This is a genomic window from Streptomyces aculeolatus, from assembly GCF_020400605.1.
GTDB lineage: Bacteria > Actinomycetota > Actinomycetes > Streptomycetales > Streptomycetaceae > Streptomyces > Streptomyces aculeolatus.
In genome coordinates, this window is the sequence record NZ_JAINRD010000013.1 from 57,672 (window position 1) to 173,014 (window position 115,343).

99 protein-coding genes and 5 pseudogenes (2 of these 104 cut by a window edge) are annotated in these 115,343 nt (G+C 71.9%); 54 read left to right on the forward strand and 50 right to left on the reverse strand.

Going from position 1 to position 115,343, the window contains the following annotated elements:
* The 4 genes from LG396_RS21555 to LG396_RS21570 all read left to right on the forward strand — a co-directional run.
* On the forward strand, nt 1–56 hold the end of the coding sequence (locus LG396_RS21555; RefSeq protein WP_225796005.1) for an ABC transporter ATP-binding protein. It extends 1,435 nt beyond the left edge of the window; 56 of the gene's 1,491 nt are visible here — the last part of the coding sequence; the start codon falls outside the window, past its left edge; its stop codon occupies nt 54–56.
* 648 nt (nt 57–704) lie between these two features.
* Entirely contained in the window at nt 705–1,505 is an 801-nt protein-coding gene (locus tag LG396_RS21560; protein ID WP_225796006.1) for a hypothetical protein, read from the forward strand.
* A 12-nt stretch (nt 1,506–1,517) separates the two neighbouring features.
* Nucleotides 1,518–2,168 (forward strand): class F sortase, encoded by a 651-nt coding sequence (locus LG396_RS21565; RefSeq protein WP_225796007.1) that lies wholly within the window; start codon nt 1,518–1,520, stop codon nt 2,166–2,168.
* A 786-nt stretch (nt 2,169–2,954) separates the two neighbouring features.
* The gene (locus LG396_RS21570) at nt 2,955–3,392 is read left to right on the forward strand and encodes a sigma-70 family RNA polymerase sigma factor (RefSeq protein WP_225796008.1); all 438 of its coding nucleotides are present in this window, start codon (nt 2,955–2,957) and stop codon (nt 3,390–3,392) included.
* On the opposite strand, the gene LG396_RS21575 is transcribed toward LG396_RS21570, so the two are convergent.
* From LG396_RS21575 to LG396_RS21600, 6 genes are all read right to left on the reverse strand, one after another.
* Entirely contained in the window at nt 3,338–4,042 is a 705-nt protein-coding gene (locus LG396_RS21575; RefSeq protein ID WP_225796009.1) for a hypothetical protein, read from the reverse strand. The genes LG396_RS21570 and LG396_RS21575 overlap by 55 nt on opposite strands.
* Before the next feature lie 75 nt (nt 4,043–4,117).
* Nucleotides 4,118–4,795: a class F sortase gene (locus LG396_RS21580; protein WP_372483544.1), complete on the reverse strand. Its 678-nt coding sequence runs from the start codon at nt 4,793–4,795 to the stop codon at nt 4,118–4,120.
* A 4-nt stretch (nt 4,796–4,799) separates the two neighbouring features.
* Nucleotides 4,800–5,585, reverse strand: a complete 786-nt coding sequence (locus tag LG396_RS21585) for a hypothetical protein (protein WP_225796011.1) — start codon at nt 5,583–5,585, stop codon at nt 4,800–4,802.
* 298 nt (nt 5,586–5,883) lie between these two features.
* Nucleotides 5,884–7,572, reverse strand: coding sequence for a HoxN/HupN/NixA family nickel/cobalt transporter (locus LG396_RS21590; protein ID WP_225796012.1), 1,689 nt, complete (start codon nt 7,570–7,572; stop codon nt 5,884–5,886).
* Entirely contained in the window at nt 7,569–8,927 is a 1,359-nt protein-coding gene (locus LG396_RS21595; RefSeq protein WP_225796013.1) for a tetratricopeptide repeat protein, read from the reverse strand. Before LG396_RS21595 ends, LG396_RS21590 begins: the two co-directional genes overlap by 4 nt.
* A gap of 145 nt (nt 8,928–9,072) precedes the next feature.
* A complete protein-coding gene (locus LG396_RS21600; RefSeq protein WP_225796014.1) occupies nt 9,073–10,641 on the reverse strand; it encodes a DUF4331 domain-containing protein in 1,569 nt (522 codons plus the stop codon).
* 597 nt (nt 10,642–11,238) lie between these two features.
* Between LG396_RS21600 and LG396_RS21605 the strand changes: the two are divergent.
* Nucleotides 11,239–12,231: pseudogene (locus LG396_RS21605) on the forward strand (IS256 family transposase).
* Between the two features lie 53 nt (nt 12,232–12,284).
* On the opposite strand, the gene LG396_RS21610 reads toward LG396_RS21605, so the two are convergent.
* Nucleotides 12,285–12,833, reverse strand: coding sequence for a peptidoglycan-binding domain-containing protein (locus LG396_RS21610; protein ID WP_225796015.1), 549 nt, complete (start codon nt 12,831–12,833; stop codon nt 12,285–12,287).
* Here LG396_RS21610 and LG396_RS21615 point away from each other — a divergent pair.
* The 3 genes and pseudogenes from LG396_RS21615 to LG396_RS21625 all read left to right on the forward strand — a co-directional run.
* Nucleotides 12,826–13,719 (forward strand): annotated as a pseudogene (locus LG396_RS21615) (IS3 family transposase); the annotation flags it as partial. The gene LG396_RS21610 and the pseudogene LG396_RS21615 sit on opposite strands and share 8 nt — an antisense overlap.
* 49 nt (nt 13,720–13,768) lie before the next feature.
* The gene (locus tag LG396_RS21620; RefSeq protein WP_225796016.1) at nt 13,769–15,163 is read left to right on the forward strand and encodes an IS30 family transposase; all 1,395 of its coding nucleotides are present in this window, start codon (nt 13,769–13,771) and stop codon (nt 15,161–15,163) included.
* 7 nt (nt 15,164–15,170) lie between these two features.
* Nucleotides 15,171–15,460 (forward strand): annotated as a pseudogene (locus LG396_RS21625) (integrase core domain-containing protein); the annotation flags it as partial.
* A 635-nt stretch (nt 15,461–16,095) separates the two neighbouring features.
* On the opposite strand, the gene LG396_RS21630 reads toward LG396_RS21625, so the two are convergent.
* The gene (locus LG396_RS21630) at nt 16,096–16,464 is read right to left on the reverse strand and encodes a hypothetical protein (protein WP_225796017.1); all 369 of its coding nucleotides are present in this window, start codon (nt 16,462–16,464) and stop codon (nt 16,096–16,098) included.
* A gap of 366 nt (nt 16,465–16,830) precedes the next feature.
* On the opposite strand from LG396_RS21630, the gene LG396_RS21635 reads away from it, so the two are divergent.
* From LG396_RS21635 to LG396_RS21645, 3 genes are all read left to right on the forward strand, one after another.
* A complete protein-coding gene (locus LG396_RS21635; RefSeq protein ID WP_225796018.1) occupies nt 16,831–17,007 on the forward strand; it encodes a hypothetical protein in 177 nt (58 codons plus the stop codon).
* Nucleotides 17,008–17,263: 256 nt separating this feature from the next.
* Complete coding sequence (locus tag LG396_RS21640; RefSeq protein WP_225796019.1) at nt 17,264–17,536, forward strand: hypothetical protein; 273 nt, start codon at nt 17,264–17,266, stop codon at nt 17,534–17,536.
* A gap of 19 nt (nt 17,537–17,555) precedes the next feature.
* Nucleotides 17,556–18,371, forward strand: a complete 816-nt coding sequence (locus tag LG396_RS21645; RefSeq protein ID WP_225796115.1) for an SPDY domain-containing protein — start codon at nt 17,556–17,558, stop codon at nt 18,369–18,371.
* A 274-nt stretch (nt 18,372–18,645) separates the two neighbouring features.
* Here LG396_RS21645 and LG396_RS21650 read toward each other — a convergent pair.
* The 14 genes and pseudogenes from LG396_RS21650 to LG396_RS21715 form a co-directional block, all read right to left on the reverse strand.
* A pseudogene (locus tag LG396_RS21650) lies at nt 18,646–19,088 on the reverse strand (hypothetical protein).
* A gap of 123 nt (nt 19,089–19,211) precedes the next feature.
* Complete coding sequence (locus LG396_RS21655; RefSeq protein ID WP_225796020.1) at nt 19,212–20,948, reverse strand: relaxase/mobilization nuclease domain-containing protein; 1,737 nt, start codon at nt 20,946–20,948, stop codon at nt 19,212–19,214.
* On the reverse strand, nt 20,945–21,571 hold the full coding sequence (locus tag LG396_RS21660; protein WP_225796021.1) for a hypothetical protein: 627 nt from the start codon (nt 21,569–21,571) through the stop codon (nt 20,945–20,947). Before LG396_RS21660 ends, LG396_RS21655 begins: the two co-directional genes overlap by 4 nt.
* A gap of 190 nt (nt 21,572–21,761) precedes the next feature.
* The gene (locus tag LG396_RS21665) at nt 21,762–23,540 is read right to left on the reverse strand and encodes a hypothetical protein (RefSeq protein ID WP_225796022.1); all 1,779 of its coding nucleotides are present in this window, start codon (nt 23,538–23,540) and stop codon (nt 21,762–21,764) included.
* Nucleotides 23,537–24,178, reverse strand: a complete 642-nt coding sequence (locus tag LG396_RS21670) for a WhiB family transcriptional regulator (RefSeq protein WP_225796023.1) — start codon at nt 24,176–24,178, stop codon at nt 23,537–23,539. The genes LG396_RS21665 and LG396_RS21670 overlap by 4 nt, the downstream gene beginning before the upstream one ends.
* A gap of 136 nt (nt 24,179–24,314) precedes the next feature.
* The gene (locus LG396_RS21675) at nt 24,315–25,013 is read right to left on the reverse strand and encodes a zinc finger domain-containing protein (RefSeq protein ID WP_225796024.1); all 699 of its coding nucleotides are present in this window, start codon (nt 25,011–25,013) and stop codon (nt 24,315–24,317) included.
* Nucleotides 25,014–25,020: 7 nt separating this feature from the next.
* Complete coding sequence (locus LG396_RS21680) at nt 25,021–25,920, reverse strand: helix-turn-helix domain-containing protein (RefSeq protein ID WP_225796025.1); 900 nt, start codon at nt 25,918–25,920, stop codon at nt 25,021–25,023.
* 1,496 nt (nt 25,921–27,416) lie between these two features.
* Nucleotides 27,417–28,517 carry a hypothetical protein gene (locus LG396_RS21685; protein WP_225796026.1) on the reverse strand — a complete coding sequence of 367 codons (1,101 nt, stop codon included), beginning with the start codon at nt 28,515–28,517 and terminating at the stop codon, nt 27,417–27,419.
* Between the two features lie 95 nt (nt 28,518–28,612).
* Nucleotides 28,613–30,691 carry a methyltransferase, FxLD system gene (gene fxlM / locus LG396_RS21690; RefSeq protein WP_225796027.1) on the reverse strand — a complete coding sequence of 693 codons (2,079 nt, stop codon included), beginning with the start codon at nt 30,689–30,691 and terminating at the stop codon, nt 28,613–28,615.
* A 25-nt stretch (nt 30,692–30,716) separates the two neighbouring features.
* Nucleotides 30,717–31,958 carry a lanthionine synthetase C family protein gene (locus tag LG396_RS21695; RefSeq protein ID WP_225796028.1) on the reverse strand — a complete coding sequence of 414 codons (1,242 nt, stop codon included), beginning with the start codon at nt 31,956–31,958 and terminating at the stop codon, nt 30,717–30,719.
* Complete coding sequence (locus LG396_RS21700) at nt 31,955–34,861, reverse strand: lantibiotic dehydratase (protein ID WP_225796029.1); 2,907 nt, start codon at nt 34,859–34,861, stop codon at nt 31,955–31,957. Before LG396_RS21700 ends, LG396_RS21695 begins: the two co-directional genes overlap by 4 nt.
* Nucleotides 34,862–35,109: 248 nt before the next feature.
* Nucleotides 35,110–35,262, reverse strand: a complete 153-nt coding sequence (locus LG396_RS21705; protein WP_308190117.1) for an FxLD family lanthipeptide — start codon at nt 35,260–35,262, stop codon at nt 35,110–35,112.
* A gap of 228 nt (nt 35,263–35,490) precedes the next feature.
* Nucleotides 35,491–36,063, reverse strand: coding sequence for a GNAT family N-acetyltransferase (locus LG396_RS21710; protein WP_225796031.1), 573 nt, complete (start codon nt 36,061–36,063; stop codon nt 35,491–35,493).
* 20 nt (nt 36,064–36,083) lie between these two features.
* Complete coding sequence (locus LG396_RS21715; RefSeq protein WP_225796032.1) at nt 36,084–37,436, reverse strand: NsdA family TPR-like regulatory protein; 1,353 nt, start codon at nt 37,434–37,436, stop codon at nt 36,084–36,086.
* Between the two features lie 634 nt (nt 37,437–38,070).
* Between LG396_RS21715 and LG396_RS21720 the strand changes: the two genes are divergently transcribed.
* From LG396_RS21720 to LG396_RS21755, 8 genes are all read left to right on the forward strand, one after another.
* Nucleotides 38,071–38,262 (forward strand): DUF5999 family protein, encoded by a 192-nt coding sequence (locus LG396_RS21720; RefSeq protein ID WP_225796116.1) that lies wholly within the window; start codon nt 38,071–38,073, stop codon nt 38,260–38,262.
* A gap of 77 nt (nt 38,263–38,339) precedes the next feature.
* Entirely contained in the window at nt 38,340–39,026 is a 687-nt protein-coding gene (locus LG396_RS21725) for a hypothetical protein (RefSeq protein WP_225796033.1), read from the forward strand.
* Between the two features lie 334 nt (nt 39,027–39,360).
* The gene (locus LG396_RS21730; RefSeq protein ID WP_225796034.1) at nt 39,361–40,041 is read left to right on the forward strand and encodes a hypothetical protein; all 681 of its coding nucleotides are present in this window, start codon (nt 39,361–39,363) and stop codon (nt 40,039–40,041) included.
* Nucleotides 40,042–40,125: 84 nt separating this feature from the next.
* Complete coding sequence (locus LG396_RS21735) at nt 40,126–41,034, forward strand: hypothetical protein (RefSeq protein WP_225796035.1); 909 nt, start codon at nt 40,126–40,128, stop codon at nt 41,032–41,034.
* 286 nt (nt 41,035–41,320) lie between these two features.
* A complete protein-coding gene (locus LG396_RS21740; protein WP_225796036.1) occupies nt 41,321–42,205 on the forward strand; it encodes a hypothetical protein in 885 nt (294 codons plus the stop codon).
* Nucleotides 42,202–42,420: a hypothetical protein gene (locus LG396_RS21745; protein ID WP_225796037.1), complete on the forward strand. Its 219-nt coding sequence runs from the start codon at nt 42,202–42,204 to the stop codon at nt 42,418–42,420. The genes LG396_RS21740 and LG396_RS21745 overlap by 4 nt, the downstream gene beginning before the upstream one ends.
* A gap of 343 nt (nt 42,421–42,763) precedes the next feature.
* Nucleotides 42,764–43,201, forward strand: coding sequence for a class I SAM-dependent methyltransferase (locus tag LG396_RS21750; RefSeq protein WP_308190118.1), 438 nt, complete (start codon nt 42,764–42,766; stop codon nt 43,199–43,201).
* A gap of 357 nt (nt 43,202–43,558) precedes the next feature.
* On the forward strand, nt 43,559–43,858 hold the full coding sequence (locus LG396_RS21755; RefSeq protein WP_225796039.1) for a hypothetical protein: 300 nt from the start codon (nt 43,559–43,561) through the stop codon (nt 43,856–43,858).
* A 388-nt stretch (nt 43,859–44,246) separates the two neighbouring features.
* On the opposite strand, the gene LG396_RS21760 is transcribed toward LG396_RS21755, so the two are convergent.
* A complete protein-coding gene (locus LG396_RS21760; protein WP_225796040.1) occupies nt 44,247–44,498 on the reverse strand; it encodes a hypothetical protein in 252 nt (83 codons plus the stop codon).
* 211 nt (nt 44,499–44,709) lie between these two features.
* Here LG396_RS21760 and LG396_RS21765 point away from each other — a divergent pair, with 211 nt between their 5' ends.
* Entirely contained in the window at nt 44,710–45,696 is a 987-nt protein-coding gene (locus LG396_RS21765; protein WP_225796041.1) for a hypothetical protein, read from the forward strand.
* Between the two features lie 104 nt (nt 45,697–45,800).
* Nucleotides 45,801–46,745 (forward strand): terpene synthase family protein, encoded by a 945-nt coding sequence (locus tag LG396_RS21770; protein ID WP_225796042.1) that lies wholly within the window; start codon nt 45,801–45,803, stop codon nt 46,743–46,745.
* Between the two features lie 205 nt (nt 46,746–46,950).
* Here LG396_RS21770 and LG396_RS21775 read toward each other — a convergent pair whose 3' ends face one another.
* Complete coding sequence (locus LG396_RS21775) at nt 46,951–47,181, reverse strand: hypothetical protein (RefSeq protein WP_225796043.1); 231 nt, start codon at nt 47,179–47,181, stop codon at nt 46,951–46,953.
* Nucleotides 47,182–47,277: 96 nt separating this feature from the next.
* On the opposite strand from LG396_RS21775, the gene LG396_RS21780 reads away from it, so the two are divergent.
* Entirely contained in the window at nt 47,278–47,961 is a 684-nt protein-coding gene (locus tag LG396_RS21780; protein ID WP_372483545.1) for a helix-turn-helix domain-containing protein, read from the forward strand.
* Nucleotides 47,962–48,235: 274 nt separating this feature from the next.
* The gene (locus tag LG396_RS21785) at nt 48,236–49,531 is read left to right on the forward strand and encodes a tyrosine-type recombinase/integrase (protein WP_225796044.1); all 1,296 of its coding nucleotides are present in this window, start codon (nt 48,236–48,238) and stop codon (nt 49,529–49,531) included.
* 66 nt (nt 49,532–49,597) lie between these two features.
* Here LG396_RS21785 and LG396_RS21790 read toward each other — a convergent pair whose 3' ends face one another.
* Entirely contained in the window at nt 49,598–50,074 is a 477-nt protein-coding gene (locus tag LG396_RS21790; protein ID WP_225796045.1) for a site-specific integrase, read from the reverse strand.
* Nucleotides 50,071–51,120, reverse strand: coding sequence for a hypothetical protein (locus LG396_RS21795; protein ID WP_225796046.1), 1,050 nt, complete (start codon nt 51,118–51,120; stop codon nt 50,071–50,073). Before LG396_RS21795 ends, LG396_RS21790 begins: the two co-directional genes overlap by 4 nt.
* A 586-nt stretch (nt 51,121–51,706) precedes the next feature.
* Between LG396_RS21795 and LG396_RS21800 the strand changes: the two genes are divergently transcribed.
* From LG396_RS21800 to LG396_RS21815, 4 genes are all read left to right on the forward strand, one after another.
* Nucleotides 51,707–52,114: a hypothetical protein gene (locus tag LG396_RS21800; protein WP_225796047.1), complete on the forward strand. Its 408-nt coding sequence runs from the start codon at nt 51,707–51,709 to the stop codon at nt 52,112–52,114.
* Between the two features lie 298 nt (nt 52,115–52,412).
* The gene (locus tag LG396_RS21805) at nt 52,413–52,619 is read left to right on the forward strand and encodes a hypothetical protein (protein ID WP_225796048.1); all 207 of its coding nucleotides are present in this window, start codon (nt 52,413–52,415) and stop codon (nt 52,617–52,619) included.
* Between the two features lie 289 nt (nt 52,620–52,908).
* On the forward strand, nt 52,909–53,094 hold the full coding sequence (locus LG396_RS21810) for a hypothetical protein (RefSeq protein WP_225796049.1): 186 nt from the start codon (nt 52,909–52,911) through the stop codon (nt 53,092–53,094).
* Between the two features lie 99 nt (nt 53,095–53,193).
* A protein-coding gene (locus LG396_RS21815) for an IS5 family transposase (RefSeq protein WP_225796050.1) occupies nt 53,194–54,038 on the forward strand; the annotation gives its coding sequence in 2 pieces (ribosomal slippage) (nt 53,194–53,547 and nt 53,550–54,038; 843 coding nt in all).
* A 12-nt stretch (nt 54,039–54,050) separates the two neighbouring features.
* Here LG396_RS21815 and LG396_RS21820 read toward each other — a convergent pair.
* Both LG396_RS21820 and LG396_RS21825 read right to left on the reverse strand, forming a co-directional pair.
* Nucleotides 54,051–54,401, reverse strand: coding sequence for a hypothetical protein (locus LG396_RS21820; RefSeq protein WP_225796051.1), 351 nt, complete (start codon nt 54,399–54,401; stop codon nt 54,051–54,053).
* Nucleotides 54,402–54,903: 502 nt separating this feature from the next.
* Nucleotides 54,904–55,809: a LysR family transcriptional regulator gene (locus tag LG396_RS21825; RefSeq protein ID WP_225796052.1), complete on the reverse strand. Its 906-nt coding sequence runs from the start codon at nt 55,807–55,809 to the stop codon at nt 54,904–54,906.
* 415 nt (nt 55,810–56,224) lie between these two features.
* On the opposite strand from LG396_RS21825, the gene LG396_RS21830 reads away from it, so the two are divergent.
* The 3 genes from LG396_RS21830 (at nt 56,225) to LG396_RS21840 (ending at nt 59,601) form a co-directional block, all read left to right on the forward strand.
* On the forward strand, nt 56,225–57,283 hold the full coding sequence (locus LG396_RS21830) for an LVIVD repeat-containing protein (protein WP_225796053.1): 1,059 nt from the start codon (nt 56,225–56,227) through the stop codon (nt 57,281–57,283).
* A gap of 297 nt (nt 57,284–57,580) precedes the next feature.
* Complete coding sequence (locus tag LG396_RS21835) at nt 57,581–58,615, forward strand: AraC family transcriptional regulator (RefSeq protein WP_225796054.1); 1,035 nt, start codon at nt 57,581–57,583, stop codon at nt 58,613–58,615.
* The gene (locus LG396_RS21840) at nt 58,612–59,601 is read left to right on the forward strand and encodes a quinone oxidoreductase family protein (protein ID WP_225796055.1); all 990 of its coding nucleotides are present in this window, start codon (nt 58,612–58,614) and stop codon (nt 59,599–59,601) included. The genes LG396_RS21835 and LG396_RS21840 overlap by 4 nt, the downstream gene beginning before the upstream one ends.
* A 37-nt stretch (nt 59,602–59,638) precedes the next feature.
* Here LG396_RS21840 and LG396_RS21845 read toward each other — a convergent pair whose 3' ends face one another.
* Complete coding sequence (locus LG396_RS21845) at nt 59,639–59,998, reverse strand: hypothetical protein (protein WP_225796056.1); 360 nt, start codon at nt 59,996–59,998, stop codon at nt 59,639–59,641.
* Between the two features lie 62 nt (nt 59,999–60,060).
* Here LG396_RS21845 and LG396_RS21850 point away from each other — a divergent pair, with 62 nt between their 5' ends.
* The 3 genes from LG396_RS21850 (at nt 60,061) to LG396_RS21860 (ending at nt 62,088) form a co-directional block, all read left to right on the forward strand.
* Complete coding sequence (locus LG396_RS21850) at nt 60,061–60,648, forward strand: TetR/AcrR family transcriptional regulator (RefSeq protein ID WP_225796057.1); 588 nt, start codon at nt 60,061–60,063, stop codon at nt 60,646–60,648.
* 183 nt (nt 60,649–60,831) lie between these two features.
* Entirely contained in the window at nt 60,832–61,515 is a 684-nt protein-coding gene (locus tag LG396_RS21855) for a hypothetical protein (RefSeq protein ID WP_225796058.1), read from the forward strand.
* 18 nt (nt 61,516–61,533) lie between these two features.
* Nucleotides 61,534–62,088 (forward strand): hypothetical protein, encoded by a 555-nt coding sequence (locus LG396_RS21860; RefSeq protein WP_225796059.1) that lies wholly within the window; start codon nt 61,534–61,536, stop codon nt 62,086–62,088.
* A gap of 172 nt (nt 62,089–62,260) precedes the next feature.
* On the opposite strand, the gene LG396_RS21865 is transcribed toward LG396_RS21860, so the two are convergent.
* Both LG396_RS21865 and LG396_RS21870 read right to left on the reverse strand, forming a co-directional pair.
* Nucleotides 62,261–62,509: a hypothetical protein gene (locus tag LG396_RS21865; protein WP_225796060.1), complete on the reverse strand. Its 249-nt coding sequence runs from the start codon at nt 62,507–62,509 to the stop codon at nt 62,261–62,263.
* 113 nt (nt 62,510–62,622) lie between these two features.
* The gene (locus tag LG396_RS21870) at nt 62,623–65,823 is read right to left on the reverse strand and encodes an AfsR/SARP family transcriptional regulator (protein WP_225796061.1); all 3,201 of its coding nucleotides are present in this window, start codon (nt 65,821–65,823) and stop codon (nt 62,623–62,625) included.
* A gap of 514 nt (nt 65,824–66,337) precedes the next feature.
* Between LG396_RS21870 and LG396_RS21875 the strand changes: the two genes are divergently transcribed.
* A complete protein-coding gene (locus LG396_RS21875) occupies nt 66,338–68,428 on the forward strand; it encodes a tetratricopeptide repeat protein (protein ID WP_372483548.1) in 2,091 nt (696 codons plus the stop codon).
* A 537-nt stretch (nt 68,429–68,965) separates the two neighbouring features.
* Here the strand turns inward: LG396_RS21875 and LG396_RS21880 are convergent.
* On the reverse strand, nt 68,966–70,192 hold the full coding sequence (locus tag LG396_RS21880) for a hypothetical protein (RefSeq protein WP_225796063.1): 1,227 nt from the start codon (nt 70,190–70,192) through the stop codon (nt 68,966–68,968).
* A gap of 469 nt (nt 70,193–70,661) precedes the next feature.
* Between LG396_RS21880 and LG396_RS21885 the strand changes: the two genes are divergently transcribed.
* Entirely contained in the window at nt 70,662–70,967 is a 306-nt protein-coding gene (locus LG396_RS21885; RefSeq protein ID WP_037743888.1) for a hypothetical protein, read from the forward strand.
* Between the two features lie 19 nt (nt 70,968–70,986).
* Here LG396_RS21885 and LG396_RS21890 read toward each other — a convergent pair whose 3' ends face one another.
* The 5 genes from LG396_RS21890 to LG396_RS21910 are packed head-to-tail and all read right to left on the reverse strand — an operon-like array spanning nt 70,987 to nt 77,483.
* Nucleotides 70,987–71,997: a hypothetical protein gene (locus LG396_RS21890; RefSeq protein ID WP_225796064.1), complete on the reverse strand. Its 1,011-nt coding sequence runs from the start codon at nt 71,995–71,997 to the stop codon at nt 70,987–70,989.
* Nucleotides 71,994–74,492: an Hsp70 family protein gene (locus tag LG396_RS21895; protein ID WP_225796065.1), complete on the reverse strand. Its 2,499-nt coding sequence runs from the start codon at nt 74,490–74,492 to the stop codon at nt 71,994–71,996. The genes LG396_RS21890 and LG396_RS21895 overlap by 4 nt, the downstream gene beginning before the upstream one ends.
* Nucleotides 74,489–75,127 carry a hypothetical protein gene (locus LG396_RS21900; protein WP_225796066.1) on the reverse strand — a complete coding sequence of 213 codons (639 nt, stop codon included), beginning with the start codon at nt 75,125–75,127 and terminating at the stop codon, nt 74,489–74,491. The genes LG396_RS21895 and LG396_RS21900 overlap by 4 nt, the downstream gene beginning before the upstream one ends.
* A gap of 29 nt (nt 75,128–75,156) precedes the next feature.
* Entirely contained in the window at nt 75,157–76,347 is a 1,191-nt protein-coding gene (locus LG396_RS21905) for a hypothetical protein (RefSeq protein ID WP_225796067.1), read from the reverse strand.
* Complete coding sequence (locus tag LG396_RS21910; protein ID WP_225796068.1) at nt 76,344–77,483, reverse strand: serine/threonine-protein kinase; 1,140 nt, start codon at nt 77,481–77,483, stop codon at nt 76,344–76,346. The genes LG396_RS21905 and LG396_RS21910 overlap by 4 nt, the downstream gene beginning before the upstream one ends.
* 465 nt (nt 77,484–77,948) lie before the next feature.
* Here LG396_RS21910 and LG396_RS21915 point away from each other — a divergent pair, with 465 nt between their 5' ends.
* The 10 genes from LG396_RS21915 to LG396_RS21960 are packed head-to-tail and all read left to right on the forward strand — an operon-like array spanning nt 77,949 to nt 94,719.
* A complete protein-coding gene (locus tag LG396_RS21915; RefSeq protein WP_225796069.1) occupies nt 77,949–79,937 on the forward strand; it encodes a BTAD domain-containing putative transcriptional regulator in 1,989 nt (662 codons plus the stop codon).
* A gap of 5 nt (nt 79,938–79,942) precedes the next feature.
* Nucleotides 79,943–82,120: a TOMM precursor leader peptide-binding protein gene (locus LG396_RS21920; RefSeq protein ID WP_225796070.1), complete on the forward strand. Its 2,178-nt coding sequence runs from the start codon at nt 79,943–79,945 to the stop codon at nt 82,118–82,120.
* On the forward strand, nt 82,107–84,140 hold the full coding sequence (locus tag LG396_RS21925; RefSeq protein ID WP_225796071.1) for a TOMM precursor leader peptide-binding protein: 2,034 nt from the start codon (nt 82,107–82,109) through the stop codon (nt 84,138–84,140). Before LG396_RS21920 ends, LG396_RS21925 begins: the two co-directional genes overlap by 14 nt.
* Nucleotides 84,141–84,175: 35 nt before the next feature.
* Nucleotides 84,176–85,867: a nitroreductase family protein gene (locus LG396_RS21930; RefSeq protein WP_225796072.1), complete on the forward strand. Its 1,692-nt coding sequence runs from the start codon at nt 84,176–84,178 to the stop codon at nt 85,865–85,867.
* Nucleotides 85,868–85,877: 10 nt separating this feature from the next.
* The gene (locus LG396_RS21935) at nt 85,878–88,688 is read left to right on the forward strand and encodes a lantibiotic dehydratase (RefSeq protein WP_225796073.1); all 2,811 of its coding nucleotides are present in this window, start codon (nt 85,878–85,880) and stop codon (nt 88,686–88,688) included.
* Nucleotides 88,685–89,752, forward strand: a complete 1,068-nt coding sequence (locus LG396_RS21940; protein ID WP_100300632.1) for a lantibiotic dehydratase C-terminal domain-containing protein — start codon at nt 88,685–88,687, stop codon at nt 89,750–89,752. Before LG396_RS21935 ends, LG396_RS21940 begins: the two co-directional genes overlap by 4 nt.
* Nucleotides 89,749–90,888, forward strand: a complete 1,140-nt coding sequence (locus LG396_RS21945) for a metalloprotease (RefSeq protein ID WP_100300633.1) — start codon at nt 89,749–89,751, stop codon at nt 90,886–90,888. The genes LG396_RS21940 and LG396_RS21945 overlap by 4 nt, the downstream gene beginning before the upstream one ends.
* Nucleotides 90,889–90,934: 46 nt before the next feature.
* Nucleotides 90,935–91,858: an ABC transporter ATP-binding protein gene (locus tag LG396_RS21950; RefSeq protein WP_018843912.1), complete on the forward strand. Its 924-nt coding sequence runs from the start codon at nt 90,935–90,937 to the stop codon at nt 91,856–91,858.
* A 60-nt stretch (nt 91,859–91,918) separates the two neighbouring features.
* Nucleotides 91,919–92,674: an ABC transporter permease gene (locus LG396_RS21955; protein WP_018840307.1), complete on the forward strand. Its 756-nt coding sequence runs from the start codon at nt 91,919–91,921 to the stop codon at nt 92,672–92,674.
* Nucleotides 92,671–94,719 carry a TOMM precursor leader peptide-binding protein gene (locus LG396_RS21960; protein WP_225796074.1) on the forward strand — a complete coding sequence of 683 codons (2,049 nt, stop codon included), beginning with the start codon at nt 92,671–92,673 and terminating at the stop codon, nt 94,717–94,719. The genes LG396_RS21955 and LG396_RS21960 overlap by 4 nt, the downstream gene beginning before the upstream one ends.
* Before the next feature lie 96 nt (nt 94,720–94,815).
* Here LG396_RS21960 and LG396_RS21965 read toward each other — a convergent pair whose 3' ends face one another.
* A complete protein-coding gene (locus LG396_RS21965) occupies nt 94,816–94,989 on the reverse strand; it encodes a thiazolylpeptide-type bacteriocin (RefSeq protein ID WP_018840305.1) in 174 nt (57 codons plus the stop codon).
* Nucleotides 94,990–95,201: 212 nt separating this feature from the next.
* On the opposite strand from LG396_RS21965, the gene LG396_RS21970 reads away from it, so the two are divergent.
* Both LG396_RS21970 and LG396_RS21975 read left to right on the forward strand, forming a co-directional pair.
* Nucleotides 95,202–96,518 carry an amidohydrolase gene (locus LG396_RS21970; protein ID WP_225796075.1) on the forward strand — a complete coding sequence of 439 codons (1,317 nt, stop codon included), beginning with the start codon at nt 95,202–95,204 and terminating at the stop codon, nt 96,516–96,518.
* Nucleotides 96,515–96,751, forward strand: coding sequence for a hypothetical protein (locus tag LG396_RS21975; RefSeq protein ID WP_037743923.1), 237 nt, complete (start codon nt 96,515–96,517; stop codon nt 96,749–96,751). The genes LG396_RS21970 and LG396_RS21975 overlap by 4 nt, the downstream gene beginning before the upstream one ends.
* A 31-nt stretch (nt 96,752–96,782) precedes the next feature.
* Here the strand turns inward: LG396_RS21975 and LG396_RS21980 are convergent, their stop codons facing one another.
* The 3 genes from LG396_RS21980 to LG396_RS21990 form a co-directional block, all read right to left on the reverse strand.
* On the reverse strand, nt 96,783–97,706 hold the full coding sequence (locus LG396_RS21980) for a helix-turn-helix transcriptional regulator (RefSeq protein ID WP_225796076.1): 924 nt from the start codon (nt 97,704–97,706) through the stop codon (nt 96,783–96,785).
* A 375-nt stretch (nt 97,707–98,081) separates the two neighbouring features.
* Nucleotides 98,082–100,163 (reverse strand): HelD family protein, encoded by a 2,082-nt coding sequence (locus LG396_RS21985; protein ID WP_225796077.1) that lies wholly within the window; start codon nt 100,161–100,163, stop codon nt 98,082–98,084.
* Nucleotides 100,164–100,195: 32 nt separating this feature from the next.
* Nucleotides 100,196–100,846 (reverse strand): TetR/AcrR family transcriptional regulator, encoded by a 651-nt coding sequence (locus LG396_RS21990; RefSeq protein ID WP_225796078.1) that lies wholly within the window; start codon nt 100,844–100,846, stop codon nt 100,196–100,198.
* Nucleotides 100,847–100,931: 85 nt separating this feature from the next.
* Here LG396_RS21990 and LG396_RS21995 point away from each other — a divergent pair, with 85 nt between their 5' ends.
* Nucleotides 100,932–101,711: a class I SAM-dependent methyltransferase gene (locus tag LG396_RS21995; RefSeq protein ID WP_225796079.1), complete on the forward strand. Its 780-nt coding sequence runs from the start codon at nt 100,932–100,934 to the stop codon at nt 101,709–101,711.
* A gap of 64 nt (nt 101,712–101,775) precedes the next feature.
* On the opposite strand, the gene LG396_RS22000 is transcribed toward LG396_RS21995, so the two are convergent.
* Both LG396_RS22000 and LG396_RS22005 read right to left on the reverse strand, forming a co-directional pair.
* Nucleotides 101,776–102,297 (reverse strand): GNAT family N-acetyltransferase, encoded by a 522-nt coding sequence (locus tag LG396_RS22000; protein ID WP_145901357.1) that lies wholly within the window; start codon nt 102,295–102,297, stop codon nt 101,776–101,778.
* A gap of 219 nt (nt 102,298–102,516) precedes the next feature.
* Nucleotides 102,517–103,137 (reverse strand): TetR/AcrR family transcriptional regulator, encoded by a 621-nt coding sequence (locus LG396_RS22005; RefSeq protein ID WP_225796080.1) that lies wholly within the window; start codon nt 103,135–103,137, stop codon nt 102,517–102,519.
* A gap of 122 nt (nt 103,138–103,259) precedes the next feature.
* Here LG396_RS22005 and LG396_RS22010 point away from each other — a divergent pair, with 122 nt between their 5' ends.
* Complete coding sequence (locus LG396_RS22010; RefSeq protein ID WP_225796118.1) at nt 103,260–104,021, forward strand: class I SAM-dependent methyltransferase; 762 nt, start codon at nt 103,260–103,262, stop codon at nt 104,019–104,021.
* Between the two features lie 9 nt (nt 104,022–104,030).
* Nucleotides 104,031–104,528, forward strand: a complete 498-nt coding sequence (locus LG396_RS22015) for a GNAT family N-acetyltransferase (protein ID WP_037743940.1) — start codon at nt 104,031–104,033, stop codon at nt 104,526–104,528.
* A 94-nt stretch (nt 104,529–104,622) separates the two neighbouring features.
* On the opposite strand, the gene LG396_RS22020 is transcribed toward LG396_RS22015, so the two are convergent.
* The 4 genes from LG396_RS22020 to LG396_RS22035 all read right to left on the reverse strand — a co-directional run bounded on the left by LG396_RS22020 (nt 104,623) and on the right by LG396_RS22035 (nt 109,012).
* Nucleotides 104,623–105,327 carry a lytic polysaccharide monooxygenase gene (locus LG396_RS22020; RefSeq protein WP_100300644.1) on the reverse strand — a complete coding sequence of 235 codons (705 nt, stop codon included), beginning with the start codon at nt 105,325–105,327 and terminating at the stop codon, nt 104,623–104,625.
* Between the two features lie 208 nt (nt 105,328–105,535).
* Nucleotides 105,536–107,230 (reverse strand): PH domain-containing protein, encoded by a 1,695-nt coding sequence (locus LG396_RS22025; RefSeq protein ID WP_225796081.1) that lies wholly within the window; start codon nt 107,228–107,230, stop codon nt 105,536–105,538.
* On the reverse strand, nt 107,227–107,760 hold the full coding sequence (locus LG396_RS22030; protein WP_037738730.1) for a PH domain-containing protein: 534 nt from the start codon (nt 107,758–107,760) through the stop codon (nt 107,227–107,229). Before LG396_RS22030 ends, LG396_RS22025 begins: the two co-directional genes overlap by 4 nt.
* A 22-nt stretch (nt 107,761–107,782) precedes the next feature.
* Complete coding sequence (locus tag LG396_RS22035; protein ID WP_225796082.1) at nt 107,783–109,012, reverse strand: helix-turn-helix domain-containing protein; 1,230 nt, start codon at nt 109,010–109,012, stop codon at nt 107,783–107,785.
* A gap of 100 nt (nt 109,013–109,112) precedes the next feature.
* Here LG396_RS22035 and LG396_RS39355 point away from each other — a divergent pair, with 100 nt between their 5' ends.
* Both LG396_RS39355 and LG396_RS22050 read left to right on the forward strand, forming a co-directional pair.
* On the forward strand, nt 109,113–110,492 hold the full coding sequence (locus LG396_RS39355; protein WP_263979441.1) for an FAD-binding oxidoreductase: 1,380 nt from the start codon (nt 109,113–109,115) through the stop codon (nt 110,490–110,492).
* Nucleotides 110,489–111,820 (forward strand): MFS transporter, encoded by a 1,332-nt coding sequence (locus LG396_RS22050; RefSeq protein WP_225796083.1) that lies wholly within the window; start codon nt 110,489–110,491, stop codon nt 111,818–111,820. The genes LG396_RS39355 and LG396_RS22050 overlap by 4 nt, the downstream gene beginning before the upstream one ends.
* Nucleotides 111,821–112,009: 189 nt before the next feature.
* Here the strand turns inward: LG396_RS22050 and LG396_RS22055 are convergent, their stop codons facing one another.
* Together LG396_RS22055 and LG396_RS22060 are read right to left on the reverse strand one after the other, a co-directional pair.
* On the reverse strand, nt 112,010–112,999 hold the full coding sequence (locus LG396_RS22055; RefSeq protein WP_225796084.1) for a zinc-binding dehydrogenase: 990 nt from the start codon (nt 112,997–112,999) through the stop codon (nt 112,010–112,012).
* A 282-nt stretch (nt 113,000–113,281) separates the two neighbouring features.
* Nucleotides 113,282–113,659, reverse strand: a pseudogene (locus LG396_RS22060) (NAD(P)-binding protein); the annotation flags it as partial.
* A gap of 99 nt (nt 113,660–113,758) precedes the next feature.
* Between LG396_RS22060 and LG396_RS22065 the strand changes: the two are divergent.
* Nucleotides 113,759–114,442 (forward strand): pentapeptide repeat-containing protein, encoded by a 684-nt coding sequence (locus LG396_RS22065; protein ID WP_372483549.1) that lies wholly within the window; start codon nt 113,759–113,761, stop codon nt 114,440–114,442.
* Nucleotides 114,443–114,583: 141 nt separating this feature from the next.
* Here LG396_RS22065 and LG396_RS22070 read toward each other — a convergent pair whose 3' ends face one another.
* A complete protein-coding gene (locus tag LG396_RS22070; protein ID WP_018840285.1) occupies nt 114,584–115,159 on the reverse strand; it encodes a TerD family protein in 576 nt (191 codons plus the stop codon).
* A 169-nt stretch (nt 115,160–115,328) separates the two neighbouring features.
* Here LG396_RS22070 and arfB point away from each other — a divergent pair, with 169 nt between their 5' ends.
* On the forward strand, nt 115,329–115,343 hold the start of the coding sequence (arfB, locus tag LG396_RS22075) for an alternative ribosome rescue aminoacyl-tRNA hydrolase ArfB (RefSeq protein WP_018840284.1). 417 nt of this gene lie beyond the right edge of the window; 15 of the gene's 432 nt are visible here — the first part of the coding sequence; its start codon is at nt 115,329–115,331; the stop codon falls past the right edge of the window.

A 115,343-nucleotide genomic window follows, 5' to 3' on the forward strand; every position in this document is an offset into this window, starting at 1 on the left:
ACGTCCTCGAAGCAGGCCGCATCACCCACAGCGACCCCACGCGCCCGAAGCGGTGACGGTCGATCGGCATCGATAGCGGTCCTTCTGCAGCAACTCTGCCGACACCCGCCGCCCCTGCTTCCTCGGTCGCGGACGTACTCGCGTTCCATGCCGGGACAGCGCGGCCAGGACGGTGAGGCGACGCCGGAGGGGGCGTGGGGGACCTTCAGCTCGTCGCTGAGGAACTCCAGGCAGATGTCCCGGGCTTTCCCGCCGACAAGGAGGACGGCACCGACGTAAAGGCGGGCTGAGGACCGTGGCCGCGGGGGCGCTGGATGCGTCAGCTTCGCCTGCCTTGTACTGGGCTGGTTGCCGACACAGCGTTGACGTCCCTGATCGTGCGACCAGGTGGTCGAGATGCTGCCCGGTTGCGCCTGGAAGGGCGTCCGCGCCGGTTGCGCGCCGGTTCCGTGACTCGTTTGGTGCAGCGGTCCGTGTGGCCGGCTCAGCGTCCCGGCGCTCCTCGCTGCGGCGCATGTGGCCTGGTGGGCGGGATGGCTACCCCGAGAGGTGGGAGGCCAGCGGCCTTCCGGATGGTGCGGGGAGGGGGGAGCTGTGGTGGCGGGTGCGGCAGGGGGGACGGAGAGTCGTCCTTGAGTATCGGTCTGCATGCACCGGCATCGGGGGTCGTTGTGTGCCATGTACCCCCATGGGAGAAGAGCAGTATGTCGAAGAACGCTGTCCGTACCCTGGCGGCCCTGGCCGTCCTCGCGCCCATAGCGGCGCTGGCCCCGCCCGCTCTGGCGGACGGTACGTCCGCCGAGAACGGCGGGGGCCGTGCGGTGACGCTGCACGCGCAGCTGGATCCGTTCAAGGTCAACAAGGTCACCGGTCACGGGACGGCCCAAGTCCGTCTCGATGGCAACGAGGCGCACGTGAAGATGCAGGTCAGCGGTCTGCTGGCGGGGGCGCCGCACGCGCAGCATTTCCACATCGCGGCCAAGGGCGTCTGCCCTCCGGACTCGGCGGCCAAGGTCCGCAACGGCAAGCGATTCCTGAACACCACCGACGGGGTGCCCTTCTACGGCACCATCGGCACATCGCTGACCACGACCGGCGACACCAGCCCCGATTCCGGTCTGGCCGTGGACCGGTTCCCGGTCGGCCCCGACTACGGCTACGAGCGCACCATCGCTCTCAGCGACGCAGCCGCTCAGAGCCTGCGTGCGGGAACGGGTGTCGTCGTCGTCCACGGCATCGACTACAACAACAACGGCAAGTACGACGACAACCTCGGCCCCAGCGACCTCGACCCCAAGCTGCCCGCCGAGGCCACCAACCCCGCCCTGTGCGGGCCCCTGAAGAAGTCCGCAGCCGGTCCCGTCCACGGCGGACAGGGCGGCAGCCAACTCGCTTCCTCCAGCACACCGGGCACCACGACCGCAGTCATGGGCACAGGCGCCACGCTCCTGGCCGGCGCCGGCGGCGCCCTCTTGCTGCGGCGTCGCGCAAGCCGTCGGAGCTGACCAGAGTCGGTGATGGCACTCCGACCTCACGGTGGCCGCCGCGGTGCCTGGACCGCGGCGGCCACCGCCATGGCCGCAACCGGTATCGCCCTGCTCGCCGTGGCAGCCTTCGCACCGCACCCCACGCAGCCACCGCCCCCGCCCGCCGCCCGCACACCCCACACCCCCGCCACACCCCCCGCAGGCGAGGACCTGCCAGTCCTCGGCCCTGCACGACCGGTGCGGATCACCGTGGAAGACATCGGTCTCGACGCAGCCGTGGACGCGGTCGGCACAGCCGATGACGGCACCATCGCATTGCCCGACCAGGGTGACCACGCCGGCTGGTACACCGCATCGCCCACCCCGGGACAACGCGGCAACGCCCTGCTCGTCGGCCACGTCGACACCACCCGCGGCCCCGCCGTCTTCTACGCGCTGGGCGCCCTGCGCAAGGGAGACCGCATCGCCGTCCAACGCGCCGACGGATCCACTGCTCAGTTCACCGTCACCACCACGAACGTCTACCCCCAGAAGCGCTTCCCCACCGAAACCGTCTATGCCCCCACCACCCAGCCTCGCCTGACCCTGATCACCTGCACCGACTGGGACAACGCCACCCGCACCTATACAGCCAACCTCGTCATCACCGCCCACCCCGAACCCAAACCGGGGAAATCCTGAGCGCATCCGTACGAACTCGCAACGACACCGCTTGACCGGGCTTTCAGATGCAGGCGGAGCCGCTCGACGGCAACGTCTCCGGGTATTACATCGGCCGGGAGCGGCAGAGGACTTTCCGGGCCGTAGCGCTACCTGGGTGTCGGCGGGTGACAACCTTCCATGGCGCTTGCGGGCGTCTGATCACCTTGGTGGCGTCGTGGCCGGGGAGCTGCGGCCCACGATGGAGGCGGCCCCGGACCAGGAAGCCCGAGACGACACCGCGCCGCTGCGAGACTCGGTGGCGGCAGGCTTCGGCCCCTCGTTGATGAGCACCGCCCCGCGTGCTCTGTCTCGGCGTACCGATCGATCCCATCGAGTAATCAAGAGCCCCTGACGGTGAGGTGGCGAGTCCGCACCGATCACGGGTTGTGATGCAGGTCGCTCCTGTGTGGTGAATGTCGGTGTGCCGGTGGGCGTGAACACGGCCGTTCCTCACCACGACACGTTCTTGGGAGGCCGTTATGGCGTCTTCAATTCTCGCTCACCTGTCCGTGGGCATCGACCTGGCCGTCGCGCTGGGTGGGTTCCTGCACCTGTGATCGAAGGCTGCGGCCCGTCGCCTGCCGTCGCGTGACCGGCGGCGGGCCGCAGCGGCATCGAGGAGAGGGGAGACGGGGCGTGCGCGGCAGGGTGGGACGCAGGCCCGCCCCGGGCGTCGCGGCCGGGGTGGATCTGGCCGACGAGGAGGGGATCCGCCGCGCCTATGCCCTGCACGGCGCCGAACTCTACCGTTTCGCCTTTCGGTAGTTGGGCGATGAGAGTGCGGCCTCGGATGTGGTGCAGGAAGTCCTCCTGCGGGCGTGGCGTGCCGCCGGCCGTTTCGATGCCGAACTCGCGAGTCTGCGGGTCTGGCTGTTCAGTATCGCCCGTCACGTGATCGTCGACGAGGCCCGCCGCAGCATCCGCCGTCCGGTGATACCCATGCAACGGGACCGGCTGGCTCAGGCTGCCCCCGCGATCGCGCCTGCCGAGGACGCGATGCTGACCGGTTGGCTGGTCGAGGAGGGTTTGCGCAGACTGACACTGGAGCACGGAAGTGCGCTGGTGGAGACCCACCTTCAGGGGCGTCCGCACGACGAGGTGGCGGTCGAGTTGGGCATACCGGTGGGCACGCTGCGCAGCAGGGTCTTCTACGCACTCAAGGCACTGCGCCTGGCCTTGGACGAGAGGGGGGTGGAGCAGTGAACGAGCACGACCACCGCCGGCTGCGCGAGTAACTGGGCGCGTTCGCCCTCGGCGCCGTGGACGACCGCGAATTTATCGCCCTGCGCGCCCATCTGGACGGCTGCGCGGCCCGGCGGGCGGAGTACGAACAGATCGCGCCGCTCGCCGCTCTTCTTGAGGGCATCGACCCCAACGGCCTTGCCCTCTCGCCGGGTGCCGCGCCGCCGCCCGGTCTGGGTGAGGAGATCGCCCGTCGTATCCGTATGGAGCGCGCGCAGCGGGTGTTGCGCCGCCCGCCCACGCGGCTGCTGGCAGTTGTGGCGGCGTGCCTTGTCGCTGCCGCCTGCTTCTTCGTCGGCTATGCCGTCGCCCCGGATCCCCCGCCCGGCATCCCGGCGGAAGGTGTCGCCGTCCAGCAGCAGGCCCCCGGGGTGCGGGCATCGGTCGACGTGGTCGCGCACATGTGGGGCATGGAAGTCAAGGTCACCGGGCGAGGCTTCACCGCGGGCACGGCATACCGTGTGATCGTCACCGACAAGGACGGAAGGGAAGTGGATGCTGGCCGGTTCGTCGGCGTAGGCGAAAAAGAGATGCGCTGCAATCTCAACTCGTCCGTTCTGCGGGCCGACGCCGCCGCATTCCGCGTCACGCCAGCGGATGACCCCGGGCACAGTCATCCTGCACAGCGATATGAGCTGAGCCTCCGGCGACCGCACCGGGGTGGCTTCCGTGGGTGCGGCGGTGGTTCATCCTTCGCCCGGCCGGTCGGTGAGGGCGGCGTAGACGACGATGTTGTCGGTGTAGTAGTGGTTCGCTTCGTCGAATTCGCCGCCGCAGGTGATCAGGCGCAGGCCGGCGTGGTCGAGGTTGCGGTAGACCTCGACGGTGGGGAAGTCGGACTTCGGATAGCGTTCGGTGCGCTGTACCTCGAAGCGGGCGGTGCGGCCGTCGGCGCGTTCGATGGCGATGAGATCACCCGGGCTCAGGTCGCCGAGGCGGTAGAAGACCGACTTCGCGCCGTTCCAGGTGACGTGACCGGCGATGACAGCGGGGCCGAGTTCGCCCGGGGTGGGACCGGGTGTGTACCAGCCGGCTCGCCGGTGGTCGGCCGGGGTCTGCATGCCACCGCCCTCGTCGCGGCCTAGCCGTTCCAGCGCGGAGGTGACCCCCAGCGAGGGGATCGACAGCTGTGCGGGGGCGGACGCGGGCAGCGGCCGGGTACGGGAGGCGGCGGTGCCGGTGTCGTCGCTGGGGGCGTGGTGGCCGGGCGGGTGCGGTGAGGAGGTGGGCGCCGGGTCGGCGGACGGAGGGCGTGGTGGCGTGGTATCCCGCTGGAGCAGGCCGGCGGTGAGCAGTACCGCGGCTGCGACGGCCAGGGCCGTCGCAGCCGCGATCATGACGCGGGTGCGTGAGGTCACGCGCATCGTGTCACTGCCCGGCGCCGCGGTGACGGCGTGCCACCAGCAGTACCCCGGCCGCGCCGGCGAGCCCGGCGCCGCCGGCGGCGATCAGCGCGGGTGAGGCGGCGGTGGTGTCCTGGCCGCCGCCGGTCTCCACACCGCCGACGGGCATCGAGCCGATCGCGGCGCCCTTGACCATGCCGCAGTTCGCGGGGGCGGTGGCCTCCTGCGGCAGCTTGGGGTCGAGTTCGCTCTTGCCAGCCTCGGCGTCGTACTTGCCGTTTCCGTTGACGTCAATGCCGTGCTGCACCAGGTGCAGGTCCTGGATGTGGTCGGCGACCTTCTGCGAGACGGTGATGGTGCGCTCGTACTTCAGGTTCCCGTCGGCGTCGGCCTTCGGCATCCGCTCGACGGCCAGGCCGCTGTCCATGGAGGTGTCGCCCTTCGTGGTCAGCGAGATCATGATGTCGCCGTAGGACGGCAGGCCCTCGGCGGTGGAGACGATGCCGTCACCGTCCTTGTCCGCGTCCGGGCTGGGACAGTGGAAGTCCATGCCCTCGGTGGAACCGTGTATGTGCTGGGCGTGCGGGGAGTTGGGGACCAGCCCCTTCGCGTCGACGTTCACCGTCAGCTCGGTGCCCTCCACGCTGAGGAACGCAGCCCCCTCGGCTCCCGAGCCGTTCTGCGGCGTGAGATCGATCTGATGCGCCTTCTCGTCGTCCGCGGCCGATGCGACGGCGGCCGGGCCGCCCAGCATCAGCGCCGCCGGCAGCCCGGCGAGCGCGGCCAGTCGTGCGGTGCGCCTGGATATCACAGTCGATCACCCGTCCCTTTGGTGAGCAGTGACCGCTGACGACCGGTTCGGCACCGGTCGTGCAAGAAAACGGCCGCTCCACCAAGCTTCGGAGCCACGGACCAACCGGATTGGTCCCACCTCGCAACTGCGCCCATGCCCGCAGACCCCACGAGGATCAGGGTGGGGGCAGAGCGCAGTCGGCAAGCCGGAATCCCCGGCCAACTCCCCCGCAGGCAGCCGCGCCGCTGCCCTTCGGAGACCGGCCGCTGCATGGAACCCGGGCACAGTCCCCGTGCTTCCGGAGCGTGAGGCTCGCTCACCACGGGCCTGCGGCGGCGCGCAGGGTGAGTCCGAGGCCGACGATCAGGACGAGGAGCGAGGTTCCGACGGGGCCGTGGCGGGCGATGTGGGTCAGGGCCTTTCTGCCGGTGGCTGTGGTGGCACGAAGGCGGGTTTCGATCCTGTCGCGCAGGTGGACGAGTAGCAGACCCGCGAGGGTGAGGGTGGCGGCCATGCCGAGGCCGTAGGCGAGGACGAGCAGAACACCGAAGGCGGTGCGGCCGAGGGCGATGGCGCCGAGCAGGATGACCAGTGCCGTGGGGCTCGGTACGAGTCCCCCGGCGATTCCCATGCCGATCAGGCTGGTTCGGTTCGCTTCTGTCTTTGCGGTGTCGGGGATGTCCGCACCGGGGTGGTGCTTGGCTGTGCCGGCGGTGTCACGCCTTGGCGCCGTCAGGAGGGAGCCCGCATTCCGCTCTGCAAAGTCCCGGTGTCCTCGCGTCATGGGTACCGGCAGCTGATGAACCGGCCCTTGAGTGTGAGGCGGGCGCCCCGCGTTCGGTTCCGGGTGGTGCCGATGGGCTTCGTGCGGGTCGTCGTCGTGGTGGCTGTGGTCGTGTGCGTGGTGGTGTGGATGAGCATGGTGATGGTGGTGGCTGTGCGGGGTGGGCTTGTTGAGCAGGGCGCAGCGCAGGAGCCACAGTCCGATGGTGGTGACGATGAGGCCGCTGGTCAGTCCGAGCCAGGTGAGGACGGTTTCGCCGGCGAGGTGCGTGGTCATGGGCAGGGCGATGCCGAGGGCGAGTACGCCTGCGGTGTGGGTGAAGGTGACGGTGGCGCCGACGGTGACGGCGTCGCGGGGGGTCCCGCGGCGTCCGGCGAGGTAGGCGGCCATGAGGGTCTTGCCGTGTCCGGGCAGTGTTGCGTGGGATGCGCCGAGGACCATGGCGAGGAGCAGGGCCAGCAGCCCGACGGGGAGCGTGAGGTCGCGGCTGCCGACCAGGGAGTCGAAGAAGCCGGTGACGCGCCCGAGTACGTCGCCGACTGGCCCGGCCTTGGACAGGGCGCTCTCGACGTCGGCTGCCGGTGAGGTGGAGCCGGCTTCGATGCGCATCCGGGCGGATTTCTGGTCGAGCCGGCCGGCCGGCGGGTCTGCCGGGTAGCGGCGGAGTTCGTCGGTCGAGGAGGTTGCGGGGACATCGGAGTTGCTTACGCGGAGGTCTTCGCCGCGGGCGGTGATTTCACGCCAGCCGATGCGCCGGCTGTCGTACGCGGTGTGCACCTCCACCTTCGAGGGCAGTGGCAGGCGGATCGCGGAGGTGAGCGTGCACTGAAGCCTGCTGGTCTTCAGTCCTGCCTCGCCCGGCGGGTACGTCAGCGCGGTGCGCACTGCTGTCCAGGTGACCTGGCGGTCCGCGATGCTGACCCGTAGTCGGTCGGCGAGTTCCGCGCAGCTCTTGTGGGCGTAGGACCGGGCTTCCCCGCGGTCGATACGGCCGTCGTGGTTGCGGTCCACGGCCGGGCGTTCCTGGGCGGCGGCGATTTCGGCGCGGTCGACGACGACCTGGGCGTCGACGCGGCTGGGATGGAAGGTCAGGCCGGTGTAGTGGTTGACCGTGAAGTTGCCCAGTGGATGGGCCTGGGCTGTGGGAGCCGCGGTGAGGATCAAGGCGCAGGCGAACAGGGCCGCGGCGAGGAAGAGGTGCGGACGGCGCGTCTGGTTCATGGGGTGGCGTCGATTCTGCGGAGCACGGTGCGGGCGCGGGGGGCGTGCAGGGGGTGGAAGTGCGGGTTGGTGTCCAGGGCGGCGGTGAGGTCCTGGCGGGCGGCGGTGGTGTCGCCGAGGGCGCGGTGGATCATTGCGCGGTGGTAGTGGAAGAGTGCGCTGCGGGTGCCCAGAGCGAGGGCCTTGTCGGCGTGGGCGAGTGCTTCGCGGTGGCGTCCGGCCCGGTGCAGGGCCCAGGCGCGGGCGTCGTGGACAGCGATGAACGGCCTGCTGCGCAGTGTCTCCTCGGCCATGGCGGCGGCCTTTGCCGCGTTGCCGTGATCGGCTTCGTAGAGGATGGCGTCGACGTCGGCGTCGGCGCTGTTCGCGCGGCGGGCGGTGTCCTGGGCGCGCAGCACGTCGTACTGTTCTTCGGCCCGCTGCCGGTGACCGAGGGACTGCTGGAGTTCGCCGAGGCCGAGCAGGTAGTGGGGGAGCGGTGCGATGCCGGCTGCGGCTGTGTAGTCGCGCACGGCCCGGGTGGTGTTGCCCAGTGCGGTGTGGGCGCGGGCGCGGGCTTCCAGCAACGCGGCATCCCGGGGAGATTCACGCAGGCCGGCCGATGCTTCGGCCAGTGCAGTGCTGGCATCGCCGGTGTCCAGGGCCAAGGTGGCCAGGTGAACATGCGCGAAGGCGCGCTGTGCCGGTGTGGGGGCCGCCCGCAGGGCGCGTTTCATCAGGGTGCGGGCGGAGGCGGTGTCTCCGCGCAGTTCCCAGGTGTAGGAGGCCCGGGCCAGGGAGGCGGCATCCGGCCGCAGGTCGGTCATGCGCTGCACCGCCCCGTAGGAAGCCTCGTACCGCCCCAACTGGGTGTAGGCGTCGGCGAGTACGCCGTAGCCCGTGGGCCCGGACGGGTTCGTCGTGGTGGCGCGCCGGGCCCAGTGCAAGGCGCGGGTGAAGTCGTGGCGGGCGGCGGCCAGGGCCCCCATGCCGGCCTCGGCCTGGTAGTTGCCTGCGGGGTGCAGCTTCAGGGACTTCCGCAGTGCGCCTTCCGCCCGCGCGTAGGCGGCGGAGTCGGCTGTGGAACCGGCCTGCTGCACCTCGGCCATGCCCAGCCCGGCCCATCCGGTCCAATCGCCCGGCACCTGCCGCACGCGCTCTCGCAGGGCCGCGACGGACCCTCGGCCGGGCGCGGCACCGTCCCCGGCCGGGGGGACGGGCCCGGCCGGGGACGACGAATCGTCCGGGGGCAGGAGCACGGCTCCGGCGGTGAACATGGCCACGCCCAGAACCAGGGCGACGGCCGCGTTGCGCAGCCGCCCCCGGCCAGGCCGCACAGGTGGCTTGGGTGCCGGATCGTCGGTCGGCGTGGGCACAGGATCCCTCCCTGTCGGTGCTGCGTGCGGAATCGACGGCCACGGGGTAGCCGGAAGCCCTGCCGGGCGCGACCGTCGAGGTCGCGCCCAACAGGGCCAGGACGCTTCAGGCCCGCGCGGTCGGGAAAGCCCCCGGTGACAGCGCTCAGGCCGTGGTCTTGCGACGGCGCAGCCGGTAGCCACCGGTGGTGAGCAGCAGTGCGCCGGCACCTGCCATCGCCGAGGCGTTCGAGGACTTCAGTGGCCAGTCCTCATCCCCGAAGAGTCCGCCCTGGTTGCTGCGGTTGACGTTCTTGGTGTGCGGCTGGGCGAGGTAGGGGAACGTGTCGCCGAAGGGCACTTCGTTGGTGTCCACCTGGTCGCCGTCGGCCAGCGCCGGCACCAGTTGACCGCTCTGGGCGGCACCTTCGACGGCTTGCAGCGAGATGTCCAGGACGTCGTCGGCCAGACGTCGACCGTTCGGGAAGCCGGCCAGGTCGCCGGCCAGCACACCGAGGCGCTGCGGCTGGGCGGCGGGCGGCACTGCCATGTTCAGGCGGAGCTCCTCGGCAGGCACGATGCGGCCCGCCGGCGCGTCCTTGTTCAGACGGTGGGAGTTCAGGTCCGCCTTGATCGGCCCGCACGCCTTGCAGATACCCGTCAGGTAGATCTCCGCCAGATCATCCCGGGGCGTCGGGGGCGCCGGAATGCCGTACACCTTCTCGATCACCTTCGGCAGGATCGGGTCGTAGACCTTGTCCACCACCGGCTGCACCGTGCGGTCCTGGTCCGGAGAGATCGAGTTGAACGCGTCCTTGTACTTCAACGGGACGACGACCTCGTTGACCAGAGGGTTGCCCAGCCTGGAGACCTGACGCCAGCCGGCAGGGCTCTCCTTGCGGCTGTCGGTGACCGTCGCGCCCCGGCGTTCGGTGGTCGACCACACCCCCACGACCGGGTTACGCGCGGTGCTGCCCCGCAGGGCGAGGTGCTTCTTGGGGATCTGCAGGGCCACGGAGTTGACGTTGTAGCCGGCCAGGGTGTCCTGCCCGCGCTCGCTCAGGTCCCCGCCGTACAGCAGGTCGAAGACCCTCAGATCCGCGAAGAACGGGTCCTCCGCCTGCCCGGCGAACGCCTGCCCGCCCCGCGGCAGCCCCCGCACCGCCTCGGCACGCAGACTCGGGTAGTCGGGCATCGACGCCTCACCCGTACGCGAAGGAGCAGTCGGCGCTCCCCGCAGAAGCGTCCTGGTCCCGTGCCGAGTCGTTTCCGTCAGATCGTAGACCTGACGGAAATTCAGATCCGGGTCGTTGAACGAGGTGACCGGACCGGTGTTGTACAGGAACTGGTTCTCCGCATCCCGGATCAGATTGCGGAAACGCCAGGTGTACGTGATGTCCGCCCGCCCGTCGCCCGTGTTGTCGATCTTGATGTGGTACCGGGCGTCGTCGGCGAAAGCGTAGAAGTTGGGCCCGCCGTTGGGCTCCTCGAAAGGAATCCAGTTGGCGGCCAGCGTCACCGTGTCATCACGGTCCGGACTGGTGAACGCGTACACATCGGTGTTGTCGGCCCGCGGGTCACCCGCGATCAGCGGCGCTTCACGGTGGCTGGAGGCAGCACCGGTCCCCGGTGCGAGCGTCAGCACGGCCAGACCGGTGGTCAGCACACCGGTACCCAGCACAAGCAGTGTCTGATCGAACAGACGCCGCCTGCGCGGTCTCCAAGAAGCAGGCATCAAGATTGATCCTTTCGACTGGGGTCCACCGGAAGCCGCCCCGTGCGGCAGGGCGGCCGGATGGATCCACGTGGGTAGGTGACCGACCGGCGGACAGGGAGCGGAGCACACCCGGACAGCTTCAGCCGAGAGCGGCACAGCAGGTACGACCACACGCATCGCCAGTCGGCCGAATGCGCAAGAATCAGAAAAGCACGGGCAATTTTCGACAAACGATTCATTTTGTGCTCATGGCGGTGTGGGTGGGTGCCTCGCCGCGGAAACCCGCAGGTAACGGGGGGTCGACGCCCTCTGCAGCGAGAGGCGAATTCGTTGACGACACGACAGCTGCCGTTAGTCCACCCGGGGGACTTTGGCCTTTACTGCAATCCAAGTGCAATAAGCGCCGGGATTCGCCCAACGCGGCAAAGCCACCTGAGTCCGCCCTGTGCCGACCTCCACCAAACTCCGCGCGTCACGAGGGGGGGCGTGTACAACAGACGGTGGAACTGGATCATGGAGTGACACCGAATGACTGATGTTGTACCCGAGGTTGAGAACGAGGCAGCCGCGGAGGGTGCTGGCCGGGAGCCGGTGGTGGATGACCAGCTGATCGGGATGCTGGTCGACCGGGCCCGGGCCGAGGGTCTGCAACTGACCGGGGAAGGCGGGCTGCTGTAGCAGCTGACGAAGCAGGTCATCGAGTCCGCCCTGGACGGCGAAAAGACCGACCACCTCGGCTACGAGAAGCACGATGCAGCCGGCCGGGACGGCGGCAACTCCCGCAACGGCCGCCGGTCCAAGACCGTGACCACCGAGGTCGGCCCGGTGGAGATCAGCGTGCCGAGGGACGTCGAGGGCAGCTTCGATCCGGTGTTGTTCGTGGACGCCATCCACGTGAAGATCCGTGACGGGCAAGTCGCCAACCGGCCGGTCTACGTCGTCATGGCTGTCACCGTCGACGGACACCGCGACATCCTCGGGATCTGGGCCGGTGACGGCGGCGAAGGCGCGAAGTTCTGGCTGCAGATCTTCACCGAGCTCAAGAACCGCGGCCTTCAGGACGTGCTGATGCTCGTCTGCGACGGGCTCAAGGGCCTTCCCGATGCGGTCGAGACCGTCTGGCCCCGGACCATCGTCCAGACCTGCATCGTCCACCTGCTACGCAACAGCTTCCGCTACGTCTCCCACGCAGACTGGGACAAGCTGGCGAAGGCGCTGAAGCCGGTCTACGCCGCCCCGAGCGAGGACGCCGCTACCAGCCGGTTCCTGGAGTTCTCCGAGACCTGGGGAAACAAATACCCGGCGATCATCCGGCTGTGGGAGAACGCCTGGGCGGAGTTCGTGCCGTTCCTGTCCTTCGACGTCGAGATCCGCAAGGTCATCTGCTCCACGAACGCGATCGAGAGCGTCAACGCCCGAATCCGCAAGGCCGTCCGCGCCCGCGGTCACTTCCCCAACGAGCAGGCCGCCCTGAAGTGCATCTACATGGCGCTGATGTCGCTGGATCCCACCGGCAAGGGCCGCCGACGCTGGATGATGCGCTGGAAAGCGCCCCTGAACGCCTTCGAGATCGCCTTCGAAGGACGCCTGGCCGCAGCCAGGCGCTGACCACCCACACAACCGCAGATCAGCCGTCTACTGGACACACCCGAGGCGAACGGTCAATCGCAGGGGTTGCTGTTGTAGCTGGCCGCCTTCGTTCCGCTGTCGCCGGCCGAGAAGAGGTACTTACCCTGCCCGTCGCGCAGCATGGTGGTGCTGCTGCGCCATCCCTTGAAGCTGAAGGTGACGGTGGAGCCGGGGGTGGTGGACCCGCCGGTCTTGACCAGTTTGTCGTCCGCCTTGCTGAAGGTGTTGGGTCCGACCCGGCCGTCGGCCTTGGAGGGGGAGTCGACCAGGCCGTACTTCCACTGCAGCCACTTGGTGGCGTGGGTGGTGTTCGGGCCGAAGTGCCCGTCGATGTCGGCATTGCTGAACAGGATGCCATTCGTCTTGGGTGCGCCTTCGGCCACGAGGATCCGCTGCCACATGCAGGTCGCGCCGGAACTGCTGTACTCGCTGGCGGAGACGATCCCTTCATCGGACCAGTCCCCCTGCCACATGTCGTAGCCGCGGATGTAGCCGTCGGAGGTCTTGGGACTGCTGCAGGGTCGGGTGACACCTGACCTGGCTTGCTGAGAGGCGGCCTGGAAGGATGTCGCAGTGCCCAAGCCGTATCCGAAGGAGTTCCGCGAAGACGTCGTGCGGGTCGCGCGCAACCGCGAGCCCGGCGTCACGCTGGAACAGATCGCCACCGACTTCGGTGTCCACCCGATCACGCTGTCGAAGTGGCTGCGCCGTGCCGAAACCGACGAGGGCGCCAGGCCGGCAACGGTGTCGGGTGAGTCGGCCGAGCTGCGCGAGGCCCGCAAGCGGATTCGGCTGCTCGAGCAAGAGAACGCGGTGCTGCGCCGGGCGGCGGCGTATCTGTCGCAGGCGAACCTGCCGGCAAAATGATGTACCCGCTCGTCCGCGAGCTGGCCGCCGCTCATGCCCCTCATCGGGTGCCGGTGGCGGTGACGTGCCGGGTGCTGAAGCTGGCCCGCCAGCCCTACTACCGGTGGCTGGCCCGGCCGGTCACCGACGCCGAGCTGGCCGAGGCATACCGGGCCGACGCGCTGTTCGACGCACACCGCGACGACCCCGAGTTCGGACACCGGTTCCTCCTCAACGAAGCGCGGGCCGCGGGTCAGGTGATGGCCGAGCGGACCGCCTGGCGGATCTGCCGGGACAACGGCTGGTGGAGCGTCTTCGGCAAGCGAAAGGGCCGCGGCAAGAACCGCCAAGACCGGGCCGCCGGTGCACGATGACCGGGTGCGGCGCAACTTCACCGCCGAAGCGCCGAACCAGTTGTGGCTCACGGACATCACCGAGCACCCGACCGGCGAGGGCAAGCTGTATCTGTGCGCCGTTAAGGACGTCTACTCCGGCTGAGTCGTGGGCTATTCCATCGACGCCCGGATGAAGTCCCGCCTCGCGGTGGCCGCGCTTCAATCCGCCGTCGCCCGCCGCGGCCAAGTGGCCGGATGCGTGGTGCACTCGGATCGCGGCTCGCAGGGCGGATTCAACCGGTCGTCGCAACACCTCCTGATCAGCGAGGTGTTGGATGGTTCGTCGTCAGCAGGCAGCGGATCGGGCGGTGCGCCCGAGGTTGAGGTCCCCGGGGCATCCGAAGTTTCAGCGTCACGTAGTAGCGGCGTTCTGGACCGAGATCGCCAAGGGTCTTCTCGCTGAGGAAGCGGCCGGGGTCGTCGGCGTGGCGCCGGCGGTGGCCACGCGCTGGTACCGGCAGTGTGGCGGCATGCGACCGTTCGATCCGAAGCCGCATTCGGGCAGGTACCTGTCGTTTCGTGAGCGGGAGGAGATCGCGCTCCTCAAGGCCCAGGGCAGAGGCGTACGCGAAATCGCTCGGGAAGTCGGCCGCGATCCGGGGACGATTTCCCGTGAGCTGCGACGCAACGCCGCTACCAGGTGCGGGAAGCTGGACTACCGGGCATCAGTCGCGCAATGGAAAGCCGACCTGGCCGCCCGCCGCCCGAAACCGGCGAAGATGGTCGCCAACCCGCGGTTGCACGCATACGTTCAGGAGCGACTGTCCGGACAGATCAGCACGCCCGGCGGCCAGGCGATCGCCGGTCCGGCGGCGGGTGAGTGGACGGGGCGGAACAAGCCTCATCGCAAGGACCGTGCGTGGGTGCAGGCGTGGAGTCCGGAGCAGATCGCGAACCGGATCAAGCTTGATTTCCCGGATGATGAGTCTATGCGCATCAGCCACGAGGCGATCTACCAGGCGCTTTACATTCAGGGCCGCGGGGCGCTGAAGCGGGAGCTGATCCTGTGCCTTCGCACGGGCCGCGCACTGCGCGCCCCGCGTGCTCGTTCGCGTCGCAAGACCTGGGCGCATGTCACGCCCGAGGCGCTCATCAGCGAACGGCCCGCCGAGGCCGAGGACCGTGCCGTTCCCGGCCACTGGGAAGGGGACCTGGTCATCGGGCTGGAGCGGTCCGCGATCGGCACGGTAGTCGAGCGGTCGACTCGATTCACGATGCTGATTCACCTGCCGCGCGAACAAGGCTACCGACACAAACACACAGTCAAGAACGGTCCTGCACTGGCTGGCTATGGGGCGATCACGATGAAGAACGCACTCGCCAACACGATGTCGACGCTGCCCAAGCGGCTGGCGCGATCGCTGACATGGGATCGGGGAAAGGAGATGTCGGCGCACGCGCAATTCAGAGTCGAGACCGGCATCCCAGTGTACTTCGCTGACCCTCATAGTCCGTGGCAGCGCGGCACGAACGAGAACACCAACGGGCTCCTGCGCCAGTACTTCCCGAAGGGCACCGATCTCTCGAGGTGGTCCGCCGAGGAGATCGAGGCCGTGGCCCACGCTCTCAACACCAGACCCCGGAAAACGCTCGGTTGGAAGACACCGGCCGAGGCGCTCAACGAGCAGCTACTGTTGCTCCAACAAGCCGGTGTTGCAACGACCGGTTGAATCCGGCCAGTTCCGGTCACGGAAGGTCGCCACCGTACTCACCAGGCACGGCCTGGTCGGCTCGATGGGCCGGGTCGGGCGGCCGGCGACAACGCCACGATGGAGAGCTTCTTCGCGCTGCTTCAGAAGAACGTCCTCGACCGCCGTGCCTGGGCCACTCGGCAGCAACTGCGGACCGCGATCGTGACCTGGATCGAGCGCACCTACCACAGACGCCGGCGCCAGCGACGCCTGGGCCGTTTGACCCCGGTCGAGTACGAGACCATCATGAGCCCGCCCGCAGCTCTAGCTGCATAAACCCCGCTGTCACCCGATCATGCAGCAGTCCCCTTCGCCGAAGCCGGCGACGCGCTCACAGCCACTGCCACGGTGACACATGCAGCAATGACCACCCCGGCTGACTGCATGAGATTCGTGCGGATATTCACGTGCTTCCCCCTCGACCGTTGGCGGTGCTCGGCTGCCCGGCGGGGGCGCGCGTACGGGCCCGCACGACGGCGCACGCGGGGTGCTCCCCCAGGTGCCCGCCACGGTTCCACTTGATCGGAAGCGGTCACAACGCCCTTTCGCCACAGCGAAAACCGCAGCTCAGGCTGGCGCGGCAACTGCCCAGTTCCGCACCCGGCTCACGCAATGCGCATCGATCAGTCGCGGTCCTCCGCCCCGGTCACGCCGCCCGACCGTCAATCCCATAGTCCATCATTCACCCGTTCGGGCGATCCGGGGCCGTGGACGACGGGGTGCTGCCCCCTCGGGGGGCCGAGGAAGTTCCGATCAAGCGGTCATGTCGTAATGCTTGTGCAGAGCAGGCGAGCCGCGTTGAAAGGCTCTGCCTGTACGGCGGAGCCTTTCCTTTTGACTGACGGAGGGGTCGCTTGCTCCGCCTTCGCGTCAGTTCATTGCATTCCGTTGACGTTCTACCCGTGCGGGCATTAAGACGCTCTACCGCACCCCGAGAACGTGAGTTTCCCATTGTTGTTGTTGTAGCTCTGGCACACCACAGTCTTGTTGGTGACCACTTCGGTCCGTTCGTACCTCCAATACCCGCGTGCCGCGTCACGATAGTAGTGCCTTTTGAGCTGTGCGATTTTCAGCGTGTACGGTCCACCGTTGTTCTGGTAGATGCTGCAGTTCCACGAGGTGATCGTGCCCTCCGGAGTGCCGTTGACTACGGTGCGGTCGGCTGTCCGGCAGGTGACGTCTGTGGCTGCGGATGCGGTCCCAGCTGAGATGCCGACAAAGCTGATTCCGGTGAGGAGCGCTGTTGTTGCGCTGGCGAGCACACGACGGTTGAGTGCCAAGGCTTTTCCCTACTGCTGCGTTGCCGGTGGAAGCTCTGTCGGGTAACAGATATCGCCAGAAGGGTCGGCGGCATATCAACGCGTCGCAGGGCCGCTCGAAGTTCAATCGATCGGCCCTGGACAAATAGTCGACCACCGGCGGTGACCATCCGGTCCTGCACCGCAGGGCTGGGTGCACCCGCGTCAACACCTCGGGCGTCACCACAGCTACGACTCGGTGAGGACGTGCATCCATGACCGGTCGACGGCGTCGCCTCCGTCCCGGCCGACAGCGCCCTCGGGAACCTCCGCCCAGGCGTGCGCGCCGTCGGGAGGGAACCGGGCGCCGAGCACCCAGTGGGCCTGGCGGTGGCCGGGGGTGCTGCCGTGTTCGTGGCCTGGTCCCTGGCCCGGCGCTCCGCCGGTGAGCCGGCGGGCGGCGGGGCGGAACTCGTCCGGCGGAAGGCGGACATGGACGGCCAGGTCATGATCGAGGGCAAGCGGCTGCGGATCGGCACCGCACATGCCGGGACGATCGTGACGGTCATCCTGATCGGGAGGTGACCCGAGCGAATGCGGGTGTGGTCACGAAGATCCGCAGTAGCCATCGGCGGCCAGGTGGACGCTGGCGGAGCAGTTCGCCAGGGGCCGACAGGAAAGATCGCGAGATGACTGGCCAAGTGGGCTGCGGGCATGTCAACATCGACGACCTTGCCGGAAATCCCCAGGTCAGAGAGGTGATTTGCTCGTGACTGCGGCTCATGTTGGCAACGGTTGTTCGACCAGTTCCGAGGCTGTGCGGCCGGGTGAGCGCCCGGAGATGACCGTCGGTGATCTCATCACCCTGCTGTCCGCCTGCGACCGGGACGCCCCGGTCCGTCAGGCGATGAACCCGTTCTTCCCGATGGCCCATCGCCTTGCGCAGGTGGTGCCGTCCGTCGACGAGATGGGCCGGCCCGTCGTCTACCTCGCCGAAGGGCGGGACGAGGACAGCCAACTCGGCTATTTGCCTCCCGAGGTGGCGGTGGTCCTGGCCTGGCAGAGCCCCGTCCAGCCGCCCCCGCGCGATCCCCGCCGCACCGTCGGCGGTTGAACCGCAGCCGACCGCCCTTCTGGAGGCGCCCCTGTATTCCGGCTTCCCGCTCGACCCGTCCGATTCGACCGGCGCACAACGCGCGTACTGGGTCGGCCCTCGTCATCTGGCCGGTGACGACGGCCGCCTCTACGACACCGTCGCCGACGTCCTCGGCGGCCTGGGCTGGACGAGCCTGACCATCGTCCGCGGCCGGCAGGAGCCCGACGAGGAGCCGGAGGATCGCCAGGTCATCCGCAGCACCGTCCTGCACATCAGCCCCGATGCCTTGTGCTGGGCCCAGTGGATGCTGGCGGACGAGCCGTTCCATCTGGGGGACCTGCCGATCGCCTGGCAGGTCTCCGCCCGTACAGACACCAGCGGCCCGGCCCAGTGGTCGGCCTACTTCACGCCCGACGTGCCCGGCGAGGCGGTGGCCGACTTCCTCACCGCCCTCGACGCCCGCCCCCACTCCGCGGTACCGCACGTTCGCCCTGGGCTGGTCCTCGACGCTGTCACCGCCTACGGGTGGCTCCGCGACGCCGACCAGAGCACGGGGGCGACGGACCCCACGTTCATCTCGCACGTCAGCCTGGGTGAGGTACCGCCCCTCATCCAGGACGCAGACCCGCGCACCCTGACCACAGGATCCGACGAGCCGGCCCCGGACGGATGGCAGGCATGGGCCCAGCCCGCACCCGGCGCACCGTGCCTGTGGGCGGTCTCCTTCTCCGCGTCCGTCCCGCACGACCTCGTGGCCGCGTTCGCCGCCTCCCTCAGCTCGACCGCGGCGGTCCTGCGCCGAGTAGTGCCCGAGGCCACCCGCGAACGACTCCTGTGGACACCCGCCGGATAGTGCCCACACTCCTGCGCGCACGCATCACCGGCCTTCCGCGACGAAGCCGACGCCGCGACGACCCCTCTTCCCCCGGCTGCGACGTGATTGGTGCGCTCCGGCAAGTGCGCCGCTTTCACGGTGGATCCTCGGTAGGTGCAGGCTGGCATCGTTAGGAGAGCGGGCTGCGGTGACGCTGAGGGCGGTGGTGATGCGCACGGGCGTGGAACGCCCTGTTGATGCTGGACGGTGGCGGTTCGGGCCTTCGGGCCCGGTGGGGTCGTAGGGGCGGGTGTCAGTGCCCGAGGTGGCGCAGGCAGTCCTCGAACGTCGCGTGCGTGGCGTCCGCGGGCCCGGCGTGCCGGTTGTACCAGGCGGTGTCCAGGCGTATCTCGTGCTGCTGGTGGCCTTTCCGGCAGCGTAGCCAGACCTGATCACGGGTGGACAGGATCAGCCAGTCCCGGTACGCGCCGCACTCGGCGCAGGCGACCAGCTCGCCGTCGAGGACGAGCGGCTGCTTCCAGGGCATCATCCGGCCGTCGAGCTGGTCGTGGCTGGGCACCCGCAGCTCCGGCGGAAGGAAGTCGTCCACTGCGCGGGCTGGCGCTGCCTGCTCCAGCTCCGCCCGCATCCGCTCGACCTCCGGCGGTACCTGCCCGTCCATCTGCACCGCCGTTCGAAGAACCGGCGCTCGGCCTCGCTCGGCTCGGCGGCCCGGCGGCGTATCCGGTGAAACACCCTGTCGTCCTCCCTTTCCTCGTAGATCGTGTCGGGTCCTGTGGTGGTGTCCTGGGCACGAAGGTCTGCAGTCCGCGGGGGTGGTGCCGGTAGCCGCCGAGACTTCGCTTCGGCGGCTGCTCACTATGACCCGGTGGTTCCGTTGCCGGAGCGCGCCGTACGTGCTGCTCGACGCAGAGACGGCCTTGGCGTGGGTGGCGAGTTCCACGTGGCGCTCGGGGCACGCTCTGGCATTTCCAGAGGCAGGTTGGCGGTGCGCCGCAGCCGCCAGACGAGAACGTCGCTGACGGAATCCGCGGTGTCCAGTTCACGGCGGCGTGCGGCTCGGGTCAGCAGGGCGGTCGGGTCGTGGCCGGCGCGTTGGGCGTCGGCGAGGGTCGCCGCGAGGGCGTGCCAGCCGGGTTCGCTGAGGATCTGCTCGGCCAGTTCCGGCAGCGCCTCGCGGAGCTGGGCGGTGTGGCGCTGCTCCTGCGGTCGTGGAAGGCGTCGGCCGCGCTGTGCCAGCGTCGCCAGCGGTGCGGGGGCGGCTGCCCGGTAGGCGGCGCGCAGGTGTGCGGCGGCTTGGCGGGCGGCGGCGGCCTGCTGGGCGTGCCCCTTCCTCGCGTGCCAGTGCGCGGCGGCGGTGATGAGGAAGAACAGCATGTCGATCGCCATCGCGGTCGTGGCGCCGTCCTCGCCGTAGCCGAGTGCGGAACCGCTGTGGACGAGGTCGCGCGCGGCCTTGCGCAGGGCGCGGTCGTGTCCGCGTACGGCGCGGATGTGGGAGCGCGAGGCCCGTTCGAAGGTGGTCGCCGCGTCCCGGAGTTCGCGGCGGGTGTGGGCGGCGGAGGTCTTCGCGAGCGCGTCGAGGACTTCTCCGGCTGCGGCGATGTGGGCGGCGGCAACCGGGTCGTCGCCGTGCTCGACGACGAGCACGGCCCGCCAGGCGGCCGATGCCGCCTGGCGTCGGGCGGTCGCCGGAGCATCTGTGCGTCCGCCTGCGGCATCTTGCGGGCGGGGGGCTTGCTCGCCCTCTTGCAGGGTGCCGCTGGTGAAGCGCTCCCGGATGCGGGGCAGCGAGAGGTCCGGGGCAAGACGCGCGCCGGGATAGAACACCGGCAGGCCCTCCTTGTTGCGGTCGTCGACCAGAGCGACCTTGTATCCGAGGAGGTCGCCGGAGGGTGCGGCGCGCTTGCGGATGAGGAGGCCGGCGTCGGCGAGCCGGTCGAAGAACTCGTCCTCGTTGGTCGCGCCGGCGACGGCCTGCCGGACAGTTTCGCGGAGTTCTTCGCGGGCGGTGCGTTCGCGGCCCTGGCGTCTGGCTTTGTGGCGTTCGGCGCTGGTGGGCCGTTGTGCTGCGGTGCCGTCGCCGGGGGCGACCTGGTGGAGGCGGAGGTCTTTTTCGATGAGGCGGGCTTCGGTCTGTGCTCGTGTGCCGGAGCGGTAGTCGTCGGGGCGGTGGCCGTCTTCGGTGACGAGGGTGGCGACGATGTGGATGTGGTCGTCCGCGTGTCGTATGGCGGCCCAGCGGCAGCCGGGCTGTCCGCTGCCGGGGTCGATGCCGGTGGCGGCGACGATGCGGCGGGCGATGTCGGCCCATTCCTCGTCGGACAGGGTCCGGTCCCTCGGGTCGGCGCGCACGGAGGTATGCCAGACGTGCTTGGCCGGGCGGGCGTGCTTGGCGAGGGCCATGACGGGTTGGTCGAGGAGTTGTTGGAGGTCTTTGAGGGTGGCGTTCGGGTCGCGGCCGGGGTCGGGGGACATGCCGTCGAACGAGGCGACGAGGTGCGGGTCGGTGTGCTCCTCGGCCTTGCCGGGGCCGTAGAGGTAGGCGAGGAGGCCGATGGTCCGTGAGCCGGACTCGTTGACGCTGGGGATCACGAGCTGCGGCGCTCGATGAGCCGTGCGGCGGCTTCGCGGGTGGTGTCGGCGGCTCGTCGTACGGCGGCGACGGCCGCTTCGAGGTAGGGGGCGTCTGCTTGGGAGTTGAGTGCCTTGGCGGCTTGGTTGAGGTTGCTGCCGGCCCAGCCGAGGCGGCGTCGGCAGTCGAACAGGGCGGTGATCACTTCGCGTTCGTCGGCGATCTCGGCGCTGGTGCGGTCGAGGTCGCGGGCGGCTGCGAGCGCGGAGCGGGCGAGGAACCCGGCGACGGACAGGTTGCACCGGGCGGCGGCGGACTTGATCAGGGTGAACTCGTCATCGTTGAAGCGGGTGGCGGGTTGGTGCAGGCGCTTCTTCTCGCGCGGCTGACGCGGGCGCTGACGCGCACGGGGCGCGCGCGGGCGGCGTGCGCGGCGGTCTGGGGGCTTCTCCTGTTGTCCCGGCTTCGATCCGCCCTCGGTCGAAGCTTGCTGGACCTGCGCCCCCCGGTGCAGGTCCGAGCCCGCCCCCTCGGGGGCGGGTTCGGCGGAAGCTATGCTTCCGCCCCAACTTGCTCGCCCGGAGACCGAGTTGATCTCGCCGTCATGTTGGGGGGTGTGCCCGTTCGGCGTTGGAGTTGTCATCAGCCGCATTCCGGGCATCGGGCGAGGTGGCTGGTCAGGGCGCGGGCCATCCGCGCCTTCGTCGACGCGGCCTGTGTCGCGCTGCATCTCGCCGCCGGGCGGCCCTCGTGCCGGACGGAGTGGGCCTTCAAGTAGCCGATTTCCCGCTCATACACCGCCTGGAGGGCGGTGAAGCCGGCGCAGGTCCTGATCATGTGGTGCCCTTCGTCGTCGTGGCGTGGTCGTCGCTGCGTAGTTCGCGCAGGACGAGGCTGAGTTGGGAGTTCCGGCCGCCTTGGAGTCCTTCGCGGCGGAGGATCTCGCGGAGCTGGACGCGGGTGATCGCCGCGTTGCCGTCGCGGGCGAGCACGGCCCGGACGTGGGGTCGCACCTGCTCGACGAGCTGGTCCACCGGAAGCGGCGGGTCCTGCTGCCGAGGGGTGCGGGACCGGCTGCTGTGCTTGCCCTTGCTCTTCTTCACGTTCGCCTTCTTGCGCCGCACGGTCCCCGGTCCCCGGTCCCGGCTCGGTCCCCGGAGGGGGGTGGACTCGGTCCCCGGGTGGTTATCCGTGGGCGCGGGGACCGGTCCCCGGTCCGGCGTGCTCGCGGTCCCCGGTTCACGGTCTTCTGGTTCCGTGCCGGTCCCCAGGCGGTGGTGCGTGGGTGCGGGGACCGGTCCCCGTGGCGGGTTCGGTTCCCGGTCCCCGGCTTCGGCCGGGGTGTGGGGACCGGGTGCTGGTACCGGCAAGCTGGAGACCTTCGGCGGGTTGACCTGGTCTTCCACGAGTGTGGGGACCGGTCCCCGGTCCGGCGTGATCGCGGTCCCCGGTTCATGGCCTTGTCGTTCTGTGCCGGCCCCCGGGAGGTGTTGTGCGTCGGCGGGGACCGGTCCCCGTGGCGGGTTCGGTCCCCGGTCCCCGGCCTCGCTCGGAGCGTGGAGACCGGGCGCGCTCCCCGACCGGCCCGGCGGGTTGATCCGGGTATCCATGGGACCGGGGACCGGTCCCCGCAGCCGGTTCGGTCCCCCGTCCCCGGCGGCGGGGACCGCCTGCTCGGGGACCGCCTGCTCGGGGACCGCCTGCTCGGGGACCGACTGGTCGGGGACCGTCGGTGCGGGGACCGCAGTGTCGAGGCTACCGATGGTGGGCGGGGTCCAGGGGGAGGGGAGGGGGATGGTGGCGAGGGTGAGTGCGTGGCGGCGGGCGGCGAGTTGTTGGAGCAGGCGTGCGCGCTGCTGGGGGGCGGTGCCGACCTCGGCCCTGCCGAGTGCTTTCGACAACCGTTCGGTCAGGCGCCGCCCGCGGCGGCTGTGCTGCTGCTCGGGCGTCTGGCCCGCGAGCCGGGCGGCCAGGGCGACCGCGCGGTCGGTGGCCCTGTCCCGGGTGATCTGCGCGGCGTCCCGGTCGCGGGCGGCGATGCCCAGGCGGGACAGGAGCCGTTCGCGGGCTTCCCGCCCCAGGGTGGCGATCAGCGAGTGGGACGCGGCACCGGGGGTGCGCAGGCGCAGCTCGATGCCCATGGCCAGGTGCCACAGCACCGCCGCCATGATGGGGCCGACGAAAGCACGGACTGTCCCGCCGACCGGACCGCTTTCGGCGTAGGCGGGGATCACCTGGACCCCGCTGATGATCCAGACCAGGGTGCCGGGCAGGCCGGGTGCGCCCTGGGTCGTCAGGTTCTGGCGGGCCATCAGCGCCGTCGCGAAGAGCGCCAGCTCGGCCGCGGCGAACATCGCAGCGCGTTCGGCGGTGCCGGCCATGTCGAGGTAGTCGGCGGCGAACCGCCAGCTCGTGTCGGCGCTGTAGGCGGTGCAGCCCAGGGCGGCCATCGCGGCGACCGTGACCGCCGCACTGCCGCGACCGTCCCGTGGCCGGGCGCCGTGTCGCCGGAGGGCCCGGACGGTGAGCACGATGGCGAAGGCGGCGAGCAGTGCGGTGGCGAGGAGGAGGTCCGGTTCCGGAGTGGTGACGGGGGGCAGGACCGCGGTCATAGGGCCTTTCCAGCAGGGGCGGATGCGGTGGTCGACGCGGCGGTTCGGGGTATCGGCTGCCGTGTACGGGGCCTGCTCGGGGCGGGAGCGTCCGCGGCTGGACTGGTCGTCCTTCGCTTCCTTTTCGGCTGGGGGACGCCGTAGGTGCGGTCGCGGTCGAAGACCTTCAAGGCGGCTTGGCGGAGCAGGTCTCGGGCGTGCCGGTGGCTGATCTGCAGGGCGGCGGCGAGTCGGTCGGGGCGCCAGCCGCGGAGGTAGGCGTGGTCGATGACGAGCTGCCGCTCGGCTTCGGTGAGGTGGACGTCGCGTCCGTCGAAGACCGCGCGCACGCGCCGGTAGTCCAGGCGCCGGTGCAGCCCGTCGTGCCACGGGCGCTGCTCGGCTTCGGTCAGCCCGCCCCAGATGCCGTCCTTGAGGCCGTTCTCCACCGCGTAGTTCAGGCAGTCGGCGCGCACCGGGCACAGGGCGCACAGCTCTTTCGCCTCGGCGATGGCGATGTGGTCCCGCGGGCGCGGGAAGAACACATCGTCTGCGTCCGCCGGGTCCAGGCCGTAGCACGCGCCGCGGTTGTGCCAGCTGGTGTCGGCGATGCCGCGCAGGCCGGTGGCCGACGCCTCGTGGGTGGTGATGTATCGCAAGGGGGCGGTCTCCGATGGGCTGCGCGCTGGGCGGACGCGACGTCGGGCACGGCTACGGCACCACCAGGGGGCGCCGCAGCAGAGGCGAGGTGAGGGGACGAGCGGGCGGGGATGCCGCTCGGATTTGCGCGGTCGGTCAGGACGCCGCGCGCTGTTCGGGGTGCTGGTCGGCGGCGAGGTCGAGTCGGCCGGGGTGGGGGGTGGCGCGCGGTGCGGTGCCGCGGGCGGAGCCGTCGGGGCCGATCCGTCGGCGACGGCACGGCTCCCCGGCCTGGGCCCGGCACCACTCGCACCGCACGTTCAGGGCGTCGGGCAGTCCCTCGGCCACGGCCGCGTCCCGCGCGGCGCGGGCGGGCCGGTACGGGGCGAGGGCATCTCGGGCGGCGGGCGGGATGCAGGTACCGACCTCACGCAACCGCGCCTCCAGCGCCGCGTCGACCCGATCGCGACCGCGGGAGATCGCCCGGTACTGGGTGGGCTGGGCATTGCCGAGGGCGACGGCTTGGCGGGCGCGGGCCAGCTCGGCGGTCCAGGCGGGCTGGTCGTCGGGGTCGACCCGCGGGGTGGGGTCGGTGTGGCGGAGCATGCGCTCGCGCCGGTGGCTCTCCCACGGGCGGGCGACGTCGGCCGGCACGATCGGGTACGGCGAGATGCGGATATGCCTGCGCGCCGCGGCATAGGCGTCCCAGCCGTACTCGGTGGCGATCGGTACGTCGCCGAGCAGTTCGTGCCACTGGGCGAGCTGGTCGCTGACCTCGTTCGGGTCGGTGCGGATGGTGCGGGGGTCGAGGCGGCTGATGTAGGCGAGCAGGGCTGCGGTTTCACGGCGATCCACTCTCTGGCTACTCCGTTCCGGTCGGCTCGTCGAGGGCGGCCAGCAGGGCGGCGGTGTGGGCCTGGGCCCGGGTCATCCCGCCGGGCCGGGCGGGGGAGGGGCCGGGCACGGCGTACAGGCCGGAGCGGTGGGGGGAGTGCTCCCGGGCGATCCAGGAGCGCCAGTCGGCAGCCCACGCCGCGGCGTGGCGTGGGGCGAGGTCGGCGCGGTGGGCACGCCACTTCGCGTCGGCGGCTTGCAGGGCCTGCTCGCCGAGGCGGTCGAGGTGTCCCTGTTCGCGGATCCAGGTCAGGGTTGCTGGGTCGGGCTGCCATCCGGCGGCCGGCGTGACGGCGCCACGCGCGCTCCTGCTCTTACTCCCGTTCCTTTCAGGTTCACTACTGTTCTGGGTGCCGGTTTCCGGTACCTCGCTATGCCGGTTTCCGGCACCTCGGGGTATCGGTTTTCCACCTGAGGTGCCGGTTTTCGGTACTGCCGGTTTCCGGCACCTCGCGGGGGAAACCGGCACCTCACGCAGTCGGATTCCGTACCGTCCGAGCGCCGAGACCTGCAGGGCGGGCGGGGCCTCCGGCTCCTCTATGGGCGCTCCCTCGCCGCCGCTTGCCTCATGCTGCTGGCGCTTCGCTTCTGCGATCGCCCGGGTGGCCAGCGGAAGGCGGTAGACCGTCCTGCGCTGCGGGCCCATGAGGTCGTCGAGCTGCTCCAGTTCACCGGCCTTGATGAGCCGGCCGATCGCTTCGCGCACGGTCGAGACGGAGGCGTTCGTGCGGGTGGCCAGATCGGGCAATGAGGCCCAGGACACGCACTGTTCGTCGGCTATCCGGTCGGCTATCGACAGCAGCACCAGCCGTGCGGTCCCGCGGCTGGAGCTGTTCTCCCACACCCACTCGCGGGCATCGGTGCTCACCGGCCGCTCCGGGGCCCGGCCTGGGGGTTCCCGGCCTGCAGGGAAAAGGCGGTGTGCCATGGCCCGCCGGTCCGGGAAGGAGTGGAGGCGCAGGCTGAGGCGCCGGCCACGCGCATGGGCCTTTTACACGGGGGGCAGGGCATGCAAGACTCTCCTCTTCAGTGTCGCCACGCTGACGTGCCCGGTGCAATGGGATCAGCGTGGTGATGTCGGGCAAACTCCGCCCCTGGCAGGGCGGGTTACGCCGTGGGCGTCGGCGTCCGAGAGTTCCCGCTCTCGGACGCCCACGCTGCATTTGCCCCCGGGATCCCGAACCGCATTGCCGGCCGTTCCCTTCCTCCGTGGGACCGGGCGGGATCCCCAGGGGACGACGAACATACGCACACCCCGCCGCGGAGATCCAGAGTTGGCTCCAAAACCCTGTACTAGTCGCACACAGTGACGTCGAGAGTGATACCCCGAGAGAGCGCTCAAGTCGCAGACCCGAGGGCTTCATTGAGCTGCCGGCCTGCGGGACTGCGCCCTGCTCGCGAGAGGCTGTGCGACACGCGGCGTGGTGAGAGGGAATCCCTCAGCAGTACAGGGGCGGGAGCAGTTGGTGCATGGGAAGCGTCATGACTGCTCGCGCATGGCCCGGCTTAATTTCGTCGCCGCCGTAGCCGATCCGCCGCCCTCCTGCGGGTGCCCGGGCATACCCGGCGAAGTACCGGTGACGGGCTGAGGGCCATCCACATGAAATGCACTGCGCACCGTTACCCCTCCCTCCAGGCCACCGGCTTGTGTCGGCGATCGGCTGTCAGGCGACCCTAAAAGCCCTCCAAGAGCGCGTCAACGTGCGACGAGGCCACCACCGCGTGGAACTCCATCAGCAGTCTTTCTCTCCGTCTGCCGAAGAGCAATACCGGGATGGCTGCACCAACTCATGTAGATTGACGGCGCGTTGGGGCTTTCGAAGCCTGAGCCATCCGTGTCGGAGACCGGGCTGAACGTGCGTTCCGCCCCTTCTCCGTCTCACATCGTGGACGTTTGAGGGGTGGATGCGTCAGCGCTGAGGTATTTTCCGCCCGCGGCAGGCGATCTCAGTTTCATAACGCCTGTGAGAACGAAGTCCGTGTCGATGCGGAGGAGCGAGCGCCCCGCCGCTGTCCGGGAGGCAGCGCAACTGGAGGCCGGAGAGGGATTCGGGCTCGTGTGTCGCACCGCTTCGACCCGCCGTGCCAGCTCGGCGAAGTTCAGCGCATCCTGCGCACAACCCGCGGCGCTCTCCCCGACATCCAGGACGCCGCGTCCGCCGAACTGCACCGACTGCGCAGGGAAATGGCAGCCTGAACACCGACTGACCTTCTCGCGACTCCGGCCGACATCGTGGCCCGACAGGATTTGACGAAGAACGGCTGGCAGGTGGACTACTTTACCTCCCGCCTGACTTGAAAAAGCCTTCGTCGTTGGTAAATCGCCAGGGTGGGGCGGAACGAGGCGATGGCCTGCGCCGGGCGTCAGGTGCCGAGGAGGCTGCCGCGTATTACTCGGTCTCCAGTGCGTGTCGCAGAGAGAAGGTCACTGAGCAGATCCGCCGGGAAGTCTCCTGAGTCCAGGGCGCATTCGCGGAGGAGATTGCGGCATTGCTGCTTTTTCCTGTCGCTGGATAGTTCGGTGAACTGCGTGTCGGTGAGGGTTTCACGGGCGGCGTAGCCGTCTCCGGCTTCCATCGTGCGGCGGTGGAGGTCGTCGACGAGAGCACGCGTGATGGTCTGGCCGGTGGATCGTGCAGCAGCAAGGATCGTGAGGCCGAGACGTATGTCGAAGACGGTCGTGCCGTGCCCGGTAGGTGCTGCGAGGTAGATGTTGGCCAGGTCGGCGACGGGCTGCATGGTCGATTCGCCGGCAGCGAGGTTGCACAGCACCGCCAGGCACGCGGCGACGATCTGTTCCCACGGGTCGCCTGGCGTCGTGTGGTCGAGCAGGCTTCGGGCGCGGTCTGTGTCGCCGGTGGTGAGGGCGGCGAGGACGGTGACCTGGCGCCCATCCAGCATCCGGGACCCGATCCCGTGGTGCTGTTCGATGTGCGCCAGGGCTTCGTCCCAGCGCCCTTGGGTGGTGAGGGTGCGTGTGCCGTCGGCGAGGAGCACCCGCCACAGCCAGGCGTGAACTTCCTTGCGATCCTCCGCGGTCGCGGTGAGGTCCGCGGGGATGGAGATGTCCTCGAAGCGGACGGGGGTACCCGTGCCGACTGCTTCGAACAACGCGAGGAGTCGACGTCGGCCTTCGTCACCGCGGCCTGCGCGCACCTGGAGCCTGGCGAGGTTGACGGCCGGTTCCAGGGCGCGGATCGCGCTCATTGCGGGCAGCGGGCAGGCGTGGAGGTAGGCGGCGGCGTGCTGGTGGCACATCTCGCGGGCGAGGTCGGGAAGTCCCAGGTCGGATGCGACGAGGGCGGCCTGGTTGTAGACCGCGGAGGCATCGCCCTGGTCGGACTCGCTGGCGGCGGCGTCAGCGAGCTGTGCGATGGAGGCGATGCGTTCGGGCAGAGGGAGGCAGGCGGGTCGGAAACGCGCGACGAGCGGGAAACGCTGCGCGATCGGTCCGTGCGGGTCCATAGGTCCCCCGGGGGGCTAAGTGGCGAGGTGCGGGAGACTGCCGTGCCCGCCAGCGTGAAGAAGTGGCGGGCACTGGCTGTGCGGCGGTCAGGTTGTCAGCCGAAGTCGACGACGACGCGGTTCAGCGGTGTGTCGAGGGTGAACAAGCCAGCCCGCTGTTCCACGTGCGGCGTGGTCAGGTCGTGCAGCTCGAAGGTGGCCTCGCGCTTGCGGTAGTCGCGGTCCCAGGTGCGTACCGCGTCGGCGACCTGCGCCGCCAGTTCGTTGCTGCCGGGGCCGTGTGCGATGACGCCGAACTCCCACAGCCTGCCGCCCTGGGAGGTGGTCTGGTCCGAGACGCGGCGGGCGAGGTAGGCGACGGCGCCTCCTTGGACGGCTGCGGTTGAGGAGGGGTAGGGGTCCTCGGTGAGCAGGGTTCCCTTGGCGGTCGCCGGGAAGAACATCTGGATCAGACCGGACGGCAGCGTGCAGGAGATGAACAGTTCCATCCACTCGGGGGACTCCATGGCGCGGACGGTCATTCCGGTCCACTCCTCGACCCGAGGCTGCTCCAGCACTCCGGCCAGGGCTTCGGTGTCGATGGTCTGGACGGTCGGACCGTGCAGCCTCACAGTTCCGTCTGCGCTGAGGGGGATGTCGCGGTGGTCGTCGTCGGCAATGCCCTTCCGCAGCGGCATGAACGTGTTCATCTCGGAGCCGGCGGAGGTCCACCGGCCGTCGCGCTTCTCGTAGGCGATGGAGCGGGAGACGGTTCCCTTGAGCCGTTGGGGGGCGACGAGCCGGCCGCCGTCGGCGAGCTGTGCGAGCCAGGCGTGCGGGATTCCGTGCGCGCCGACGGTGGCGATGATCCGGTCGTACGGCGCTCCCTCGGCGTGGCCGACAGCGCCGTCCCGCGTCAGTGCCGTGACATTAGTGACGCCCGCTGCGGCGAAGTGCCGTTGTGCGCCTTCTACCAGGTCCTCATCGACGTCGATGGTGGTGACATGGCCGTCCTCGCCGACGAGGTGGCCGAGGAGTGCCGCGTTGTAGCCGGTGCCGGCGCCGAGTTCCAGGATGCGCTCGCCGGGCTGAGCGTCGAGCTGGTCGAGCATGAGGGCCACGATGATCGGCTGCGAGGCGCAGGAGATCGACGTGCCGTCCTCGTCGTGCTTCACGTCCACGACCGCGTTGGCGTAGGCCGCTTCCAGCGGCGAGTCGGGGACGAACAGGTGCCGCGGCACGGCGCGCAGCGCTTGCTCGACCGCGGGTGTGCGGGCGCGGCCGGCGGCCTTGATCTGGTCGACGAGGGCGTTGCGGAGTCGCGCGGCGTCGGCGGCGGGGGTGGTGAGGGTTTCGGCGTTCACCGGGCTGACGGTATCCGCTTGAGGGGGCGTTCCATCTGTTGATGGGGTGGTGTCCTGGGCTTGCATGATGACCTCTCGTGCGATGTGGGATAGGGCGTGCTGGTCTCCAGGTGAGAGGCCGGCACGGTTGGCGTGGAAGAGAGCGTGGTGCGCGAGGACGGCGCGCAGTCCGCGGGTGAGTCGGCCCTTCGCCGCGAGTTCGGCGAGCCGTGCTCCGGCCCGCTCGAACGCGGATACCCATGGGGCGTGTTCGTCGAGTGGGCCGCCGGGCTGGGCCAGGTCTGCGGTGTTGGCGGTCATCAAGGTGCGCATGGCTGGTACCAGGGCTGCGCGTCGCTCCGAGGTGATGGGCGTGGCAGCCGGACGGAGATCGGCGTACTTCGCCCACACGTCGCCCTGCTCGTACCAGTCCAGGCCGGCGGCCCGCAGCATGGTGCTCGTGAGGAGGACGGCAGTCTCTCGGCGGCCGAGGCGTCGAGGGGCGGGCCTGTAGGTGAGCAGGTGGCGGCTGTCCATGTGGAAGAGGATGTGCGCGGCGTCTACGGCCTGAGTGCCGCCCAAGACGAAGGTCTCGGGCTCGTAGATGCCAAGATGCCAGGACACAACGGTGCCGTCGGCAGCGAGGTCGACCAGGAGGCGCTGCAGGATTGGGGACGGCTCGGGCGCCCGGTAGCGCAGTGGCCAGGGCTGCTTGTTCATGAACCACCAACCGTTGACCTCACCGGCGTTCTCGGCCGCGAGCAGCGCGGGGCCGAGACGTTCGGCGACGGCGACCTGCGCGGTCTCCCGGTCGGGGAACACGACGTTGTGCTGATGCCAGCGGGGGGGCATGGACGTCCGTTCGGTCGGCGGTGCTTCAGGCGATAAGGAGGCAGGCATCCCACGCCGTGCGGGGCGGTGCCGGGGCGCTGGAGGCTAAGACCGCCAGCGCGATTCCCGCGGCTCCGTCGAGGAGCCCCGGATCTCCCTTCACCGAGACAGCGGAGACGGGGTTGGTGCCGGGCTGGCAGACGGCGTTTAGAAGGGGCGGGATGACGGCCCGGAGCTGCGCGGTGGTTGAAGGGTGGGCGTCGCCGGCCACGCGCGAGGCGACGTGAGCGAGGCCGGCGAAGCCGTGGCACAGGCCGCTGTCGGTGGTGGCCTTGAGCTGGGCGGGATCGGTGAGCGCTGCGGCGAGGGTCTCCTCCGCGTCTACCTGGCGGGTGGGGTCGTCCAGCGCGAGGGCGGCGAGTTGCTGAGCGCGGGCCAGTCCGGCGGTGCCGTAGCACCAGGAAGGTCGTCGCGGGGCGGAGGGGGTAAGACCGTCGGCACGCAGCTCGGCCCGCGTGACCCAGTACGGCCAGGCCCTGCGGCCAGGAGGCTCCTGCCATCGGTCGAGCCAGGCCAGGATGGTGCGCATCGCGTCGTGCTGCCCCTTGACGAGCGTGCCGCGGCGGGCGGCTAGAGCAAGGAGCGCGAGAAGTCCCCCGACGCCGTGCGACATGCCGTGGTTAGCGTGCCCTCCAGAGAACCGAGCGCCTGGTCGGCCGGTGGGAGAAGTCGAGACCCACCAGCCGGGAAGAGTCTCGCCGCGATCAATGAGGGGTTCGGTCAGCCGGACGCAGTAGTCCAGTACGTCACGCAGAGCGGGACCGGCGGGCTGGCGGCGCAAGAGGTAGGAGCCGTAGCCGCTGAGGCCCCGGATCACGTCGAATTCTGCAAACTCAGGGAGCTGTTCGGCATCGAGGCGTCGGTAGGCCGCCGAGAGGCGCCGACGAACGTCCCTGACCACCTGCTCGTCCAGCTTGCTCAGGGCACGCTCATACTCGCGCGGCTGATGGTCAGCGGCGCAGGCGACGGCATGCGCGAGGGCAGGTGCCCCGTAGAAGGGGTGGCTGTCCGGTCCGCTCGTGACGGGCTGTCGGGTGGCAGCAGCGAGCCAGTCCCGTGCGCGGCTCCACGGCGCGAGACCAGCCGCCGCGCGCTCGATATGCAGCAGCGCGATGCCCGGCAAGCCGTAGGCGAGGTGCTGCCGGTCCTCGAACGTCACCGGGCTGGTTTCGGGGTCGGCCAGGGCGTCAGCGATGGCGGTCGAAAGAGCCGCGGGAGTGGTGATCATGGCCGTGGTCCCGCTCCCTTCCCTGCTCGGGCCTTCCAGGCAAGGGCCGCGGCCCGAGCGAGGTAGAGGCAGATGCTCTCTTCCGGGAAGTTCACCGCGACGTGCCGTACGAAGTGGACGTGGATCAGCGACGTCAAGACGTCGTCGAGCGCCATGCCTTCGGTGTGCGGACCTGGCAGGTGCGGCCGGTACGAGGCGAGTGCGGCGGCGCGGTCAGCCCAGGCCGTGACGATGCCTGCTCCGCCTGGCTCGTGGCGCAGCGCCGCCCACTCGTCCGTGGGATCGGCGAACCGTACGGCCTCGACGAACTGCCGTCGAAGCACGGGTTCGGGCGCCTTCGCGGGAATGTGGTCGATCAGCCACCGCACCCCTGCCTCCACGCTGCCGAGGAATCCTGCGGTGATGGCGACGGTGTGCGCGGCAACCAGGGCCCGCGGAGGCGGGCGCTGCCGTTCGCGGAGCTGGGCGAGGACGGCACGTGAGTCGGCGCGGAACGCCTCTTCGGCTGCCTCCCACGCCGGGCCTGAGCCCCACCGGCCCATCTCGCGGAACGAGGTGGGATAGCGCAAGTCCGACAGCAGCCCAGCGGCGCGCAGATCGTCAGCCCAGGCGCTGACGGTCCGCGCGGTTGCCCCGAACTCGTCAGGGGACGAGAGGGCGATACGCAGGCGAAGGTGCGGATCGGGGTCGCGGAAGCGGATGAACCACCACGGCGGAGTGCCCAAACGCCTCAGCAGCTCCGGCAGATGCCGCGCCAACAGCTCGTCTTGGCGGCGGGCGTCACCGTACAGCGCAGCCAGCAACACCGGCGCGGCGGCGGGCGTCTGCACCTGCCCCGCAGAGAAGACCCGGGCGAGGCTAGGGGCGGGCAGCGCAGGCCACCCCGCTGGCCGGGTCGCTTTCAGCGGCACGACGATCTCGTGCGCGTGCCCGTCACACCACCCGTATGCACTCGGCTCCGGTCCCTCTTCAAGATGGGCCGTGCCCGCACCGTCGAGATGGGCGCGCAGCAGCGTCCGGTGGCCGGCTTCGTCGAGGTCGAGGAGGAGCCGGCGATCGCCTTCGACGAGGAAGACCCGCCGCGGCACCCGCCGTCGTTCCCGCCAGTCGACGAGTGCGGCATCCCACGGGGAGCCGGATAACTCAGCCGCGTCCAGCCGCCACCGCGCCGGCGCGAGCACCGTCCGTCCGTACCGCAGCCGAGGAAGGAACGGCATCACAGACGCTGCGCCCCAGTCGAACACGGAGACCTGAGCAGCCTGGGCGCGCGACAGCTCCGTGAGGAAGCGAACCAGCGGGGGAGTGTGCGTGCGGAGGTTCAGCGCATGCAGCCCCAGGGCTTCGACGCGCTGCCCGCGCCCGGGAGCGGCCAGGTACATGCGCCGGCCGTCGCAGGCCACCGCCAAGTCGTCGGGGGTGAGCACGTCCCCGTCATCGTCGGCGAGGTGCTCCTGGACGCTGATCAAGGCCGGGAGGACTCGCGGGGAGCGGGTGACGTGAGCGCTCGCGGGCAGCAGCGGCGGGAAGGAGAGCTGCGCGAGCAGGCTGTCCTCGTCGGCTGTCGGCAGGTCGGTCAGCTCTGCGGTCAGGGCCTTCCGGTCCTCTCGGGCCAGCACGCTGAGGAAGCGGCCGGTGGAGACACCGGCGCCACGAGAGACGCTGGCGACCTCCAGCCGGAACCGACCGCGCTGGAGGTCTTCAACGCTAGCGGCATCAACCCGTACGCCGACTTCGAGGTGCGGCGGCACACGTGGCTGCTCGGGGCCGATATCCAAGCCAGCAAGGTGTTCTTCGGTGAGGACGACTTCGTGACTGCCGTCCAGCGCGGCGCCCTGCGCGATCCGCAGCAGCGTGTCGTCCCGGGCAGAGAGGCGTACTCGGCCGGCGCCGGACGGCGCCCCGGGGTAGCCGTCCGGGAAGCCGATGCCGCTATCGGCGACCACGTCGTGCAGCGGCACCATCGTGCCGATCCCGTACCGCTCGTAGAACCGCTGATGGTAGGCGCGCCACGCCTCCGTTCCGAACGGGTGGGCACAGACCCGCGTCAGCACCCAAGCGGCACGCTCGATCTCGCGGGCCACCGTCACCGGCAAGTCGAGTTCGACGCCCAGACGTACATCCAGGGCGAGCGGGTGGTGCCGCAGCCCTGGCACCAGGGCACGCATCCGGGCTGCAACGTGATCCCGTCCGGCACGCCTACCGCACTGGTCCAAGCCGGCCTGGACAGCACGTAACTCCCGTACCGTCTCCGCAACCGAGGCGAATGCGGTGACGTCGACCTCGTCGAGGCGTTCGAGGAGATAGCCAAGCGCGTCGGTTGCGGTGCTCGGCGCGTGCAGGTTCGTGATCAGGACGCGGCGCTTGAGGAGTTCACCGAGGAGGGCCTGCACCCGCTCCGGGGCCGTGGCAGGAAAAGCGGCAGAAAGCATGTCGACGAGCGCACCGACCGGAATGGGCCTACGGGCACCGGCAAGAGCCATACGCACCGGAGCCGTCGACTTCAGCGACACTTCAACCGCACGAGCCCGGCGCCCTTCCGCGTACGGCACGATGAGCCGGTCCCCGCGGGTGGTGACAGTGTTGTTGACCACCACGGGCAGCCTTTCAACCAACTCGGAACATGCCTCCAGCCGGGCGATGACCGCGTTCAACCACTCGGCGCCAGCACGGGCTGTTACGACATGCGAGCCGCCCCACTCAGCTCGCGCCCGCGTTGCGAACATAGCGGTCGTCACCCCGGCGAACAGCCCGAACGGAGTCGGGCGGTGCTGCGCCCGCAGAACATAGCGGGCCACCGACAGCACGGCCTTCCGAAGCCTCCGTGCCTCGGGAACATCAGTTGCACACAAGGCATCAACCTGCGTGGCAAGAGCGGGACTTGCGTGACGCAGCCCTTCGGCCACGCCATCTATCACCCACACGCCCCGTAACCACCGTGACTGCGCGCCCCTCGCCGCCGCCGACCGGTCGTCCAGATCCGGCCAGGGCGGTATCGGCAGGGTCGGCCTGGTGACAGCGCGTACGAGAGCGGTAGAGCCGGACTGAAACGTTGGCGCAGCCAACACGAGCCTCCGCAGGAGACGAGGGAGCGGGGCAGGCAGTCGGTGCCGCCGGCTCGCAGCGACGGCACCGACGCAAACGGTCAGAACCTCTAGGCGACGTTCGTGGTGCAAGCGCCGCAGGTGCTACCGCAACCGTCGTTCGTGATGCTCACCAGGCCAGCCGTATCGGCAACCTCCACCAGCCTGACGTCCAGTTCGAAGCCATCCGGCACGCCCGCCTCGGAGCCATGAGCGCTGAGCACGGCGTCGCTGGGTTTGGTCGTGATGTTGGGACTCACGTCAACTCCCTGGGTATTCGGACACTGCTTGTGCATTAGAGCCCTCGACGAGAAGCGTGACAGCGCGCGCCGGCCGCAAAAGGCTCTTGACTTACGTCTGATGGCGATCGAACACCCTCCACCGATGTCGGTCATGATCAGACATTCTTGGGACGGTCGTGCCGTCGTCATCGGAATCCGTTTCCGCTGTATTCAAGGCGAGGGCAGGTCGCGGTCCTTCTCTACCTTCCACTCACGATCGAGGATCGCGTGGACGATGGAGTCACGCCACTGCCCGTTCTTCCTGATGTGCTCTCGGATGCGTCCTTCTTCGGTCATCCCTGCCTTGAGCATCGTTCTCGCGGAGGCTTCGTTGAGCGGTGAGCGGGCGCCCCAGATCCTGTGCAGGCTGAGGTCGTCGAAGCCGAGAGTGAGCACGAGGCGGACCGTCTCAGAGCCGTATCCGATGCCCCACAGATCAGGACGCAAAGCAAACCCGAACGTCGCGCCGGCCGGCTGGTGTGGGTCCATGGCTAGGCGCACGAACCCGACCAGCTCACCAGTGTCGCGTTCTGTTACGGCCAGGGCGTACTCAGCGCGTGGCGTGGCCGCTGCTGTTGATCTTGCCCAAGCCACCACTTTCTCGACCTCATCCCGGCTGCGAGGCGGAAAGCTCAGATGGGCGGTCGCTTCGTTGCTGCCGTAGATGTCCAGGACGCCATCGACGTCGTTGGCGGTGATCTCGCGGAGAGCCAGCCGAGGCCCGTGGCGGTTGACCGGATACATACCGGGACTCTATTCCGCTGCTAACGGGGGAGGGCGAGGGTGGGCTGGCTGCTGAAGGCGGCGATCTGTTCACGAAGGTCTCTGGCCGTCACGGCGGTGCGGATCGGATCCGTAGTGAGAGCCGTGCGTACACGCTGTGCCGAGCTGATGATGCCGTGATTCCGCTGGCCGGGCGGTAGGGCGAGAACCGGTTGGACTGCGTCCGCGGCTCCTTCCAGGTCACCGGAGTAGAGGCGGGCGAGGGCCAGGTTCGACTGGGAACCGGCTTCGTCGCCGAAGGCCCAGTGCGGGTTCGCGTGGTCGCTGAAGCCCTGCACGGCGTCTTCGGCCCGCTGGATCAGCTCGGCGCCGCCATTGCCGAGAAGTACATTCGACTCGACCTCGTAGTACCGGTGCTTGATCTCTGGGTAGTAGTAGATCCCGCCGAGGTCATCCAAGTCGTCGGGCGTCGTTGCCTCGCGCAGCTCGGCGGCTCGGTGGTTGGCTGCCTGGACCGTGTCGTGGTCGCCAAGGGCGGCGCCGGCTCGTGCTTCGAGGCCAGCGAGCCAGATACAGACGCTGCCGGGGAAGCCCGGGGCCGCGGCGGTTCCCTGGCGGGCGTAATGCAGGGCATCCTCCGGCCGGTCGGCCCAGTATGAGATCAAGGACTGCAAGCCGCGGACCCAGGCGCTCATGGCACTGTGCTCGGCCTGATTGGCACAGACAGAGGCTGCTCTGGCATGGCTCATGGCCGAGTGCGGATCGCCGAGGTCGTGGCACGCCTTGGCCAGCATCCCCGAGGTGAGAGCCGACATCAGGTAGAGATCGCGGATCTGGGACGGCCGGGCATGGCCGCTCTCGATCAAGCGGAAGGCGGAGTCCTGGAGATGCACGAGGTCGTCCAGAAGCTCGGATAGTGGAACGCGGACATAGATCCCGCTGATTCGCCGGATCTCTTCTTGGAGGTAGCTCAGGGTCTCCGGGCCTACCTCGTTCTGTTCCGCGCCCATGGCGAACGTTATTGCGCGCCTTGAGGCCATAGCTGCGTTCCGTCCCATTCTCTGCAGGTCCGCGTCGGGGGTGACGTGGAGCCGTTCGTTCTGTGCGTTGGCTGGCACCGTGGTTCGAGTCACGGCCTCCACTTGCGCTTCAGCGAGGAGCTGAGTGATCGGCCGTTGGAAGAGCCGGGTGAGGACACGGCGCGCCTCGTTCTGCGGCGTCACCTTTCCTAAGTACCAGCGCTCGAAGGTGGAGTCCGAGATCGTGAGGGTGGCCAGTGAGGCATCCCCCGTTTCGCGGGCCAGGCTCCGTGCCGCCTTTGAATACTCGTGGAGAAAGGCGCCGTAATCCCTCCAACCTCGTTGGTCGATGAGGACCCGGAGGAGTGTGGCCATTGTGCGTCCTCCTCTGCCAAGTGCCAGCGGTCAGAACGACCGTACGACTCCGATGCCCCCGAACGGGCTCGCTCAGGCGTCCTCGGCGACTCTGACCCAACTCTGACGTGAGTCTGCCCTTGAGAGTCACACCCATCCGCCACACTGACGCCGGTCTGACGGTGGATATGCCCTCCGATCTGGCACCACCATCGGCACCTCAACATCGCTGAGTACGCGAGACATCGCATACCGCAACCAGGCGGCGCGGACGACCGAGGCTACGCACCTCACGATCAACGCCCTTGAGCGACCGCCGCCGATACCCAGACCGACCGCGCACAGGCGGAGATCACGATGGCAGCCAGAGACCTGGAGATGGGTCACCAACCCCACCCGTTGCTGCACCACTTGGTCGTCGACACCGAGCACGACGGACGTGTTGGCGTTCTGCGGGCTGTTGCGCCCGATGTGGACGACATCCGTCTGGAGTCGATCTTCAGGGTGCCGGTTGCGCCGCCGGTGGCCTGGCTCCGTGCGGAGGCCGGGGGGACGGAGTGGACGACCCCCCTCGCCGCGATCGGAGAGGTACCCGACACCCCGGGGACAGCGCGTGAGCACAGCGTGGACGACGGTGGTAGGGAGGGCGCTGATCGTGTGTAGTCACCAACCGCGCTGTCCCGGTGCACAGTCGCCTGGCCGCGACGCGGCGAAGCGCGTGCGGCGTGACTGGTCGCTGGGCTTGAGCCGGTTGTGCAATGGGGTGTACCTCTTCGATGACACCGGCGAGTTGCTGCCCGACGGCCGTGTGATCAGCCCGCGGCGACCGGGTCGGGGGGCGTTATGACTGCCCGGGGCCGTCGCTATCAACAGGGTATGCGGGTACCGGCGATCGCCCGGTGGACCGGTGAAGCGCCTCTCCCGATGCGTGTGACGCGCCGGTGGCTGGCGGGTCTTGGTGGTGAAGGGCTCGGCTACGAGGGTGAGCTGCCGACCGACCGCCACCGAGGGCTGCTGTGGGAGCGGGTTGCGGAGGCGGAGGGCGAGGGGCGTGTGCAGATCGGTCTCGTGCACGGGCCCCGCCAGCGGCGGGCGATGAACCACCGGCTGTGCCAGGTCTGTTTCGCCCGGGCCGCGCCTGCGGGGGAGCCGCTGCTGTTCCTGGTCGCCGGCACCAGGCCCATCACCACCGGCGATCGGCTGACGTCGCCTCCCATCCACGCGGAGTGCGCCGAAGATGCCGTGCGCGACTGTCCCGATCTGGCGGACGTCTACTCCGCCGCTCTGGTCCAGCGCGCGTCGAGCTGGGGTGTCGCCGGGCTTGCCTACCAGCCGGCCACGCTGAAGCCCCGGCCCAGTCGGCACCGGACCGGCCTGACCCTGCTTCCGTACTACGCTCCCGCCGCGGACCTGCGCTGGATCCTGGCGGTCCGGGAGGCCGTCACCGTCCACGGCTGCACGCCCGTGCGCCTGGAAGACCTCGCCAGCGAGCCGCAGACCGCAGGTGGCCGGTTGTCGCCCGACCCGCCGCCGCGGTTGCGCGGTGGCTGGCGGGTGCCGGCTCCGCCGCACCGGCACCGGTGTCGCAGACCCCGCCCTGCGGGGTGCTGAAGCCCCTGCTGCCTGCCGGATGCCGGGCCCTCACTGCTCTGAGGAGGACCTTCCCCCGGGTCCTTTGTCCTTCCCGGCGGGCAGCAGGTCTCCACCGCGCGCGGTGGATTTCCCAACTTCTGTACGAGTTGCGTCTTTTGGAGTCCCGTTTCTCATGTCCCCCGCTTTTCCGATCCTGGTCTGCCACACCGCCGGGTCTGCGTACGATGACCTCGCGCGGCAGGTCGTCCGGATCGCCTCGCAGGTCGCGCCGGTCGTCGAAGACGTCACGGCGTTGCGGCTTCCGCCCTCCGTCGAGTTCCATCTCGTCTCCCGCCGGGGGTGGATCCGGCGCATGCGCACGTACGCCGAGTGGATCGCCCGCAAGGACCAGGTGACCTACGGGTCGGACTTTGCGGGGGTGAAGTGGCTCAGGCGCAGGTTCAAGGCGATCAAGACGAGTTGGCTGGACATCGCCTCCACCGTCCAGGCCGAGCACGGCCCGGCTCAGGTTCTCCTGTGTCCGGTGGGGTTGAAGCACGCCGGTGTGTACAGCAACCAGGCGCGTCTGGTCGAGGTGATCGCGCGTGAGCTGTGTCAGGTCGCCCAGCACCACACCAGCTCCGACACGCTGCTGGGCGCCGTCAACACCTCGGTGGCCAGCCGCCGCGGGCTGGCTGAGCGTGCGTTGCGGCCGGTGGTGCAGGGCCACGCGGCTTGGTGTGCCGAGAAGGTGCTCGCCGACCGGTTCGGCGAGCACCCCCGGGTCGGGCTCACCAAGCCGCCGAGCCGCCGTCATGCCCGCCGCGCTGGCAGCGCTCCGTGCTGCCAGGAGCGCCGCGAGGCCGACGCCGGCGCCGGGTTCGTCACCCAGGTGCTGACCGGTGCCGGGCAGTGGCCGGCGCTCGACGTCGGACAGTTCAACGACCTGTTCAGCGCCTTCAGCCTGATGCCGTCGCCGGCGGAGCTGGCCGCGCCGGACCGCTGGCGTGATCGTGTCCAGTCCGCTTGGGACCGGGACCGCAGCGCTCGATGAGCGGTGCGGGGGCCGCGTCCGCTGCCCCCGCACTTCCTTGCCGTACCCCACCCTCTTTTCTCTTCACTGATCAGGAGTTTCTTCGTGCCTCCAACCGAGGTTGTTGTCCAGCAGCTCGCCGGCCGCGATCACCATGGGTTCGGCAGGCGGATTAAGTACCTCGCGGAGGAGTGCGTCCCGTGGGTCGAGCCGGTGACGGGGCTGGCGCTGCCCGAGCGGCTGGTGATTCGGCTGCTGGACCGCACCGCCCTTCGCCAGACGATCATCGACGACCAGGAGCGGCTGGTGGCCGCAGCGCTCGCCGAGGCCACCGGCGACCACGACGTGGACAAGGTGATCAAGCTCAACCGCGCGATTGCGTCGGTCAGCTCGCGGATCGCCTGGTGGGTCGCGGGAGGGATCACCTACACCACCGCGGCCGGAGACCCGGAGATTATGATCACGCCCGGCACGTGGCGGCACCACGGACAATACCGGGACGACGACGCCCTGATGGCGATGCTGTCGCACGAGCTGATCCACCCGGCGCAGTTCCACGCCAGTGGCGGGCGGCTGCCGGTGATGGACACCGGCCCGCTGGGCAAGGATCTGGGGCTGGCGGACCGGGAGATCAAGACGGTGGGCGAGGGGCATGCCACCTACTTCGGCGTGCGCATCGCGACGAAGGTGCTGGGGGGTAACCCCGTGCTGTGGGTCAAGGGCCGTCGGTACCGGCGTTCACTGCGATACAAGCTGATCGGCGGCATGATCTCCCGCCTGCCCATGGCCAAGAAGGCGGGGAACGCGTACAACAACGGCGCGTGGTTCACGGCCCACGTGCTCGACGGCCTGGGCGAGCTGCCCGGCCTGGACCAGCGCGCCTTCAACGGGCTGTGGGCGCGGCGGGACCTCTTCCCCGACGCCGACGAGATCCGCTACCCCGACACCTGGCTGAAGAAGGTCACCCCGGAACTGACCCTCACCTCTTCTGCCGCGCCTCCTCAGCCCCGCTGACGACAAGGAATCGGACGGAGCATCCGACGGCAGCGCCCCGCTCACCGGTCCGACGAGATCACGCGACCTGGGACGCACCTGCCACCGCGCGCCCTGACGAAAGGCAGGACCCCGGGGGTGCGGTGCGCGCCGTGCCCCGGGGTGCGGTCAGGGCCACACCCGGGGCACGGCCGCCGAGGAGAGAACGAGGAACACCTGTGCACCCGCACGGGCACATCGGTGCACCCCTGCGCCCGCAGAACCCGTACTCGCAAGAACCCCTGTACTTGCAAGGAGCACTCCTTCGATGACCACCGACATACACATCGACAACCAGGCTGGGTTACGGCACGCCGAACTGGCCGGCCGGCTGCAGACGATCACCGACCGGTGCGCGCCCGAGGTGGCCGGGGCCGTGGGGATGGAACTCCCCTCCGCCCTGACCATCCGCTTGCTCACCCCGCGCACCTGGCGCACGCGCGTCATCGGCAACATGCGAGAGAGGGTCGCCGCGGAAGTTCGCGACCTCGCTCCGGACACGAGCGCGGCGAAGAAGGCAAACCAGCAGGTGGGCGTCCAGCGCTTGTCCCTGCGCCTGGTGTGGATGCTGCTCGGCCCCCGGACCGTGAGGCTCGCGGACGGCACCAACGAGATCTGGTTCGCGCCGGACTCCGCCCGCCACGCCGGCCTCTACGACAACGAGGACGAGCTGACGCTGGGCTTCGCACACGAGTTGATCCATCCCGCGCAGCAGCTCTACGCACCGCTCCTGGCGACCGTCGACACCCCGTTCCCGCACCAGCGGGGCTGGGCCGGCCGCGCAGTCGCGCCGTTCATCGAGGGGCACGCCACCTGGGGCGGCATGCAGATCGCCACCAAGATCCTCGGCCACACCCCCCACGAGGACGGCAAGATCCCCCAGGGCCGTTCGTTGCAGTCCCGCTTCTGGGGGAAGCTGTTCAGCCCGATGCGGAAGGCCCGGTACGAAGACCCGCTGACGTTCTTCGACCAGGTCATCGAGGGCACCGACGCCGACCCGGGACTGGGGATCGAGCGCTTCAACGGAGTCTGGGCGGACATCGAGTGCTTCCCCACCGCCGAGGAGATGTCGAACCCGCGCCAGTGGCTCCTGCGCGTCCGCCCGACGCTGGCCGCAACGGACCCGGCCACGCGCCTGGGAGACCAGCGGTGAGCCGCCACAAGCGGGTCCCGGACCAGGAGCAGGAGCAGGAGCAGGACCGGTCCCAGGAGCTGCGGGGGCTGGGCCTGTGGCCGCTGTTGTGGCTCATCGCGGTTGTGATCGCCATCCCCTTCGTCGTTCTCGGGGACCCCGCCCGCGGCGCCGAGCCGGCCGGCGCCCGCACTGGTGCCTCGGCAGCCAGTGAGAACACGGCGGATCGCTGGTAGCGCACCGCCCGCGCTGCCGTGGTTCCGCCAGCCCCGCCGGAGCACCGTTGGTGGGCTCAGACTCCGCCGTTCGCTCCTGGGGCGGTCGCGACGGCGGAACGCCGGGCCGCCGGCTCTTACCGGCCGGCGGCCCGGCCCTGATCACCACGTCACGGTCGTACCCGCCCCAACGCTGCGGGCCGCGGCCACCAACTGCACCACGAATAGGGAAAATACTGTGTCGCTATACGCCGATCCGGGCGGGATTTTTGCCGGTACCGCCGGCTTCTACTCGGTCCGGCCGGGCTACCCGGACGAGCTGCTGGACCGCATCAGCGCACTGGCCGGTGGGCTGGGTAGTCGGGTGCTCGACCTCGGCACCGGTACCGGCGTCGTCGCACGTGCGCTGGCCGCCCGCGGCCTGGACGTGCTCGCGGTGGACCCTTGCCGCGAGATGCTGGAAGAGGCCAGCCGTCTGGCGGCGGCCGACGGCCAGGTGATCGAGTGGCGCGAGGGCACCGCCGAAACCCTGCCGACCGGCCTGGGGGCCGTTCGATCTGGCCGTCATCGGAGACGCCTTCCACTGGATGGCTCGCGAACAGGTGCTGCGTGTCCTGGACCAGATCATCGCGCCGGGCGGGTGCGTAGTGCTGCTGTCGCACCGCTGGCCGGGCTACCCCCGGCCGTCGTGGACCCCTGTCCTGGAGCGGGTCCGCAGCCGGCACCTGGGCGCGAACCGGCTCGCGGGACCGACCGGCGAATTCACGCGACCGCAAGCCGATCACGAACGCGTCTTCCGTGACTCGGAGTTCGGGCACCTGACCCGGATCCACCACCGACTACCTCATCGACGTCGACCTCGACTGCCTCGTCGCCTGGCAGTGGTCCCAAGTCCACTTCTCACTGCCGCTGCTCGGAGCGGGACAGGTGGCCTACGAGGCCGACCTTCGCACCCTGCTGCGCACCTGGCAGCCGACCGAGCGGTTCCGCGAAATCAGCCAGGCCCATCTGCTCATCGCACGCTGCGGAGACGAGCACTGACCTGCCACAAGCTCCCGCCGCTCGCCGGGGACGTTTCAAGCGGCCTTCGGACGGCGAGCGGCGGGCCTCCACTTCTCCCCCCCGGGACCAACCCGCCACGCCCCTCCTCGGAGCAGCCGTGACCATCGCCCTCCTCTTCGACCTGGCACCGTCCGCTGTCATCGTGGCGGCCGTCGTCCACTTCTGGAGAGGCCGCGTCGGAAAGCACCAGATGGACGGCTGGCTGGCCCTCGCCTACGCCCTGTCCACCGTCGGCAACGTCATCACCCACGACCGGACATGGGCCGGGATCAGCGCCGGGTGGTGCGCCGTCTTCGCGTGGCTGTGGTGGACCAGCGGTGACGACACCAAGCGGCGCCTGAAGAAACTCACCTCCGGCTTCCGGGCCGTCCTCCGAATCGCACCCAAAGGGGCCTGATGTACCCCAACGCAACGCCGCCAGTGCGTCGACGGCCCGCTCGTGCCCGGCACTGCCCGCGGCGCGAGCACCACCGCCAACGACGAAAGCGCCTCGCCGGCGTGCTCTCGGCCTGCGCCGTACTGCTCATCATCGCCGCCGCGAACGTAGCCCCGCGGCTACTGCTGTAGCTGCGGATTCGGCACCCGGGGCCGCCCTCGGTGGGGACAGGCGGCCCCGGGCCAGCCCGGTCTCCCGAGCGGGCAACAACCCGCCCGCGAAGGAAACCGGGCCCTCGGGGGTGGATCACCGAGATCAGGACACGGGCACGGTGATCCGCCCCCCCCACTCGAACCTCACCACATGAGAAAGGGGAAACGCGATCCTTCACAGGAACCCGCAAGCCAGTTCACAGAACCGCATAAGACTCCGCAACCCGAAATTCCGCAAGCTCGTCACCGCAGCGAAGGAACAGAACTTCGGCATTACGGGCGGCGTCGCCGTCTATCTCATATGCCCCCAGTGCACGGAGAAACTTACCTTTTCCAGGCATGTTGCGGAGCACGATCTCACCGCCTACCGAAACTATGTGAGCCGAATACGAGCCCACGGCCTGGTCTATGAAGGCCGCGGCGGCGAACACACCGCCCGACTTCGTCACACGGAGACGCAACACAGCAGCGGCGAATCCTGTGCGAACAACGCGCCGTCCCGCCGAAAGTGCAGACCAAAGAAACGTATCAAACAGAACAAACCCTGATCTAGGCGACCCAAAAACCGCAAGATATCCAACCGCTCGCCCCCGGGCGGGCGCGGAGATCAGATATCTCACCCATCCGCAAACAGAGTCTTCGACCGGAGCAGTCTGCCTCATGCCACACCCCAGCGACATCCACGTAGAGAACGAAGCCGGCCGCCGCCACAACGACCTCGGCCGCCACATCGAGCGCATAGCCCGCGAGTGCGGCCCGCTCGTCGAAGACATCACCGGCCTGCTGCTGCCCCCACGCGTAGCCATCCGCCTGGTCACCGTCGGCGGATTCATCGACGCCTGCAAAGAGCACCGGGAGCGTCTCTTCACCACCGAGATCCAAGAACTCGCACCCTGCGCAGAACACGTCCGCGCAGCGCGCCAGCAGTTGCAGAACAAGCAGAAAGCAGACGGCTTGTTCTGGCTGTGGTCAGGAGCGCAAACCATCCTCTCGGCTGAAGGCAGCACCGAGATCCTCATGGTGCCCAAGGGACTGCGCCACGCCGGGCGCTACCACGACGACTGGTGGCTGCACCTGGCCCTGGCCCACGAACTGTGCCACCCGGCGCAGCAACGCGCCTCCGCAGGCACGTTCATCACCCTGCGCAGTACCCCATTCCCGCAGGAGCGCGGCACCGACAGCCTGGCCCTGGCCGAACTGACCGAAGGCCACGCGATGTGGGCGGGCCACCAGGCACGCGCCAAGCTCCTGGGCGCACCACCGGCCCACCAGCCCGAGCCCAAGACCTCCTGGCTGTACCGCAAGTACCAGGCGAAACTCGCACCGCCCGCGTCTTCCACCGACGCCGTCTACACCGGCGGAGAGGACTTCACCACCTACGTGCTGCGCCGGCTGGGAACCGGCGCCTTCAATCTCCTCTGGCCGCGTCTCGACCTCACCCCCACCCACGCAGAGATGACCACCCCGGATATGTGGATGAACCGCATCCTCCCCTTCCTCCTCGCCGACAGAGGGAACGGTTCGACGCACAACCAGCCCGGGTTCTCAATCGCAGCGCAACTGCCCGCTGGATCCGTGAACATGACGCCCCATGAGGGTGAGCCGGGACCGAGCGCCGATCCGCGGGACAGCGCCAACGAGAACTGAACTGCGCCCGCACTTCACCGCGCCCCGTCGGGCTGAATCATGCGCAACAGCCCGACGGGCCGCTCTACCCACCCCGCAGTACGGACACCTGACCTGGAACTACGGTGCTCACTCGCGAACATTTCTGGATCCCCGCCGGCCTTCCCCACCACGAGGATGAAGAACGCATCAGGGAAGACCACTTCCGCTGGCTCGTCGACACCGGACTGCTCGCCGAGAACCAGGCCCAATGGTTCGTCCGATCCTCCCGCATCACCGAGCTGATCTCCCTCATGGCACCAACCGGCCTCTACCCGGAAATCGTGTACGTCACGAACACAGCGGCCTGGCACCTTCTTGTCCGGGAACTCTTCGAAGCCCCGGACAGCCTCCGCCTGACCGAACACAAGGAGTTCGTCCGTACCGTCGTCGCGTCCATCGACGCCCGAACACCCCCCACCACCCAATGGCACACCGCCGCGATCCTGTGCACCAACGCCCTCACCGCATCCAAAAGCCCGGAATGGACCCGCCGGCACAAGCAGCATTGGCGCAGGTTCCTGGTCAACTGCCTCGAAGACGCCCGACCCGAACCGCCGCGCGCCGACTTCGCCGACTGCCTCCGGCGCCGCCGTATCCCCGTGGGCACCGCCGTCATCGACAGCGCCGAAGCCCTCGGCCGCTACGAACTGCCCCAGGACATCGCCGGGCTGCCCGAGCTGGAGCGCTTCCGCCTGGTCACCACCGACATGTGCGTACTCGCCCGCGACCTACTCCGCCTCGACCGCGAACTCACCAACACCAACAACGCGGTCGTCGCCTACCGCACCCAGCACTGCCTCGACTGGTCCGACGCCCAAACCCAGGTCCTGGCCATCTACCACCGCCGCCATCGCGAACTGCACGAACTCACCGCCCGCATCCCGTACTTACGCGCCGTCACCAGCCAGCCCCTCACCGACCAGACCAACCTCCGGACATACCTCCACGATCTTTGGCAGGTCACCCACGGATTCGCAGCAGCCCACCTCACCAACCACCACCATTGGACCCCGTTCCACACCCGATGACGACCGCTCGCACCGTCGAAGCGGTTCCTCGCCAACGTCGAGTTCCTCACCGCAGACCTGCAACGGCTGGCGTTCAAGATCGTGCAACCCGGGCTGTGGTGGTCTTCTGTCGATCTGGGTGCCACGGCAGCTCCCAGGCGGACCCGGGCCCTCTCAACGCCACAATTGCCAAGGCGAGTTCAGTGCAACCGGACGCCTCCATCATTCATGCCGCCAGACCCAGCAGTTTCAAAAGGTCCGCTGTCACAACCCGGTAGGTGTTGCCGACTCTCAGCAGCTTGCAGGGGTAGATGTTCTGCTTTGCCAATTCGTAACCCTTGCTTCGTCCCAATCCAAGTGCTCGGTTGGCAGTATCCAGGTCCACTGCCACAGGTAGTGCGAGCAGTTCGTCCCGACTCATACCCTTGGGCTGCCGGCTGGGGGTGTCCTTGCGCATCTTGGCGTACTCCTATCGCTACAGCCGTCGGCGAACATGTCCCTCACGTCCGGCTCCAGGCCGCTGATTCAAGAATGGCCAAGGTATTGTGTCAGCGTGACACAACTGGATTCGGATGATGAAGAAGATGTCCCGGAGTGGGCGGACAGGGTCAAAGCCACCGTGGCTGGCGAAGTCCGCCGAAGAAGGAAGGCAATGGGGTGGAGCGCTCAGGACCTGGCAGACCGAATCGCACAACTAGGGCACCCGATCCCACGCAACGTGATCGCCAACATGGAATCCGGCCGGCGCGCCACCTTGCCCCTGGTGGACGTCCTGGTGCTGGCAGCCGCGCTGGAGACCTACCCCCTCTGCCTGATCTTCCCCGTCGGATACGTCGAGAGGGTTCAGGAACTTCCCCTCCAGGAACTCGTCCCTACCTGGGAAGCGCTGCAACGCTTCACGGGCGAGGAGGAAGTCTCCACCCATGACTTCGGGCTGGTTCCCGACTTTGATTACCACGCCAGCCTCGTCCGAGACGCCCTGGCGTCCGCGGAAGAGTCAGATAGCTTCCGGTTCACAGCCAGGACCGCAACCTCTCGCGCGCAGCGTGAGAAAGCCGAACGCAAGCACAACGATTGTGAAGACCGGCTAATCGCCGCCAAAAGCCAACTCCGGAGCCTCCGACATGAGATCCGAGAAAGTGGCGCCGTACCCCCCAGCCTCCCGCACGCCCTCCAAGACGTCGAACCTCCCGAACACACGGTCCTCCCCTCTTCTGACGGGCCACCAGAAAGGTGATGCATTGGCAACCGCCCGACGCGGTGGTGGTATAACGAAGCGCTGTGAGTGTCGCGGCGACAATGGCAAACTTCTCGGCACCTCATGCCCGCAACTCGCCCGGAAGAACCACGGCCGACCCTCGATCCGGCAGGAACTACCACCGGGCGAAGGCGGAGGCCGGCGCACCTTCCGCCGCACCGGCTACGAAACCGTCACGGACGCCCAAGCCGACCTTGACCGGCTCCGGACAATCCTCGACCTACCCGGTGACGACGAAGACGCCGCCCGCCGTGTGGGTGACCTCCTTGCCGACATCGCGAAACGCCGGGCGCCGATACCGAAGCCCGAGGAGGTATCCCGCCGGCTCGGCGTCGGCATCCCGCTGAACGGGCAGCGGACCGTCGGCGATCTACTGGACGCGTGGCTCGCAGCGAAGCGCAAGGCGCGGCGGGCGGGAACGACGAACGGCTACGACGGCCACGTGCGGAACTACCTGCGCCCCGCGCTCGGGCACTACCGCTCGGACCGGCTGGGCGTGCAGGCGGTGCAGGACATGTTCGACGAGATCGCCGAGCACAACGACGTCATCAGGGCGGAGAACGAGGCGCGCCGTGAACAGGTGGAGCGCTGCAAGTGGACGAAGCCGGGCCGGCCGCCGACCGTCGAGCGGGAGCGCCTGGCGGTGGAGAAGGCGCGCCTGGCGGAGATGAAGCCGTTCCGGCGGATCGCCGACCTCGGGACCCAGCACGCCATCAGGCGGTCGCTGCGTGCGGCGCTCAACTGGGCGATGGCCAGGCCCGAGTACGGGGTGACGTTCAACGCCGCGGCGCACGTCGAGCTGACGACGTACCGACGGCCGCGGGGCTTGCTGTGGACCCAGGAACGTGTCCAGCGCTGGCGCCAGTCCGGCGAGATCCCGTCGAAGGTGATGGTCTGGCGTCCCGACCAGCTCGGCCAGTTCCTGGACGCCGCCGAATCCTCCCGGCACTACGTCGGCTTCCTGCTGGTGGGCTACCACGCGATGCGCCGCAGCGAAGCCGTCGGCGCCGCGTGGGAGGACCTCGACGCCCAGGCGCGGGTCTTGATGGTGTCCACGGCGGTCACGGTCGACGGCTGGACGCCAGTCGAGTCGGAACCGAAGACGGACGGCAGCGCGGCCCCGGTATCCCTTGACGCCGGGACCCTGGCGGTGTGCGGGGAGCACCGGAAGCGGCAGCTCGCCGAGCGGGATGCGCGGCTGGCTGCTGGGCTCCCCTGGACGGACTCCGGGAAGATCCTCACCAACGAGGACGGGACGCCGATCCACCCCCATGTGCTCAGCGACGAGTTCGAGCGGATCCGTGACAAGGCCGACCTGCCCCCGATCACCCTGCGGGACCTCCGGCACGTCGGGGCCGGGCTCGTGAAGGCGGCCGGCGGCGACATCGACGACGCCAAGGTGAAGCTGCGCCACCAGAGCGTGCGGCTTACCAGTGACACGTACATGGTCATGTTCCAGGAGATGGAGCAGACCCTGGCCGAGGGAGTCGTCGCCGTGGTACCCCGGGCGAAGAAGTCCGACGGCGGGAACGCCTCGAAGCCAGACTGAACGCGGGAGCGGAAGGCTCTCGTAACCACAGACGGCGTGTCTCCGCTGACCCGAAGGCTCTTCGGACTACGGCGGCGATCGGTGGACACTGGGGGCGCCCTCTTCCTCGCTGGCGCTCTCCAGGTAGTCCAAGAACGAGTTCGCCGCGCAGAGGGTGCTTGCACGCGAGTTGGGGGCGTACGGCGGCCCGCTGCGCACACGGTGGCTGCCCTGGACCCACCGCCAGGTTGGCGCCGTCTCCAGGTAGATCCGGAAAGGCCCGACCAGGCCGACCCGCGCTGCCATCGGATGAATGCCGTGATTGCGAGTGAACTCCTCAAATACCCTGAGTCCACGGGCGTACGACTTCTGTGTGTTCGCGCTGCGCTGGCTGGCGATCCAGTTGCCGGCCAGTATGGGGAGCACGTCGTCCTCGCCGTAGATGCCGACCAGGTGCGCGGCCAGCTTCTTCGCGTGTTCCGGCCAGTGCGCCCGCGGATCCGCGCTCCGCGGCGCGAGGCCGCCGGTCGGCGGCACAGCCGGGGAGGCGGCGGAGGCCGTCACCGGTCTGTCTCCGACTCCGTGGCCGGCGTGTCCGGTTCTGCTGCCAGCGCCTCCGCCGCGGCGTGGTCGCGGCAGTCCGCGCAGTGCCTGGGTGTCGGCTCGTCGTCTCCGACGAGCATGGGGAGCCCGCAGTCTGTGCACCGGAGGACCTGGGAGGGGGCGAAGCGGGAGCCGCATCCGAAGCAGTACAGCATCGTGTGCGGAGAGGAGTCGGCGAACTCCACGTTGTCGACCAAGGAGTCGGTGCCACAGTGCGGGCACAGCGTCACGCTGTGGAGGGTCCTGTCTTCCAGGAAGCGCTCCAGTTGGTCGTCGGCGGACCAGTCCAGGCCGCAGAAGGCGCAGCGGGTTGCATCGGGATCGAGCAGCAGGGCCCGCTGCCCGCACTCGGGGCACTCGACGGCCTCGGCCACCTCCGGCTTCAGGCGTTCCATGCGTTTCCTGACATATGCCGCAATGTTGGTCAGGCCATCGCGTACCCGGTCCAGGTCGACCTCTGCCTGACGCCGCTCCTCCGGCTTGAGGTTGGGCAGAATCTCCCCATCGAGGAAGCGCACCAAGAAGTCCAGGACCTCGCCGGCGCGGGACTCGACGACCGGCACTTCCTTCGCCAGCCCGAAGTGCTGCAGCGCATTGCGGTCTTTCGCCAGTGCCTTGAGCGCGTCCGCGTCCTTCTCCTCGATGGCGACCCCAGCGATGTTGCGCAGCCGCTTCACCGTGTCGTCAGTGCTGCAGCTGTCGAAATCGGCCTTCTGGTACTTCTCCAGGGTGGCCTTCCCGGGCTCTCGGAACACCAGGGACCAGTGCGCTTCGAGCAGCCGGGCCTTGAGGAGCACTTCGGCCGCGGCCTGCAGGTGCAGCACCGCGTACTTCACGTCCCGGGGCAGCACCACCGCGCTGTACTCGTCCAGGTGCTCGACGACGCTGACGAGGTAGTCGATGCCGTTTCGCACTGGCGGGAAGTCCAGCTGCCACGGGGTGGAGGCGCGCCGCCACCCCGGCGGTATGGACGGCTTCCCCGTGGTGGTCCGTTGCTCTTCTGCCACCAGGCCCCCTCCCAGCCGCGTGCGGGCCGCGACGCAGGCCACAGGATAGCCGTCATAAATCTGATCATTCGGCGATCCTGGATTGGCATGTTCACCGCAGGTGGCGGAACTCATTCTGCTGGCCCGCTGCTGGCCCGAACGCTCCGGAACTGCCCTGGACTGCGAAGCCAGTGGGTGGACTAGGCGGCATGTCGGCTAGCGCGATGACCAGGAAAAAGTGGCAGCGTCCGACACTGGACAGCAACCATTGGGAACCGGTGATACCCGCCATACGGGAAGAATCTCAGACTTTTAATCCGTTGGTTGTGGGTTCGAGTCCCACGCGGCCTACTGCTCCGGGCCAGGTCAGAACGCATCTGATCTGGCCCTGACTCGTCTCCGGGGACCGTGGAGATCGATAGCTCGGCCGGTGCTCGGCGGAGATGCAGACGATCACGCCAGAGGACGGCGCGCACGGAACGGCCCCGGGTGTGGAGCCGATACCCACCTGGGCGCGGGGCGGCGGTGTTGGGGAGCGGGTGGTACGTGCCGTTCCATGAGTACGGGTACTCATGCCGGCGGGAGCCGCGGGGAGGACACTCCCCGCATGGGACTGCTGCTGCACTGGCTCCTTGACATCGCGCTGGGCACGGCGCTGCTGCGGTGGACGCAGCTCTGGGCGATGGGTTCGTTCTACTGCCTGCTCAGCATCGGCTGGCGGCACAAGCAGCGAACTCCCCCGACCCGGCGCAAGCTCCTCGCCTGGCGGGCGGGGCTGACCGCCGGCGCCGTGACGCTGCTGGCGACGCCCCCGCTGGTCATCTGGTTCGGGATCACGCACGGCTTCTGGATCACCGTGACCGTTCAGGCGGCCCTGTGCTGCCTACCGCTCGCTTTCCCCGCGCGCGCCGCCTGGCGCCGCCGCCCGTGGCGACCCCCCGAACCCGAAGTCCGCCGCCCCTGGCCCCCGCACCCGGACCCGGACACCCCGGAACCGCCGACGCCTGCCGCGTAGCCGCACGTCACCCACCGCGCGCACGGAACGGCTGGGGGAGCGTATGCGCCTCCCGCGCGCGTCCTCCGTCCGCGCGCCGACGGGAGGGCGCACAGCCGCAGTCTGGTGCCGGAGGGTGGCGCGCGTCGGGTGTGCGTGGGGGCGTGCATGGGGCATCGGGTGCAGTTGGGTAGCGGGTGCGCTCGGTGGTTCGGGTGATCGTCGACTGCGGTATCAGTGGCTGGGCGGGCGGCCGGGGATGAGGGCGGGGACAGTACACGCCGGGGAAGCGCGCTTCCCTGCGACACAGGAGGATGCCATGCGTCGTCTTACTCTCTCGCTGGCCACGGCCGTCCTGGGCCTGGGCGCCCTGTTCGGCGCGGCCGGTACCGCCGCGGCACACCAGCAACTCATCACTCCGGATCGGTGCGAGGCTGGTGGCGGTCAGGTCATTGAGAGCGGCACGTCGCCGACCGGCCTCGGGTGCGAAGGCGGGACGTACAACGGGGCCTGGGTACTCGGCTGACACCGGACGGGCCATCACCCCGGTAACGCCCTGAAGGGCTGGCCGCGGCCGACGAGCGCAATACCCCGACGGCGGTTCCGCGGTCGCGATCAGCGATTGAACGGCCCCGGGAGCGTATGTACGCTCCCGGGGCCGTCCTCGTTCCGCGGTCAAGGCCGCTTGCGCAGCTCCTCCACCCGCCGGCGGTACAGCGGGCCCGCGGCGCAGGCGCTTAGCGGGCTAGGCCGTCTCTTCCGGATCTTGGGTCGGGCGGACTTCGCACGCTGCCGCGCGCACATATATTGGGGAGGTGGACGAAGCCGAGGCGAGCGGTCAGGTGTGGAGGGACGAGGTCCGAGCGCGGCCGACGGCTGAGCAGGATCGGGATGCCCTGGCTCGTCTGGTCGAGGTGGACGCAGACTCCTTCGAGGTTGAGCTGTACGAGCGCGCGGCAGATCCCCAGGTGCTTTCGATTGATCGCGCGCAGAGGTCGTAGGCTGGGCAGTACGCCAGGCGCCTGCGGCGACGTCGAGAGCGTCAGCAGCGCCAAGGAAGTTGAGCAGTAGCCTTCCGACCATCTGATCGTTGGGCTGGTGTGTCGTTGACTGACGCCCAGTGGGCGAGGATCGAGCCATTGCTACCGGCTAGGACTCCGAAGCGGGGCGGGCGGTGGCGTGATCACCGCCAGGTGATCGATGCGATCGCCTGGAAGTTCCAGACCGGGTCGCAGTGGGTGCACCTTCCTGCCGAGGACGGATCCTGGAAGGGGGTCTATACGAGGCTCAGGAACTGGGCCATCGACGGCACCTGGGAACGTGTCTTCACGGCACTTCTCGCTTCGGCCGATACCGACGGCGACCTGGACTGGGTCATCGCAGTCGACTCCACGATCGTGCGCGTGCACCAGAACGGCGCCGGGGCCTGCAAAAGGGGGCCCTGCCGGACGAACCCGCCGACCACGCGATCGGGCGTTCTCGTGGTGGGCTGACTACGAAGATCCATCTCGCCGCTGACAGCCGCTGCCGCCCGATGTGCTTCGTGCTCACGCCCGGCCAGGCCGGAGATGCGCCGGCGTTCGATCAGGTGATGGCTGCCATCCGGATCCCGCGTCCAGTCGGCAGACCCAGGACCAGGCCCTTCGCGGTGCTGGCGGACAAGGCGTACTCATCGCGAGCCATCCGGGACCACCTGCGACGACGCGGAGTTCGGACTGTGATTCCGCAACCTGCCGACCAGATCGCCAACCGCAAGCGCAAGGGCCGCGGCGGCGGGCGCCCGCCCGGATTCGACCGCGAAGCCTACAAGCGACGCAACACCGTCGAACGGTGCATCAATCGACTCAAGCAATGGCGTGGTCTGGCCACCCGCTACGAGAAGACCGCCACGGTCTACCGCGCCGCCCTCCTCATCGCGGGCATCTTCCTGTGGTCCGCCCGCTGAAGAAGGGGCAGCTCACAGCCGCAGGCATTCTCCCTGCGGATCGAAGCACACGAGGCCCTGCTCACGGGCCAGCTCAGCGGCGTACTCGGACACTTCCTCGGCCCTGCCGTAAGACATGAGCAGGTACACGAGCGGGCCCGATGCCTCTTCGATGACCGGTGTCGACGCCCACACGACACTGCGGTCGACGTCGTCCGGGTACCGCGCGACGAGGGCTTCCACATACGCCACGATGCGCGGCGCCGGCGGCACGACGACATCGTCCGACTCCAGGTAGCGCTCGTAGAGCTCGTCATGCGTCGAGCCTGCTTGGCGGTCGTCGATGGGACGCTCGCCGTCCCACACAGCAAGGTCATAGCTCACTGGTGCATCGTCGCAGGCAGCAGTCCTGCTAACGCGAGCAGGTCGTGCGATCGATCGACTCTCCACTAGTGATCCGTAAGAGAGCTCCTAGCCGGTAGTGGCGACGAACGAGCGCTGAGCGCGGGGGCCCGGTCCGGCAGGCCGGTGGGCGGTTCGCAATATGCCAGCGGGTACGCCCCCCGGCTCCAGTTTCCGTAGGAGACGAGCGTTCCCCTGGTGGGGCTCTTGCAGATGGCGATGGCTCGCCAGGATCCGCCGTTGTCGTCGTCGCACCCGGTCCATGAGCCGTTGATCCCCTTGTAGAGTCCGTAATCGCAGCCGGACGGCCGCCCTTGGGTCCCGACCTCCGAAGAGGCGCTCTGCGCCGACCCGGCGGCTGCGTAGGGCGCTTGCCGCAGAAATGAGGATGCCTGCCCCGTAGGGCATCGTCATTGACGCCGAGACCACACTCGATTGGCGTGGGGTCCACTCCCCTTGCCGGTGCCTCGGAGCCCGAGGGACTTCAATGACGCGGAGCTGACCCGGTGCGGCACACCTCCCGTACGACCCGGAGAAAGGCATGGAGCGCCGGATCGTGGTCCGTTCGCCGCCAGATCACCGAGGTGTCCACGGCCAGCCCCGGCCCGGCGAGCGGGCGGTAGACCACTCCGTCCCGGCGTAGATGTTCCAGTGAGGCGGGCAGCAGTGACGCGCCGAGCCCGGCCGCCACCAGGCCGATGATGGTCTGCTTGGGCGACGCCTCGCGCAGGGAGGGCGGAGTGAAGCCCGCGGCTCGGCACAGGCCGACGATGTCGTCGAAGAGCGGCGGGTTGATCTCCCGCGGGAACTGCACGAGCGGTGTCCCGGCAAGGTCGGCGAGGTCGACCTCGGCCAGCCCGGCGAGCCGGTGTCCCGTGGGCAGCGCCACCGTCAGCGGCTCGGTGAACATCGATTCCACCGCCAGTCGCGGGTCGGACACCGGCGGGTGTACGAACCCCGCGTGCAGCCGGCCCTCTCCCACCTCGCGGATCTGATCGGGGATGCGCAGCTCCGTCACGCTCAACTCGACGGCGGGGTACTCCTGCGAGAAGCGGCGTACCACCGGCGGCACCACGCTGTAGATGGCGGCGTCGATGAACCCGACTGCCAGTCGTCCGGTCTCGCCGCGTGCGGCACGCCGCGCCCGCTCGACCGCGCGGTCCGCCTGCCGGACGGTTGCCCGCGCCTCTTCCAGGAACACCCGCCCGGCGGTGGTGAGCGTGACACCGCGACGGCTTCGGTCCAGCAGGCGGGTGCCGACCGACGCCTCCAACTGGCGTATCTGCCGGCTGAGCGGCGGCTGCGCCATGTGCAGCCGGGTCGCGGCGCGGCCGAAGTGCAGTTCCTCGGCGACGGCGATGAAGTACCGCATGCGTCTGAGGTCGACCATGTGTCATATCCGTTCTGTCTCAGAGCCCTTGAAACGGGTATTGGACCCTGGTCCGTTCCGCCCTCGACGCTGGTGCCACCACGCCACCGACGATGCGGAGAGGAACGATGACGGACAAGCAGGGGATATCGCGCAGAGGAGCCCTGCGGGCCTCCCTCGCCGGGGCGGCGGCGAGCGCGGCCGTGAGCGTTGCGGCGCCGGGGACCGCCGCGGGTGCCGAGTCCGCGGGGCGGGCGCGCAACGTCGAGGCGGTCGGGTACAGCGACCTGGAGCACCGGCCGGCCTTCAAGATGGCCGTACGGCAGAAGCACGGACGCTGGTACCTCTACACCGGGCACTTCTGGGACTCCGGTTGGAGCGTCGTGGACGTCACCGACCCCGCGCGGCCCGAAGTGGTCCTGAGAACACCTGGACCTTGCAGGTCGACCTGCACGGCGACCTCATGGTCACCGCACTTGAGCAGGTCTTTCCCAACTTCGGCGGCGACCCCGGCGCATCCTTCGAGGAGGGCGTGCTGATCTGGGACATCGCCGATCCGGTCCGCCCGCGCCGTCTCGGCCACTACCGCACCGGTGGTACCGGCACGCACCGCAACCTCTATCCCGGCGGGCGCTACGTCCACCTGGCCGCCGGTGCTCCGGGCTTCCGCGGCAACATCTACGTCATCCTCGACATCGCCGACCCGAGGCATCCGCGCGAGGCCGGCCGCTGGTGGGTGCCGGGCCAGCGGGAGGACGAGCGGCCCGGCCCGGGACTCGCGCACGGCCGGCACCGGGACCACGCCGCCGCGAGCGGCTTCTGCTGTTCCGCCGAGCACGACGTGTCCCTGCACGGGCCCGCCTACCCGGTCGGCAACCTGGTCTACCTGCCCTACGGGGGCGCCGGCCTGGTGGTACTCGACATCGCGGACCCGGCGCGGCCCCGGCCGGTGGGGCGGCTGCCGTTCAGCCCGCCCTTCCACAGCCGCTTCGGCGTGCACGGCGTCCTCCCCCTGCCCGGCCGCGACATCGCCTTCGCCAACTCCGAGGACGTCTCCTACGGCACCGGCCCCGCCCACCACGCCTCCCTCGTCGACATCTCCGACCCGCGGAACCCCTTCCTGCTCTCGCTCCTGCCCGAGCCGGTCCCACCGCGCGGCGCGGAATACGCCGACTTCTCGGCACGCGGGGGCTGGAGCGGCCCGCACAACGTCAACCACCACCAGCACCACCCCGACGTGCAGCGCCAGGGAGACCTGCTCCATATCGCGCACTTCAACGCCGGGCTGCGCATCTACGACATCTCCAACCCCCGGCTGCCGCGCGAAGCGGGCTACTTCATGCCGCCCGAACCCACCCGCCGCTACGGACCCATGCCTGAAGGCGAACTCACCCTGCAGACCGAGGACGTCGTCGTCGACCGCCGCGGCTACATCTACGTCACCGACAAGAACCAGGGCCTGTGGATCCTGCGCCACACCCCGCCCCGCCGCTGAAGACCCCGCGGGGGCAGCTCGCGCCCCAGCGGCGCCGGGCGGGCCACGGGCGGGCCACGGGCGGGACGGCGACCCTGCAGATGCGGGACCGGCTGGACATGCGCCGTCGACTCCTGGGGTCGCAACTCGACCGCCGGCGATCGGGCCCTGCCTCCCGGACGAACTCGTCACGCCTGTACCTGCGGGGGGTTGCCGGTGAGTCCGCGGACGGTCAGGTCGACGGCCTGATGCAGCCGGACGTGCAGGTCGGCCAGGCCGACCGCGACTGCGAACCACGTTCTCCAACGGGGAGCCACGATGATCGAGACCGTCTTCCGCACCTCCGACGTACCGGCCGCGAACCGGGCGGAGGCATGGCGCGAGCAACTGTCCCGAACGCACGCGCCGCTGGCCGCGGTCGGCATGCCCCCCGTCGACTACCGCGCATCCCAGCGCATCCTCGACCTGGGGAACGTGCTCGTCTGGCCGTCGGCGAGCGAGCCGATCACCCTGCGGCGCACCCCCGGGCTCATCCGGCAGTCCGACCCCGAGATGTACCACCTGTCGCTGATCACCAGCGGCACCGTGCGCTCCGTCATCGATGACCGGGGCACCGTCTTCGGCCCGAACGAGCTGCGCACCAACCACTCCTCCCAGCCCTTCGAACTCCAACTGGGCACCCGCGGGGAGCCGGTGGAGGCCGTGAGCGTCGACATCCCCACGACGCGGTTACCCCTCCCCGACGACCAGGTCCGGCAGGTGACCGGCCGCCGGATATCCGCGCGGACCGGGATCGGCGCCCTCGTCGCCGGCTTCCTCACCGACCTGGTGCGGAACACCGCCTCCTACAGCGCGGCCGACGCGCCGCGCCTGGAGACGATCCTGGCCGACCTGCTCGCCGCCCTCCTCGCCCACGAGCTCGACGACCTGAAGCTGATGACGCCGGAGACGCACCGCAACACCCTGATTCCGCGAATCCACGCGTTCGTCCGCCGGCACCTGCACGACGCCGCGCTCGACCCCGCGGCCATCGCCGAGGCGCACCACATCTCCACCAGCTACCTCCACCGCCTGTTCCGCGAGCAGGGCAGCACCGTCGGCACCTGGATCCGGCAGCAGCGTCTGGAGCGTACTCGCCGGGATCTCGGCGACCCCGCACTCGCCGGTGTCCCGGTCAACCGCATCGCCGCCCGCTGGGGCTTCCCCCACCACCCGGTCTTCACCCGCGCGTTCCGCTCCGCGTACGGCATGCCGCCACGCGACTACCGCCACCTCGCACTCGGCGGCGGGCGCGCGGCTCCGGCCCGGTCGTCGGCCCTCCGGGACGCCTCCCTGAAGAATGGAGTGTCATGAACAGCAGCGAGACGCAGATGAAGGCAGTGACCATCCCCGAGTTCGGTGCGGCGGAGGTGCTTCGCCTCGCCGGCGTGGCGGTTCCCGAGGCCGGCCCGGGGCAGGTCGCCATCGACGTCGCCTTCGCGGGCGCCAATTTCGCCGAGGTCCTCTACCGGCGCGGGGTGGTCGACGTGCCGCTGCCCTTCGTGCCCGGCATCGAGGTGGCGGGCCGGGTCCGCGCGGTGGGCGAGGGTGTGGGACATCTGACGGTAGGTCAGCCGGTGGCCGCGCTGACGATCGTCGACAGTGGCGGTTACGCCGAGGTGGTGGTCACCTCCGCGGACCTGGTCGCGCCGCTGGACGGTCTGGGCATGGGCATGGACGTTGCCGCGGCGCTGCCGTCCAACAGCACGACCGCGTTCCTCGTGCTGGACAGGGTGGCTCGCGTCGAGCGCGGGGAGCGTGTGCTGGTGCATGCGGCGGCCGGTGGTGTGGGGAGCCAACTCGGACAGGCTGCACGGCAGTTGGGTGCGGGCCGGGTGGTCGGCACCGTGGGCGGCGCGGCCAAGGTCGAGACTGCCCTGGGCTTCGGGTACGACGAGGTGGTCCTGCGCGATCAGGTGGCCGACGCGGGTGAGTTCGACGTCGTGGTCGACATGGTGGGCGGCCCGACCCGGCGCGCCAGTCTGGACCGGCTGGCCCCGATGGGACGGCTGGTGGTGATGGGCAACGCGTCGGGTGCCGACGACGTCGGCATCCCGGCGAACGAGCTGTGGTTCACCAACAAGACGGTGTCCGGCTTCAACCTGGCGGCCTTTTCCGCCGCCTTCCCCGGGGACACCGGCCGGGCCCTGCGCCGCGCGGTGGCGGCCGCGGCCGCCGGGGACCTGCGGGTGCAGGTCGAGTCCCTGCCGTTGGAGCAGGCCGGGGAGGCGCACCGCCGTATCGAGTCGGGCAGGACCACCGGCAAGCTCGTGCTCGATGTCGCCGCCGGCGGGGCGTGAGCGGCCCGCCTTTCCGGGCTGCCGGTGGGCGGCCGCATCAGTCGTTCCGTACGTCCTGGCTCGCGGGCGTGGCCGGGTTGGGGCGGCCGGCGGCGGCGTTGAGCCGGAAGGCGCCGCGCAGGCCGTGGAAGACGGCCATGGTGAAGGCGCCGGCGGCGATGGCCAGGGCGGCGGGCCACGGGTGGCCGGGTATGTCGGCCCAGAGCGCGAGGAGGGCGGTCAGCAGGATTCCGGTCAGGCCGGCGAGCGCGTTGCGCAGCGGGGAGTTGCCGAGCAGGTTCGGGAACTCCTCGCCGACGAGGCCCTTGATCAGGTGCGGGAGCGCGTTGGTGCCCGTGAGGCCGACGAGCGCGGCAAGCACGATGGTCCGGAACATGGCTTCCTCGATTTCAGTCAACGAGCGTTGTCTGAAAGCTAGTGCCGACCCCGCCACCGAGTCAACAGGTGTAGACTGAATCGATGCCTGCCGCACCTGTCCCCCGGGCCGAGCAGCGCCGCCGCACCCAGGATCGGATCCTGGCGGCGGCGCGGAAGCTCTTCGCCGAGAACGGCTACGACCGCACCACGATCCGCGCGGTCGCGGCCGCCGCGAAGACCGATCCCGGCCTGGTCATGAGGTACTTCGAGTCCAAGGAGAAGCTCTTCGCCCGGATCGCCGTGGTCGACCGGCACGAACCCGTCGACGGAACCCCGGAGCAGGTCGCCGAACTGCTGCTGGCGTCGCTGGGCGAGAAGGTCACGGCCGAGCCGGCAGCAGCGCTCGCCGCCATCAGGTCGATGTTCACCCACCCCGAGGCGGCAAAGGAGGTGCGCGAGGCGATGCTCGCCGAGCAGCGCCAGGCCGCCGGGACGATGCCGGTGCCGGACGCGGACCTGCGGACCGGGCTGATCGGGGCGCTGACACTGGGAACCGTCATCGGGCGGTACCTGCTGGGCCTGGACGGGCTGCGGGACGCGCCGCCGGAGCAGATCACGGCCTTGCTGCGCGAGTCGTTCCACTCGATCGTCCACGGCGACCCGGACGGCCCGAGCGCGCGTTCCGAGTGAGATCGAGCCATCTGCGGGCGGGGGGCCACGACGCCGACAAGGGGCGGAGCGGAAGCGCGCCGCCGCACCCCCACCGCGCCACCCTCACCCCCACGCATGCGGAGGGCGGGAGAGCCGTTCGGCCCCTGCCGTTCGTCGTGCCGCTGTCAGTATGTTCGCGCTTACAGCACCAGGGGGGAAGCCATGTCCTATCCGACGCCGCCGCAGCAGCCCTACGGGCCGCCACCGCCGCCGCCGCTGCCGCCCGTTCCGCGGCAGAAGAACCGGACGCTCCAGATCACCGGCGTCGTCGGCGCCGTGCTCGCCGCGTTCGGCGTCGGCGCGGTGGTCGGCGCCGCGGCCGCGGGCGGCGACGACGGCGGTGGGAACGAGGCGCGGCCCGCCGCCACCGTCACCGTCACCGCCGACCCCGGCGGCAAGAGCGGCGACGGCGGCGAGGCACAGGAGGCCGACGACGCGGCCGAGGCCGGCCAGGCCGGCGACGACAGCTTCGGGCTCACCGAGACCGCCGCGTACGAGAGCGGCTTCGAGGTGGTGCTCTCCGACTTCGAGAGGGCCACCTCCAGCGAGTACGCCGCCCCCGCGAGCACCCCCTACGTGAGGTTCACCCTGAAGCTCACCAACGGCTCGGAGAAGCGCCTCGACCTGAACACCCTCATGATCGGCTGCCAGTACGGCGACCAGGGCCGCAGCGGCGAGCAGATATTCGACGAGGGCCTGGACACCCCGACCACCCACCTGCGGCCCGGCCGGTCCATCGACGTCCTCGCCGGCTGCGAACTGCCGGCGGCCGAGGGCTACGTCCAGATCGAGGTCACCCCGGACTGGGAGTCCACAACGGCCATCTTCGCGGGCAAGGTCGACTGAGCCGGGATGTCCACGGGGGTGCGGGCACGCACTCGGTCCGAAGGAGGCCGGCCCATCGAGGACCTGCACAGCCTGATCGCGCTCTGCCCCTCCCCGCCCGTGCCCGCGCGGCCGGCGGCGGGGGCGGGGCGCTACGCCGTGCCGGAGAGCCACCGGGAGCTGGTCGGCGCGTACGGGGTCGGCTGCTTCGACGAGTTCCTGTGGATCTACGGGTCCGGCGCCCACAACCCGCACCTGGACATCGACACCGCCACCGACGGGGCGCGGGCCGTCCTGCACGACAAGCGCATCCCCGGCATCCGGAACGCGCTGAAGGCGTACGGGCTGGGGCCCGGGGACCTCGTCCAGTGGGGCGGCACGGACAACGGGGACACCCTCCTCTGGGCGCCCGCGGGGCCGCCGGAGGCGTGGCCGACGATCGCGGTGGCGGCCAGGCAGTTCGACTTCGCGGTGCTGGAGCGCAGTTCGACGGGGATCGTCCTCGACGTGCTGACGGGCGCGGCGCGCATCGGCTTCTTCCCCGACGACTTCCCCGGCAGCCACCCGCAGTTCGCGGTCAACCCCTACACGTGAGCTGCCCGCGACCTGTACCGAGCACCACGGCACCCCCGGCGCCAGAGCCCACAGCCTCGTTTCGGCGGCCCACATGGAGGTGTCTGCGAGGCCGGCGTCTCCTTCAGAGTCACCGCAGAGTCCCGGCCTGCCTTTCGACGGGAGGGACTCAACGGCGAGCTGTCCGCGGAGGTCAGACGGCGGCGCTGCCTTCCAGGTTTGCAATCCTCTGGGAGCCGTCCGCAGGCAGAATGGATATCTGCTCTCGATCCTTCACAGTTGTCGGTATGCAAATATCGGTACTGTCACCCGGCTGCGCGGCGGCATGCACTGACTGCGCAGTTGCCATCTGGCTGAGGATGACGACGGCCGATACGGCGGCACCGGTTGCGAGGGTGGCCGCCAGACGTGCTCCCACGAGCAGAATCCTTTCCTTGATCACTTGAGGGGGTGACCCTACAGCACGTGGGTTCGGAGCGCGAATCCGGCCGCCGGTTCGATCCTCGCGCGGTTGGATGACTGTGAGAGATATGTGCATGTGCAAGGATTGAGCCGTCAGCGGCGCCTGAGTTCCCTCAGCCTCTGACCCATCCGCTCTGCCTCGCGCGGGTCGAGGTCGCGCATGAGCTCGATGGCCTGTTCGAGCTCGTTGCGAGCCTCCCCGTTCGTACCCTCTGCAGCGTGCGCATCGGCAAGTGCCGATAGGGCCCGGGCCTCTTCCTCCCGGTCGTCGCTACGCCGGGCGGTGCTGGCCGCCTCCCGGAGATGGTCGGCGGCGTCCCCCACGCGTCCGGCGGCGAGCTCTGAGGACCCCAGCCCGCGCAGGGCATGTGCCTCCTCATGGGTAGCGCCGATGCCGCGCGCCAGTTCTAAGGAACTTTGATGCTGATGAGCCGCTTCCTCGCAGAATCCGGCCCTTCGATGTGCGTCTCCGAGGCCATTGAGAGCATTTGCAAGCGATTTTCGATCACCAAGCGATCGAAAATCTTGCACAGCCTGGGCGTACATGGTCAAAGATTGATCGATCTCCCCTGATTCTACGAGGATATCGGCTAAATTGGTGAGCACCGTGGCACGCACGTAAGTATTCTCGCCGGATTCGGCGAGTGAAAGCGACGTCTCCAGGGTTCTTCTCGCCAATTCGATCTCGCCACTATGCTTGTGCAAATCACCGATGTTATTCAGCGTCCTGACGATCCCCCAGGTGTCTCCGGCAGCCTTGAATCCGGAGAGGGCTTGCTCGAAGTGATCGCGTGCGCTCTTGTACTCTCCAAGTGAGAGCAGCGCAATGGCGATGTTATTTAGGCCTCTCGCCCTGTCCCACATATTTCCGGATTTGTTCGCTATCCGTAACGCGGCGGTGTTGAGCGCGACGGCCATGTGGTGCTCACCCTGGTGCCACCGGAGGACCCCCAGCTCGCGCAGGGCTTGTCCCTCTCTCATTGCATCGCCTTCGGCGCGCGCCACCCGCAGGGCCTCCTCGCCCGCTTCCGCGGCCTGTGGGTACTTTCCCGTGCTCGCGTGGGTCCCGCTGAGGGACAGCAATTCCTGGCACAGGGCACGGTGGTCACCGGTCGTTCTCAGGTGCTCGACCGCGTTGCGGTGCACGATCTCCGCGTCTGCCCAGTGGCAGCCTTCACTCAGGAACCCGGCGAGGGCGTCGGCGAGTTGGGCTGCTTCGTCCGGGGCTCCGTGCGTACGTGCGTACTCCTCCACGGCGAGGAGGTTCACGCGCTCAGTGCTGAACCAGGCTGTGGCGTCGATACCGCCGGGCAGGGCAGTCCAGTGTTCCGGCACGTCGTCGCGGTCTGCTGCGGGCGGTCGAAGTCGTCGCGGGTGGGCGATTTTGTCCGCGTGCCGGGCCTGGGTCAAGGAGAAGGACGTCAGGCGGCGCAGCGCCTTGTCAAGCGTCTGCCGATCGTCCTCGGAGAGCGTGAGGACGCGGGCGAACTCGCGGAGCAGATCGTGGAATGCGAAGCGCCCGGGAGTCGGCTCTCTCAACAGGTGGCAGCCGATCAGGGAGTCGATCAGGCGCTCGGTGTCGTCTGTCGGCAGTCCCAGCAGTGCTGCGCCCGCGTCCAGCGTGAGATCCGGGCCGGGGTGGAGGCTCAGGTGCCGGAAGGCGCGCTGCTGCGCCACCGTGAGTGTCTGATAGGACAGCTCGAATGCGCGTGCGATCTCGCGGTAGCCGTCTCGTATCTCGCGGAGCCGGCTGGTGGCGCGCGTGAGCCGTTCGCTCAGCGTTGCAGGCGTCCAGGAAGGGCGGGTCGCAAGCCGGTTCGCGACGAGTTCGATGGCGAGCGGCAGGTGGCCGCAGTATCGAACGATTCGGGCGACCGTTTCGATGTCCCGAGTACGGTCCGTGCCCGCGAACTTGCGGAAGAGCTCGACCGCGTCATCCGGCGGCAGCACGTCGAGCAGCACATGCCGCGCGTGTGGCAGGCCGGTCAGATGGCGGCGACTGGTAACGATGACCAGGGAGGGGGACACCCCCGGCAGCAGCGGCCTGACTTGGTCGGGGTCGGAGACGTCGTCCAACACGATGAGGGTCCGGCGTTTCGTGAGCATCGTTCGCCATAGGGCGACTCGCTCTTCAAGGCCGACAGGAAGGCTTCCTGCGGGTATGCCCAGGAGCCGCAGGAGTGTGGCGAGTGCCGACTCCGGGCTCACTGGCTCCGGCGGTCCGGAATGCGCGCGCAGATCCAGGTAGAGCTGCCCGTCGGGGAAGTGCTCGGCAAGTTGGTGACCAGCGTGAAGCGCGAGCGCTGTCTTCCCGACGCCGGCCATTCCGGAGATCGCTTCCAGGGCTACGACGGACCCGTCCTCTGCGGCGACGGCAATCGCCGTGTGCAGGGCCCGCATCTCCTCGGTGCGGCCGACGAGCGGCGTCTGCCGGGGCAGGTTCCTGGGCGGCGTCGGGCCCGACGCCAGGGCCGTTTCACGCTCTTGACCGGGCTCGTGGAGATCATGTCCAGGAGCGGCGTCGTGGAGTAGTTCGGCGGCCGGGAGCCGGTCGAGAATGTTCTGGTGAAGACGGTCGAGTTCGGTTCCGGGACTCGATCCGAACTCATCGCTCAGCAGTCTGCGTATGCGGTGGTAGGCGCGGAGTGCGTCCGGGTATCTGCCGCTTCCGTAGTAGGCGAGCATGAGTTGTCCGGCCAGGGTCTCGTCGGCCGGATGCTGATCCACCAACTCGCCCAGTTCGCCGACCAGATCCGCGTACCGTCCGAGGCGGAGTTCGGCTGTGATGCGGGAGACCGTGGCGGCGAGGCCCTTCTCGATCAGCGTGCTTCGCACTCGCGCCGCCCACGTGCCCGGGAGGCCCGCCAATGGCTCCCCTTTCCATAACGCGGCCGCCCGGGCGAGGAGTAGAGCCGATCGCGCGTCGTCACCGCGGTCGGAGGCGACGCCGGCCTCCGTGGTCAGGGACTTGAACCTCTGCCAGTCGACGAGTTCGGGATCGACCTCGAGGGCATAGGTGTGGGCCCGGCGAGTGATCTGCGGCGGAGGATCGGTATCGGCCAGGCGAAGATGGCGCCGGATCCGCGAGATATAGGTGTGCGTGTTCTTCCGGGCCCGTACCGGAGGATCACCGTCCCAGATACGGTCGGCGAGGGTGTCGAGGGAGATCGGCCGGCCGACGTCCAGTGCCAGAGCTGCGAGAAGGCAGCGCTCTTTGTCGGAGCCGAGCTCGACACGTCGTTCGCCGATCAGGAGTTCTACCGGGCCTAAGATATGGAATTCCACCACCAGCATCCTCCCGCTGGGGCCGCATGTATGAGTTAGCGTGGCACGCGGCAGGTGAGGTGGCCAGGGGCGGTATGGGCATGGCTTGAAATAGCCACTATGGCTGTGACCAGGCGTTTTTTACGGAAGCCTCGGGTAGGGAGCCACCAGAACGCGAACGGTGACTGGCCTCTATACGGGGAGGGCTATGCGGGCGGTCATGGTCGCTGAACTACTGGCTGCGCTGCTGCGTGCGAGTACGCACCAGCACACTGCCGACGATGCCTGGCGGTCATGGATCGCGCTGGCGGAAGTGGAAGCCACGGAGGGCAGTGCTGCTGTCCAATCGTGGCAGCGCGGCCGAGATCGGCAGGATGATCCCGCCGCGCTGCTTTCATTGGCAGAGGCGTTGATCGAAGAGACGGACGCACGCCCTGACCGGGGGGTACGGCTGTGGCGCTGGGTGGAGAGACACCGAGCTGAGCCCGTTCCGTCGGGTCAGGTGAACGCCATTGGCGGTGAAGCCCGGTTATACGGACCCACAGTGCAGGCGCGTGCGATCCACGGTGGCCTCCACATGCACTACCCCTCCGCGCAGCCCGAGCCGCCACCGAGGCAGTTGTTGCCGCTGCCGGCCCATTTCACCGGCCGGCGCGATGATTTGGCCGCCTTGGGGCGGCTGCTGGCCACGGAGAACGGCACGCGGCAGGCACTGATCGTGGTGAGCGGGCCGGGTGGAATCGGCAAATCAGCCTTGGTGACGAAGTGGTTGGGGGAGTTGGGTCCGGAGTTCCCTGACGGCCATTTCTACGCCGACCTGCGTGGGCACTCCGCGGGCGACCCGGCATCGCCGGAGGAAGTGCTGGGGCAGTTCCTCCGTGCCCTCGGAACCAGGACCGTTCCTGTTGAACTGACCGAAGCCGCTTCCCTCTGGCGGTCCGTCACCGCGCACCGGCACGTGATAGTCATGCTGGACAACGCGTTCTCCGCGGCGCAGGTACGACCGCTGATACCAGGAGGAACAGGCGGGCTCGTCGTCGTGACCAGCCGTCACATGCTTACCGGCCTCGGCGTCGACGGTGCGAGGTTCCACCGACTCGGAGGTCTCGACGCAGATGCGGGCCTCGAACTGCTCGCCCGTGGGATCGGCACCGAGCGGGTGGCCCGTGAACCTCAGGCGGCACGGGACCTCGCCGATTTGTGCGCGGGGCTCCCACTGGCGGTGCGCCTGGCATCGGCGCGACTGGCGTCGCGGCCCCGGCAGCCCGTACACGTCATGGCCGAAGCGTTGGCCCGGAAACCGAGTGATCTCATCACCCTGCAGGTTGAGGGGGAGGCGGCAGTGCAGACCGCCCTGAACGCGTCCTACGCGGAGCTGACCGACGAAGGCGCGGCAACGTACCGGCGGCTCGGCCTGCTGCCCGTTCGTACCTTCGACGGCCGAATCGTCGCCGCCTGCTGCGGGAGGTCCTTGGACTGGGCAGACCGCATGCTGGACGAGTTGATAGAAGTCAGCCTCATCGAGGAAGTCGGGCCCGGCACCTGCCGTTTCCACGATCTGGTCCGACTGCACGCAAGGGAACGCGCAATCCAGGACGAGCCGGAGCAGGTACGGGAGGAGGCGCTGCGCCGGGTGTGCGACTGGTACCTGATGACCACTACGGCAGCCGAGGAGCTGCTCACTCCGGCTCAGTTCACCTTGCCCAGAGACTACGCGTTCCCTCCCTCGCTGCCCCTTCAGTTCGCCGACAAGGCCGACGCTCTGGCCTGGCTGGACACCCGGAGAACGGACCTCATGGGCGTGCTGCGTACGGCAGTGGACCAGGGATGGGACGAGACGGCCTGGCAACTCGTCGATGCGTCGTGGCCCCTGTATCTGCACCTGCGTCATTACGATCTATGGATCGAAGCGCACGAGATCGGGCTCGCTGCCGCACGTCGCAGCGGGAACGCCGCGGCCGAGCGCCAGATGCTCAACTCCGGGGCCATCGGCCTTGCGGCTGCGGGACGTACAGAAGAGGCAGTCCGGTGGTACTCCGCCTCGGCGGAAGCAGCGCGGAGGGCGGGAGACGTACGGGACGAAGGGCAGGCATTCCACGGCCTCGGCGGTTGCCATCACCATGCCGGCAGACGGGACGAGGCCGTATCGCACCTGAACCAGGCGATCGCTCTCTGGGAGGACTGCGGCTATGTACGCGGCACCGCGCTGGCACGGATCGTACTCGGCGAGATCGCACTCGCCGAGGGAGGAGCAGACGCCGCGATCGAGCACTTCCGCGAGGCCCATGAGGTGATGGTGTCTGTTGAAGACACACACGACACGGCACGTGCTCTTGCCTTTCTGGGGCACGCTCACGCACGCACAGGCGCATACGACAAGGGAGTGGAAGAACTTACGGAGGCCCTCGCCGTCTTCACCGCGTCCGGCTCGTCGCATTGGCAGGCCAGAACTCTGGAGATGCTCGGCGAGGGCTCTCGTGCGCGTGGCGACGTCACCGCCGCCTATGCGTTCTACGCGCGGGCATACGCGCTGCACAAGGTGCGCAGCCCACTTGACGCGAGGCGCGTGCGGACATGTCTGGACGATCTCCACTCATCCGGAGAATCGCCGGCGCAGGGCACCCTCCGTGAGTAGCCCTGACGGGTGGCAGTTCGCGCAGGGAGTGTCCGGTCGCCAGCCAGCCGTGGAGACATGACGGCAGGAGTGACCAGTTCGTGCGGTCCGGTTCCGGGCGGCCGGCAGGGCACTTCACCATGACCCGGAAGCGGTCTGGCCCACAGGCGACCACCCACCCGCCGCTGTCTACCGGTACAGCCGCGAGCCGGCAGCCCGGATGGTCGGCCGTCAAGGACCGGAGGTTCTCCACTGCTGCGTCGAGCGTCAGCGGCCGGATTCCGTACAACACGTCCGCGCAGTCGCGCCAGAGGCGCTTCTCACCGGAATCGGTGTCAACCGCGAAGTGCTCGTCCGGCATTCCGCACTGCCGCGATGACCGCAACGCGTCTGGGCTGCCCGTGTGAGCCCACACCAGTTGCCGACCCAGAACCACGCCCAGCACCGATGCAGACCCTTCGGGGGCCGGTTGCCACACGTCCAGCCGCTCATCGACGCTGTACCGGCTCATCCGCGGCGGGTCGTCGAGATCGACGACCCGAACCTGTACCACCCCCCTCATGCGGAGTGTTCCCGTCGTGTCGTCCAGGAACTCAGCGGTGGTGGAGGGGGCAGAACCGGCGTCAGCGGTGCGTGAGCCGGCTGGCCCAGGTTGAGTACCTCGTACATCACCCTGCGCATGTTCCGGTTGAACCGCCCGGGCTCCGACGTGATGCGTGCCGCGATGGCGGCGTACTCCTCCGGCCGGTATTCGACCGCCGCGTAGGCGAGTTGGTCCACGAGCGAAGGCGTCGGGGAGAGAGCGGGTGCTGTTGTGGCGAGTCGCGCAGCCGGCGATGCCGGGTTGATCTCCTGCTCGGGCGAGCTTGCCAAGAGGATCGGCGCCCCGGTGAGGGTCCCGTACAGAGTGACAGACCCGTGGTCACCGATGATCCAATCGGCAGAAATCAGGACGGAACGCCAGTCGGCGACCGGAGGAACGAGCCCGATACCCTCCTGAAAGCACCGCGCCAGCCAGGCTTGGACCTGCCATGCGCCATGTCCCGACCACACGTTCGGGTGCACCAGCACAGCGGATCGGAAGTGGTGGGACGGCAGTTCCCCGATCAGCCGCGGCAGCAGCGCCTCCAGCCGTCCGAAAGACGATCGGGGGCCCCATGTCGAGGTGACCACGACCAGCTTCTGCGACTCTGTGAGGCCGAGGGCACGGCGATACTCGGCTCGCCGCGGCAGACTCGCCACGATCCGATCGTGCGCGGGATCTCCGACGACGCGGGCCACGTCCAGCGCCTCGGGATACGAGCCGGCCAGATCGTGGAGATCCTCGTGGTGCGGGACGACGACGGCAGCCGGCAGAGGCGCGCCACCCGGCCTGAGGTCTGCCTTGCGCAGGCCGGCCACGTTGGGGCCGGCCGCCCCTAAGACCCGCTTGAGGTAATTGGCCCCGTGCGGGATGGTGATAAGCGGAGCCCGAACCTCGCCTACGCGTTGAGGCCCGGCTGCCAGCGCCAGATCGAATGTCATCCTGGTCACCTCCTCCCACGGCAGAGCCACGATTCCCAGCCGTTCCAGAAAGCGCGGCACCTCGTCCCCGAAGGCGTGTGGCGGGGCCGTGAAGATGATCTGGATCCGGAAGTCCGCCTCGAGGAGCGACAGTACGTCGAGCAGCCTCTTGGCGTAGGCGACAGTGTGGACTATCACCAGTATTCTCTTGCGCCCCACGAGTGTGAGCCACTGGCGGGCTCTGGTTTCCGGAAGGTCTGTGTGTTTGCTGAACGCCGACATGGCGGGAACCCCCGTACCTTCTGGTCGATTGCTTCTGCAGCAGGTGGTTCCCGGGGGTATTCGACGGAAGTCTGTCTCATCGCACGCAGAAAACTTGCACTTTTCATGCTGCTCTCCGGAGGGTGTCGTCCGAAGCGAAACTGCCGTGGTCCGCGGTACCGTGCGCGCACCTTCACCGCGAACGTGCTGCGGCAGATGAAGGGGGGAGGGATCGATGGGGTTCCCGGCAACTGAAGAGACAGCAGTCATCGTAGGGCTGGATCGGGCCCGGCCCGGGGTGGTTCGAGGTCTCGGAGCCGCTTTCCGCCGACGACCGCGAGGCGCTGCGCGGCGGGGGAATGGACGCGCTCTTCGAGAAGCTCCCCGAGCTGCGGGACGCGGGAGTTCTGCCGCAGGAATCACGCTGAATCGCTGAGGGGAGCGCCCGGCGTACAAGGTGTTCCTCCAGAGTGGCAGCAGGAGGTACCCGATGGGGATGTACAACTACCTGGACGTCGAGCTGGACTGCCCCCGGTGCGGGGCGTGGTGTGCCGCGGAGGTCGAGTTCGGGTTCGGGTTGCTCGACCTGCGGCGGTACGCGGTCGGCGACCTCGTCGACTGGGGTGTGCGGGGCCTGCGGCGTCCCCGGGTGCGGCCGCCGGGGGGCGATCACGCCGGTGAGGGGTATGCCGAGTGCCGGTGCTGCCGCAAGGACTACTTCGTGCTCGTCCGGGTCGAGGCGGACCGGATCGTCTCGGTCGAGGTGGATCCGGCCAGGCCCGGGCATCTCCCCTGAAGGGCGGGATCGCGCGGGTTCACTGGTGCGGGGTGATCACCACCGTCACCGTGCGGTTCCTCGCGGCCGAGGCGTACGGGGCGTTCCGCTGGTCCGCGCTCGCCGTCGTGAACGCCGTCAGCGGCTTGCCGCTTGCCGTGCTCAGTTCGCGGGCCGCGATCAGGGCGCGCCACAGCGCGAGTACCGAGCCGCCCCTGCGGGGGGCGTCCGGGACCGTGGCTGCGTGGCCGTGGACGGTGATGCCGGCCTTCAGGCCGGTGAGTCGACCGCCCAGGGTCGCCAGGCGGGCCGCGCCCTCCGCCGTCAGCTCCGCGCCTTCGGAGAAGACGCCCTCCGCGAAAGCCACCTCCACGGACCGGCCCCGTACCTGCGGACGGATGCCCGGGGAGCGGAGGGTTTCCGCCAGGTCCCGGGCTGCCTCCCCGCGGCGCGCCGCCTCTTCGGCGCGGGCGTTTTCCCGGGCCGTCTCCAGTTCCTGCCGTACGCGGTCCTCGATCTGCCGCTCCGTCGGCGCCGCCGCCTCCGTCCCCGTACGGCCCGGCTCCTCGTCCCCGGTCAGCGCCACCGTCCCCGTCGCCGCCACCGCGATCGCGCACACCGCCGCCACCACCGCCGTACGCGTCCGGTGGCGGGCCAGGGACGCCCTGGGGCCGTCCGCGGTGAGGCGGGCGATGCGGGTGAGGCCGGCGGTCGCGGCCGGGTCGTCGGGGTGGAGGAGCTGGAGGCGGCGCCAGTACGTGGCCGCCGCGTCCAGTTCGCCGCGCTGGGCGTGCACGCGGGCGAACAGGTCCAGGACCTCCCGGCGTTCGCCCATCGAGCGGGCGTCCCTGGTCTCCGCCGCGCGCAGCAGCCGCAGCGCCTCGTCCAGGTCGCCCGCCCGCGCCGCCGTACGGACCCGCGCCACCAGCAGCGCGGCCCGCAGCGTGCCCGACGCCCCTGCCGGTGCGCGGTCGGACCGTGGTGCGTCGGCCGGGTCGCCGGAGCCCCGCGCCGTGCCCGTACCCGTGTTCCGCCTCGTGTCCGTGCTCACCTGACTCCGCCCTCCTTACTCCCCATCCCGTCGCCGACCTCCGGCGGCAGCAGCCGCCGCAGCCGCTGGTTCACCCCCGCGAGCGCGCCCCGGTCGCCCGCCGCCATCGCCCTCCTGCCGTCGCGGATGGCCGCGTCCGCCTGCCCGCGCGGGTGCATCATGTCGCGCATCTCCACCAGTGCGTTGAACACCACGAAGTCCCACTCGTCGGTCCGCCGCAGCAGCTCCACCTGGAACTCCTCCGCCCGCTTCACCAGCTTCCGCAGCTCCGCCGGCGTCGCGTCCCCGCCCAGCGCGCTCGCGCGGCCCCGCAGGTTCTCCAGCTCCCGGCGGTCGGACGGGGTGCCGCCGACCTGCGTGATGATGTCCTCGCACGCGCCGAGGAGGTCCCACAGCCGGCGCTCGAGGCCGGGGATCTCGATGGCGGCCTCGATGTCGTCCAGTTCGGCGTCCAGGTCGCGCATCCGGCGGTCGCTGGTCACCGCCGCGCCGGTGTCGACGCCCGCGGCGTCCACTTCCCTGCCGAGCTGGGTGAGGGGCCGGTGCTCCTCCAGCTTCTCCAGCCGGGCCCGCGCCTGCTCCGCGTGCTCGGCCTCCGCGTCGTCCTTGAGGCTGCGTACGCGCTGCTCCAGGCGGCGCAGCCGGCCGGCCAGCTCCTGCTGGTCGGGGGCGACGAGTTCGGTGCGGTTGATCGTCGCCTCGAACTGCTGCTGGACCAGCGGGATATGGGCGGTCACCAGGGCCTCCCTGCTGCTCGCCTCGATCTCGAACGTCACCTCGACCTCGCTCTCCGCCGGCAGGTCGATACGGACGTCACGGGGCCGGATCTCCAGCAGCCCCACCCGGGTGTTGCGCTCGGCGCGCGGCCGTTCGCCCTCCAGCAGCGGGATGCGGATCACCGAGTCCGGCTCCGAGCGGTGCAGCGGGATCGTGGTCCGGTAGATCTTCGTCACCTCGGCCGGCAGCGTCGTGCCCTTGCGGAGCAGCGGGTCGAACGAGCCGTCCGCCCGGCCGATGCCGAGGGTGCCCGTCAGCACGGCCTCGCCGGGGACGACCTTCGCGTGGGTGATCGACAGGCTGTCGCCGGCGAGGCGCTGCCGCGTGGCGGCGGCGTCGGTCAGCTCGACGGTGAAGCGGGAGGTGGTGCCGGCCGTGAGGGTGACCTCGGTGTAGAAGGTGCCGTCGGGGGAGAGCACGGTGTGCGGCCCGCGGAACGGGGGCTTTCCGTCCGGGTTGCTGAGCACGACGGCGTACCGGGTGAAGTCCACGGGGCTGCCGCTGGTCACCTTGCCGGACACCGGTACGTCCGCGGTGTCGACGGTCTGCGTCGGGTGGTTCAGCTCGACCGCGAACTCGCCCGGCGCCGCGACCCGCGCCTGCCGCGGCCGCCGTACGGTACGGGCGAACGCCGCGGCGCCGCGGGCCACCACGGTGGTCGGGTCCTGGCTGTGGTCCACGGCGATGCCGAGGCCCGTGTCCGGGTCGGTGAGCAGCGCGCGCAGCCCCGGGCTCAGCGTCGAGCCGCCGGCCAGCAGCAGCCGGTCGATGTGGTCGGGGCGCAGCGCGCTCTCGGCCAGCGCGTCCCGGCAGAGCTTGATCGCGCGGGTGTAGAAGGGCAGCGCGAGGTCGTCGAGGGCGCCGCGGGTCAGCGTGTACTCGAAGGACTGCCGGTCGCCCGCGGCGTCCAGCAGGTCGATGTTCAGCTCGACCTTCTCCGTACGGGACAGCGCGATCTTCGCGTCCTCGGCCTCCACCTTGAGCTTGGCGAAGTTCCCCGCCCACGCGCGGTTGCCGCGGGTGAAGTCCGCGAGGCCCAGCTCGCGCCGGACGGCGGGCGCCAGCAGGTCGTCGACGATGGCCCAGTCGATGAGCTTCCCGCCCAGGTACGGATCGCCGGCGTGCTGGATCAGTTGCAGCTCGCCGTCGCGCTTGCTCATCACCGCGGCGTCGAACGTGCCGCCGCCGAGGTCGAACACCATCCAGTGGGCGGAGTCGGAGGTGTCCTGCACGCCGTACGCGATGGCCGCGGCGGTCGGCTCCTGCACCAGCGGGCAGTGCTCGCTGAGCCCGGCCAGGGCGGCGGCCTCGGAGGTGGCGTTGTTCTGGTTGAGGGCGAAGGCCGCGGGCACGGTGATCACGGCGGCCTCCGGCTGGTGTCCGGAGTGCTGGGCGGCGTCCTGCCGCAGCGACTTCAGCACCTCGGCGGAGAGCTGCTCCGGGGTGAGCGAGAGACCCGCGCGCTCGAACCGGCGCGCCGCCCCCGCCACCCCCATCTCCAGCTTGAACTCGGCGTGCGCGTCGCCCGGGTCGGACTCCGCCCGCTCCCTGGCGCGCCTGCCCACGTGGACGAGGTCCTTGCGGGGGATCCACACCGCCGACGGGGTGGTGTCCCATTGGTCGTTGTTCTTCAGGATGCGCACGCCGCCGTCCTCCGCCACCGCGATCGCGCTGTTGGTGGTGCCGAGGTCGATGCCGTAGTCGATGGTCTCGCTCACTCCGGGGTCTCCTTGGTCGTCTCTGCGCCGGGGGACTGCGGGGGCCTGCCGACGATGACCTGGCCCATCTGGATGCGCCGGCCGCGGAAGTAGACGGACGGCCGTACGGTCTCCAGCACGACTTCGCGGGTCAGCTCCGCGTCGTCCTGGAAGACCAGCGCCTCCAGGGAGAGGCCGGAGTCGAACGGCTCGCCGTCGTGCTCCTGGATCTCCAGCCCGTCGTCGGCGAGGGCCTGGCGGCTCGCACGGACCTGGAGCCGGATCTGCCGCAGGTCGGCCGGCGACAGCGAGGCGGGGCCCTGGTCGAGCTTGCGCAGCGCGCGCCAGATGCCGGTGGCGGCGCCCACCAGGGCGCCGGAGCCGGGGGGTTCCGCGTCGGCCGCGTCGGTACGGGCCGTCCCGCCGGTGCCGATCCCCGCCGGCCCCTCTGCCCCGGCGGTGTCCGCCGACTGCGCCGCCGCCGCGGCTGCCGCCAGGGCCTCCGCCGCCTCCACCTCCTCCAGTACGTCCGCGACCCACGCCGCCTGGGCAGGGTCGAGCAGCGGCGGCGGGACGCGGAACTCGGGCGGCTGGCGCCACTGTCCGAGCGCGGCGCCGAGGCGGCCCCTGGCCCGGTGGCGGGCGTGCTGTGTCATCGGAGCCCTTCCTCTGGTGGCGTACGACTTCATGAGGCGAACATTCCGACGAGCACGAACCCGCCGATGATGATCCCGGTCGCCCAGGCGGCCCCCGCCGTCAGACCGGCGACGACCCCGCCGGCGATCGCCGCCAGCAGGACGACGCACCCCAGGCACTCGCTCGGCTTGAGCTGCTGGGCGGCCCCGGGGGCGGCCCCGGTCCGCACGGCCTTGAGGTTCTCGTCGATCTGCGCCTGGTCGCGCGCCGGGGCGATCCTGCTCGCGGCCTCCATCGCCTCGATCAGCCTGCTCCGCAACGGCTTCTGCAGGCCCGCCTCGCAGATCCCGAGCGCGACGTTGTTCAGCGCCACGGTGACCGTGTGCGCCATCTCCTCGGACCGCGACTCCGGGACGAACCGCTCCAGCGACTCGAACTCCGCGTACGCGGGCAGCACCTGCTCCTCCAGCGTCGCGAGGGCGTCCGCGTGCTGCCCCGCCTCGTGCCGCTCCCCGGCGGTCCGCAGCGCGTCCTTGAGCCGGTCGACCGAGTCCTCGACGGTGTCCTCGAAGACGTCGGGGAGCGGCGCGGCGAAGACCGGGTGGTCCGTCCAGTCGGCGCAGACCTCCGCCAGCCGGGGGCGTACGGACCGGTCGCCGGCGAGTTCGGCGAACGGGGAGAGCAGCAGCCCGGGGAGGCCGGCCAGGAAGTCGTCGGGTGCGTGGTCGTCGAGCCGGGGGTCGGCCAGGGCCGTCATGCGGTGCGCGATGTGGCCGCGCAGGCCGGGGGAGTTCAGCAGCACCGCCCAGCCGTCGGCGGCGTCGCTCCAGTACCCGGCGCGCCGGGCCGCCGGCATGTCGCCGTGGCCGGTCTCCGCCTCGATCGCCGTGAGGTGCGCGCGTACGGCCTCGTCGTGCCGCTCGTGCGTCCCGGGCGCGCAGGCGCACCCCAGGTCGGCGTCCCGCCAGTACCACGTCAGCTCGTCGACGAGCCGGCGCCTGGGGTCCTGGAACTCCTCGAACGCGAGCCGGACCTCGTCCTTGCGGTACCCGTTCCACACCGGCGAGTCCTTGTCGCCCGCCCAGGTCTTCTCGACCGCGAGCCGGGCGTCGAGGCGCTGTCTGTGCCGCCGCACCGCGGGGCCCCGCGCGTCCACGGGCAGCCCGGTGACGGCGAAGATGTTCCTGCGGTACAGCCGCAGCCCCGCCAGGTCGGCGAAGCGGGCCGGGGACTCCTTCATTGGACGACTCCTCTTCGCCAGGTCGTGAGCCGGGTCAGGTGGCGCTCCCGCAGTCCTGGGTGGCGGTCGAGGGCTTCTTCGAGCAGGTCGGCCGCCTCGGCCAGGCGGCCGGGGACGCGGGAGAGCGCGAGGGCGGTGCGTACCGGGTCGTCGGGCGGCGGATCGGGGGGCGGGTCCGGGGGCGGCTTCGTACGCGGCAGGTCCGTACGCGGCAGGTACGCGCGCGGTGGTGCCGGCGCCGGCGGTGCCGACTCGCCCGGGCCCAGGGCGCGTTCCGCCACCTCGCGCATCGGCGGGCGTGCCGCCGGGTCCACGCGCAGCATGTCCGCGACGAGCCACTCCAGCCCGGCGTCCACCTCGTCGTTGAAGTCGCCCGGCGGCCGCAGCGGGCGCTCGAACCGCTCCGGCGAGAACGCCCGCCCCGGGTCGTCCGCCTCGTACGGGAAGCGGTTCGTGAGCAGGAAGTAGACGATCGTGCCCAGCGCCCACACGTCCCCCGCCGCCGAGTAGCCGCGCCCGCGGATGAGGACCTCGGGCGGCATGTACGCGACCGTGCCCTGCGCGCTCGCCGCCCGCGTCACCGGGTCGGTCTCCCGTGCCAGCCCGAAGTCGCTCACCTTGACCCGCAGCCCCGACTCGTCGTACGCGACGAGCACGTTGGCCAGCGTCAGGTCGCGGTGCACCACCGGCTGCGGCCGCTCGTGCGCGACGGCCAGGCCGTCGGCGGCCTGCCGCAGCACCGCGGTGGCGTGCGGCACGGGGACGACGCCGCCGTGGCTCCTGACCAGCGCCTCCAGGCTGCCGCCGGCCACGTACTCCATGGTGAAGTAGCCGCGTACGCCCTGCGCCGTGTCCACCGTGCCGGCGTCGAACACCCGGATGATGCCGGGGTGGCCGAGGGTGGAGAGGATGCGCGCCTCGTCGAGCCGGGAGAAGTTGGCGCCGAGGGAGGCGCCGTGCTTGAAGAGCTTGAGCGCCTGCCGGCCGAGCACGTGGTGGCGTACGCGGTACACCTCGGCGAACGCGCCCTCGCCCAGCCTGCGGTCCACCACCAGGCCGTCGTGGATCCGCTGCCCCGGGACGAGCAGGGGGTCGCGCGCGCCGTCAGCGCCGCCGGTCGTCCGGTATGCCGCCATGGGTGCGCCTCCCCCTCCCCCTGCGTGCTTTCGCCGCGGGCCCCGGCGGTCGTCCGGCCGGCGCCCGGCGGGGCGTCGGAATCGTTGTACCGCGGGGGGTCCGGGACCCCTCCCGCGCCGAAGCGGCGGGAGGCGGCGAGGGAGCGGCGGGGGAGCGGCGGGGCACGGCGGCCTGGTGGAGGCGCGCCGGAGGCCCGGTGGAACGGCGGTAGAACGGCAGTTGGCGGGTGGTTGGCGCCGGTCCCGCTTCGGGGGGATCTGGCCGCTTGCTGCGCGCGCCGGTGCAGGTTCATGACAGCTTCGCCCCTGCCCGGAGGCGGTATACGCGGGTAGCGTCGCCGGCGTCCTTCCTACCCCCTACAGGACACAGGTGGCTCGCATGACGACCCCGATCACGCTCCCACTGCCCCCGGCACTCCGCGGTCCCGGCTCCGCCGGACCCCGGGCGGCATACAGGTGAGTACGGTGCGGTTCCAGCTGCTCGGGCCGCTGAGCATCTCCGACGGCGGCGAGACCGTCGTCCTGCACCCCTCCAAGCCGGCCAACCTGCTCGCCGCCCTGCTGCTCAACGCGGGCGCCATCGTCTCCGTCGACTACCTCCAGCGCATGGTCTGGGGCGACGAGCAGCCCGCCACCGCGCGGGCCGCGCTGCAGACGTGCGTGCTGCGGCTGCGCCGGCTCTTCGCCAAGCACGAGGTGGTCGACACCCCCATCGAGGCGGTGCCCGGCGGGTACCGGATCACCGCGGACGCGCGCTCCCTCGACGTCGTCGAGTTCCGCGAGCGGGTACGCCGCACGCAGGAGCCGGGGCTGTCGGCGGAGGCGGCGACGGGCGCGCTGCAGGGGGCGCTGGCGCTGTGGCAGACCGGGGTGCTGGCCAACGTGCGCTCGGAGGCGATCCACCGCGATGAGGTGCCGCGGCTGCTGGAGGAGCGGCTGCGGGTCGTGGAGCGGCTGTGCGACCTGCGGCTGGAGCTGGGGCAGTGCGGGCAGGCGCTGGTGGACCTGTGGAGCGTCACCCGCGCGCACCCCGACCACGGGCGGTTCCGGGAGCAGTTGATCGAGGCGCTGTACCGCACCGGGCGGCAGACGGAGGCGCTGGCGGAGTACCGCGGGTTCAAGGCGTACCTCGCGGACGGCCTCGGCGTCGGACCCTCGGCCGCGCTCCAGCGGCTGGAGCTGTCGATCCTGCGCGGCGAGGACCTGGGCCCGGCGACCGAGCCGCCCGTACGCGCGGGGCTCCCGGCCGCGGCGCCGGCCGCGCCCGCACCGGCGCCCGAGCCGCCGGTGCTGCCGCCGGTGCCGTGGTTCACCGGGCGGGCGGACGCGGTCGGGGCGCTGCGGCGGCGGCTGGCCGCGGCACCCGACGACTCGGGTACACAGGTGGCCGAACTGGTCTGCGGCGGGCCCGGGATCGGGAAGACCGCCCTCGCCCAGCAGGTGGCGCACCTCGTACGCGACCGCTTCCCCGGCGGGCAGACGCTGGTCCCCATGGCGGCGCCGGACGGCTCGCCGCGGAGCGCCGCGGAGGTCGTCGACGACATCGCCGGGCGGCTCGGCGCACCGGCGGCCGGCTCGGCCGGGCGGGCGCTGCTGATCCTGGACGACGTGGTCGACGCGGGCCAGGCCCGCGACGTGCTGGCCGCGGTGCCCGGGCACGGGGTGCTGATCACCAGCCGGCTGGGGCTCGCCGGGCTGGTCGCCACCCACGGCGTACGGGCCCACCGCCTCGGACCGCTGTCCGCCGCGGAGGCGCGGGAGTTACTGACGGCGGTGCTGGGCGCGGAGCGGGTCGCGGAGGAGCCGGGCGGGGCGGAGGAGCTGGCCGCGGTGTGCGGCCACCACCCGCTGGCGCTGGTGATCGCCGCCGCCCGGCTCGGCACCCGGCCGGCGCTGGGGCTCGGCGACTGCGCCCGCTGGCTTGCCGACGACCCGCTGGGCCGGCTGTCGCTCAGCGGCCACCCGCGGATGTCGGTGGTGGACCTGTTCGACGCCGCCCTGGACCGGCTCGGCCCCGAACTCGCGGCCGCGTACGTCGCGCTCGGCGCGCTCGACGAGCCCGGCTGGAACGCGGCGGACGGCGCGGCGGTGCTGGGGGTGCCGGTCGCGGAATGCGAGGCGGTGCTCGAACGGCTCGCGGACGCGGGGCTGTTGGAGGACGGTCCGCCGGGGCCGTACCACCCGCATCTGCTGCTGCGGCTGCACGCGCGGCTGGTGGCGGGCCCGGCCGGCGGCGGACGGAGTGAGGCGGGCCGGCCGGGCCCGTCGGCCCGCTCCGGCACTTCCGGACCGCCCGCTGCCTCAGGACCGCACGGCGCCTCCGGATCACCCGTTGCCTCAGGGCCGCCCGGCTCCTCCGGTCCCGCCGCCAGGTCCGTTCAGCCCAACCCGCCCAGCCAGCCCGGTCGGTCGACCCAGTCGAACCGGACCAGTCAGCCGAGACAGAAGGTGTGAGAGGGATGCCACGAGCGTTCGACGACCTCGCCGGGATGCGGCCCAGGCTGCGCCGGGACGTGCTGTTCACCCAGACCCCCGGAGGCGTGCTGTTCCACAACGCGGACGGCGGCTTCCACCTGGCCGGCCGCACGGCGTACCGCTTCGCCTCCCTCATCGTGCCGCACCTCGACGGCAGCCGCCCGCTCACCGACATCTGCGCCGGACTCGGCGCGCCGCAGCGGGCGATGGTCGCGGAGCTGGTCGGCTCGCTGGTGGAGCGGGACTTCGCCCGCGACGCCGCCCCGGCCGTCGAGCCGGGTCCGCCGGCGGAGGTCGCGGAGCGGTTCGCGGCGCAGATCGCGTACGTCGACCACTACGTGGACGAGGCCGCGGCCCGCTTCGCGCGCTTCCGCGGCACGCGCGTGGCGGTCCTCGGCACGGGCGAGGCGGCGCGCTGGTGCGTGCTGGGCCTGCTGCGCAACGGACTCGCCGACGTCGCCGCCGAGGAGCGGCCGGAGACGGCGCTCGCCGAGGCCGACGAGCTGACCGCCGCCGGCTCCCCGGCCGCGCTCGGCCCCGTGGACACCGGGGCGCTCGGCTCGTACCAGGTGCTCGTCGTCACCGGCGCCGACGCCCCCGCCCGCACCCACGCCCTGCTGCGCGCCGGCCTCGCCGACGGTCAGCTCCTCATCCCCGCCTGGACGTTCGGCGACCGCGTCGTCGTCGGCCCCCGCTCCGGCGGGCTGACCGCCGGCTGCCTCGGCTGCGCCCTGCTGCGCCTCGGCGACACCACCGACCCGGCTGCCGCCGCCGCGCTGCTCGCGGAGCTGGCGGGGGTGGCGGAGCCGGCGGCGGCCCCCGCCGGTGGCGCGCTGGCCGGGCCGGTCGCGGCGATGGTCGGCAACCTGCTCGCGTACGAGGTCTTCCGCACCGTCACCGGCGCGCTGCCCGCCGAGACCGAGGGCCAGGTCCTCATCCAGGACCTCGACTCCCTCGACGTCGTCGCCGAACCGCTGCGCCCGCACCCGCGCTGTCCCCGGTGCGCGGGACCGGCGGAGGCCGCCGCCTCCGAGCTGCGGCCGGAGGAACTGGCGGTCGCCGAGCCGGTGACGGTCGAGACGGCCCGCGACGCGGAGGAGCTGGTCGCGGGGCTCAACCGGCTCGGCGACGCGCTCGTCCGCCCGCACGCCGGCGTCTTCACCCGCTACCGCGACGAGGAGCTGACCCAGACCCCGCTGAAGGCCAGCCGGATCGAGGTGCCGCTGGGCGCCGCGGGCCCGCGGCTGGTCTCGGCGTTCGACGTGCACCACCTGGCGGGTGCCCGCGGGCGCGGGCTGCGCGCGGCGGCTTCGCTGTACGCGGAGTACGCGGCGCCCGTACGGCCGCTGCCCGGGCTCCCGGCGCGGACGCGGCGGCTGGGGCCGGAGTCGCTGGTCGCCTCGGGCGGCTCGGGGGTCACGGCGGACGGGGTGGCGGCGTGGGCGCGGGCGACGTCGCTGCTGACGAAGGACGAAGTCGCGGTGCCGGCGGCGGCGTTGAACCCCTCCGGGGCGGCCAACCGCGACGGCCTGGTGCTGCGCGGGTGCTGGGGCGCGGGCGCGGGGGAGAGCACCGGCGAGGCGGCGGGGCACGCCCTGCTGTCGGCGCTGGCGCACGAGGCGCTGCTGCGCGCGGTCCGGGGCGGTCACGGGACTGCCCCGGCCGCCCCGGTGCGTGTGCAGCCGGCGTCCGGCGACGCGGAGTGGGTCTTCCTGGAGCGGTCGGCGGAGACGCTGGGCGTGGCGGTGGAGCTGCTGGACCTGGGGGAGCGGGAGCGTACCGGGGTGTCGGTGGCGCTGGCCCGGGAGCCGGGTGTGGCGGGGCGGTGGGCGGCGGGGGCTTCGCTGACGCCGGCGGGCGCGGCGGTCGCGGCGCTGCGGGACCTGCTGGGGCAGGTGCAGCTGGCGGCGGAGACGGGCGAGGCGCCCGACACGGGCGACGAGCTGCTGCCGGACCTGGCCCCGGGGGCGATATCGCCGTCCGGCGGCTCCGGGTCCTTCGCGTCCGCCGGGGCGGCGACGTTCCCGGCGGTCCTGGACCGCCTCCGCGCCGCGGGCCGCGACGTGTTGTGGCGGGACACGACTCCGGCCGACCTGCGGTCGGCCGGCCTGCACACGGCGCGGGTGCTGCTCACCAAGGAGGGCGTCGGTGCCGACCACTGACCGGTGGACCACGGGGTGCGAGGCGCTGGCGAAGGAGTTGCGCGCCCACTTGGCGACGCTGCTGCCGGCGCCGCCCCGGGTGGAGGTGTGCCCGCTGGGCCTGGTGAACGCCTTTGCGGACGTCACGGCGGAGCACGCCCCCGGGTCCGGCGCCGCCGGCACCGTTCCCGTACGGGTCTACGGGCGGCATGCCGTCGTCGGGCCGCTGTCCGTGCCCGGGCGGCGGGGGTGCGTGCGGTGTCTGGAGCGGCGGTGGCAGGCCGCGCGGTCGCGGCAGTTGCGGGAGGCCGTCGAGCTGGGGGGTGACACCGGCGCCGCCGGGGTGCCGCCGCAGTGGGGGCCGTTCGCCGCCGAGGCGCTGGCGGGTCTCGTGGCCGGGGTGGTCTCCGCCACGGACCGCCGCGAGTCTGCGCTCCGCCGCGACAGCACCGAACCCATGCGGCCCGAAGCCCCGGTCGCCCCCGCCGGCCCCGGTACCACCGGCCCCGCCGGCGACCGTACCGCCGGTGACTCCGCCGCCTTCCCCCACGTCCACCAGCTCGACCTCGCCGACCTCACCGTCCGCCGCTACCCCCTCGTCCCCGACCCCGAGTGCCCCGGCTGCGGCCCCCGCGAGCGCGACTCCGCCGACGCGGCCCTCCTCGACCTTGCGCCCTCCCCCAAGTACCGCCCCGGCGCCTTCCGCACCCGGGCGCTCGCGGACTACGACCTGCCGACGGAGGCGTTCGCCAACCCCGTGTGCGGCGCCCTCGGGCCCACCGTCGTCCTCGACGTCTCCTCCACGTCCACCTCCGCCACCATCGGCTGCTTCTCGCTCCGCTCCGGCGACTACCTCCGCGAGACCTTCTGGGGCGGCCACGCCGACACCTTCCGCGACAGCCTGCGCATCGGCGTCCTGGAGGGCCTGGAGCGCTACGCCGGCATGCGGCCCCGCGCCCGCGCCACCACCGTGCGGGCCAGCCTCGACCAGCTCGCCGCCGAGGGCCGCCCCGCCCTCGACCCCCGCCGGTGCGGGCTCTACGCCCCGGAGTTCCACTCCGCGACCGGCATCGCCCCGTTCACGCCGGGGCGCGAGGTCTCCTGGGTGTGGGGGCACTCCCTCACCGAACGCCGCCCCCTGCTCGTGCCCGAGGTGCTGACGTACTACCACACCCCCGGCCTCGCCGACCGCTTCGTGCAGGAGAGCTCCAACGGCTGCGCCACCGGCGGCTCCGCGGCCGAGGCCGTCTACTACGGCCTCATGGAGGTCGTCGAGCGCGACGCCTTCCTCCTCGCCTGGTACGGGCAGCAGCCCCTCACCGAGCTGGACCCCGCCTCGGCCACCCGCCCCGCCACCCGGCAGATGGTGGCGCGGCTGGAGATGTACGGCTACCGCGCCCGGTTCTTCGACGCCGCGCTGACCTTCCCCGTCCCCGTCGTCACCGGCGTCGCCGAGCGCCACGACGGCGGCCCCGGCCGGATGTGCTTCGGCGCAGGGGCCGGGCTGGACCCCGAAGCGGCGCTCGCCTCCGCGCTGGACGAGATCGCCACCGACGCCGTCAACCTCGCCGGCCGTACGGAGCGCGAGGAGCCCCGGCTGCGGGCCATGGCCGCCGACTTCGGCAAGGTCGCCGCGCTCCACGACCACCCCCTCGTCTACGGGCTGCCGGAGATGGCCCGCCACGCCGACTTCCTCCTGAAGCCGGCGCAGCGCCCCGTCCCGCTGCACGAGCGCTACGGTGCCGGGCGCACCCTGCCCGTCTCCGACGACCTCGCCGAGGACGCCGCGGCGTGCGTGGCGGCGGTCGCCGAGGCCGGGTTCGAGGTGATCGTCGTCGACCAGACCCTGCCCGAGCAGCGGGAGCGGGGGCTGTGGACGGTCAGCGTGCTCGTACCGGGGCTGCTGCCCATCGACTTCGGCTGGTCCCGGCAGCGGGCGCTGGACATGCCCCGGCTGCGCACCGGGCTGCGCGAGGCGGGGCTGCGCGACCACGACCTCACCGACGCCGAGCTGAACCCCGCACCGCACCCGTTCCCCTGACACGAGCCGCCGGCCACCCGGAGAAGGAGCAGACGATGGGATACGCCCACGGATACGCGACCGCGATCATGCATCGCGGCCGGGTGCCGATGGAGCCGGTGGACTTCGTGCCCGACTGGGCGGACGGTCCCCGCAAGACCAAGCACTACCCCGGTACGGACCGGCTGCCGCTGCCGGCGGGGCCGGCGTACCCGGCGCAGGCCACCGTCGAGCGCGGCCTGCTGTCCCCCGGCGCGGGCGGCGGGCCCGCGTTCGATCTCGGGCTGCTCGGCGGGCTGCTGCGGGACTCGTACGGGCTGGTGGGCCGGCGCCTGGGCGTGCAGGCCAACACCGACCTGAACGCCCTGCCCTTCTACCCCCTCGCCAACTGGTCCCGCGGCACCGCCTCCGGCGGCGGCCTCTACCCCGTGTCCGTCTACTGGATCAGCGGCCCCTCCGCCCCCGTGCCGCCGGGCGTGCACTACTACTCCGCCCGCCACCACGCGCTGCGCCGGCTGCTGACCGGCGACGTCACGGGTGTCGTCCGGGAGGCGCTGGGGGAGGGGGCGCCGGGGCCGGAGACCGACCAGTTCCTGGTGCTGGGCGTGAAGTACTGGCAGAACTCCTTCAAGTACAACAGCTTCTCCTTCCACGCGGTGAGCATGGACGTGGGCGCGCTGCTGGGCACGTGGCGGATGTGGGCCGGGGCGCGGGGGACGGCGCTGGAGCCGGCGCTGTGGTTCGACGAGGAGCGGCTGGCGCGGCTGCTGGGGGTGGCGGGCGAGGAGGAGGGCATCTTCGCGGTCGTACCGCTGCCTTGGGCCGGCGAGGAGGCGCGCACGCGACCCGCATACGGGGCGGACGCGCGGGCCGGAGACGGGACCGGGGCACCGGCAGGGCAGGACGCCCCGCGTGGCTCCGCTGCCGCCCTGCCCGCCCCGCCGCCGCCCGCCGTCTCCGTCCCCCACCGCGACCTCGAACGCTCCCGCAGGGTCATCACCTTCGACACCCTCACCGCCATGCACCGCGCCACCGCCGCCGGCGCCACCGCCCGCCCCGCCCCGGGCGCGCTCGCCGGCGCCGCGGCCCCCGCGCCCGCCCCGGGCCGGGCCGAGGCGGCGCTGCCGGAGCGGGCCCCGCTGGCGCGCGACGTCCGGGGGGCGCTGCGTGCGCGGCGCAGCAGCTTCGGCCGGTTCGCGGCCGAACGCCCGCTGGACGGCGCCCACCTGACGGCGTGCCTGGCCGCCGCCGCGGGCGGCTCGCGGCTCGGCGGAGACGCGGCGGCGGCCGGCGCGGACGGTCTTGTCAAGCTGTACGCGCTGGTCAACCACGTGGCCGGGGTGGCGCCCGGCACGTACGAGTACGTGCCGGAGGGTGACCCCGGGGCGCTGCGGTGCGTCTCGGCCGAGCCGCCGGGCGCGTTCCTCCAGGAGAACTACTTCCTCGCCAACTACAACCTGGAGCAGGCCGCCGCGGTCCTCGTGCCCACGGTCCGCACGCACAGCGTGCTGGACGCGGTCGGCGACCGCGGCTACCGCCTGGTCAACGCGCTGATCGGCGGCGTCGCGCAGGCCACGTACACCGCGGCGGCGGCGCTCGACGTCGGCTGCGGGGTGGCGCTGGGCTTCGACAACATCGCGTACCGCGAGCGGTTCGAGCTGCTGGAGACGGACGAGATGCCGCTGCTGATCATGATGCTGGGCCACGAGCGCCGCGGCCCGTCCGACTTCCGCTTCGAGATCGCCTGAGGGGGCGGGGATGACGACGGAGACGGCACCGGCCGGCGCGCCCGCGGGCGCCCCGCTGCCCGCGGGCGGCCCCGGCCCCGGCCTCGGCCCGCGGTTCCTCGCCCGCATCGCGGGGCTGCCCGCCGATGCCGTACGGGCCCTGCGCTCGCCCGCCGTACGCGACTGGGCCGACGGCGTGCTCGCCGCCGAGGCGCGGCTCGCGCGGAGCGCCGGACCGCTGGGCGACCGGCTGTACGACCTGGTCGCCGGGCGCGACGACGAGCGGGTGCGGCGCGACCTGCTGCGGCTGCGCCGGGAGGTGTTCAACGGGCGCCGCCCCGCCGACCCCGCGGCCGCGGTCGCGCTCGTCGACGGGCTCGCGCCGCAGGTCGCCGAGCCGCTGCGGGGCTGGCTGGCGCTGCGGGCCCGGCTGGACGCCGACCTGGCGGCGGGCGAGGAGCTGCTGAGCGGCGAACTGCTGCGTACGCGCGGCGCGTTGCGCGCGGTCCTCGGTGAGGACCGGCTGCGCGGCGGCGTGCTGCTGGCGTCGCCCGTCCTCGACGCGCAACTCGACGCCTTCGCCGCGTCGGACCCGGCGCGCGCGGACAAGCGGACGCGGAAGGCGGAGCGTTCGCTGCTCGCCTACCTCTACCGCACGGCGTGCAAGACGAGCCCGTTCGCCTCGTTCACCTCCGTCGCCCTGGGCCGCCTCACGGACACCGCACCGGCGGAAGCAGCCCCGGCAGCAGCGGGCCCCCTCCGCCTCACCGGCCCCTACAGCCCTCGCAGCCATCCCCGCCTCAACGTCCTCGCCGTCGGCCGCCTCGCCGACGCCGTGCTCGCCGACCCCCGCCGCCGCGCCGACCTCCCCGTCGCACCCGCGCCGGGCTGGGGCCGCGACGAGGACCGCGTGCGCTACGTGCGCCGCTGGGTGACCGCCGGGGACGACGACACCGCCGTCACCTTCGACACCGTCAAGGACCAGCTCTTCTTCCTGCGCCGCAGCGGCGTGCTGGAGCGCATGCTCGGGCTGCTGGAGAAGCGGGACGCCGTCCGCTACGGGGAGTTGGCCGACTGGCTCGGCGCCGACCTGGACGCCGACCGCGAGGCCGTCGACACGTATCTGGCCGCCCTGCTCGACGTCGGCATGGTCCGCGTGCCCTGCCTCGACCTGCGCGCCCACGACACCGACCCCCTCGGCGCTTTCCAGCGCGCGCTGCGCGGGCTGGAGCGGCCCTGGGCCGACGGCGTCGCCGACGCGCTGGAGGGCCCGGCGGAGCTGCTGGCCCGGTACCCGGCCGCGGCGCCCGCCGAGCGGCGCGAGCTGCTGGCCGGGTTGCGGCAGGGGCTGGCGGACGTGCAGCGGGACCTGGGCGTGGCGCAGCCCCGGGTGCCGCGCACGGTGCTGTACGAGGACACGACGGCGCCGGAGGTGACGGCCCCCGGCACCGGTCCTGCCGGCGCCCCGGCCGCCGGGCTCGCGGACGCACTCGCCGGGCCGCTGGCCGCCGTGGAGCGGGTGCTGCCCGCGTTCGACCTGACGCTGCCGCAGCGGCTGACGCTGCGCGGGTTCTTCCTCGCCCGCTACGGCACCGGCGGGCGCTGCACCGACCTGCTGAAGCTGATCCACGACTTCCACGAGGACTTCTTCGACCAGTACCTGTCGTTCACCTCGCGCCGCACCCCCTTCGACGCGAAGGGGGAGTACGTGCCGGAGGAGAACTGGCTGGGCCTGCCGCAGCTCCGCGCGCTCGACGCCGCGCGGCGCGCGTTCCACACCGGGGTACGGGACCGCTGGGCGGGCCACGCGTCCGGTGACGCCGAACTCGTCCTGGACGACGGCCTCTTCGACACCGTCGCCGCCGAGCTGGCCGCGCTCCCCGCGGAGCCGGCCCTGCACAGCCACCACGTACAGCTCGCCGGGTCCGAGCCGCTGGTGGTGCTCAACCGGTCGTACGGCGGGCTGCACTTCCCGTTCAGCCGCTTCACCCACTGCTACGACGGCGACCCCGGCACGGGAGGCACCCCCGGCGGCCTCTCCGCGGAACTCCGCGCCCGGGCCCGCGAACTCCAGCCCGCGGGCGCCGTCTTCGCCGAGGTCACCGGCGGCCCCGTGACCAGCAACCTCAACCTGCACGGCCGCCTCACCGACTACGAGATCGTCTGCCCCGGCGAGACCAGCTCCGTACCGCCGGAGAACCGCATCGCCCTGGACGACCTCAGCCTGGAGCACGACCCCGCGACCGACCGGCTGGTGCTGCGCTCGGCGCGGCTGGACCGCGAGGTGGTGCCGGTCTACCTGGGCTACCTCGTGCCGCTGGCGCTCCCCGAGATCCCGCGCACCCTCCTCCTGCTCTCGCCGACCTCCATGTCCCCGGTCGACGTCTGGGCCGGCGTCCCCGAGGGCGAGCCGGACGACGGCGTCACCCACCGCCCGCGCGTACGCCACGGCCGGCTCGTCCTCGCCCGCCGCTCCTGGCGCGCCCCCGCGACCGCGCTCCCGCCGCGCGCCACCGGCACCGGGGACGCCGGCTGGCTGCTGGCGTGGCACCGCTGGCGCCGCCGGCACGGGCTGCCCGCCCGGGTCTACGCGATGGTCAAGGACGCCGCGGCGCGCGGCGCGACCGGCGCCAAGCCGCAGTACGTCGACTTCGACAGCCCGCTGTCGCTGCTGGCCTTCGAGGGCCTGCTGCGCGGCGACGCCGCGCGGGTGACGTTCCGCGAGGCGCTGCCCGACGAGGACGGCCCGCACCTGACGACGGAACACGGCGGCCACGTCGTGGAACTGGCCGTGGAGACGGCCCCCGCGCCGCCCGGCACCGCAGAAGGGGAGACCCCGTGACCGACCAGCCCGCGCCCGCCCCCGGCACGCCCCCCGGCGACTGGCAGGCCCTGCACGTCTACTACGCCGCCAACCCCGTCCCGCTCCTCCTCCAGTGCGTCGCTCCGCTCGTCCGCGAGCTGCACGACGACGGCCTTCTCGACGGCTGGTTCTTCATCAACTACTGGCTCGAAGGCCCCCACGTCCGCCTCCGCCTCCGCCCCTCCTCCCCGGGGCGCGAGGCGGAGGTACGGGCCCGCGCCGAGCGGGCCGTCGACACCTTCCTCGCCGAGCGCCCCGCGCTCTACCAGGTCGACTCCGGCTTCCTCAACGAGTTCTACAACCAGCTCTTCGACATCGAGTTCCGCCCCGAGGACCGCGCCGACTACACCGACGAAGCGGGCCGGATGAACGTGCGGCCCAACAACTCCCGCGCCTGGCTGCCGTACGAGCCCGAGTACGGCAAGTACGGCGGCCCGGCCGGCATCGCGCTCGCCGAGTGGCACTTCGCCCGCTCCAGCGAGCTGGTGTGCGACGCGCTGCGCGGCAAGAACCTGCACCTGCGCACCGTGCTGCTCGGCACGTCCGCGCAGCTCATGCTGATCATGTCGACCGCGTTCCTGCCCGAGGACGACCGCCTCGCGGACTTCCTCGACCGCTACTACGCCTTCTGGCACCGCGCGTTCCCCGACACCGGCTTCATCGGCAGCGCCGAGTACGAGCGCAAGGCGGACGAGGTCGCCCCCGGGCTGCTCACCTGGCACGGCCGGATCCGCGCCGCCGCCGCGGGCGAGGGCACGCTGCCGGCGCTGCTGGACCGGTGGGCGGAGCACTGCCGGGAGCTGCGCGAGCGGGTGGTGGAGCTGGCCGGGCGGGGCGAGCTGGTCTTCCGGTCCTGGGACGGCACGCAGGACGAGCCGGTCGACGACCCGGACGAGGCGCTGGAGCGGCTGCTGTCCCCGTACATGCATATGACCAACAACCGGCTGCACGTGACCATCCAGGACGAGGCGTACCTCTCCCACGTCCTGGCCCGGGCGCTGCACGCGCGGGCCGCGGAGCCCGCGGCCGGGAGCGCGCGGTGAGCGGCACCAGGGAGTCGCAGGCGCTCGCCGCCCACCAGCCGCGGCTGCGGCCCGAGGTGCTGGTGAGCGACGCGCTGCTGCACGGGCCGCGCACGGTGCACCTGGTCAAGGACACCGCGACCGGCCAGTCCTTCGAGGTCGGGCCGCGCGAGCGGTTCCTGATGGTACGGATGGACGGCACCCGTACGGTCGCGGAGCTGGGCGGCGCGTACGCGGCCGCCTTCGGCAAGCGGCTCGGCGACGCCCACTGGGGCCGGCTCTTCCAACTCCTCGGCGGCAAGGGCCTCCTGGACGGCGCCCCCCGCCCCGAGCGCCCGGCCGGCCCCGGACAGCCGCAGGACCAGCCGTCCGGCCGGCCGCCCGCCCGGGGCCTGCTCGCCGGCAGCGTCCGGCTCGTCGCAGACGCCCACGCCACCGCCGGCCGGCTCCACCGCGCCACCGGCTTCCTCCTCGGCCGCGTCTGGGGCACCGTGCTGCTGGCGGCGCTCGGCGCGATGCTGCTGGTGCTCGCCCTGCACCCCGGCGAACTCGTCGACGGCGCCGCCGCCGTGTTCACCGAGCCCGTGCTCCTCGTGGCCGTCGCCACCGCGCTGTGGCTCTCCACCGCGCTGCACGAACTCGCCCACGGAGTCGCCGCGCGGCACTACGGCGGCCGGGTCGGGGAGATCGGGCTGCGCTGGCGGCTGCCCGTGGTGATCATGTACTGCACGGTCGACGACTACATGTACCTCGCCGGCCGCCGCGCCCGCATCGTCGTCGCGGGCGCCGGGGCCGTCGCCAACCTGCTGTTCCTGCTGCCGTTCTGGTGCTGGTGGCTGCTCGCCCCCGAGGGCCCGACCCGCGACGGCCTCGCCGGGCTGCTCTTCCTCGGCGTCCTCCAGGCCGCGGCGATGCTGGTGCCGCTCCCGCCGCTGGACGGCTACACCATCGCCGGCCAGCTCCTCGGCGGCCTGCGCCTCGCCGAGTCCAGCCGCACGTACCTCTCCCTGGCGCTGCGCCGCTCCCCGGACGCCGCCGCGTACCCGCGCCGCGCCCGCGCCGTCTACGCCGGCTACGCGGCCGGGACGGTGCTGACGGTCGGGGCGCTGGCGGTGGCGCTGGTGCTCCTCGTCCGCGCCGTGGTGCTGGCGGCGTAGACCCATGACCCCCGAACCCCGCGCAGAGCCCTCGAAGGAGAACGCCGTGACGACCGACACCGACGACCCCGCCGGCCCGCCCCCGGCCGTCCGCCTGGCGGCGGTGCGCAAGAGCTACGGCGACGTGCGGGCGGTGGACGAGGTGTCGTTCACGGTCCGCCGCGGCGAGTTCTTCGGCCTCCTCGGCCCCAACGGCGCCGGCAAGACCACGCTCATCGAGATCATGGAGGGCCTGCGGGAGGCCGACTCCGGGACGGTCGAGGTGCTGGGCCGCGCGCCCTGGCCGCGGGACACCTCGCTGCTGCCGAAGCTGGGTGTGCAGACGCAGAGTTCGGCGTTCTTCGTCCGGCTCACCGCGTACGAGCACCTGAAGACGATGGCCGCGCTCTACGGCACGGAACGCGCCGCGGCGGACCGGACCCTGGCCCTCGTCGGCCTCGGCGAGCAGGCGGACGTGCGGGTGGAGAACCTGTCCGGCGGCCAGCGCCAGCGCCTCGCCATCGCCTCCGCGCTCGTGCACGCACCCGAGCTGATCTTCCTCGACGAGCCGACCGCCGCGCTCGACCCGCAGGCCCGGCGCGCCCTGTGGGAGCTGCTGCGGGACCTGAAGCGGGCCGGCCGCACCATCGTCTACACCACCCACCACCTGGACGAGGCCGAGGCGCTGTGCGACCGCGTCGCGATCGTCAACCGCGGCCGGATCACCGCCCTGGACACCCCGGGGAAGCTGGTCGCGCGCGGCGGCACCTCGGTGTGGCTGCTGGTGCCCGCGGAGCGGCTGAGCGAGGCGGACGCCCGGGCGCTGCCCGGCGTCACCGAGGTCACCCGCGAGTCCGACGCCGTGGTGCTGCGCACCGAGGACGCCGGGCCGGTGCTGGCCGCGCTGGAGAAGGCCGCGGGGCTGCAGGGGGTACGCACCCGCACCGCCAGCCTGGAGGACGTCTACCTCCAGCTCACGGGCCAGGACTGACAGTTGACCGCCGCCCCGTTTCGCCCACCGCCGCCCACCGAGCTTTCGGAGAGACATGCGATGAGTGCCTATTCCGCGCTGGCGGAGGCCGGCTACCGGGCGTACACCCGGGACAAGACCACGCTCTTCTTCACCTTCGCCTTCCCGCTCCTCTTCCTCGTCGTCTTCGGGCTGATCTTCCACGGCCAGGACGTGGAGGAGAGCGGCCGGCCGTACATCGCGTACATCGCGCCCGGGGTGCTGTCCTGGGGCGTGGGCAACGCCGCCGTCTTCGGCGTCGGCTTCGTGCTGATGCAGTGGCGCCGGGACGACATCCTGCGGGTGATCCGGATGACGCCGACGCCGCTGGCCTCGGTGCTCGGCTCGCGCTACGTGCTGGCCGTGGGCATCGGCCTGGTGCAGGCGGTGCTGTTCGTGGCGGTGGCGCTGCTGCCGGTGATGGGCCTCGAACTGGCCGCGGGCTGGCCGCTGGCGATACCGGTGCTGGTGCTGGGGATCACGGCGTTCCTGGCGCTGGGCGCGATCGTCGGCTCCTACGCCCGTACGCCGGAGGCCGTCGCGGCCGTCGCCAACTTCCTGATGGTGCCGATGGCGTTCCTGTCCGGCTCGTTCTACCCGCTGGACGCCATGCCGTCGTGGATGCAGGCGATGAGCTGGGTGCTGCCGCTGCGCCACCTCAACGACGGGGTGTCGGCGGCGCTCACCGACGCGGGCGGCGGCGCGGACATCGCGGTGGCGTGCGGCGGGCTGGTGGCGTTCGCGGTGGTCTTCGGGGCGGTCGCGTTCCGGGTCTTCCGCTGGAGCGACCGCACATGACGGCGCCGGCGGCGGAGCCGCAGCAGACCGTACGGGACGGCGCGCGGGCGCCGTTCGAGGCGGCCCGGGCCTGGCTGGCGGAGGCGCTGCGGAGCCGCTGGGCGCCGGCCGCGGACCCGGGCGGCGGCGCGGACCCGGGCGGTGGCGTCGGTCCGGCCGGCGGCACGGGGGTCCGTGAATCCGTCCTCGAATCCCCCGTCCCCGAACCGCCCGTCGTCGTCACCCTCGGGGCCGCCGACACCCTGCACCCCGGCCGCGACCCGTGGCCCGACGAGCGCCCCGGCGCCACCGTGCACCTCACCTCGCGCGCGGTGCTCGTCGGCCCCTGGGGCGCCACACCGCGGCCGGCCGCAGGCGGACCGCCCGCACCGCGGCCCGCCTGCGGCCGGTGCCTCGCGATGCGGTGGCAGCGGCTGCGCACCCGCTCGGAACGGGAGGCGCTGGAGGGCCGGTTCGCGCCCGGGGGCGGCGCCGCGTGGCCGGTGCTGACCGACCACGTCGCCGACGCCGTGTGGGCCGTGTGCCGCGCGGTCGCCGGCCGGCGCGCGCCCGACGGGCTCGCCCGCGTCACCCGCGTCGACCTCGGCACCCTCGCGCTGGCCACCTTCCCGCTGCTCCCCGAGCCGCTCTGCCCCGTGTGCGTGACGCCCGCCGACGACGCGCCCGAGCACGGCCGGATGTACCTCGCGCCCACGCCGAAGCCGGCCCCCGGCGTCTACCGCGTCACCCCGCTCACCGCGCTCGACCTGCCCGAGGCGGCCCTCGCCAACCCGGTCTGCGGCGCCCTCGGCTCCACCACCCACCTCAACCCCGCGTCCACCACCACCGCGCCGATCTCCGGGAGCGCCTTCGTCCGCGGCTACGCGGGCCTCAACGACGTCACGTTCTCCGGGCAGGCCGACGCGTACGCCACCAGCCGCACCCTCGCCTACCTGGAGGGCCTGGAGCGCTACGCCGGCACCCACGCCCGCCGCGGCCTGCGGCCCGTCACGGCCTCCCTGGACGAACTCGCCGCCGAGTGGGGCGAGGACGCGGTCGTCGACCCCCGGCGCACCGGCGTGTACGCGCCGGAGACGTACCGCGACGACCCCATGGTCGACCCCTTCGACCCGGCCCGCCCCATCCCCTGGATCTGGGGCCACCGGCTGCGCGACGACAGCCCCGTGCTCGTACCGGCGCGGCTGGTGCACTACAGCGCCGGGCTGCCGTCCGACAACTTCGTCTTCGAGTGCTCCAACGGCTGCGCCACCGGCGGCTCCCTCGCCGAGGCCGCGCTGTACGGGCTGCTGGAGCTGATCGAGCGCGACGCCTTCCTCCTCGCCTGGTACGCGCGCGCCCCGTTCACCCGCGTCGACCCCCGCTCGACCGGCGACCCGCGGGTGCGCGGCATGCTCGACCGCGCGGCACTCCTCGGCTACGAGGTACGGGCCTTCGACACCCGCAGCGACCTCGGCGTCCCCGTGGTCACCGCGGTGGCCGTACGGGAGGACGGCGGCCCCGGGCTGCTGTCCTTCGGCGCCGCCGCGGGCCCGGACCCGGCGGGCGCGCTGACGGGTGCGCTCAGCGAAGTGCTGACGTACATCCCGCACCTGCCGTACCAGGTGGCCGAGCGGCGCTCCGAACTGGAGGCGATGGCCGAGGACTTCGGGCGCGTACGGCAGCTGAAGGACCACGCCCAGCTCTACGGGCTGCCGCGGATGGCCGCGCACGCCGGGGACTTCCTGACCGGCGACCCCGCGCTGCCGCTGGCCGACGCCTTCGCCGACTGGGCGCTGGTCCGCCCGGCGACCCTGGACCTCCGGGACGACCTGCGGCTGCTCGTCGACGCGCTGGCGGCGCGGGGGCACGACGCCGTGGCCGTCGACCAGACGACGCCCGAGCAGCGGGCGGTGGGCCTGCGGACGGTGGCGACGCTGGCGCCGGGGCTGCTGCCGCTGGACTTCGGCTGGGACCGGCAGCGGGCGCTGCGGATGCCGCGGCTGCTGGCGGCTGCGGGGGGCCGGGGCGGGGCCGGGCTGCGTCGGGTGCCGCATCCGTTCCCGTAGCGGCGGACGGCGGGGCCGCGGCACACCGCAGCCCTCACGGGAGGAGCGGATCCGTCCCGTGAGGGCTGCTCTGGGCGCGGCGTCACCGACGAGGTGTCAGGCGCTGCACGAGGTGGTGCTGGTGGTGCTGGAGCAGGTCGAGGTGGAGGAGCAGGAGGTCGAACCGGCGAGGACGACCTCGGCCTGGTCCGAGTAGTCCGAGATCTCGAAGGTCTCCGACTCCAGCTCCAGGATCTCGTCGGCGAGGGTGGAGAGCGCCTTGTCAGCCATGGGAACTCCTTCTTCCGTGTCCGGAGGCCGGCCCGCCGCCCGTGGGGAACCGGCGGATCCGATCGTTGTCCCGGCCATTCAACCGACGGCCGCTGCCACCCCCGCCCGCGTTTCACTGTCACTTCGCTGACACCCGGCGACAGGGGGCTGAGTACCGCATTGATCACGGCGTCGGGCAGGGTGGAGCCGCCCGGATGAGGAGCGTGGCGCGCATGGCCGTACCCGCGGACGTCCTGCGGTCCGCCGTCGAGTGCTGTCTCGACGTGCATCTCCACCCCGAGCCGTCCGGCGCCGAGGAGCGCACCGCCGGTGTACTCGCCGGCCTGCTCGCCGCCGACGGCTACGCCGTCACCCGCGGCGTCGGCGGCCACGGCGTCGTCGGCCTGCTGCGCCGCGGCGAGGGCCCGACCGTACTGCTGCGGGCCGAACTCGACGCGCTGCCGGTGCCGGAGGAGACCGGGCTGCGCTACGCCAGCACCGTCCCCGGCGTCTCGCACGCCTGCGGCCACGACGTGCACCTCGCCGCGCTCGCCGGCACCGCCCGGCTGCTCGCGCGCGACACCGCGGGCTGGCGCGGCACGGTGGCCGTCGTCGGGCAGCCCGCCGAGGAGACGCTCGACGGCGCACTGGCGATGCTGCGCGACGGGCTCTACGACCTCACGGGGCCGCCCGACGCGGTCCTCGCCCAGCACACCGCGCCGCTGCCCGCCGGCGCCGTCGCCCACACCGACGGCGCCCCGCTGCTCGCCGGCACGGTCGCGGTCGACGCGGTGCTGCACGGCAGCGGCGGGCACGCCGGGGCGCCGCACCTGACGGTGGACCCGGTGGTGTCCGCGGCGGCGGCGGTGCTGCGCCTCCAGGCGCTGGTCGCCCGCGAACGGGCGCCCGCGGAGCAGGCCGTGCTGACCGTGGGCCGGCTGGTGGCGGGCACGGAGGCGAACGTCATCCCGGACCGCGCGGAACTGGGCATCAGCCTGCGGGCGTTCGACGAGGGCACCCTCGACCGGCTGCTGGCCGGCGTCCGCCGGGTGCTGGCCGGCGAGGCGGAGGCGGCGGGGGCGCCGCGGGCGCCGGAGGTGGCGGTACGGGCCCGCTCGCGGACCCTGCTGCCCGACGCGGGGCTGACGGCGGAGCTGCGGGCGGCCCACGCCGCGGCGCTCTCCCCGGACCGGGTGCTGCCCTGGCAACCGGCCACCGCGGCGGAGGACTTCGCCTGGTACGGCCCCGCGGGCACGGACGTGCACGGGGCCCCCGGCGTCCGGCTCGGCTACTGGATGCTGGGCACCGTCCCGGCGTCGGCCCGCCGCGAAGCGGCGCGCACGGGGCGCCCGGTGCCGGGGAACCACTCGCCGCGGTTCGCGCCGGAGATGCGGTCGTCGCTGGAGACGGGCATCACGGCGCTGACGGCGGCGGCACGGCGGGCGCTGGAGGCGCCGGGACCGGCGGGGCCGACAGGACCGGCGGGAGCGCCGGAGGCGCCGGGGGCGCGAACACCCGACGCCGGCGGTCTGGACGAGGCGGGCCGGTGAACGGCGGCGGGTCGGTCGAAGTGGCGTTCGTACGCCAGGACTTCGACGCCCCGCCGGCCGAGACGACGGCGGTACGCCTGCTGTGGCTGCTGCGGGCCCATCTGCCGCACGGGCTGCGGGTGGAGTCGGAGCGGATCAGGATGCGGCTGGCGGTGCCGGAGACCGGGGCGACGACGGTGGCGGGCGACGTGCTGACGCACCGGGCGTGCGTGGGCTGGTCGATGGAGAGCTGACCCGCCCGCCCCGCTCACGGACCGCCCGCGGTCACACCCACCCGCGCTCGCGGGCGAGCAGAGCGGCCTGCGCCCGCGTGGAGGCGCCGAGCACCCGCAGCACGTCGGCGATGTGCCTGCGGTACGTACGGACGGAGACGCCCAGATCCCGGGCCCCCGTCTCGTCCTTGCCCACCTCGCACATCATCCGCAGCACGCGCCGCTCCGCCTCCGACAGCTCGGGCGCCGGCTCCGCGGCCTCGCGCAGCTCGACGGAGACGTCCTCGGCCTGCTCCCACACCTTCTCGAAGAGCCCGGACAGCGTGCTGACCAGCCCCCGCCCCCGTACCATCAGCGCGCCCTCGTCGACGTTCTTCGGGTCCTTGGGCATGAGGGCCACCCGCCCGTCGTACACGGAGAGCTGGTCCGAGATCTCCTCGACCACCCGCACCTCGCCGCCCCGGGCCAGCAACTCCCGGACGTACTCGGTGACCCGCGGATGGCGCAGCGTGTCCGCGGGCAGCACCAGCCGCCGCCGAACCCCCCGCTTCAGCGCCCGCCACTCCACCGCGCGCCGCTTCAGCACCTCGTCGGTGATCAGGTGGAAGCCGGGCTCGACCGAGACGATCTCCTCCCGGGCGAAGAAGACCAACTCCTCCACCCGGTTGATGAGGTCCTCCCGCCTGTCGATCTCCTCCACCCCGTGCTCCCCGCCGTACGCGCCCGCCCGGCCGCCGCCCGCGGGGGCCGCGCTCTCCGCGCGCAGCGTCGTCAGCACGTGGCGGCTCTGGGTGAGCCGCTGGATCTCCTGGTACATCTCGCGCAGCCGCATCTCGGTGAGCCGCGCCACGACCTGCTCCGGATCGACGGGAAGGAACCACCCCGGCCGATCCCCGGGTCTGAGCAGCCGCAGCCGGACCAGGCGGGTCATGGCCTGTTCCATTTCGTGCAGGGCGATGCCGAGCTTCACGTGCACGCCCGCGGAAGGTGAATCGGGGTGCCGGAGGAAATGCCGGTAAAGGTGCTCCTCCGCGGGGGAGACCCCGAAAACGCCCATTTCATTGGTGTGCACGGCGAGCCTCCTGCTTTGAGCGGTGTGCCACGAGGGGCCGTGGTCGTCGGCCCCATGCTTCCGCGCCGTCGCCACGGCAGGGTGAACTTCTGCGTAACGACAATGTGGCACGCGGAAGTGCGCTCCGGCATGCATACCCGAGGCGGACCGTGCAATGCGAGTGGCGGGCGTGACCGGAGTGCATCATCTCCGAATTCCCGGGTGAGGAATTCACCGGATGCGGAATAGCGGAACAACGGAATCCGCGGGCGGGTCCGGTGGCGGTGCCGAAAACGCCCGCTACGGGGAGAGGCCCGGGGGGAGCGGGGCCGTGTGCACGATGTGGAGGCGGGAGACCGCGCGGGTGAGGGCCACGTAGAGGCGGTTCATGCCGCGGGGTTCTGCGTCCGCGATGGCCGCGGGCTCGACCAGCACCACGTGGTCGTACTCCAGCCCCTTGGCCGTCGAGGCCGGCACGGCCGTGAGGCGGGCCCCGGGGGCGTCGGCCGTACCGGACACCGGGAGCCCGGCCGCGCGGAGCGCGCCGCGGAGCCCGTCCGCCTCGCGGTCGGCGGCGATGACGCCGACGGAACCCGCCTGCTCCAGCGCCGACTTCACGGCCGCGACGGCAGCCGTGGTCGCGTCGTCGGCCGCCTCGACCACGGCCTCCCCGTCGCGGCGCAGGGACCGCGCCGGCGGCACGTCCGCGTCGAGGTGGGCGAGGAGGCGGTCGGCGAGCGCGGCGACGGCGCCCGGGATGCGGAAGCCGGCGGTGAGCGCGGTGACATGGGCGTCCGGCTTGCCCAGGTGGGTGAGGAACGCGGGCCAGTCGCGGGCCGCCCACGGGGTGGTGCCCTGGGCGAGGTCGCCGAGGACGGTGACCGAGCCGAAGGGGGAGCGGCGGGCGATGGCACGGCACTGCATGGGGGAGAGGTCCTGCGCCTCGTCGACCACCACGTGCCCGTAGCCGGCGGGGCGTTCGATCAGCCCGGCCAGCTCGTCGAGGAGGACGAGGTCGGCCGCCGACCAGCGGGCCGACCCGGCCGAGCGCGGCGCCCGGGGCCACAGCAGGGCCCGCTGCTCCGGCCCGTCGAGCACGCCGTCGGCCGCGGCGGCCAGGGTGTCCGGGTCCGCGAGCAGGCCGGCGAGGACCTCCTCGGGCCGCACGGCCGGCCAGGCGGCGTCCACCAGGGCGGTGACCGGCCGCGCCCGGGACGTCTTCCGCACCCAGCCCTGGGTGCGGACCTCGCCGCGGCGCTCGGCGCGCTGCCGCACGGCTTCCACGACGCGGGCGCGGACGCGTTCGCGGCCCACGCCGTAGAGGGGTTCCTCGGCGCGTACGCCGCGGACGATCTCCGCCAGCTCGTCGGCGGGCACCTGCCGGCGGTACGCGCCGTCCGGCAGCACCAGCGGCTCCCGCACCTCCGTCGCCACGTGCGCGTAGAGCGCGCGGCGCAGCACCTCCGCCATGCGGGGGTCGTGCTTGACGAGCGCCGCGGCGGCTCCGTCCCGCGCCGTGACCGGGTGGCGGGCGATCTCGTCGTCGAGGGTGGACTGCCGCACGCCGGTCTCGCCGAGTGCGGGCAGGACCGCCGAAATGTAGGAGAGGAAGGCGCGGTTGGGGCCGAGGATCAGCATGCCGCCGCGCCGGACGCGCTGCGGGTAGGTGTAGAGGAGGTAGGCGGCGCGGTGCAGCCCGACCGCCGTCTTGCCCGTGCCGGGTGCGCCCTGGACGCAGAGGGACGCGGTGAGGCCGGCGCGTACGAGGTCGTCCTGCTCGGGCTGGATGGTGGCGGCGATGTCGCGCATCGGCCCGACGCGGGGACGTTCGATCTCGCCAGCGACGATGCTGCTCGCGCGCGTCTCGCCCGCGCCGAGGTGCTCGTCCTCCAGGCCGGTGAGGTCGCCGGAGTCGCCGCGGGATGCGGGTGCCCAGCCGAAGCGGCGGCGGACGGCGACGCCTTGCGGGTCGTGGGCGCCGGCCTGGTAGAAGGCGCGCGCCACGGGCGCTCGCCAGTCGACCACCAGCGGCGGAACGGCCGGGTCGCGGGCGATGCGCAGGCGGCCGATGTGGTACGTCTGCCCGGCGTGGTCCCCGGCGGCCGCGGCCGTCCCGCCGGCGCCGGCGGCCCCCGGGCGCGCGAAGTCGAGGCGCCCGAAGAACAGCGGGCCCTCGGGCAGCTCCCGGAACTCCTTGGCCCGGCTGCGCAGTCGGTAGCCGAGCACTTCGGCGTCGGCGCCGGACGCGGAGGCGTCCTCGCTCGCGACCACCTGCTCCTGCGCGCCGTCGACCATGGCGTTCAGGGCCGCCCGGCAGGTGTCGTGGTAGGCGCGTTCCCGGGTCAGGGCAGCGCGGAGGAGCGCGGAGTCGGTGCGTGGCATGCCTCCACGATAATGCAACCGAGTTAAATTTTTTACCGGGTTTCGATTCGGGCCCGGGCCAGGTCCGGCAGACCGGCCTTGAGCTGCGCGAACGCCGACCGGGCGGTCGCCACCGCCTCGGGGTGGAGCCCGTCCGCGTCGCGTCCGGCGGTGATCCGGCGCCAGTTCTCCTGCGCCAGGACGCGCTGGACGGCGACGATCTGCCCGGCCGCCAGCCGCGCCCGTACGCCGCCGCCGGTCTCCTCGCCGACGGCGTCGGCGAGAGCGGCCTCGTCCCGTTCCATGAACGTGTGCAGGCGCGCCACCAGCGACGGCGTCCCGTACAGCAGCCGGTGGAAGGCGAGCACGCCGGTCTCGTCGTTCAGGCCGGTCACGGGGTCGCGCCGGTCGAGCCCGGCCAGGAAGTGGTGCAGCAGGGCGTCCAGCGGCGAGTGCCCGGCCGGCCGGCCCGCGACCACCCGGGCGGCCTCCCCCGCGTGGTCGGCGAGCTGGTGCAGGACCAGGTCCTCCTTGGCGGGGAAGTACCGGAAGAGCGTCGGCTTGGAGATGTCGACGGCGGCCGCGATGTCGGCGACGGTCACCTGCTCGTAGCCCTTCTCCAGGAAGAGCCGGACGGCCGTGTCCGACAGCCGCTCGTACATCTGCTGCTTCTTGCGTTCGCGCAGCCCGCCCGTGTCGCCCATGCCGGGAAGCGTACGCAGTCGGGCGCCGGGTGCCGCGGCGCTTATCCGCTCGCCCCCGGCCCCCTCCCTTTGCGACGATCACCCGATGACCTCCGACCCCGCCCCCGACCCCGTCTTCGACCGGCTCCTCGACGAGGCCGCCGCGGCCCCCACCGACGGCTGGGACTTCTCCTGGTTCGACGGCCGCGCCACCGAGGCGCGGCCCTCCTGGGGATACCAGCGGGCCATGGGCGCGCGCATGGCCCGCGCGAGCGCCTCGCTGGACATCCAGACCGGCGGGGGCGAGGTGCTCGCCGGGGTGCCGGTGCGGCCGGCGCTCTCCGTGGCCACCGAGGCGTGGCCGCCGAACGTCGCCAGGGCCACAACCCTGCTGCACCCCCTCGGCACGGTCGTCGTCGCCGCTCCCGAGGAGCCGCCGCTGCCGTTCGCGGACGGCGCGTTCGACCTGGTCGTCAGCCGGCACCCGGTGCGGCCGTACTTCGACGAGATCGCCCGCGTCCTGCGGCCCGGCGGGACGTACTTCGCCCAGCACGTCGGTCCCGCCAGCGTCTTCGAGCTGGTCGAGTACTTCCTCGGGCCGCTGCCCGCGGAGGCGCGGCACAGCCGCGACCCGGGGCGCGAGCGCGCGGCGGCGGAGGCGGCCGGGCTGGAGGTCGCGGAGGTGCGGACGGAGCGGCTGCGGATGGAGTTCCACGACGTGGGCGCGGTGGCGTACTTCCTGCGCAAGGTGATCTGGATGGTGCCGGGCTTCACGGTGGACGCGTACCGGCCGCGGCTGCGCGAGCTGCACGAACTGATCCGGGATCAGGGCCCGTTCGTCGCGCACAGCGCGCGGACGCTCTTCGAGGCGACCAAGCCCGCCTGAGCGCGGGCGGTGCGGTGGGGCCGGTACGGGGCGCGCGGGGTGCGCGCGCCCCGTACCGACGGGGTCAGATACCGAACGCCGCCGGCCAGCGGATCATGCCGCCGGGCAGCGGGTGGGCCTCGTCGAGCGCGAGGGCCATCACCGCCTCGTCCGGCGCCTCGACGCTGAGCCGGATGCCGTACGCGGACGCCCGCGTGAAGCCGAACCGCGGGTAGTACTCCGGGTGTCCGACCAGGACGACGTACCGCTCGCCCCGCGCCGCGGCGGCCGCGAGCGCCGCCCGTACGACCGCGGAGCCCACCCCGCCGCGCTGCAGCTCCGGCCGTACGGAGACGGGGCCGAGGCAGAGCGCGGGGGTGTCGCCGATGCCGCCGCGGGTGAGCAGGACGTGCCCGAGGACCGCGGCGCCGTCGGCCGCGGACTCCGCGACGACGAGGGACAGGCCCTCGATCCACGCGGTCTCGTCGGCACGCAGCTTGTCGACGATGTCGGCCTCGTGCTCCCGGCCGAAGGCGGCGAGGGTGATCTCGCGGATGACGGGGATGTCGGCGCGCGTCTCGGCGCGCGTGATCCAGGTGTTGCCCATGATGGATGAAAATCCGTTTCGGTGGTCGTGTTCGTGTGGACGCCCCGCGGGCTCACGCTCCCGGCGCGGGCGGAGACGGGGGAGAGGTCAGGCCACGGCCCGGGACGTGAGGGAGACCCGGACGCTGCGCACGGTGGCCTTGGGCGCGGTCATCAACCTCACCTCCCCTATCTCTCTTCCGCGGGAATCTCTCCCGTACGAAACACGGCGAGCGCCACTCTACACGGGGGAGCCGCCACCCTCGCCGGGGGGCAGGGCAGGGGCGACGACACCGGCGACGACCTTCCGCACCTCGTCGGGCGCGGGCGGGGCGGCCTCGCGGTCGGCGAAGAGGAGGTGGCCGGCGCCGACGAGGGTGGGGGCGAGGGTGGCGACGTCGGCGTCGGGGCCGAGCCGGCCGCGGTCGCGTTCTGCGGCGAGGTACGCGGCGAGCATGTCCGCGGCGTCGGCCAGCAGCGGCACGCCGGTCGGCCGGGTGCGGCGCAGGCGGGCGCGCAGGCCGTCGCGGGAGACGACGAGCCCGACGACGGCGACGGCGATGGACTCGAAGAGTTCTGTCAGTGCGTCGGCGAGGTTGCCGACGACGGTGCCGCGGCCGGTGTCGGCGGCGGCGAGGAGGGCGGCGGACTGGCCTTCGAGGCGGGCGACGCGGTCGAGGACGAGGGCGGCGAGGAAGTCGTCGAAGTCGGCGAAGTGCCGGTGCAGGACGCCCTTGGCGCAGCCGGCCTCGTCGGTGACGGCGCGGCTGGTCAGCGCGTTGGGCCCGGCGCGCAACAGGACGCGCTCGGCGGCGGCGAAGAGCTGGCGGCGGGGGTCGCGGAGGGCGACGCCTGTGGGCATGGTGGCGGTCCTTCGGCGGCGGGTGGCCAGAGTGGGCGGATGCCCACTATGGTGGGCGGATGCCCACTCTAGCCTCGGACGGCGAGGACCGCGGCGCGCCCGAGCCGCACCGGGCCCGCGCCATGGCGGAGTCGTTCGGCGCGGACCCCGCCCGCTACGACCGCACGCGCCCCCGCTACCCGGCCCGGTTCCTCGCCCGTATCGCCGGAGACGGCGGCGGCGCCGTCCTCGACGTCGGCACGGGCACCGGCATCGTCGCCCGCCAACTCGTCGCGGGCGGCTGCCGGGTGCTCGGCCTCGACGTCGACGCCCGCATGGCCGCGTACGCGCGGGAGGGCGGACTGGACGTCGAGGTCGCCCCGTTCGAGGAGTGGGACCCCGCGGGCCGCCGCTTCGACACCGTCGTCGCGGGCCAGACCTGGCACTGGATCGACCCGGTCGCGGGCGCCGCCAAGGCCGCCGGGGTGCTGCGCCCCGGGGGCAGGTTCGCCGCGTTCTGGAACGTCTCCCGGCCCGCCCCCGACGTGGCCGAGGCCCTCGGCGCCGCCTTCCGCGACGCCCTGCCGGGCGCGCCCCTCAACCCCTGGAGCCGCACGGCCCTCGACGGCTACTCGGCGATCGTCGACAGGACGGCGGACGGCATCCGGGCGGCGGGCGCCTTCGGCGAACCGGAGGAGTGGCGGCACGGGTGGGAATGCACGTACACCCGCGACGAGTGGCTGGACCAACTCCCCACGGGCGGCGGAATGGCCCTCCTGACCCCGGCCCAGCGGACCGCCCTGCTCGACGCCACGGCGGCGGCGGTCGACGGCCTCGGCGGGCGGTTTCCGATGGGGTACACGGCCCTGGCGGTGACCGCGGTGGTGCCGCCGGGGCGGAGTTAGCCTGGCGGGGTGATCGAAACCGAACGGCTCCTGCTGCGACCGCTGACGATGGACGATGTCGACGCCTTCGTGGCGCTGCACGCCGACGAGCGGGTGAACAGGTTCGTGGGCGCGTACTCGCGCGAGCAGGCGCGCGAGCGGCTGGCCGCGGTCGAGCGGCAGTGGGCGGAACGCGGCCACGGGCTGTGCGCCGTCGAGCTGAAGGACGGCGGCGGGTTCATCGGCCGGGTGGGGCTGAACTACTGGGCGGAGCTGGACGAGGTCGAACTCGGCTGGACCCTGGCGGCGGAGTCCTGGGGCCGCGGCTACGCGACCGAGGCGGCCCGCGCGTGCCTGGAGTGGGGGTTCGCGACGCTGGCCGAGGAGTACTTCATCGCGCTGATCCGCCCGGCGAACACGGCGTCGGCCCGGGTGGCGGAGCGCCTGGGGTTCGCGCCGCGGCGGGAGGAGACGTTCATGGGCAACAGGGTGACGGTCTACGCCGTGGACGCCCCGCCCCCGGCCTGACCGCCGGGCCGGCGAGGCCGGTGCGGTGGTGCGCCCCGCCACCGGGGGGCCGTTCGCGGTGGCGGGGCGCGGTCCGTACCCGTGCGTGGGGCGCTTACGCGCAGGGGCCGAGGTCCTCCCACACGCCGCTGCCGGCGCCGGGCGTCTCGCCCTGGGTCCACCACTTGGCGCGCCAGGTGTGGCCGTTGTGGGTGACCTGGTTGCCGCCGTTGTACACGGAACCCGCGCTCCAGGGCGCCGCGGTGCACTGGTCGGGGTCGCCGGGGCCCGGGTCGCCACCGCCGCCGCCGATGTTGACGTCGATGCAGGAGTAGAAGGCGTTGCCCGTGTCGTAGACGTTCCACACGGCCAGGACCTTCTGCTTGCCGCTGAAGTTGCCGAAGTTCACGTTGTGGTACACGTCGGCGGGAGGCTGGGCACCCCCGTCGTTGAACTCGGCGATCTTCGTGCCGCCGATGAAGTACTGCCAGGTGCTGGTGCGGTGGCGGGCGGTGATGTGCCAGCTGAACGTGGTCGAGCCGGCGACCGGGTTGACGCGCCAGCCCTTGCTGTCGTCGTTCAGCTCGGCGAACTGGCCGTTGCCGCCGCTACAGCTCGTCAGGCCCTTCGGCCCTTCGACGCTCTGCGGCTCGTACTTGATCTGCCCGCAGTTCACGACGCCCGCCGCGCACTGGTCCTGCCGGCTCGACGGGGACGTGACCCAGCCGTGGGCGTTGGCGGAGGGGGCGGGGAGGCTCAGGGCCAGGACGGGGGCGACTGCCGCGCCGACCGCTGCCGCCAGTCTTCGTTTCGTGTGCATGTCAACTCCTGGGCTCGCGTGACATGGGGGGACGCGCATGTGGCCACGGTTGGTCCAGCGGGTCGCCGTCGCGCGCGCCGCGTTCGCGCGCCGTCGACTGCGGGTCGGCGACCTGTGTTGGTCTAGACCTTAGCGGCTGTCGGGTCGCGGTCAAGGGGGCATGGCCCACCAAGTCCGCACGCGACTCCACTGGTCTGGACAAGACCGCTCACCGCTCATCTCCCCCGTCCCGTACGGGAGTCGGGCCCCGAGCCGGGCCCCGCTCGGCCGCGGCACCGCCCCCGGCCAGGAACGGCGTCAGCAGCTCGGGCACCGCCTCCGCCGCGAACCGCAGCCCCTGCGCCTCTCCCACGTCGTACGCCGCGTACGCCTGCGCCCCCGCCGCCGTCGTCGCCCGCAGCGTCACCAGCCCCGCCCGCCGCTGGAACGGCGACTGCCGCACCGTCCAGCCGACCACCCCGTCCCGGCGCAGCGCCACCGTGGCCCGCCGCAGGGTGCCGCTGCGCACGACCAGATACGGGCCCGCGAGCCCGTGCCCCAGGCTGCGGTACGCGTCCCGCGCCAGCAGCGCCGCCGCCGGCAGCAGCACCGCGGCCGTCACCGCCCCCGCGTACACCAGACCCCGTACCGACAGCGCCGCCCCCAGCGCCACCAGCACCGCCACCGGCACCAGCGCCGCGCCCAGCGACCAGCGCAGCCGCCGCGCCAGCGCGGCCCGCGGGTGCGCGGCCAGCTCCGGCCGGGTCAGCGCGACGGGCGTGCGGAGCACCCGGGCCGCCACCTCGTCGGCGACGGCGCGCGGGGCGGCGGGCAGCAGGGCGTTGAGGTCGTCGTCCTCACTGTCCTTGCGGGACAGGCCGGTCGCCACCGCCTCCACCCGGGCCGCGCCCGACAGCCGCACGCCCAGCGGCTCGACGACGGCGACGCCGCGCAGCCGCGCCTCCTCCAGCGATATCGACCGGGTCGTCAGCAGCCCGCGGCGGACGCGCAGAGTGCCGTCCGGCTCGCGCTCCAGCCGGTGGCTCCACCACATCTCGGTCCACAGCCCGAGCGAACCCGCGAACCCCGTCACCAGTGCGATCGCCCCCAGGGCCAGCACCGTCCACAGCGCCGGCAGCGGGCTGAAGGTGTCCCGGACCCAGTCGACGACCGTCTCCTCCGCCCCGAACCACTGGCTCACCTGCATCACCGCGCCCCAGCCGGTGAGCGCGAGGAGCGGGGTGAGGAAGGAGAGGGGCGCGTAGCGGATCCAGCCGGGGGAGAGGGCGGCGAGCCGCGGGTCGTCGTCGGCGGGTGCGGCCGCCGTGGCCCGGCGGAGGAGTTCGCGGCGCAGCGACTCGCCCTCCGCGCGCCGCACCGGGGCCAGTTGCAGCGCGGACTCGCCGGCGGCGGCCTGGTCGCCGGTGCCGATGCGGACCTTGACCAGCCCGAGGAGCCGGAGCAGGGGGTGTGCGGTGAGGTCGACGGTGCGGATCCGGTCGCGGGGGAGGGAGCGCCGGTTGGTGAACAGCACGCCGGTACGCAGCTCGACGCGCTCGGCGCCGACGCGGTAGCGGGTGTGGCGCAGCCGCAGCGCATCCACGGCGAGCCCGCCGCCGAGGAGCAGCGCGGACCCGGCCAGCACCCAGGCCACGGCGGCGCGGAAGTCGAGGTGCGCGGCGAGCCCGGCGCCGACGGGGACGCCGGCGCCGAAGGCGGCGCCGAGGAGGAGCTGGGCGGTGACGAGGAGGGACCGGCGGTCGAGCCGCCGCCAGCGGGGGGACGGGTCGTCGGGAGCGCCGGGGCCGGGGGCCGGGTCGGCGGGGGCGGTGTCGGCCGGGGTACGCGGACCCGGCGGGACCGCGGCGGGCGTCGCGGTCCGCTCCGCGGGCCCGCCCGCGGCGGCCGTACCCGCGTCCGTCACGTCGCGTCCCCCGGGGTCTTCTGCGTCGCCAGCGCCAACTGCTCCGCCAGCTCAGCCGCCTCCTCGTGGTCCAGCGCCTCGATCCGCAGCGCGCCCTTCGCCGACGCCGTCGTCACCGTCACCGCCGCAAGACCGAACGCCCGCTGCAGCGGCCCTCGTTCGGTGTCCACCGTCTGGATGCGCGACATCGGCGCGATCCGCGAGTCGACCCAGAAGAAGCCGGTACGCACGTACACCGCGTCGTCCGTGACCTCCCACCGGTGCACGCGGTAGTACCACGCCGGCAGCCCGAACCCCGCGACCAGCCCCGCCGCCGCCACCCCCGCGGCGGCCACCAGCAGCCAGGCCCTGGCCGGCCCGACCAGCGCGCCCAGCACCCCGAGCACCGCGACCGGCACGGCCGCCGCCAGCAGCAGCCGCGTACGCCACCAGGCGACGGCCCGGCGGTCCACCCGGTGGTGCGGCGGCCGCAGCCGCGGCCCCGCCGGGTCCGGGACCCGGTCCTCTCGATCTACGCCCACGATCTGCACCGTACGTCCTGCCGCCGGGACGTCACCGCTGGGTACGCACCGTTCCGGCCGCGGCGGCGGGCTCGTACTGCTCCAGGAAGAGCTTGCCGACGAGCGCGCCGCGGGTGGAGACGCCGGTCTTGTCGAAGACGGCCTTGATGTGGTCGCGCACGGTGTGCGGGGAGAGGAACAGCTCGGCGGCGATGCCCTCGGTGGCCAGGCCGCGGGCGAGGAGGCGGGTGATCTCCAGCTCGCGGGCGGTCAGTTCGTACGCGTCGGCGAGGAGCGGGGCGATCTCGGCGGCGGCCGCGGGCTCGATGACGACGGCGGTGGACTGGGGGGAGCCGTCGGCGCCGTGGAGGCAGGAGGCGTGGCAGGTGAGCCACCGTCCGGCGGCGGTACGGAGGCGGATGCGGGGCGCGGCGGCGGCCGGGTCCGCACCGGCCGTGGCGGCGCGGGCCGTCGCGGCGCGGGCCTGGAGCACGACCCCGTGCAGCCACGCCGGCACCGCGAGGCCCAGCGCCGACGCCCGCGCGGGCCCGGGCGGGAGCCCGGCGAGGTGGTGGCGGGCGGCGGCGTTGGCGGAGACGAGGCGGGCATCGGCGTCGAAGAGCAGGAGCCCGGGCTCGCCGCCCCCACGGAACTCCCCGTTCCGTACGGCCTGCGCGCCGCCCGCCGGGCCGGCGGTGCCCGTGTCCGCCGTCTCCGCCCGGTCCGTACGCGCGGCCACCGGCTCCGCGTACGAGCGCAGCCGCCGGGCCAGCGGCGTCGTCAGCCCCGCGACCACCCGCTCCTCCGCCGCGCTGAACGGCGCCCGCCCGCGCGCCCGGAACAGGCTCAGGTGCCCCTGCGGCCGGCCGCCCACCCGCAGCACCGCCCGCAGCTCGTCGTCGAGCCCCCGCGGCCGGAGGAACTGGCGGTATATCGCCGCCCGTTCCGGCTCCCCGCCCGTCGACGCGCTCAGCGCCGCGACCGGCACCCGGGCCAGCGCCAGCTCCGCGAAGCGGTTGACGCGCTCGTCGAACAGCTCGCACTCCCAGTAGTCCCAGCAGCCGCGCTTGTCGGTGTTCTCGGTGCGTACGGGCGCGGTCATCAGCCCTGTCGCCGGGTCGGTGGCACGCCAGACGGCGGCGTCGTACGGCAGCAGCCGGCGCAGCTGCGCCGACACGTCGGCGAAGAGCGCGAGCGCGTCGGGCGCGCGGTCGGCGCGCGCGAGCAGCTCGCCGCGCACCGCGCCGCGCGCGGCCGGGGTCAGGACAGCGGGTGTCGGCACGGTCGGCCACCTCCGCCACGGACAACGGCCGGGGGCGTCCCGCGGATTCCCCTCAATCGGGGGATGGGTTGGCACGGGCGGCGGGCGGAGGGTCGCGGACATGGAGTTCATGCAGTTCAGGCCGGGTGAGTCCGGCTACGAGACGGAGTTGGCCGGGTTCGACCGGATCGTGTCCCACCGGCCCGCGGCGGTCGCCGCCGTGCGGTCGGTGGCGGAGGTGCGTGCCGCCGTGCGGTACGCCGTGCAGCGCGGGATGCCGGTGGCCGTGCAGTCGACCGGCCACGGTCCCGCGGCGGCGGTGGGCGGGGATTCCCTGCTGCTGTCGGTGCGGCGGCTGCGGGGCGTGCACGTCGACCCCGCGGCCCGTACCGCGCGGATCGCCGCCGGCACCCGCTGGCAGGAGGTCGTCGACGCCGCGGCCCCGCACGGCCTCGCCCCGCTGTGCGGCTCGTCGCCGCTGGTCGGCGTCGTCGGCTACACGCTGGGCGGCGGCCTCGGCCCGCTCGCCCGCACCTGCGGCTACGCGGCGGACCAGGTCACGGCGGTGTCGCTGGTGACCGCGGACGGGCGGCTGCGGGAGGTCACCGCGGAGCGGGAGCCGGAGCTGTTCTGGGCGCTGCGCGGGGGCGGGAAGAGCGGGTTCGGGGTGGTGACGGCGCTGACGTTCCGGCTGCCGCCGGTGGCGCGGCTGTACGGGGGCGGGCTGCGGTTCGCGGGCGCGGACGCGGCGGCGGTGCTGGGCGCGTGGCGGCGGGTGACGCGGGCGGCGCCGGAGGCGCTGACGACGTCGCTGGCGCTGCTGCGGGTACCGCGGGACGGGGGGCTCGCGGTGCACGTGCGGGTGGCGGTGGCGGCGGAGCAGGGGCGGGAGCCGGAGCAGGGGCTGGAGTCGCTGGGGGAGGAGTTGGTACGTCCCCTGCGGGAGGCGGCGCCGGCGTTCGCGGACACGGTACGGATACGCCCGTACCGCACGGTCGCGGAGATCCACGAGGACCCGGTGGAGCCGATGCCGTACCACGAACGCGGCATCCTGCTGCGGGAGTTCGACGCCGCCGCGGAAGCCGCGCTGCTGGCGTCCGCGGGCCCGGGGGCGGAGTGCGCCGACTGGGCGGTGGAACTGCGCCACCTCGGCGGGGCGGCGGGCCGGGCCCCTGCGGTACCGAGCGCGGTGGGCAGCCGGGCGGCGGCGTTCACCCTGACGACGCTGACGCCACCGGACGCGGACAGCGGGGTGCGGACGGCACTGGCCCCTTGGTCGACGGGCGGCCGGTACGTCAACTTCCTCGCGGGCCCGGGAACGGAGCGGCTGACGGCGGAGGCGTACGACGCGGAGACGTACGCGCGCCTGCGGGCGGTGAAGCGGAAGTACGACCCGGAGAACGTCTTCCGCCACGGCCACGCGTTGCCTCCGGCGGCAACCGGGGCGCAGCGGACCGCCCCGGCAAGCGCCACCGCTCGCCCCCACCGGAGGGTCTCGTGAGCGCCCCCGCGGCGTCCGCCGCCACCGTGCCCGCGGCGCGGTCCGTCGGGATGCGGCTCGGGGCGCTCTTCGGGCCCGCCGTCTTCGGCGTGACCGCCGCCGGCGTCGCGCTGCCCGACGTGGCGCGCGGGCTCGACGCCTCGCCGACCGCCGCCACCTGGGTGCTCACCGCCCACGCCCTCGCCCTCGGCGTCGGCACCGCACTCGCCGGGCGGCTCGCCGACTCCCTCGGCGTCCGGCGCATCCTGGCCGCCGGTGCCGCGGTGCTCGCCGTCGGCGCCGTCGTGTGCCTGCTCGCGCCCTCCCTCGAAGTGCTGGTCGCCGGGCGGTTCGTGCTCGCCGCCGGGTCCGGCGCGATGACGTCCGGCGCGCTGGCGCTCACCGCCGCCACCGCGGCCGAGCGGCGCGCGCAGGTGCTCGCCGTCTTCGGTGCCGTGATGGCCGTCTGCTCGGCCGCCGCGACGCTCGCCGGCGGCGTGGTCACGGAGTGGGCCGGCTGGCGGCCCACTCTCGTACTGCCCGCGCTCTCCCTCCTCGCCCTCCCGTTCTGCCTGCGCCTCGCACCCCCGCGCGGCGGCTCGGGCCGGGCGCCCGACCTGCCCGGCGCCGCGCTCCTCACCCTCACCGCCGCCGGGCTGCTCATCCTCATCCAGGCCACGACGCTCGACCTGCCGCCCGCCGCGGCCGCCGCCACCGCGGGGGTGCTGCTCGTCGCGGGTACGGGCTGCGCGGTCCGCACCGTGCGGCGGCCCGCCGGCTTCGTGCCGTACGACCTCGTGCGCGACCCGCTGTTCCGGCGGGCCGCGGCGACGGGCGCGGGGGTGTACGCGGGGCTGTTCGGCGCGATGTACGCGGTGCCGCAGTTGCTCGTTCGGGACCACGGCTGGAGCGTCTTCGCCGTCGGCGGCTGGCTGCTGCCCGGCGCGGTGGCCGGCGCGGCGCTGTCGCGGGCGGCGAGCCGGCTGGGGCCGCGCGGCGCGCGGCTGCCCGCGGTGGTGGGGGCGGTCGCGGCGGTGCTGCTGGGGGCGGCGGCGCTGACCGGGGAGCCCGCGGTGCTGGTGGTGGGTACGTCGGCGGCACTGGCGGCGTTCGCGGTGACGCAGGTGGTGCTGACGGGGCTGCTGTCCGCGCACCTGGCGCCGGAGCGGCGCGGGGGTGCGCTGTCGCTGCTGAACCTGGCGTTCTTCGTGGGCGGCGGCGCGGGTTCGGCCGCGGCGGGGGCGCTGGCGGACGCGGAGAGCCTTTCGGTGGCGCTGGCGGTGGTCGCGGCGTTCCCGCTCACGGCGGCGGCCGCGGCGGTGCGGGCGCGGGGCACGGACGGGGGGTGAGGAGGCGAACGGTCCGCGGGCGGGTGGCCCGCGGACCGCTGCGTTCGCGGCCCTCCGGCGGCGCGGCGACTCGCACCGAGGGCCCGTACGGAAGCCTCCGACGACCCGCCCCGACCGCCCACCCGTCCCCGACCGCCCGTCCCCGACGGCTCGTACGACGACCCGTCCGGTGCCCTCCCGGCGAACCCGCTACGGCTCCAGTACGACCTTCCCGACCGTCCCCCGCGTCTCCAGCGCCCGGTGCGCCTCCGCCGCCCGCGCCAGCGGGTAGCGCTGCACCAGCGGCTTCCAGCGGCCCGACGCCGCCTCCGTCAGCGCCGCCTCCTCCATCCGCCGCAGGGGGTTCTCGCCGCCGATGCGGCTCAGCCAGTCGGGGCCGAGGACGTTGACCGACGTGATGCCGCGCTCCGCGAGTTCCGCCTTCGTGAACTCCAGCGGCGCCCCCGACGACCAGCCCACCACCAGGTGCCGCCCGCCGCGTGCGAGGAGGTCGGCCGCCGTGCGGGCGGCGTCCCCGCCGACGGTGTCGAGGAGCACCGTGGCCCGGCGGTCGCCGAGCGCGGCGCGTACGCGGCCGGGCCAGGCGGGGTCGGTGTAGTCCTCGGCGGTGTCGGCACCGAGGTCCCGTACGCGCGCGGCCTTCTCCGGGCCGCCGGCCAGGCCGACGACGTAGGCGCCGAGGTTGCGGGCGTACTGGACCAGCAGCGACCCGATGCCGCCCGCCGCCGCCGTGACGACCACCACGTCGTCCGGCGTGAGCGCGGCGAAGTGCAGGTAGCCCATGGTCGTCCGCCCCGTGCCGATCATCGCGACGGCCTCCGCGGCGTCGAGGGAGTCGGGCAGCTCGTGCAGCCGCTCGGCCTCGGTGACGGTCAGCTCCGCGTAGCCGCCCGGGACGAGCCCGATGTGGGCGACGACGCGCCGGCCCAGCCAGTCCGCGTCGACGCCCTCGCCCACGGACTCGACGGTGCCGGCGACCTCGCGGCCGGGGATCGTGGGCAGTTCCGCGGGCGGCATGGGGCCGCCGCTCCTGCCCTCGCGGAGGAAGGAGTCGAGGAGGTGCACCCCGGCGGCGGCGACGGCGATACGGACCTGGCCGGGGCCGGGCACGGGGTCGTCGGTCTTCTCGTAGAGGAGGTTCTCCGCGGGGCCGAATGCGTGAAGTCGTATGGCGTGCATGGGGCCAGCAGACAACTTGAACAGAAGTTCAGGTCAAGCGGCAGCCGCACGGCTGCACCCGCAGGCCGCCCCGCCGCTACGCCACCGAGCCGCCCCGCCGCTACGCCACCGCCCCGAGCCGCCGCTCCGGCAGCGCGAGCCGCACCGCCTCGATCGCACTCGCGAACGCCACCTCGCTCAGCACGCCCGGCGCCGCCACCTGGTCCCCCGCCAGGTACACGCCGTCGCCCCGGTCCACGCCGGGCCGGTCGCGCCACGTGGTGCCCGGGGGGTCCACGGCACCCCGGCGATCTCCGCGGCCCAGCTGTGGAAGTCGCGGTCCACGGGCGCCTCGCGGCGGCGTACGAGGCGCAGCATCGCGGCCGGCGGCACCTTCCGCAGCCGCCCGTCGCGGCGGAACCGGAACCGGGAGCCCTCCATGGGCGGGATGGGAGCGAGCGGGCCGAGCAGGTCGCGCTGCTTGAGCCAGGCCCAGTGGGGGCCGCGGTAGTAGAGGGCGTGCGGGCCCTCGTTGGTGCGGTACGGCGCGTCGGCCGTACGGGCGCGCCCCCCGAGGCTGTTGTGCGCTTCGTACAGCGTGACCCGGGCGCCGGCCTCGGCGGCGGTGATGGCGGCGGTGAGCCCGGCCAGCCCGCCGCCGACAACGGAGATCCGTCGCATGATGGTGCTCCTCACCTGCGATATTGCCGTTCTGATCACAAGACGTGGGCGAGGGTCCGGAACGTGACATCGGGGCCGCTGTCAGTGCTGTACGTCACGATGGGGCGCATGACGAGGCGGAAGACGACCAAGGTGCCGCGCCGGCCGGCGGTGCGGCTCCCGGCGGCCCTGGAGCGGCACGGGGCGGCGGACCTGGAGCCCGACGGGGACTACGACTCGGTGGAGTTCGCCGGGCTCGACCTGACCGGGGCGGACGGTGCGGGCGCCCGCTTCATGGACTGCGCGCTGCGCCGCTGCGTGCTGGACGCGGCACGGCTGCCGGGCGCGCGGCTGATCGACTCGGTGCTGGAGGAGGTGCGCGGCGCGGGCACGGACCTGGCGGGGGCGACGCTGCGGGACGTGGAGCTGACGGACACCCGGCTGGGCGGCGTGCAGCTGCACGGGGCGACGCTGGAGCGGGTGGTGGTGCGGGGCGGCAAGGCGGACTTCCTGAACCTGCGGGGGGCGCGGCTGACGGACGTCGTGTTCGAGGACTGCGTCCTGGTGGACCCGGACTTCGGCGACGCCCGCCTGGAGCGGGTGGCGTTCGAGGGCGCCACGATCCACCGCGCGGACCTCTCCGGCGCCCGCCTCACGGACGTCGACCTCCGCGGCGCGAGGGACCTGACCCTGGAACGCGGCGCGGACCGCCTCACCGGCGCGGTCATCACCCCGGACCAACTCCTCACCCTGGCCCCGGCCTTCGCGGCCCAGGTGGGGGTGGAGGTCAAGTCGGCGGAGTGACCTGCAGAAACGTCTCTGAACACCCGCTCGAGTGAGATCGTCTGCCTACTGAGCGATCAGATTCGCGACCACTGTGGCCCGCCGTGCCTTCGCGCGGCGGGCCACTTTGCGTAGAGGGGTGTCCTGTGGACCCCCGCGGGGTCAGACGCTGACGCCGAAGTCCTGCGCGATGCCCGCCAGGCCCGAGGCGTAGCCCTGGCCCACCGCGCGGAACTTCCACTCCGCGCCGTTGCGGTACAGCTCGCCGAAGACCATCGCGGTCTCCGTCGCCGCGTCCTCGGTGAGGTCGTAGCGGGCGATCTCCGTGCCGCCGGCCTGGTTCACGACGCGGATGAAGGCGTTGCGCACCTGGCCGAAGTTCTGGCTGCGGGTCTCGGCGTCGTAGATCGAGACCGGGAAGACGATCTTGTCGATGTCGGCCGGCAGGCCGGCGAGGTTGACGTTGATCTGCTCGTCGTCGCCCGCGCCCTCACCGGTGACGTTGTCACCGGTGTGCACGATCGTCTGGTCCGGCGACTGCCGGTTGTTGAAGAAGATGAAGTGCTGGTCGGAGAAGACCCTGCCCTCGGTGTTCACCGCGATGGCGCTCGCGTCGAGGTCGAAGTCCACCCCCGTCGTGGTGCGGACGTCCCAGCCGAGTCCGACCGTGACGGCGGTCAGCCCGGGGGCTTCCTTGGTGAGCGATACGTTGCCGCCCTTGGACAGGCTTACGGGCATGGGGAGTCCCCTCCTGGTTCTGGCTCCACGTGCCGGAGCCTCGTCTACGGACCACAACGCGGGTGTGCCCTACCCGGTTCCACGCACCGTACGCCCTCTGCTTCCGCGCTACTTCCGGGTGGCGCAAACGACGTGACAGCTCGAACATCCACGCGGGATCATGGGAGACATGTCCGGTCCCTAC

What these genes read in the sequence shown, in the direction of transcription:
- LG396_RS21850 (WP_225796057.1), top strand. Translation starts at nt 60,061, where the DNA reads ATGCCTGCCGCACCTGTCCCCCGGGCCGAGCAGCGCCGCCGCACCCAG.
- LG396_RS21640 (WP_225796019.1), top strand. Translation starts at nt 17,264, where the DNA reads ATGACCGTCGGTGATCTCATCACCCTGCTGTCCGCCTGCGACCGGGAC.
- LG396_RS21825 (WP_225796052.1), bottom strand. Translation starts at nt 55,809, where the DNA reads ATGGTCGACCTCAGACGCATGCGGTACTTCATCGCCGTCGCCGAGGAA.
- LG396_RS21835 (WP_225796054.1), top strand. Translation starts at nt 57,581, where the DNA reads ATGATCGAGACCGTCTTCCGCACCTCCGACGTACCGGCCGCGAACCGG.
- LG396_RS22010 (WP_225796118.1), top strand. Translation starts at nt 103,260, where the DNA reads ATGGCGGAGTCGTTCGGCGCGGACCCCGCCCGCTACGACCGCACGCGC.
- LG396_RS22005 (WP_225796080.1), bottom strand. Translation starts at nt 103,137, where the DNA reads ATGCCCACAGGCGTCGCCCTCCGCGACCCCCGCCGCCAGCTCTTCGCC.
- LG396_RS21695 (WP_225796028.1), bottom strand. Translation starts at nt 31,958, where the DNA reads ATGATCACCACTCCCGCGGCTCTTTCGACCGCCATCGCTGACGCCCTG.
- LG396_RS21565 (WP_225796007.1), top strand. Translation starts at nt 1,518, where the DNA reads ATGGCACTCCGACCTCACGGTGGCCGCCGCGGTGCCTGGACCGCGGCG.
- LG396_RS21995 (WP_225796079.1), top strand. Translation starts at nt 100,932, where the DNA reads ATGACCTCCGACCCCGCCCCCGACCCCGTCTTCGACCGGCTCCTCGAC.
- LG396_RS21590 (WP_225796012.1), bottom strand. Translation starts at nt 7,572, where the DNA reads ATGAACCAGACGCGCCGTCCGCACCTCTTCCTCGCCGCGGCCCTGTTC.
- LG396_RS21620 (WP_225796016.1), top strand. Translation starts at nt 13,769, where the DNA reads ATGGTTCGTCGTCAGCAGGCAGCGGATCGGGCGGTGCGCCCGAGGTTG.
- LG396_RS21965 (WP_018840305.1), bottom strand. Translation starts at nt 94,989, where the DNA reads ATGGCTGACAAGGCGCTCTCCACCCTCGCCGACGAGATCCTGGAGCTG.
- LG396_RS21600 (WP_225796014.1), bottom strand. Translation starts at nt 10,641, where the DNA reads ATGCCTGCTTCTTGGAGACCGCGCAGGCGGCGTCTGTTCGATCAGACA.
- LG396_RS22065 (WP_372483549.1), top strand. Translation starts at nt 113,759, where the DNA reads ATGGGGCGCATGACGAGGCGGAAGACGACCAAGGTGCCGCGCCGGCCG.
- LG396_RS21725 (WP_225796033.1), top strand. Translation starts at nt 38,340, where the DNA reads ATGCGTGTGACGCGCCGGTGGCTGGCGGGTCTTGGTGGTGAAGGGCTC.
- LG396_RS21920 (WP_225796070.1), top strand. Translation starts at nt 79,943, where the DNA reads ATGCCACGAGCGTTCGACGACCTCGCCGGGATGCGGCCCAGGCTGCGC.
- LG396_RS21880 (WP_225796063.1), bottom strand. Translation starts at nt 70,192, where the DNA reads ATGTCGGCGTTCAGCAAACACACAGACCTTCCGGAAACCAGAGCCCGC.
- LG396_RS22055 (WP_225796084.1), bottom strand. Translation starts at nt 112,999, where the DNA reads ATGCACGCCATACGACTTCACGCATTCGGCCCCGCGGAGAACCTCCTC.
- LG396_RS22000 (WP_145901357.1), bottom strand. Translation starts at nt 102,297, where the DNA reads ATGGGCAACACCTGGATCACGCGCGCCGAGACGCGCGCCGACATCCCC.
- LG396_RS21905 (WP_225796067.1), bottom strand. Translation starts at nt 76,347, where the DNA reads ATGAAGGAGTCCCCGGCCCGCTTCGCCGACCTGGCGGGGCTGCGGCTG.
- LG396_RS21970 (WP_225796075.1), top strand. Translation starts at nt 95,202, where the DNA reads ATGGCCGTACCCGCGGACGTCCTGCGGTCCGCCGTCGAGTGCTGTCTC.
- LG396_RS21900 (WP_225796066.1), bottom strand. Translation starts at nt 75,127, where the DNA reads ATGACACAGCACGCCCGCCACCGGGCCAGGGGCCGCCTCGGCGCCGCG.
- LG396_RS21580 (WP_372483544.1), bottom strand. Translation starts at nt 4,795, where the DNA reads ATGCGCGTGACCTCACGCACCCGCGTCATGATCGCGGCTGCGACGGCC.
- LG396_RS21930 (WP_225796072.1), top strand. Translation starts at nt 84,176, where the DNA reads ATGGGATACGCCCACGGATACGCGACCGCGATCATGCATCGCGGCCGG.
- LG396_RS21685 (WP_225796026.1), bottom strand. Translation starts at nt 28,517, where the DNA reads ATGGACCCGCACGGACCGATCGCGCAGCGTTTCCCGCTCGTCGCGCGT.
- LG396_RS21715 (WP_225796032.1), bottom strand. Translation starts at nt 37,436, where the DNA reads ATGGCCACACTCCTCCGGGTCCTCATCGACCAACGAGGTTGGAGGGAT.
- LG396_RS21840 (WP_225796055.1), top strand. Translation starts at nt 58,612, where the DNA reads ATGAACAGCAGCGAGACGCAGATGAAGGCAGTGACCATCCCCGAGTTC.
- LG396_RS21990 (WP_225796078.1), bottom strand. Translation starts at nt 100,846, where the DNA reads ATGGGCGACACGGGCGGGCTGCGCGAACGCAAGAAGCAGCAGATGTAC.
- LG396_RS21985 (WP_225796077.1), bottom strand. Translation starts at nt 100,163, where the DNA reads ATGCCACGCACCGACTCCGCGCTCCTCCGCGCTGCCCTGACCCGGGAA.
- LG396_RS21730 (WP_225796034.1), top strand. Translation starts at nt 39,361, where the DNA reads ATGCGCACGTACGCCGAGTGGATCGCCCGCAAGGACCAGGTGACCTAC.
- LG396_RS21710 (WP_225796031.1), bottom strand. Translation starts at nt 36,063, where the DNA reads ATGTATCCGGTCAACCGCCACGGGCCTCGGCTGGCTCTCCGCGAGATC.
- fxlM (WP_225796027.1), bottom strand. Translation starts at nt 30,691, where the DNA reads ATGCCCCCCCGCTGGCATCAGCACAACGTCGTGTTCCCCGACCGGGAG.
- LG396_RS21955 (WP_018840307.1), top strand. Translation starts at nt 91,919, where the DNA reads ATGAGTGCCTATTCCGCGCTGGCGGAGGCCGGCTACCGGGCGTACACC.
- LG396_RS21665 (WP_225796022.1), bottom strand. Translation starts at nt 23,540, where the DNA reads ATGACCGCGGTCCTGCCCCCCGTCACCACTCCGGAACCGGACCTCCTC.
- LG396_RS21660 (WP_225796021.1), bottom strand. Translation starts at nt 21,571, where the DNA reads ATGACAACTCCAACGCCGAACGGGCACACCCCCCAACATGACGGCGAG.
- LG396_RS21855 (WP_225796058.1), top strand. Translation starts at nt 60,832, where the DNA reads ATGTCCTATCCGACGCCGCCGCAGCAGCCCTACGGGCCGCCACCGCCG.
- LG396_RS21935 (WP_225796073.1), top strand. Translation starts at nt 85,878, where the DNA reads ATGACGACGGAGACGGCACCGGCCGGCGCGCCCGCGGGCGCCCCGCTG.
- LG396_RS21960 (WP_225796074.1), top strand. Translation starts at nt 92,671, where the DNA reads ATGACGGCGCCGGCGGCGGAGCCGCAGCAGACCGTACGGGACGGCGCG.
- LG396_RS21775 (WP_225796043.1), bottom strand. Translation starts at nt 47,181, where the DNA reads ATGCGCAAGGACACCCCCAGCCGGCAGCCCAAGGGTATGAGTCGGGAC.
- LG396_RS21765 (WP_225796041.1), top strand. Translation starts at nt 44,710, where the DNA reads ATGCCACACCCCAGCGACATCCACGTAGAGAACGAAGCCGGCCGCCGC.
- LG396_RS21885 (WP_037743888.1), top strand. Translation starts at nt 70,662, where the DNA reads ATGGGGATGTACAACTACCTGGACGTCGAGCTGGACTGCCCCCGGTGC.
- LG396_RS21560 (WP_225796006.1), top strand. Translation starts at nt 705, where the DNA reads ATGTCGAAGAACGCTGTCCGTACCCTGGCGGCCCTGGCCGTCCTCGCG.
- LG396_RS22070 (WP_018840285.1), bottom strand. Translation starts at nt 115,159, where the DNA reads ATGCCCGTAAGCCTGTCCAAGGGCGGCAACGTATCGCTCACCAAGGAA.
- LG396_RS21800 (WP_225796047.1), top strand. Translation starts at nt 51,707, where the DNA reads ATGGGACTGCTGCTGCACTGGCTCCTTGACATCGCGCTGGGCACGGCG.
- LG396_RS21870 (WP_225796061.1), bottom strand. Translation starts at nt 65,823, where the DNA reads ATGCTGGTGGTGGAATTCCATATCTTAGGCCCGGTAGAACTCCTGATC.
- LG396_RS21805 (WP_225796048.1), top strand. Translation starts at nt 52,413, where the DNA reads ATGCGTCGTCTTACTCTCTCGCTGGCCACGGCCGTCCTGGGCCTGGGC.
- LG396_RS21740 (WP_225796036.1), top strand. Translation starts at nt 41,321, where the DNA reads ATGACCACCGACATACACATCGACAACCAGGCTGGGTTACGGCACGCC.
- LG396_RS39355 (WP_263979441.1), top strand. Translation starts at nt 109,113, where the DNA reads ATGGAGTTCATGCAGTTCAGGCCGGGTGAGTCCGGCTACGAGACGGAG.
- LG396_RS21910 (WP_225796068.1), bottom strand. Translation starts at nt 77,483, where the DNA reads ATGGCGGCATACCGGACGACCGGCGGCGCTGACGGCGCGCGCGACCCC.
- LG396_RS22020 (WP_100300644.1), bottom strand. Translation starts at nt 105,327, where the DNA reads ATGCACACGAAACGAAGACTGGCGGCAGCGGTCGGCGCGGCAGTCGCC.